117 protein-coding genes, 2 tRNA genes and 1 pseudogene (2 of these 120 only partly in view) are annotated in these 112,591 nt (G+C 60.9%); 35 read left to right on the top strand and 85 right to left on the bottom strand.

The window, feature by feature from the left end:
• Together H8696_RS01065 and H8696_RS01060 are read left to right on the top strand one after the other, a co-directional pair.
• On the top strand, positions 1–380 hold the 3' end of the coding sequence (locus H8696_RS01065) for a radical SAM protein (RefSeq protein ID WP_249314367.1). Its footprint begins 508 nt before the window's first position; 380 of the gene's 888 nt are visible here — the last part of the coding sequence; the start codon falls outside the window, past its left edge; it ends in the stop codon at positions 378–380.
• A gap of 102 nt (positions 381–482) precedes the next feature.
• Positions 483–3,212 (top strand): transglycosylase domain-containing protein, encoded by a 2,730-nt coding sequence (locus tag H8696_RS01060; RefSeq protein WP_249314366.1) that lies wholly within the window; start codon positions 483–485, stop codon positions 3,210–3,212.
• 61 nt (positions 3,213–3,273) lie between these two features.
• Here H8696_RS01060 and H8696_RS01055 read toward each other — a convergent pair whose 3' ends face one another.
• Positions 3,274–3,828 (bottom strand): GNAT family N-acetyltransferase, encoded by a 555-nt coding sequence (locus H8696_RS01055; protein WP_249314365.1) that lies wholly within the window; start codon positions 3,826–3,828, stop codon positions 3,274–3,276.
• A gap of 166 nt (positions 3,829–3,994) precedes the next feature.
• Between H8696_RS01055 and pdxR the strand changes: the two genes are divergently transcribed.
• Positions 3,995–5,302, top strand: coding sequence for a MocR-like pyridoxine biosynthesis transcription factor PdxR (gene pdxR, locus H8696_RS01050; protein WP_249314363.1), 1,308 nt, complete (start codon positions 3,995–3,997; stop codon positions 5,300–5,302).
• A complete protein-coding gene (locus tag H8696_RS01045) occupies positions 5,292–5,756 on the top strand; it encodes a YbaK/EbsC family protein (RefSeq protein WP_249314361.1) in 465 nt (154 codons plus the stop codon). The genes pdxR and H8696_RS01045 overlap by 11 nt, the downstream gene beginning before the upstream one ends.
• 68 nt (positions 5,757–5,824) lie before the next feature.
• Here the strand turns inward: H8696_RS01045 and H8696_RS01040 are convergent, their stop codons facing one another.
• From H8696_RS01040 to H8696_RS01015, 6 genes are all read right to left on the bottom strand, one after another.
• A complete protein-coding gene (locus H8696_RS01040) occupies positions 5,825–7,498 on the bottom strand; it encodes a putative ABC transporter permease subunit (protein ID WP_249314360.1) in 1,674 nt (557 codons plus the stop codon).
• Positions 7,499–7,500: 2 nt separating this feature from the next.
• Entirely contained in the window at positions 7,501–8,223 is a 723-nt protein-coding gene (locus H8696_RS01035; RefSeq protein ID WP_249314358.1) for an ABC transporter ATP-binding protein, read from the bottom strand.
• A 15-nt stretch (positions 8,224–8,238) separates the two neighbouring features.
• Positions 8,239–8,493 (bottom strand): TfoX/Sxy family protein, encoded by a 255-nt coding sequence (locus tag H8696_RS01030; RefSeq protein WP_249314356.1) that lies wholly within the window; start codon positions 8,491–8,493, stop codon positions 8,239–8,241.
• Positions 8,494–8,557: 64 nt separating this feature from the next.
• Positions 8,558–9,109 carry a DUF2812 domain-containing protein gene (locus H8696_RS01025; RefSeq protein WP_249314354.1) on the bottom strand — a complete coding sequence of 184 codons (552 nt, stop codon included), beginning with the start codon at positions 9,107–9,109 and terminating at the stop codon, positions 8,558–8,560.
• On the bottom strand, positions 9,106–9,387 hold the full coding sequence (locus H8696_RS01020) for a PadR family transcriptional regulator (protein WP_249315953.1): 282 nt from the start codon (positions 9,385–9,387) through the stop codon (positions 9,106–9,108). The genes H8696_RS01025 and H8696_RS01020 overlap by 4 nt, the downstream gene beginning before the upstream one ends.
• A 76-nt stretch (positions 9,388–9,463) precedes the next feature.
• The gene (locus H8696_RS01015) at positions 9,464–10,282 is read right to left on the bottom strand and encodes a carbon-nitrogen hydrolase family protein (RefSeq protein ID WP_249314351.1); all 819 of its coding nucleotides are present in this window, start codon (positions 10,280–10,282) and stop codon (positions 9,464–9,466) included.
• A gap of 175 nt (positions 10,283–10,457) precedes the next feature.
• On the opposite strand from H8696_RS01015, the gene H8696_RS01010 reads away from it, so the two are divergent.
• A complete protein-coding gene (locus H8696_RS01010; protein WP_249314350.1) occupies positions 10,458–11,408 on the top strand; it encodes a DUF3658 domain-containing protein in 951 nt (316 codons plus the stop codon).
• 79 nt (positions 11,409–11,487) lie between these two features.
• Positions 11,488–11,586: pseudogene (locus H8696_RS11265) on the top strand (helix-turn-helix transcriptional regulator); the annotation flags it as partial.
• Positions 11,587–11,747: 161 nt separating this feature from the next.
• On the opposite strand, the gene H8696_RS01000 reads toward H8696_RS11265, so the two are convergent.
• The 8 genes from H8696_RS01000 to H8696_RS00965 all read right to left on the bottom strand — a co-directional run bounded on the left by H8696_RS01000 (position 11,748) and on the right by H8696_RS00965 (position 19,751).
• Positions 11,748–12,185 (bottom strand): Hsp20/alpha crystallin family protein, encoded by a 438-nt coding sequence (locus H8696_RS01000; protein ID WP_249314348.1) that lies wholly within the window; start codon positions 12,183–12,185, stop codon positions 11,748–11,750.
• Positions 12,186–12,337: 152 nt separating this feature from the next.
• The gene (locus H8696_RS00995; RefSeq protein WP_249314346.1) at positions 12,338–13,126 is read right to left on the bottom strand and encodes a sugar phosphate isomerase/epimerase family protein; all 789 of its coding nucleotides are present in this window, start codon (positions 13,124–13,126) and stop codon (positions 12,338–12,340) included.
• Positions 13,127–13,290: 164 nt separating this feature from the next.
• Complete coding sequence (locus H8696_RS00990; protein WP_249314345.1) at positions 13,291–13,617, bottom strand: hypothetical protein; 327 nt, start codon at positions 13,615–13,617, stop codon at positions 13,291–13,293.
• Positions 13,618–13,621: 4 nt separating this feature from the next.
• Positions 13,622–14,758, bottom strand: coding sequence for a DUF362 domain-containing protein (locus tag H8696_RS00985; RefSeq protein WP_249314342.1), 1,137 nt, complete (start codon positions 14,756–14,758; stop codon positions 13,622–13,624).
• Between the two features lie 12 nt (positions 14,759–14,770).
• Positions 14,771–15,586: a Cof-type HAD-IIB family hydrolase gene (locus H8696_RS00980; protein ID WP_249314340.1), complete on the bottom strand. Its 816-nt coding sequence runs from the start codon at positions 15,584–15,586 to the stop codon at positions 14,771–14,773.
• A 106-nt stretch (positions 15,587–15,692) separates the two neighbouring features.
• The gene (locus tag H8696_RS00975) at positions 15,693–17,027 is read right to left on the bottom strand and encodes an MFS transporter (RefSeq protein WP_249314339.1); all 1,335 of its coding nucleotides are present in this window, start codon (positions 17,025–17,027) and stop codon (positions 15,693–15,695) included.
• Positions 17,028–17,107: 80 nt separating this feature from the next.
• Positions 17,108–18,421, bottom strand: coding sequence for an MFS transporter (locus H8696_RS00970; RefSeq protein ID WP_249314338.1), 1,314 nt, complete (start codon positions 18,419–18,421; stop codon positions 17,108–17,110).
• A gap of 1 nt (position 18,422) precedes the next feature.
• Positions 18,423–19,751: an MFS transporter gene (locus tag H8696_RS00965; RefSeq protein WP_249314336.1), complete on the bottom strand. Its 1,329-nt coding sequence runs from the start codon at positions 19,749–19,751 to the stop codon at positions 18,423–18,425.
• A 157-nt stretch (positions 19,752–19,908) separates the two neighbouring features.
• Here H8696_RS00965 and H8696_RS00960 point away from each other — a divergent pair, with 157 nt between their 5' ends.
• Both H8696_RS00960 and H8696_RS00955 read left to right on the top strand, forming a co-directional pair.
• Positions 19,909–20,946 (top strand): lipid II:glycine glycyltransferase FemX, encoded by a 1,038-nt coding sequence (locus H8696_RS00960; RefSeq protein ID WP_249314334.1) that lies wholly within the window; start codon positions 19,909–19,911, stop codon positions 20,944–20,946.
• A gap of 64 nt (positions 20,947–21,010) precedes the next feature.
• Positions 21,011–22,354: a C1 family peptidase gene (locus H8696_RS00955; RefSeq protein ID WP_249314332.1), complete on the top strand. Its 1,344-nt coding sequence runs from the start codon at positions 21,011–21,013 to the stop codon at positions 22,352–22,354.
• Between the two features lie 45 nt (positions 22,355–22,399).
• On the opposite strand, the gene H8696_RS00950 is transcribed toward H8696_RS00955, so the two are convergent.
• The 11 genes from H8696_RS00950 to H8696_RS00900 form a co-directional block, all read right to left on the bottom strand.
• Entirely contained in the window at positions 22,400–23,533 is a 1,134-nt protein-coding gene (locus H8696_RS00950; RefSeq protein WP_249314330.1) for a rhomboid family intramembrane serine protease, read from the bottom strand.
• A 2-nt stretch (positions 23,534–23,535) separates the two neighbouring features.
• On the bottom strand, positions 23,536–24,717 hold the full coding sequence (locus H8696_RS00945; protein WP_249314329.1) for an aminotransferase class I/II-fold pyridoxal phosphate-dependent enzyme: 1,182 nt from the start codon (positions 24,715–24,717) through the stop codon (positions 23,536–23,538).
• Complete coding sequence (locus H8696_RS00940; RefSeq protein WP_249315951.1) at positions 24,714–25,205, bottom strand: Lrp/AsnC family transcriptional regulator; 492 nt, start codon at positions 25,203–25,205, stop codon at positions 24,714–24,716. Before H8696_RS00940 ends, H8696_RS00945 begins: the two co-directional genes overlap by 4 nt.
• Positions 25,206–25,264: 59 nt before the next feature.
• Positions 25,265–26,578 (bottom strand): RsmB/NOP family class I SAM-dependent RNA methyltransferase, encoded by a 1,314-nt coding sequence (locus tag H8696_RS00935; RefSeq protein WP_249314327.1) that lies wholly within the window; start codon positions 26,576–26,578, stop codon positions 25,265–25,267.
• Positions 26,575–27,597, bottom strand: a complete 1,023-nt coding sequence (locus H8696_RS00930) for a type I phosphomannose isomerase catalytic subunit (RefSeq protein ID WP_249314325.1) — start codon at positions 27,595–27,597, stop codon at positions 26,575–26,577. The genes H8696_RS00935 and H8696_RS00930 overlap by 4 nt, the downstream gene beginning before the upstream one ends.
• A 110-nt stretch (positions 27,598–27,707) precedes the next feature.
• Positions 27,708–29,351, bottom strand: coding sequence for a VanW family protein (locus tag H8696_RS00925; protein ID WP_249314324.1), 1,644 nt, complete (start codon positions 29,349–29,351; stop codon positions 27,708–27,710).
• 99 nt (positions 29,352–29,450) lie between these two features.
• Positions 29,451–29,813: a sulfite exporter TauE/SafE family protein gene (locus H8696_RS00920; protein WP_249314321.1), complete on the bottom strand. Its 363-nt coding sequence runs from the start codon at positions 29,811–29,813 to the stop codon at positions 29,451–29,453.
• On the bottom strand, positions 29,810–30,172 hold the full coding sequence (locus H8696_RS00915; protein ID WP_249314319.1) for a sulfite exporter TauE/SafE family protein: 363 nt from the start codon (positions 30,170–30,172) through the stop codon (positions 29,810–29,812). Before H8696_RS00915 ends, H8696_RS00920 begins: the two co-directional genes overlap by 4 nt.
• A 90-nt stretch (positions 30,173–30,262) precedes the next feature.
• Positions 30,263–30,646: a hypothetical protein gene (locus H8696_RS00910; RefSeq protein WP_249314316.1), complete on the bottom strand. Its 384-nt coding sequence runs from the start codon at positions 30,644–30,646 to the stop codon at positions 30,263–30,265.
• An 86-nt stretch (positions 30,647–30,732) separates the two neighbouring features.
• On the bottom strand, positions 30,733–31,851 hold the full coding sequence (locus H8696_RS00905; RefSeq protein ID WP_249314314.1) for a GNAT family N-acetyltransferase: 1,119 nt from the start codon (positions 31,849–31,851) through the stop codon (positions 30,733–30,735).
• 38 nt (positions 31,852–31,889) lie between these two features.
• Complete coding sequence (locus H8696_RS00900) at positions 31,890–33,191, bottom strand: thymidine phosphorylase (protein ID WP_249314312.1); 1,302 nt, start codon at positions 33,189–33,191, stop codon at positions 31,890–31,892.
• A gap of 183 nt (positions 33,192–33,374) precedes the next feature.
• Here H8696_RS00900 and H8696_RS00895 point away from each other — a divergent pair, with 183 nt between their 5' ends.
• Positions 33,375–34,619, top strand: coding sequence for an N-6 DNA methylase (locus H8696_RS00895; RefSeq protein ID WP_249314310.1), 1,245 nt, complete (start codon positions 33,375–33,377; stop codon positions 34,617–34,619).
• Between the two features lie 2 nt (positions 34,620–34,621).
• On the opposite strand, the gene H8696_RS00890 is transcribed toward H8696_RS00895, so the two are convergent.
• The 4 genes from H8696_RS00890 to secG all read right to left on the bottom strand — a co-directional run bounded on the left by H8696_RS00890 (position 34,622) and on the right by secG (position 37,100).
• Entirely contained in the window at positions 34,622–35,155 is a 534-nt protein-coding gene (locus H8696_RS00890) for a manganese efflux pump MntP (protein ID WP_249314309.1), read from the bottom strand.
• A gap of 52 nt (positions 35,156–35,207) precedes the next feature.
• Entirely contained in the window at positions 35,208–36,131 is a 924-nt protein-coding gene (locus H8696_RS00885) for a calcium/sodium antiporter (protein WP_249314307.1), read from the bottom strand.
• Positions 36,132–36,252: 121 nt separating this feature from the next.
• Positions 36,253–36,807 carry an HDIG domain-containing metalloprotein gene (locus H8696_RS00880; RefSeq protein ID WP_249314305.1) on the bottom strand — a complete coding sequence of 185 codons (555 nt, stop codon included), beginning with the start codon at positions 36,805–36,807 and terminating at the stop codon, positions 36,253–36,255.
• A 53-nt stretch (positions 36,808–36,860) separates the two neighbouring features.
• Positions 36,861–37,100 (bottom strand): preprotein translocase subunit SecG, encoded by a 240-nt coding sequence (gene secG / locus H8696_RS00875; protein ID WP_249314303.1) that lies wholly within the window; start codon positions 37,098–37,100, stop codon positions 36,861–36,863.
• 112 nt (positions 37,101–37,212) lie between these two features.
• Here secG and H8696_RS00870 point away from each other — a divergent pair, with 112 nt between their 5' ends.
• From H8696_RS00870 to H8696_RS00835, 8 genes are all read left to right on the top strand, one after another.
• On the top strand, positions 37,213–37,992 hold the full coding sequence (locus tag H8696_RS00870) for a nucleoside phosphorylase-I family protein (RefSeq protein WP_249314301.1): 780 nt from the start codon (positions 37,213–37,215) through the stop codon (positions 37,990–37,992).
• Positions 37,989–38,957: a radical SAM family protein gene (locus H8696_RS00865; RefSeq protein WP_249314300.1), complete on the top strand. Its 969-nt coding sequence runs from the start codon at positions 37,989–37,991 to the stop codon at positions 38,955–38,957. The genes H8696_RS00870 and H8696_RS00865 overlap by 4 nt, the downstream gene beginning before the upstream one ends.
• A 4-nt stretch (positions 38,958–38,961) precedes the next feature.
• Positions 38,962–39,582 carry a flavodoxin family protein gene (locus tag H8696_RS00860; protein WP_249314298.1) on the top strand — a complete coding sequence of 207 codons (621 nt, stop codon included), beginning with the start codon at positions 38,962–38,964 and terminating at the stop codon, positions 39,580–39,582.
• A gap of 12 nt (positions 39,583–39,594) precedes the next feature.
• Positions 39,595–41,010: an MATE family efflux transporter gene (locus H8696_RS00855; RefSeq protein ID WP_249314296.1), complete on the top strand. Its 1,416-nt coding sequence runs from the start codon at positions 39,595–39,597 to the stop codon at positions 41,008–41,010.
• Between the two features lie 129 nt (positions 41,011–41,139).
• The gene (locus tag H8696_RS00850) at positions 41,140–41,454 is read left to right on the top strand and encodes a DUF2089 family protein (RefSeq protein WP_249314294.1); all 315 of its coding nucleotides are present in this window, start codon (positions 41,140–41,142) and stop codon (positions 41,452–41,454) included.
• A 5-nt stretch (positions 41,455–41,459) separates the two neighbouring features.
• On the top strand, positions 41,460–41,711 hold the full coding sequence (locus H8696_RS00845; protein WP_249314292.1) for a hypothetical protein: 252 nt from the start codon (positions 41,460–41,462) through the stop codon (positions 41,709–41,711).
• 54 nt (positions 41,712–41,765) lie between these two features.
• Positions 41,766–42,383 (top strand): MBL fold metallo-hydrolase, encoded by a 618-nt coding sequence (locus H8696_RS00840; protein WP_249314290.1) that lies wholly within the window; start codon positions 41,766–41,768, stop codon positions 42,381–42,383.
• A gap of 11 nt (positions 42,384–42,394) precedes the next feature.
• Positions 42,395–43,423 (top strand): C45 family autoproteolytic acyltransferase/hydolase, encoded by a 1,029-nt coding sequence (locus H8696_RS00835; protein ID WP_249314288.1) that lies wholly within the window; start codon positions 42,395–42,397, stop codon positions 43,421–43,423.
• Positions 43,424–43,595: 172 nt separating this feature from the next.
• On the opposite strand, the gene H8696_RS00830 is transcribed toward H8696_RS00835, so the two are convergent.
• From H8696_RS00830 to H8696_RS00780, 11 genes are all read right to left on the bottom strand, one after another.
• Positions 43,596–44,387, bottom strand: coding sequence for an acetyl-CoA carboxylase carboxyltransferase subunit alpha (locus tag H8696_RS00830; protein ID WP_249314286.1), 792 nt, complete (start codon positions 44,385–44,387; stop codon positions 43,596–43,598).
• Positions 44,384–45,193 (bottom strand): acetyl-CoA carboxylase, carboxyltransferase subunit beta, encoded by an 810-nt coding sequence (accD, locus tag H8696_RS00825; RefSeq protein ID WP_407926359.1) that lies wholly within the window; start codon positions 45,191–45,193, stop codon positions 44,384–44,386. Before accD ends, H8696_RS00830 begins: the two co-directional genes overlap by 4 nt.
• A 165-nt stretch (positions 45,194–45,358) precedes the next feature.
• Positions 45,359–46,699: an acetyl-CoA carboxylase biotin carboxylase subunit gene (gene accC, locus H8696_RS00820; RefSeq protein WP_249314284.1), complete on the bottom strand. Its 1,341-nt coding sequence runs from the start codon at positions 46,697–46,699 to the stop codon at positions 45,359–45,361.
• Entirely contained in the window at positions 46,692–47,132 is a 441-nt protein-coding gene (gene fabZ, locus H8696_RS00815; RefSeq protein WP_249314282.1) for a 3-hydroxyacyl-ACP dehydratase FabZ, read from the bottom strand. Before fabZ ends, accC begins: the two co-directional genes overlap by 8 nt.
• A gap of 12 nt (positions 47,133–47,144) precedes the next feature.
• On the bottom strand, positions 47,145–47,558 hold the full coding sequence (locus H8696_RS00810) for an acetyl-CoA carboxylase biotin carboxyl carrier protein (RefSeq protein WP_249314281.1): 414 nt from the start codon (positions 47,556–47,558) through the stop codon (positions 47,145–47,147).
• A gap of 17 nt (positions 47,559–47,575) precedes the next feature.
• The gene (fabF, locus tag H8696_RS00805) at positions 47,576–48,814 is read right to left on the bottom strand and encodes a beta-ketoacyl-ACP synthase II (RefSeq protein WP_249314280.1); all 1,239 of its coding nucleotides are present in this window, start codon (positions 48,812–48,814) and stop codon (positions 47,576–47,578) included.
• 11 nt (positions 48,815–48,825) lie between these two features.
• Positions 48,826–49,566, bottom strand: a complete 741-nt coding sequence (fabG, locus tag H8696_RS00800; RefSeq protein WP_249314279.1) for a 3-oxoacyl-[acyl-carrier-protein] reductase — start codon at positions 49,564–49,566, stop codon at positions 48,826–48,828.
• Positions 49,563–50,495, bottom strand: coding sequence for an ACP S-malonyltransferase (gene fabD / locus H8696_RS00795; RefSeq protein WP_249314278.1), 933 nt, complete (start codon positions 50,493–50,495; stop codon positions 49,563–49,565). Before fabD ends, fabG begins: the two co-directional genes overlap by 4 nt.
• Entirely contained in the window at positions 50,488–51,423 is a 936-nt protein-coding gene (gene fabK, locus H8696_RS00790; RefSeq protein ID WP_249314277.1) for an enoyl-[acyl-carrier-protein] reductase FabK, read from the bottom strand. Before fabK ends, fabD begins: the two co-directional genes overlap by 8 nt.
• A gap of 57 nt (positions 51,424–51,480) precedes the next feature.
• The gene (locus H8696_RS00785; protein WP_249314276.1) at positions 51,481–52,425 is read right to left on the bottom strand and encodes a beta-ketoacyl-ACP synthase III; all 945 of its coding nucleotides are present in this window, start codon (positions 52,423–52,425) and stop codon (positions 51,481–51,483) included.
• Complete coding sequence (locus H8696_RS00780; RefSeq protein WP_249314275.1) at positions 52,422–52,901, bottom strand: MarR family winged helix-turn-helix transcriptional regulator; 480 nt, start codon at positions 52,899–52,901, stop codon at positions 52,422–52,424. The genes H8696_RS00785 and H8696_RS00780 overlap by 4 nt, the downstream gene beginning before the upstream one ends.
• A gap of 132 nt (positions 52,902–53,033) precedes the next feature.
• Here H8696_RS00780 and H8696_RS00775 point away from each other — a divergent pair.
• Positions 53,034–53,110, top strand: a tRNA-Arg gene (locus tag H8696_RS00775).
• 148 nt (positions 53,111–53,258) lie between these two features.
• Here H8696_RS00775 and H8696_RS00770 read toward each other — a convergent pair.
• The 6 genes from H8696_RS00770 to epsC all read right to left on the bottom strand — a co-directional run bounded on the left by H8696_RS00770 (position 53,259) and on the right by epsC (position 58,479).
• Entirely contained in the window at positions 53,259–54,065 is an 807-nt protein-coding gene (locus H8696_RS00770; protein ID WP_249314274.1) for a prepilin-type N-terminal cleavage/methylation domain-containing protein, read from the bottom strand.
• A gap of 63 nt (positions 54,066–54,128) precedes the next feature.
• Complete coding sequence (locus H8696_RS00765; protein ID WP_249314273.1) at positions 54,129–54,446, bottom strand: hypothetical protein; 318 nt, start codon at positions 54,444–54,446, stop codon at positions 54,129–54,131.
• A gap of 68 nt (positions 54,447–54,514) precedes the next feature.
• Positions 54,515–55,681, bottom strand: coding sequence for an aminotransferase class I/II-fold pyridoxal phosphate-dependent enzyme (locus tag H8696_RS00760; RefSeq protein WP_249314272.1), 1,167 nt, complete (start codon positions 55,679–55,681; stop codon positions 54,515–54,517).
• A 143-nt stretch (positions 55,682–55,824) separates the two neighbouring features.
• Positions 55,825–56,331, bottom strand: coding sequence for a GNAT family N-acetyltransferase (locus tag H8696_RS00755; RefSeq protein ID WP_249314271.1), 507 nt, complete (start codon positions 56,329–56,331; stop codon positions 55,825–55,827).
• Positions 56,332–56,410: 79 nt separating this feature from the next.
• Positions 56,411–57,808 (bottom strand): cysteine--tRNA ligase, encoded by a 1,398-nt coding sequence (gene cysS, locus H8696_RS00750; protein WP_249314270.1) that lies wholly within the window; start codon positions 57,806–57,808, stop codon positions 56,411–56,413.
• Complete coding sequence (epsC, locus tag H8696_RS00745; protein WP_249314269.1) at positions 57,808–58,479, bottom strand: serine O-acetyltransferase EpsC; 672 nt, start codon at positions 58,477–58,479, stop codon at positions 57,808–57,810. The genes cysS and epsC overlap by 1 nt, the downstream gene beginning before the upstream one ends.
• 332 nt (positions 58,480–58,811) lie before the next feature.
• Here epsC and H8696_RS00740 point away from each other — a divergent pair, with 332 nt between their 5' ends.
• Positions 58,812–59,753 carry a GNAT family N-acetyltransferase gene (locus H8696_RS00740; RefSeq protein WP_249314268.1) on the top strand — a complete coding sequence of 314 codons (942 nt, stop codon included), beginning with the start codon at positions 58,812–58,814 and terminating at the stop codon, positions 59,751–59,753.
• A gap of 65 nt (positions 59,754–59,818) precedes the next feature.
• Positions 59,819–60,448: a helix-turn-helix domain-containing protein gene (locus H8696_RS00735; RefSeq protein WP_249314267.1), complete on the top strand. Its 630-nt coding sequence runs from the start codon at positions 59,819–59,821 to the stop codon at positions 60,446–60,448.
• Positions 60,449–60,494: 46 nt separating this feature from the next.
• Here the strand turns inward: H8696_RS00735 and H8696_RS00730 are convergent, their stop codons facing one another.
• Together H8696_RS00730 and H8696_RS00725 are read right to left on the bottom strand one after the other, a co-directional pair.
• On the bottom strand, positions 60,495–61,058 hold the full coding sequence (locus H8696_RS00730; RefSeq protein WP_249314266.1) for a chromate transporter: 564 nt from the start codon (positions 61,056–61,058) through the stop codon (positions 60,495–60,497).
• Positions 61,055–61,642 (bottom strand): chromate transporter, encoded by a 588-nt coding sequence (locus H8696_RS00725; RefSeq protein WP_249314265.1) that lies wholly within the window; start codon positions 61,640–61,642, stop codon positions 61,055–61,057. Before H8696_RS00725 ends, H8696_RS00730 begins: the two co-directional genes overlap by 4 nt.
• A gap of 109 nt (positions 61,643–61,751) precedes the next feature.
• Here H8696_RS00725 and H8696_RS00720 point away from each other — a divergent pair, with 109 nt between their 5' ends.
• The 8 genes from H8696_RS00720 (at position 61,752) to H8696_RS00685 (ending at position 74,255) form a co-directional block, all read left to right on the top strand.
• On the top strand, positions 61,752–62,648 hold the full coding sequence (locus H8696_RS00720; protein WP_249314264.1) for a LysR family transcriptional regulator: 897 nt from the start codon (positions 61,752–61,754) through the stop codon (positions 62,646–62,648).
• 177 nt (positions 62,649–62,825) lie between these two features.
• On the top strand, positions 62,826–64,778 hold the full coding sequence (glgB, locus tag H8696_RS00715; RefSeq protein ID WP_249314263.1) for a 1,4-alpha-glucan branching protein GlgB: 1,953 nt from the start codon (positions 62,826–62,828) through the stop codon (positions 64,776–64,778).
• Between the two features lie 3 nt (positions 64,779–64,781).
• Positions 64,782–65,981, top strand: coding sequence for a glucose-1-phosphate adenylyltransferase (locus tag H8696_RS00710; protein ID WP_249314262.1), 1,200 nt, complete (start codon positions 64,782–64,784; stop codon positions 65,979–65,981).
• Between the two features lie 15 nt (positions 65,982–65,996).
• Entirely contained in the window at positions 65,997–67,121 is a 1,125-nt protein-coding gene (gene glgD / locus H8696_RS00705; RefSeq protein ID WP_249314261.1) for a glucose-1-phosphate adenylyltransferase subunit GlgD, read from the top strand.
• Between the two features lie 19 nt (positions 67,122–67,140).
• Complete coding sequence (glgA, locus tag H8696_RS00700) at positions 67,141–68,586, top strand: glycogen synthase GlgA (protein ID WP_249314260.1); 1,446 nt, start codon at positions 67,141–67,143, stop codon at positions 68,584–68,586.
• A 75-nt stretch (positions 68,587–68,661) separates the two neighbouring features.
• On the top strand, positions 68,662–71,130 hold the full coding sequence (locus tag H8696_RS00695; protein ID WP_249314259.1) for a glycogen/starch/alpha-glucan phosphorylase: 2,469 nt from the start codon (positions 68,662–68,664) through the stop codon (positions 71,128–71,130).
• A 5-nt stretch (positions 71,131–71,135) separates the two neighbouring features.
• Positions 71,136–73,079 carry a glycoside hydrolase family 13 protein gene (locus tag H8696_RS00690; protein WP_249314258.1) on the top strand — a complete coding sequence of 648 codons (1,944 nt, stop codon included), beginning with the start codon at positions 71,136–71,138 and terminating at the stop codon, positions 73,077–73,079.
• 135 nt (positions 73,080–73,214) lie between these two features.
• Positions 73,215–74,255, top strand: coding sequence for a Gfo/Idh/MocA family protein (locus H8696_RS00685; protein WP_249314257.1), 1,041 nt, complete (start codon positions 73,215–73,217; stop codon positions 74,253–74,255).
• Positions 74,256–74,300: 45 nt separating this feature from the next.
• Here H8696_RS00685 and H8696_RS00680 read toward each other — a convergent pair whose 3' ends face one another.
• The 12 genes from H8696_RS00680 to proS form a co-directional block, all read right to left on the bottom strand.
• Positions 74,301–77,771, bottom strand: a complete 3,471-nt coding sequence (locus H8696_RS00680; RefSeq protein WP_249314256.1) for an FtsX-like permease family protein — start codon at positions 77,769–77,771, stop codon at positions 74,301–74,303.
• 1 nt (position 77,772) lies between these two features.
• Positions 77,773–78,477, bottom strand: a complete 705-nt coding sequence (locus tag H8696_RS00675) for an ABC transporter ATP-binding protein (RefSeq protein WP_249314255.1) — start codon at positions 78,475–78,477, stop codon at positions 77,773–77,775.
• Positions 78,478–78,556: 79 nt separating this feature from the next.
• Positions 78,557–79,462, bottom strand: a complete 906-nt coding sequence (locus H8696_RS00670; protein WP_249314254.1) for a sensor histidine kinase — start codon at positions 79,460–79,462, stop codon at positions 78,557–78,559.
• Positions 79,463–79,484: 22 nt separating this feature from the next.
• Positions 79,485–80,270 carry an ABC transporter permease gene (locus H8696_RS00665; protein WP_249314253.1) on the bottom strand — a complete coding sequence of 262 codons (786 nt, stop codon included), beginning with the start codon at positions 80,268–80,270 and terminating at the stop codon, positions 79,485–79,487.
• Positions 80,263–81,186 (bottom strand): ABC transporter ATP-binding protein, encoded by a 924-nt coding sequence (locus tag H8696_RS00660; protein ID WP_249314252.1) that lies wholly within the window; start codon positions 81,184–81,186, stop codon positions 80,263–80,265. The genes H8696_RS00665 and H8696_RS00660 overlap by 8 nt, the downstream gene beginning before the upstream one ends.
• Positions 81,187–81,269: 83 nt before the next feature.
• Positions 81,270–81,965, bottom strand: a complete 696-nt coding sequence (locus tag H8696_RS00655; protein ID WP_249314251.1) for a response regulator transcription factor — start codon at positions 81,963–81,965, stop codon at positions 81,270–81,272.
• 49 nt (positions 81,966–82,014) lie between these two features.
• Positions 82,015–83,094 carry a tetratricopeptide repeat-containing glycosyltransferase gene (locus H8696_RS00650; RefSeq protein WP_249314250.1) on the bottom strand — a complete coding sequence of 360 codons (1,080 nt, stop codon included), beginning with the start codon at positions 83,092–83,094 and terminating at the stop codon, positions 82,015–82,017.
• Between the two features lie 108 nt (positions 83,095–83,202).
• Positions 83,203–83,766, bottom strand: a complete 564-nt coding sequence (locus tag H8696_RS00645) for a flavodoxin family protein (RefSeq protein WP_249314249.1) — start codon at positions 83,764–83,766, stop codon at positions 83,203–83,205.
• A gap of 4 nt (positions 83,767–83,770) precedes the next feature.
• Entirely contained in the window at positions 83,771–84,100 is a 330-nt protein-coding gene (locus H8696_RS00640) for a TIGR04076 family protein (protein ID WP_407926358.1), read from the bottom strand.
• 83 nt (positions 84,101–84,183) lie between these two features.
• Positions 84,184–84,960 carry a carbon-nitrogen hydrolase family protein gene (locus H8696_RS00635; RefSeq protein ID WP_249314247.1) on the bottom strand — a complete coding sequence of 259 codons (777 nt, stop codon included), beginning with the start codon at positions 84,958–84,960 and terminating at the stop codon, positions 84,184–84,186.
• A 69-nt stretch (positions 84,961–85,029) separates the two neighbouring features.
• Positions 85,030–85,106: transfer RNA gene (locus tag H8696_RS00630), tRNA-Ala, on the bottom strand.
• A 124-nt stretch (positions 85,107–85,230) separates the two neighbouring features.
• Positions 85,231–86,670, bottom strand: a complete 1,440-nt coding sequence (proS, locus tag H8696_RS00625) for a proline--tRNA ligase (RefSeq protein WP_249314246.1) — start codon at positions 86,668–86,670, stop codon at positions 85,231–85,233.
• Between the two features lie 564 nt (positions 86,671–87,234).
• Here proS and H8696_RS00620 point away from each other — a divergent pair.
• On the top strand, positions 87,235–88,299 hold the full coding sequence (locus tag H8696_RS00620) for a branched-chain amino acid aminotransferase (RefSeq protein WP_249314245.1): 1,065 nt from the start codon (positions 87,235–87,237) through the stop codon (positions 88,297–88,299).
• A gap of 316 nt (positions 88,300–88,615) precedes the next feature.
• Here H8696_RS00620 and H8696_RS00615 read toward each other — a convergent pair whose 3' ends face one another.
• Together H8696_RS00615 and H8696_RS00610 are read right to left on the bottom strand one after the other, a co-directional pair.
• A complete protein-coding gene (locus H8696_RS00615; RefSeq protein WP_249314244.1) occupies positions 88,616–88,972 on the bottom strand; it encodes a response regulator in 357 nt (118 codons plus the stop codon).
• Positions 88,973–89,012: 40 nt separating this feature from the next.
• Positions 89,013–90,218, bottom strand: a complete 1,206-nt coding sequence (locus tag H8696_RS00610; RefSeq protein WP_249315950.1) for an FprA family A-type flavoprotein — start codon at positions 90,216–90,218, stop codon at positions 89,013–89,015.
• A gap of 219 nt (positions 90,219–90,437) precedes the next feature.
• Here H8696_RS00610 and H8696_RS00605 point away from each other — a divergent pair, with 219 nt between their 5' ends.
• Together H8696_RS00605 and H8696_RS00600 are read left to right on the top strand one after the other, a co-directional pair.
• Entirely contained in the window at positions 90,438–91,220 is a 783-nt protein-coding gene (locus H8696_RS00605; protein WP_249314243.1) for a VanW family protein, read from the top strand.
• On the top strand, positions 91,205–91,915 hold the full coding sequence (locus H8696_RS00600; RefSeq protein WP_249314242.1) for a D-alanyl-D-alanine carboxypeptidase family protein: 711 nt from the start codon (positions 91,205–91,207) through the stop codon (positions 91,913–91,915). The genes H8696_RS00605 and H8696_RS00600 overlap by 16 nt, the downstream gene beginning before the upstream one ends.
• A 42-nt stretch (positions 91,916–91,957) precedes the next feature.
• On the opposite strand, the gene H8696_RS00595 is transcribed toward H8696_RS00600, so the two are convergent.
• The 8 genes from H8696_RS00595 to dnaX form a co-directional block, all read right to left on the bottom strand.
• Entirely contained in the window at positions 91,958–92,551 is a 594-nt protein-coding gene (locus H8696_RS00595) for a uracil-DNA glycosylase (protein WP_249314241.1), read from the bottom strand.
• 10 nt (positions 92,552–92,561) lie between these two features.
• A complete protein-coding gene (locus tag H8696_RS00590) occupies positions 92,562–93,767 on the bottom strand; it encodes a hypothetical protein (protein WP_249314240.1) in 1,206 nt (401 codons plus the stop codon).
• Between the two features lie 3 nt (positions 93,768–93,770).
• Complete coding sequence (locus tag H8696_RS00585) at positions 93,771–94,343, bottom strand: uracil-DNA glycosylase (protein WP_407926357.1); 573 nt, start codon at positions 94,341–94,343, stop codon at positions 93,771–93,773.
• Positions 94,344–94,430: 87 nt separating this feature from the next.
• Entirely contained in the window at positions 94,431–94,709 is a 279-nt protein-coding gene (locus tag H8696_RS00580) for a pro-sigmaK processing inhibitor BofA family protein (protein WP_249314238.1), read from the bottom strand.
• 41 nt (positions 94,710–94,750) lie between these two features.
• Entirely contained in the window at positions 94,751–95,026 is a 276-nt protein-coding gene (locus H8696_RS00575; RefSeq protein WP_249314237.1) for a DUF2508 family protein, read from the bottom strand.
• A gap of 72 nt (positions 95,027–95,098) precedes the next feature.
• Positions 95,099–95,698, bottom strand: coding sequence for a recombination mediator RecR (recR, locus tag H8696_RS00570; RefSeq protein ID WP_249314236.1), 600 nt, complete (start codon positions 95,696–95,698; stop codon positions 95,099–95,101).
• Positions 95,699–96,040, bottom strand: a complete 342-nt coding sequence (locus H8696_RS00565) for a YbaB/EbfC family nucleoid-associated protein (protein WP_249314235.1) — start codon at positions 96,038–96,040, stop codon at positions 95,699–95,701.
• 40 nt (positions 96,041–96,080) lie between these two features.
• On the bottom strand, positions 96,081–97,748 hold the full coding sequence (dnaX, locus tag H8696_RS00560) for a DNA polymerase III subunit gamma/tau (protein ID WP_249314234.1): 1,668 nt from the start codon (positions 97,746–97,748) through the stop codon (positions 96,081–96,083).
• A gap of 123 nt (positions 97,749–97,871) precedes the next feature.
• On the opposite strand from dnaX, the gene H8696_RS00555 reads away from it, so the two are divergent.
• The 3 genes from H8696_RS00555 to H8696_RS00545 are packed head-to-tail and all read left to right on the top strand — an operon-like array spanning position 97,872 to position 99,923.
• Entirely contained in the window at positions 97,872–98,396 is a 525-nt protein-coding gene (locus tag H8696_RS00555) for a cob(I)yrinic acid a,c-diamide adenosyltransferase (protein ID WP_249314233.1), read from the top strand.
• A 22-nt stretch (positions 98,397–98,418) separates the two neighbouring features.
• The gene (gene rpiB, locus H8696_RS00550; protein WP_249314232.1) at positions 98,419–98,853 is read left to right on the top strand and encodes a ribose 5-phosphate isomerase B; all 435 of its coding nucleotides are present in this window, start codon (positions 98,419–98,421) and stop codon (positions 98,851–98,853) included.
• Positions 98,854–98,855: 2 nt separating this feature from the next.
• Entirely contained in the window at positions 98,856–99,923 is a 1,068-nt protein-coding gene (locus H8696_RS00545) for an undecaprenyldiphospho-muramoylpentapeptide beta-N-acetylglucosaminyltransferase (RefSeq protein WP_249314231.1), read from the top strand.
• Positions 99,924–99,964: 41 nt separating this feature from the next.
• Here H8696_RS00545 and H8696_RS00540 read toward each other — a convergent pair whose 3' ends face one another.
• On the bottom strand, positions 99,965–100,609 hold the full coding sequence (locus H8696_RS00540) for a Crp/Fnr family transcriptional regulator (RefSeq protein ID WP_249314230.1): 645 nt from the start codon (positions 100,607–100,609) through the stop codon (positions 99,965–99,967).
• A gap of 92 nt (positions 100,610–100,701) precedes the next feature.
• Here H8696_RS00540 and H8696_RS00535 point away from each other — a divergent pair, with 92 nt between their 5' ends.
• Positions 100,702–101,238, top strand: coding sequence for an ECF transporter S component (locus H8696_RS00535; RefSeq protein WP_249314229.1), 537 nt, complete (start codon positions 100,702–100,704; stop codon positions 101,236–101,238).
• Here the strand turns inward: H8696_RS00535 and H8696_RS00530 are convergent.
• The 13 genes from H8696_RS00530 to H8696_RS00470 form a co-directional block, all read right to left on the bottom strand.
• Entirely contained in the window at positions 101,235–101,768 is a 534-nt protein-coding gene (locus H8696_RS00530) for a hypothetical protein (RefSeq protein WP_249314228.1), read from the bottom strand. The genes H8696_RS00535 and H8696_RS00530 overlap by 4 nt on opposite strands.
• Positions 101,765–102,457 carry an NUDIX domain-containing protein gene (locus tag H8696_RS00525; protein WP_249314227.1) on the bottom strand — a complete coding sequence of 231 codons (693 nt, stop codon included), beginning with the start codon at positions 102,455–102,457 and terminating at the stop codon, positions 101,765–101,767. The genes H8696_RS00530 and H8696_RS00525 overlap by 4 nt, the downstream gene beginning before the upstream one ends.
• An 11-nt stretch (positions 102,458–102,468) precedes the next feature.
• Positions 102,469–103,440 (bottom strand): ComEC/Rec2 family competence protein, encoded by a 972-nt coding sequence (locus H8696_RS00520; RefSeq protein ID WP_249314226.1) that lies wholly within the window; start codon positions 103,438–103,440, stop codon positions 102,469–102,471.
• Between the two features lie 58 nt (positions 103,441–103,498).
• Positions 103,499–104,200, bottom strand: coding sequence for a hypothetical protein (locus H8696_RS00515; RefSeq protein ID WP_249314225.1), 702 nt, complete (start codon positions 104,198–104,200; stop codon positions 103,499–103,501).
• Between the two features lie 23 nt (positions 104,201–104,223).
• Positions 104,224–105,225, bottom strand: a complete 1,002-nt coding sequence (floA, locus tag H8696_RS00510) for a flotillin-like protein FloA (protein ID WP_249314224.1) — start codon at positions 105,223–105,225, stop codon at positions 104,224–104,226.
• A 23-nt stretch (positions 105,226–105,248) separates the two neighbouring features.
• Positions 105,249–105,815, bottom strand: a complete 567-nt coding sequence (locus H8696_RS00505; protein WP_249314223.1) for an NfeD family protein — start codon at positions 105,813–105,815, stop codon at positions 105,249–105,251.
• A 41-nt stretch (positions 105,816–105,856) separates the two neighbouring features.
• Positions 105,857–106,393: a 2-oxoacid:acceptor oxidoreductase family protein gene (locus H8696_RS00500; RefSeq protein WP_249314222.1), complete on the bottom strand. Its 537-nt coding sequence runs from the start codon at positions 106,391–106,393 to the stop codon at positions 105,857–105,859.
• Entirely contained in the window at positions 106,386–107,144 is a 759-nt protein-coding gene (locus tag H8696_RS00495; protein ID WP_249314221.1) for a thiamine pyrophosphate-dependent enzyme, read from the bottom strand. Before H8696_RS00495 ends, H8696_RS00500 begins: the two co-directional genes overlap by 8 nt.
• Positions 107,144–108,205 carry a 3-methyl-2-oxobutanoate dehydrogenase subunit VorB gene (locus H8696_RS00490; RefSeq protein WP_249314220.1) on the bottom strand — a complete coding sequence of 354 codons (1,062 nt, stop codon included), beginning with the start codon at positions 108,203–108,205 and terminating at the stop codon, positions 107,144–107,146. Before H8696_RS00490 ends, H8696_RS00495 begins: the two co-directional genes overlap by 1 nt.
• A 16-nt stretch (positions 108,206–108,221) precedes the next feature.
• Positions 108,222–108,425 carry an indolepyruvate ferredoxin oxidoreductase subunit alpha gene (locus H8696_RS00485; protein ID WP_249314219.1) on the bottom strand — a complete coding sequence of 68 codons (204 nt, stop codon included), beginning with the start codon at positions 108,423–108,425 and terminating at the stop codon, positions 108,222–108,224.
• A 26-nt stretch (positions 108,426–108,451) separates the two neighbouring features.
• Positions 108,452–109,396, bottom strand: coding sequence for an NUDIX hydrolase (locus H8696_RS00480; protein ID WP_249314218.1), 945 nt, complete (start codon positions 109,394–109,396; stop codon positions 108,452–108,454).
• An 841-nt stretch (positions 109,397–110,237) separates the two neighbouring features.
• Complete coding sequence (locus H8696_RS00475; RefSeq protein ID WP_249314217.1) at positions 110,238–110,582, bottom strand: Hpt domain-containing protein; 345 nt, start codon at positions 110,580–110,582, stop codon at positions 110,238–110,240.
• Positions 110,569–112,591: the 3' portion of an ATP-binding protein gene (locus H8696_RS00470; RefSeq protein WP_249314216.1), read on the bottom strand. It continues 788 nt past the right edge of the window; only the last 2,023 of its 2,811 coding nucleotides appear in the window; its start codon lies off the right edge, out of view; the stop codon is at positions 110,569–110,571. Before H8696_RS00470 ends, H8696_RS00475 begins: the two co-directional genes overlap by 14 nt.

The following is a 112,591-nucleotide window of genomic DNA, read 5'->3' as shown; positions in this document are numbered from 1 at the left end:
CGGCGGACTACTTCAAATATGCTTCCGCCGCCCTTTCGGAGATGGTGCGGCAGGCGGGAAAGCCCGTCTTCCGCGGGGACATTCTGCAGCGGGGCGTGATCGTGCGCCATCTGTGCCTGCCCGGATGCCTCTGGGACAGCAGGGCGGTGCTCCGCCACCTGTGGGAGACGCACGGCAGCCGCATCTACATCTCCATCATGTCCCAGTTCACGCCCATGAATCTTTCCGCCTATCCCGAGCTGAACCGCCGGGTGGCCCCAGAGGAGTACGAGGCGCTGGTGGACTACGCCGTGGACCTTGGCATCGAGCAGGGCTTCATCCAGGAGGGGGAGGCCGCTTCGGAGAGCTTCGTGCCCCCCTTCGATCTCACCGGCGTGTAACATTCTTTTCATCAACTTGTAAAGGGGATGGCACCCATTGACAGGTGCGAAATCCTTTTTCCTATGTTATAATGGGTTCACCTGTACGAAGGAGGTTCCCTCATGGATTTTTTGGAGAAGCTTAAGGCGGCGCTGGCGAAGGCCGGCGCAGCCGTTAAGAATTTCTTTTTCGCCATAGGCCGGACGGTGAAAGGCTGGGCCCTGGCCCTGGCCGGGTTCGTCGCGGGCCTGTTCCGCAAGGACGGCCGGGACAATAAGGACCGGCGGCCAAAGGACGACTACGTGATTCTCGCCGAGGAGGATCTGCCCGGCGGACCCGCGGCGCCGGCCGCCGCCGCCGCTCCCAGCCGCAAACCCATGGTCATCAAAAAGGCGGTGGAAAAATCCGACCTGCCCAAGGCCAAGCGGGAGAAGGGGGATAAGAAAACCTTTGGGCAGTTTGTCCGAAGCTGCTTCAAGCCCCGGACCAAGAGCCCCAACTTCATCCTGAGCGTCATCGTCACCACGGCCAAGCTCATGATCGTCTTTGTGCTCGCCTTCGGGATGGCGGGCTTCGGCGCCGTGATGGGCGTGGCCCAGGCCTACGTGGACACCACGCCCACCCTGGACGTAAACAAGATCGAGGATCAGGATCTGACCTCCTTCATCTATGACGCGGACGGCAATCTCATCACCGAATACAAAAACATTGAAAACCGCGTGTGGGCGGGTCTGGACGAGATCCCGAAGGATCTGCAGAACGCCTTCATCGCCATTGAGGACAGCCGTTTTTGGACCCACAACGGCATCGATATCAAGCGCATCGCCGGCGCCTTTGTGAACAACCTGCAAAATAACGACACCCAGGGCGGCAGCACCATCACCCAGCAGCTCATCAAACTGAAGCTTCTCTCCTCGGAGCAGAGCTACAAGCGCAAGCTGCAGGAGGCGTATCTCGCCATCCAGCTGGAGCAGACCTACTCCAAGGAGCAGATTCTGGAGACCTACCTCAACACCATCCACCTCGGCGGCTCCAACTACGGGGTCAAAACCGCCGCTGAGGATTATTTCGGCAAGGACCTCTCCCAGCTCACCCTTCGGGAGTGCGCCACCCTGGCCGGCATGAACCAGAACCCCTACTACTACAACGTGAGGCTCAATTACTACCCCAGCGAGGGCTCCTCCCGGACGCCGGCACGCACGGACAAGCGTACCGACACGGTGCTTCTGGTCATGTACCAGCAGGGCTACATCACCAAGGAGCAGTATGAGGCGGCAAAGAGCGACACGCTGACGGTGCGGGAGCAGAGCGACGATACCAAGCTCTACGATCATCCCTATTTTGTGGAATACGCCATCTATGACGTGTGCGTTCATCTGCTGGCCGACCGCAAGATGCCCAACACCTCGGAAAACCGGGCCCTCATGGAGCAGGAGATCCGCACCAAGGGCTACCATATCTACACCACCATGGACCCGAACGTCCAGACCGTCCTCGAGGACACCCTCTACAACTGGGAGAATTATCCCAAGCTGGCCAACTCCAACCATTCCAAGATGCTGGTGAAAAACGGCGACGGATCGGTGAGCGAGATCATCCAGCCCCAGGCCGCGGCGGCGGTGCTGGATTACCATACGGGCGAGCTCAAGGGAATCGTGGGCGGCCGGGTGGCCCCCACCCAGCAGAAGGAGCTGAACCGCGCCTACCGTTCCACCATGCCCGTGGGCTCCACCATCAAGCCCCTGTCCGTGTACGGCCCGGCCCTTGATAAGGGCAGCAATCCGGCCACCATCTTCCTCAATGTGGCGGCCAAGATCGACGGCTGGGACAGCCCCAAGGGCTACCCCAGCAACTACGGCGGCGGCAGCTTCACCGGCCCCACCACCATGCGCAACGGCCTCAAGCAGTCCTACAACGTCGTGGCGGCCCGGGCCCTCTTGGAGAAGGTGGGCATCGAGGAATCGGCCAACTATCTCATGAATATGGGCGTGGACCCGAGCCATATCAGTCATGACGGCTCCGGCCTCGCGCTCGGCACGTCGGGCATCACCCCCATCGAGATGACCGTGGGCTTTGGCACCATCGCCAACAGCGGCGTCTATATGGAGCCGCTTTCCTTCACCAAGGTGCTGGACAGCGAGGGCAACGTGGTGCTGGACGCCAAGGCGAACCAGGTCACCCGGCAGGTGTTCAAGCCCAGCTCCTCCTTCATGCTGGTGGATATGATGGAGGACGTGATCACCAGCGGAACCGGCACCACCGCCCGCTTCAGCGGCATGACGCTGGCGGGCAAGACCGGTACCCACAGCGATTATAAGGGCGTGGCCTTCGGCGGCTTCAGCCCCTACTACGCCTCCTTCGTGTGGATGGGCCACGACAGCAACGAGTCCCTGGTCTCCAACGCCACCGGCGGCCGGTACGGCGCGCCCCTTTGGAAGGCCTATATGTCTAAGATCCACGAGGGCCTGGAGGATAAGCCCATCCTGGACGGCGAGCCCGCCGATTACGGCGTCAAGCGGGGCAGCTTCTGCTCCATCACCGGTCTTGCGCCCACCTCCAGCTGTCCCACCACCAGCGATTACTACGCCGACGGCGCCTATCCCAGCCGGTGCCCCGGTCACCAGACGGTATCCATCTGTACGGAGAGCAACTGCCTGGCCACCGAATACTGTCCGGCGGACAAGGTGGAACAGCGGGTTGAGGTCTACGACGACGACGGCAATCCCATCAAGGATTATACCGACAGCCCCTGCCCCATCCACACGGCGCCGGTCACCACCCCCGATCCCAATGCCGGCGGCGGTGAGGGCGGCGACCCCCCCGCCGAGCCCACCCCGCCCCCGGCGGAATAAAAGCATAACAAAAAAGCCAATAGGGTTCGCCCTATTGGCTTTTATTTCATCCCGGCCCGGGTCAGCCCTTCCACTCGTCCGCCAGCACGGCATAGACCCGAAGGTCGCCAAAGGTGCCGTCCCGGCGCTTCGCGGCCTCCCTTTGGATGCCCTCCAGCTTCATGCCCGCCTTCTCCATCACCCTGCCGGAACCCACGTTCTGAACGTCGTGCTTGGCGTACACCCGGTGCACGCCCACCTTCCCGATCATGAAATCGATCACGGCGGCGAGCGCCTCGCTCATCAGCCCTCTGTTCCAGCAACGGCTGGCCAGACAGTAGCCGATCTCGCAGTTCTCATTGATCTCATCGAGGGTCATATTGGGGCAGCCGATGGTGCCCACGCCCTCCCCCTCGTAGACGATGATCCAATGGTAGTGGTCCGGGCGGTCCGTCTCCCAGCCCTCGATGATCCTGCGGCTTTCCGCTTCGTCCCTGTGAAGCTCCCACCAGAGGAAGTGATTGACCTTGGGATCGGCGGCCCAGTTGCGGAACATGTCGCTGCTGTCCTCCGGCCGAATCCGACGCAGCGTCAGTCTGTTGGTGTGCAGCGTTTCCGCGCCCCTGTGGGTAATCATAGGATCGCCTCCCCAAGTTTTTGCCCATTATAACCTCTCCCAGCGGCAAATGCAAGGACTTGTCAGGAACCGGCGCTTCGTATAGACTAAAAGCATTGAATTTGGAAGGGACAGATGGACCATGTTGCCCTATTACCGCGCTTCCCCAAGGAAGGGGCCTCTCTATATGCAGCTGGCGGACAACCTTCGAGGCGCCATCGTGCGGGGAGAACTGGCGCCGGGCGAACGGCTGCCCTCCATCCGGGCCGCCGCCGGGGCCATGGCGGTGAGCCGCACCACGGTGGAGAACGCTTACGGCGAACTGCTGGCCGGAGGCTATATCCTCAGCCGTCCCCGCAGCGGCTACGTGGTGGCGGACTTTGAGGGGCTGGCCCCGCCCGCCGCCGCCCGGGAGGAGATGGCGCCCCCGGCGCCTGCCTACCGCTATGATTTTGGACAAAACGGCGTTCAGGAGGCCTTTGACCTCAAGCTTTGGAAGCGCTATGTGGGACGGGCGCTCCGCATCGACGCCATCGGCGGCTACGGCGATCCCCAGGGCGAACCGGAGCTGCGGGCGGCCCTTGCCCAGTACAGCGCCGCCTCCCGGGGCGTGGCTCTCCGCGCCGATCAGATCGTGGTGGGCGCCGGCGTGCAGAGCCTTCTCAACCTTCTTCTCGGGCTCACGGGCCCGGTGACGGCGGCCCTCGAATATCCGGGCTTTCCCCAGGCGGAGCAGGTGCTGCGGGACCATGGGATCAGGCCGGACCTCTTTTCCCTGGAGGAGCTGGACCGGCTGCCCCCCTACGGGCTCATGTACCTGGTGCCCTCAAACCCCCATCACGGCTCCAGCCTGCCCGCCGAGAAGCGCCTCGCCCTCATCCGCTGGGCGGAGCGCACCGGCGCCTTTATCCTGGAGGACGACTACGACGGGGAGTTCCGCTATTCCTCCCGGCCGGTGCCCGCCCTGCAGGGGCTCACCGGCTCCAATCGGGTGATCTACATGGGCACCTTCTCCCGGCTGCTGCTGCCCTCCATCCGGATCAGCTACATGGTCCTTCCCGAGCCCCTTCTCGCCCGCTACCGGGAGCTGGCGCCCCGCTACAACCAGACCAGCTCCACCACCGAACAGCTGGCCCTCGCCGGATTCATCCGGGACGGACACCTGGGCCGGCAGATCCGGAAGCTGCGCCGGGCCTATGGGGAGAAGAGCCGGGTGCTGGCGGAGGCCCTCCGCCGGGAGATGGGGGAGCGGGTGCGGATCTGCAGCTACGAATCGGGCCTGCAGCTGCTCATCGAGGTGAAATCCCCCCATGGGCCCGAGACGCTGAAGGCGCTGGCCGCCGCCAGCGGCGTGCATGTGAAGCTTCCGCCCTCCGGGGAGGGCGTGTTCCTGCGGGTGGGCGGCATTCCCATGGCGGAGATTCCGGAGGCGGTGCATTGTCTCCGGGAGGCCTGGTTCAATCAGAATGAAGGGGAGAATGAACATGATCGATGATGTGAAAAGATACCTCGGGGCCTTCGGCTGGGCGGACCGGGTCCAGGAATTCGACGTTTCCTCAGCCACGGTGGAGCTTGCGGCAAAGGCCCTTCACTGCGAACCCCAGCGCATCGCCAAAACCCTGTCCTTCAAGGGGGAGCCCGCCCTCTTGGTGGTGGCCGCCGGCGACGCCCGCATCGACAACAGGAAATTCAAGGCCGCCTTCGGCATGAAGGCCAGGATGCTGAGCCCCGAGGAGGTGGAGCGCTACACCGGCCACCGGATCGGCGGCGTGTGCCCCTTCGCCCTGCCGGAGGGCGCGGCGGTGTATCTGGACGCGTCCCTCCGCCGCTTTGAAACCGTCTATCCCGCCTGCGGCAGCGCCAACAGCGCCATTCGGCTCACCCTGGCGGAGCTGGAAAGGGCATCCCGCGCCCTCGGCTGGGTGGACGTGTGCAAGGATTGGGCCTGACCGCGCCGCGCCCCAAAGACGGCAAAAAAAGAGCGGACCCTTTTGGGGTCCGCTCTTTTTGCGTTGTCCTACGCTTCGATCTGCACGTACCTGCGGTCCGCCATGCGCAGCATACCGGCGTAGCACAGTACCGCCGCGATGGCGCTCACCGCGGTCACGATCACAAAGACGATTGCCGGGTCCATGGCCGCTCTGAAGATCAGCATATAGGCCACAAAGCCCAGGGCCACCATCACCAGCGCCGCAACCAACATGCCGAACATGCTGTTCATGTTCTGTTTGACCGCCTCGGCGGGGCTGTTCCACATGAGCTTGGGCCGGGCGAGGTCGATCATCACCTGTAGCGCCAGCTGCACGATGAGCACCGGCAGGCACACCACCGCGCCCAGCAGCGGCACCAGGGGCGAGACGGGCACAAAGGCCCAGACCAGAACCATCAGCACCGCCACGCCGATGAGGGCGATGATGAGGGCGCACAGGAACTTGCCCGCCACCTGCTTGGAGCCGGGAACCGGCAGGCTCTTGGCCTGCCAGAAGGTCTTGCCCTCCCGGGAGATGCAGGTGGACGCCGCCACGGCGATCATGCCGGAGAAGAACAGGGCCACCGCGCCGAAGACCAGCGCGGAGAGCGGCAGGGGCACCTGAGCCAGCAAAAGGCTGAGCTGGTCCATCACCTCGGCGCTGTCCCGGCCCATGGAGAAGGCCATCACCCCGATCATGAGGGGCAGAACCACGATCTGAGCCAGGCAGTTCATGGCGTAGATGGGCGTTCTCAGGATATCCCGGAAATCCCGCACCATGAAGGCCCACACCGGGCTTTTCCGCTTGTAGGAGATTTTGCCGGCGCCCCTGCTCCTGCCCTTCGAGGATTCGCTCTGAACGAGAACGGAGCGGTAGTAAAGCCGGCCGGCGATAAGCGCCGTGGGGATGAGCACCGCCACGCTGAGGAGCACGAAATACAGCAGGTTCATCAGCCCGTTTGCCGAGCTGTCCAAGAGCGCCGTGGCCGCCCAGCCCGCCGGCGGATAGCTGCCCGCCACCATGTGGATAAGATCGGACTGGCCGAGGAGGAAGGCGGTCATGCCGCCGCTTTCCAGGTTCATCATCAGCGTCTGGGCGAAGTAGCCGTAGGCCATGGCCGGGATGAGGATGATGAGCATCTGGAAGAGGGCTAAGAGGAACTGGCGGCTCCTGAAGAAGTTGACGATGGGCATGACCAGAAGGGAAAGCACGCCGCCCACGGCCAGCGGTACGCAGGGCGCAAACAAAATGAGCACCAATCCCTTGAGGTAGTAGAGCACATCCCCGCCGGTGTGGATGCCGTTGATGACGAGCACGGGCATCAGCATCAGGAACTGGGTGCCGATCTCCGCCAGCAGCACCTGCAGGAACCGGGCCATGAACACCCGCCGCTGGGAAATGGGCAGGGCCGCATAGAAGGCGATGTCCTTTGCGAGGAACACGAAGCTCAAAAGGTACATCACGCCAAAGAGCAGCACCACCACGAAGGAGCCGATGAAAAGGGTGGACATCATGGCGGGCAGAAGGGGCGTATCCACGATTCCCGTCCAGATGCTCCACACCATGAAGCTGAAGATCCCCACGAAATACACCGCCAGGAAGGCGAAGAGGATAAACATGCCGATGGAGCGCAGCTTTGTCTTTGAGTCCATGCTCTTCATGCCCTTGAGGCCAAAGCGGGCCCGCAGGCTGAAGGCCAGAAGTTTCCTCATGCTGATCATGATTATTCTCCTTCCGTGAGCTGGAGGAACAGCTCTTCCAGCGATTCCTGGTTGCCGGAACGGAGCTCCGCCAGGGTGCCCACAAAGATGAGCTCGCCATGGTCGATGATGCCGATGCGGTCGCACAGCTTCTCCGCCACCTCCAGCACATGGGTGGAGAAGAACACCGAATTGCCGCTGTCCGCATGGCGGCGCATCTCCTGCTTCAAAAGATGGGAGGATTTGGGGTCAAGCCCCACCATGGGCTCGTCCAGCACCCATACCGGTGGGTTGTGCAAAAGGGCGCCGATCACCATCAGCTTTTGGCGCATGCCGTGGGAATAGGACTTGATGTTGTCCCCCGCCGCCTTTGTGAGCTCGAACATCTCGAGATAGCGCCCGATCCGCTCCCGCCGGTCGGCGGGCTCCACGCCGTAGACATCCGCCATGAAGCCGAGGTACTCCATGCCCGTCAGCTTATCGAACACATCCTGGGAATCGGGCACGAATCCGATCTCCATCTTGGCGCTGATCGGGTCCCGCACGATGTCGTGGCCGTTGATGAGGATTCTGCCCTCGTCCGGCGTCAGGATGCCGGTCATCATCTTGATGGTGGTGGTCTTGCCGGCGCCGTTCGGGCCGATGAAGCCGAAGATCTCGCCGTTTTCCACCTGGAGGTTCATGGCGCTGACCGCCTTCACCTTGCTTTTCGCATAGGACTTGGAGACGTTCTCGATTTGAATCATGATCGGTACCTCCTCTTATTTGAGCCCTTTGAAAAAGGCCTTCACGTCGTCTTGGATCTCCGGGGGAAGATCGTACTTGCGCACCCCGCGCACCGCGCCCTCGAGGGCCATGAGCTCGTGCAGGCAGGCCCCGGGGTCCCTCTCCCGAAGGCGCAGGAAGGCCTCCTTCGCGCCCGCCTTTTTCAGTTCCTCCGCCGTGGCGATGCCCACCGCCTCCAGCCTCTCCTCAAGCACCCTGCCCACGTTGGGCAGTTCGGTCAGTTTACCCATAACGCGCCCTCCTTTCGAGCCGTTAAAGATTTCACAATCATCATATCAGGCCCCCCATCCCCCGTCAATCAAAATCGGCGCCGCGCCGCGCCCGGTAGATCTTGACCGTCACAAACCCGAGATAAACGTCCAGAACGCCGCACAGCACCAGACAGCCGATCAGCCCCGCACGGTCCTTGCCGGACAGCGCACCGATCACAAGGCCCAGCGCCAACGCGAGAATGGCCAGGGTGCAAAGACCCGCCGAAAAGACCAGCGCCCAAAACACCCGCATGTTCCGCCGCCGGAGGTTCTCCCGGTCGCTGAAGGATTCGGGCCGGGGCTCCCCCCCGCCGTAGGGCTTGCGCCAGATGTACACGCTGGCCATCCTGCCCATCAGCTCCCAGCCGAAGTCCTGGTAGGCGGGCACGTAATCCCTGCCGGGGAAGGGCTCAAGATCGTACACATAGCGCACGCACCGGGGTTCGGCCTTTCGAAAGGTGAGCCGGAAGGCGCCCATCCCACCGAAAGGCTCCAGGCGCCAGCCCTTCTTCTCCATCTGCTCCAGCCATCCCTCGAACTCATCGGGCAGCACCTTCACATACGTCCTCATCCAGCAGTGCTTCACGTCCTTCATTTCAATCCCTCCAGATTGCGATATAGTTCCCGGATCCGCTGCCCTTCCGCATCCAGCACCCCTTCGCCCAGCTCGGTGATCCGATAGATCTTGCGCCGGCCTTCCTGCCGCACCGGACGGATGAGGCCGTCCCCCTCCAGCCTGCCGATGCTCTGATACAGCGTTCCGGCGCCCAGCACCAGCCGCCCCTCCGTGATCTCCTTCACGTGCAGCATCACCCCGTAGCCATGGTTCGCCGCCCGAAGGGACAAAAGGATGTAGAACATGGTCTCGCTCATGGGCACATAGCGCTTCACCGCCCGCTGTCAACAGGCAAAAAAAGGGCCGCTCCAAGGAGCGGCCCCATGCAAAAGGTCAGGCTTCGCGGACCAGGTTTTGGATGAGCGGCAGGTACCCCTGGCATTTCCGGTTATCCAAAAAGGGCAGCCGGGTCCGGACCTGGTGGGAACGTTCGGGATGGATCCTGCCGTACAGGCTTTGCGGCGCGCCCGCTGCCTGGGCGGTCACGTAGCCTTCGGGATCGATGAGGGCGCTGCCTCCGCCAAAGACGAAGTCCGCCTCCTCGCCGGCCCGGTTCACGTAGGCCACGTACACGCCGTTTTGACAGGCGTAGGCCTTCATCTGGGCCAGCATGGCGTCATAGGAGAGGGCCCAGGGAACGCCCAGGGCCACGATGAGCTGGGCACCGTGCAGAGCCAGGATCCTGGGACTCTCGCAGTACATGAGATCGTCCCCCACCAGAACGCCCAGGGGACCCGCCCCGGTGGAAAAGACCTTGAACTCGCCGGCTCCGGCTTCGATTTCCCGTCCGTCATAGGGCCCGCCGGGCAGCCGGTGGGCCATGGGCACGCAGCCCTCAAGCCGACCGTTCTCATCGATCACCAGCGCGCCGTTGTAGTGGTGGCCGAACAGTTTCCAGGCCACCCCCATCACCACCACCATGCTCCAGTCCTGGGCCGCCTTCTGCAGCGGGTCCAGAATGAGGGTGTCCTCCCCCATCCAGAATCGCTCGTCCTCCATTCTTCTGCGGGTCAGGTACGGGTGCAGGCACAGCTCGGGGAGCACGGCGATCTTCGCCCCCTCCCGCCCCGCATCCCGAATTTTCTCCAGCACGTCCATCAGGTTCTCCGATTCGCTGCCCCGGTCCGCCGTTTGTAACAAAGCTATGGTCATAGCGCCGCCTCCTTTATCGTCCTTGTTCATTGTAATGTCGGGCGGCACCGGGATATGACGCGAAAAATAGCGTCCTTTGGACAAAGCGGGGCGGCAGGGCCTTGTGGCGGGGCCCTTTTCATTGTAAAATACAGGCAGTATTTAGATTGCCCGGCGCACAGAAGGGGGAACGGTAATGATCGAAATCGTATTCAGCGAAAGCGCAGGCGGAAGCCTGAAAATTGCACAGCATAATGGCGAAGGAACCTATCCGGGGGGATGCGTCGGCGTCATTCTCAGCCATGCCGATGGCAGCGCGCCCACCCGGGCGGAACTGAAAGCCGCCCAGCGCGAAGCGGAAGCATCGGCCCGGGCTGCATGGGAGAAGGCCGTGCCCCTCGGCGGAAACGCGGCGGATGTTTTCGCCTTCCATCTGGCCCTCAGCGTGGGCGATATCGGGGACGGCGGCATGGGTGCGGGCCGGGAGGCGGCCCTCGGCGCGCTCTTTGCCTGCTATCCGGCGGAAGGCGAAGCCGCCGCCCGCGAGCTTTTGGAGCGCTCCCGCAGGGACTGGAGCACCGTCCGGGCCCGCATGGCCCGGGGGGAACAGGCGCGGGTGTGGTACAGCCAGCAGCCCGACGAGATGTGCGGGCTTTGCTGGTTCATGGCCCAGCTGAGGGACTGCCCCGGCGCCCCGGAGCCGGCGCTGATGGAGCTGCCCCGTTGGGAGAGCGACGGTGAAACCCTGGTGCAGAAAAACGGCTGGGCCGATGTGGCGCCGGAGGAATGGCACCGCTACCTCACCCTGCAGCGGGAAACGCCGCCGCCCTTCGTCCGGGCCTGTGCAAACCGCTGGCGGGAGCTCACCCAGGAAAACGCGCCCCTCCGCGCCGTGGTGAACGGACGGCTCATCGGCGTGCCGGAGAATTTTTATGATCCCCTGATCCTTCGGGAAATTGCCGCCGAGGAGGAGGTCTTTCAGGAGGCCCGCCTCATCGGCCGCATCCTGGGGAAGCATCCCCTGGGGATCGGCGATGGATGGATCGCCCTCCGTCTGGAGGCCCTGATCGAAAGCGGCGCGCTGGAGGCAGTATCGCCCGCGCCGAAGAAGGGCCCCCGCTACCGCCGCACTCTGAAAAAAGCCTAGTGCTTCCCGCTCCTTTTTTCCCGCACAGGGGCTCCCGGGAACCACGAGCCGCGATCGCCATGTAAAATAACGTGCGGATTTGTTTCAGGCAAGAAAGAAGTGCGGACTTTCGCAGGAGAATGTGGCAAAGAAGCTGGGGGTGAGCAGGCAGACCGTCTCAAAATGGGAGACCGAGAAATGCTGAGGCGGGAATATTTCCATGAACAGGACGCCATGCTGATCCTCAAAGATATCCTGTACAGGGTCTGGAAGGATCGCCAGGCCCGGCGCTGAGCCCCGCCGCGCCCATAAAAATATCCTGCCCGCATCACCAGGCAGGATATTCTTTTTCGCCGCCGCTTATTCGATGGGCAGCGTATGCTTTTCCGGTTCCTGAGGAATCCGCTTGGGCAGATGGATGGTGAGAACGCCGTTCTCATAGGCGGCCTTGGCGCCGGATTCGTCCACATCGTCCACCCGGAAGCGCCGCTCCATGGTACCGCAGCGGCGTTCGCGGCGGATGTAGCGTCCCTCCCTCTCATCGGTGGTCTCCTCGTCGTGATGAGCGCTGATGGTGAGAACGCCGTCCTCCAGATTCACCTGGATGTCCTCCTTTTTCACGCCGGGAATCTCCGCCCGCACCTCGTAGGCATCTTTCTGATCCAAAATATCGGCCCGAATACCCTGCATGCCCGTTCCATCGAAGAACCCTTCCATGAAGCGCGGTCCAAAAAAGTCGCGGAACAGATCGCCGGACTCCATACCACGGTTGTTGTTTCTCGGAATAAGATTGCTCATAACTCTGGCCTCCTTCAGCCTTATTTTTTCTTCTTTTGATGGTTTTATTCTAATCTATAGATCAAAGAAAGTCAAAGTTAATAATCGAATGAAAAAAGAGCTCATCGGTCATGAGCTCTCTCTTTCTCGCAAATGCTCCGTTTTTCCGGCGTTTACACCGCCCGAAGGTTTTCCGTCACGCGGCGCAGGATTTCCAGGCTTCTGCGGGCGCCGGATTCAAAATCGCCGGTCATGGCCTCCACGCTGACCGCGCCGTCGTAGCCGCAGCTCATGGCGGCGGCGATAAAGCGGCGGTAGTTGTCCATGTGGGCCTCATTAAGATAGCAGCGGTTCCCGTCCACGGGCTGGGCCACATGGAAGTGGTGCATATAGGGCGCCGCCGCCAGGATGGCGTCCGTGTCCTCGCCCATCATCTCCGCGTGGAAGGTGTCGTAGACCAGATTGAGATTGGGCAGCGCCAACGTCTCCACCACCGCCACGGCCTCCCGGGTGGTGTTGACAAGGTCGCACTGCTGGGCGCAGATGGCCTCCAGCAGGATCTCGATCCCCTCCCGCTCGGCGATCTCACAGGTGAGGGTGATGGCTTCCTTGAACTCGGCCATGGCCTTTGCCCGGTCGTAGCCCTCGGGAAGAACGCGGGATTTCGGCGCGCCAAAGCCCACCATGGTGGCGCCCAAACGGTGTGCCCGTTTCAGCACCGCCCGGGCATAGCGGGCCACCGTTTCCCGGTCATAGCGGGGGCCGGTAAGGGCCACGGACTCCGGGCAGTAGGTGTTGATGTTGACGCACTCCACCTGGCCCCGGGCCAGCGTTCTTGCGGCGTCCTCCACCTCCTCGCCGGTCATTTCGTACAGCTCCACGCCTGCCAGCTCAATGTAATCGTAGCCCATTTCGGCCAAAAGCGCGTAGTGGTCCATGGAGGTACAGCATCCAAAATTCATATCGATTCCTCCTCACTGTAAGACGGTCATGCCGCCGTCGCCGTCAGAGCCTGACTGGAGATGAGCTGGCCGTATCACTTTCCGGAAAACGGCCTGGGCCGCTGTTCCTTATTCTCCAATATAGCACGAATTCAGCAAATTGCAAAGGGCGAAGTGCAGGCCGCTCAGCGCCCCAGAAAGATCGCGGCCATGACCGCGATGAGTGCGGCGGCGCCGAGGACGATCCATGCGGCATAGCAGTACTGCCGGGCCTCCTTCGCCCGGGCCCGGGCCTCGTGAACACCGCCCCGCATGAGCGCCTTCTCCGCCTGGCAGCCGGCCCGCACCGAAAGATAGGCGAGAAAAAAGCCCGCCAGATTGAAGCACAGCGGCACGGACAGCACCATGCAGAGGATGGCGGCCGTGCGGCAGGGCGGCTCCGGCACGGACTTCGGCCATTCGGGATACTCCTCCACCAGCCTCGGGGGCCTCGGCGCGGTCACGGTCTGCACCCCGTCATTTCAAAATGCGGGAAAAGAGGGGCCGCTTCACCTTCACCGCCACCTTGGGGCAGAGCTCCTGGCAGCAGAAGCAGCGGATGCACTTTTCCATATCGGCGTAGGGTCTGCCCTCCCGGATGACGATGGCCTTGGCCGGGCAGGAATTCCTGCAGATGCCGCAGCCCACGCACTTGTCGTGAAGGAAGATGGGCTTCGGGCGGAAGAAGGGCCCCAGGAAGACCTCCACGAACTTTGGCATGTTTCGGTTCAGCATGCGGTTGTCCCGGATGGGCAGGGTCTTGAAATCCTTCACCACCAGACCGCCGATGGGCCGGTTGAGCCCGATGTCCTCCAGTCTGCCGGTGATAAGCCCCTTCTCCACCGCCCGCTTGATGGTGCACATCTCGGCGGGCTGAAGGCCGATGAGAGCCGAGCCCGCCACATCCGCAGCGTGGGGATTGTCCGAGACGATGATCTGGCCGATCTTCCTCGGATCGCCGCCGGTGGGTCCCTCCCCCTCCATGCCCCACACGCCGTCGATGATGGACAGCACCGGATGCACGTATTCGCAAAGCTCCACCAGCATCTTGGAGAACTCCTGAAGGCCCTCCATGCGGTAGTGGTACTCGATCTTGAGGGTGCCGGGAATGGACCCGAACAGATTCTTCACCGCGCCGCAGTAGCCGGTAAGCCCATGGCTCTTGAGCTTGCCCACGGTGATCACCGCATCGGCCTCGGCCAGCGTCTTCCAAAGGGTCACCTTCTTCAAAAGCTCCGCCGATTCATTGAAGCGGTCCACCGTGCTGTAGTCCCGGTTGAGGGGCACGCCGGTCTCCTTCTCCACCTCCAGCATGCCGGAGCTGGCGTACACATGCTTCATCCAGGCCTCGTTGAAGGGGCCGCCGGCGCTGTCCCCGATGATGGGCTCAGCCCCCGCCGCCTTCACCCTCCGCGCCACCGCCGCCACCACCGACGGATGGGTGGTGGCGCAGGTTTCCGGCTTTTTGGCGATGACCAGGTTGGGCTTGATTAAAACCCGCATGCCGGGCCGGATGTACTGCTCGATGCCGCCCACATAGGCAAGGCCTTCCTCGAGGGCGGCCTCCACCGTATTTCTTTCATAATTATCGCAGGATACCACCGCGGTTTTCATCGTTCTCTCCCCTTACAGCGCCCAGCGGCGGATGGCGTAGGCCACGCCGTCCTCCAGGCAGGTTAGTGTGGTGTGCCGGGCTGCCGCCTTCACCGAATCGATGGCGTTGCCCATGGCCACGGATACTCCCGCGGCCTCGATCATGGTCAGATCGTTCTCATGGTCGCCCGCGGCCATGACCCGGTCCATGGGAATGGAAAGCTTGCGGGCCAGCTCCCGCACCGCCCAGCCCTTGCACATGCCCCTGCCCATGAACTCCAGCATGTTGTGCCAGGACCGCTCGCCCTGCGCGTCATCGCCGGCCAGCTCCCGCTGGAGCCGGGCCAGTTTTTCCGGATCGTCCTCCATCAGCGTCACCTTGAGCGCGTCGTCCCCGTAGTTTTCCAGAATGGTCCGGTGGTCGGCGACCACCACCTCCATCCGCTCCTGCGGCGGCAGGCCCCGGTTCACATTTCGGTACTGCAGGATGGCGCCGTCCTCGGCACTTGCGGCAAAGCCCTTGGAGGTGAACACATGGATCAGGATATCGTGCTCTCCGGCGTAGCGGATGAGCCGCCGGGCGGCATCCGGCGCCATGCGCCGAAGGATCAGCCGCTCCCCCGTTTCCATGTCCACGCTGTGGGCGCCGTTGGCCGCCATCACCGTCACCGTCAGTCCCTTGGAGCGCATCAGCTCCCGGGCAAAGACGTAAGGCCGGCCGGTGACGATCGCCACGCGGATTCCCGCCCGCTGGGCCTCCTCCAGCGCTTCATGGTTCGCTCTTGACACCGTAAGGCCGTTCATCAGCGTGCCGTCCAAATCCAGGCAGATCAGATCCACTTTTGGCATGTTCGTCCCTCCAAAAAAGAAAATCCCCCAATTCCTTGGGGGATGCGTTTCTCCAAAAAAGACCCCTGTCCATTGTAACCGAAAAATCCCGATTTTCCAACTCTTTTTAAGCGGGCTTCGGAACACGCCTCGACCACACGCGGAACACGATGAGGGCCGAGAGCATCACCAGGCCGGACACGAAGAACATGAGATGGATGCCTGAAAAGGGGCCGATATAGACGTTCGCAAAAAGATCCGTCAGGGATCCGCCCGCCACCGATCCCAAAAAACCCGCAAGGCCCGCCACGCCCGTATGCAGGGCATAGCAGAAGCTCTGGTCCTCTGGATGGGCCAGGTAGGCGATCATGTTGAGCGTGCCCACGTTGATGCCGCCCATACCCGCGCCCGCCACAATGGAGATGGGGATGAGCAGCCAGGTCATGGATGGCGCCACCACGCCGCGGACGGCAAAACCCACAATGATGATCATGCAGGTGAAGGTGAGGCTTTTGACCCAGCCCTGATGGTCGCCGAAGCGGCCCCAGTAGCGCACCGCCACCACCAGGCTTCCCATCTGCACCACGTTGATGATGTTCATGAAGCTGTAGGACAGGCCGAGGGTGCTCACCATAAACACGCTGAAATAGGCGAAGGCCATCCAATAGCCGCCGTTCCAGAGGATCCAGATGGCGGCAAACTGCAGCACCCTGGGGTTGCGCTTCACCCGCTGGAGGGTGCCGATCTTCTCCCGCCGCTTTTCCGCCTCCCCGGGCTCAGCCGCCGGCGCCGTAGGTTCGGGGTAGCGGATGGGCCGGATGAACAGATAGTTGACCAGACAAAACACCAGGCAAAGGCAGTAGGGCACGAAGAAGGCGCCGTAGCCCTGCCCAAGGGCGTCCACCACCACGCCCACCACCATGCCGAAGATCATGCCCACCGCCTGGTAGGCCGCCTCCCGATGGGCATAGAAGGTGCCCCGGGTGCGGGGCGAGGTGAGCGCCACAATCCAGGCATTGTAGCCCGGCTGAAAGAGGGCGGAGCACAGAAAGCCCAGCAGGTACATGCCCACAAACACCGGCACCCACCAGCTCCTGGGGAAAAGCAGGGGAATGAAGATGGTGCAGCCCAGGGGCACCCGGTAGGCGAGCAGAAGTCCCTGAAGCAGACCCTTCTTATGCTTTGATTTCTCACACAGGGCAGCGCCCAGCAGCTGAAACCCGTTCATCAGCATGGGCACCGAGGCGATCAGCCCGGCCAGGTAGTCGGACGCGCCGAGATACAGCGCGTATCCCGTCATGAAAACGCCGGTGGTCATGGTATAGCCCACCGTTCCGGCGCTGGATTCCAGAATAAAGAAGTCCAGCCACCGCTTGTGTTCCCTGTCCATCCCCGGCTCCAGCGGCCCGAAAACCACTTCGTACAGCCAGTGAAACAGGGCCGGAAAAAAAGGCTTTCTCAAAAGCGTCCCGCCCTTCCGCAAAAAATGCAACGAGACCAGCATATCCGATTGGCCGGAACTTTTCAAGCCCTTTTGCAAAATTATTCGATTTCCCGGGGCGCGATGCGGCGGGACCACAGAGCGAAGACCGCCATGGAACCGGCCATGACGATGCCGGCGATGAAGAAGGTGAGATGGATGCCGGAGAAGGGCCCGATACTGACGGCGGCAAGGCCCTCGTTCAGGGCGCCGCCGGCCAGGGAGCCCAGGAAGCCCGCGAGGCCGCCCAGGGCCGCATGCATTCCAAAGCACAGGCTCCGGTCCTCGGGATCGCAGAGCAGGGCCACCATGTTGGTGGCGGCGATGTTCATGCCCGCAAAGCCCACACCGGTGATCACGCCGATGGGCAGCAGCAGCAAATACAGCTCCCGGGTCACAAATCCCCGGGTGAAGAAGCCCAAAATGACCATCACGCAGGTGAACAGCAGGCACTTCGGCCAGCCCCTGCGGCTGGCATAACGGCCCCAAAGGCCGATGGTGAGCACGAGGGAGAGGACCTGCACGGTGTTCTGCACCGTCATGAAGCTGTAGGACAGCCCCAGGGTGCTCACCATGAACACGCTGAAATAGGCGAAGGCCATCCAATACCCGAAGTACCACAGCACCCAGATGCCCGCAAACTCAAAGAGCTGCACGTTCCGCATCAGCCGCTCCTTCATGCTGCGCTTCGGGCTGTCCGGCCTTTTCGTCTCCGCCGGCTCCTCGATGCCGCTGATGAAAACATAGTCCAGGATGCCGCACGCGAAAGCCACGAGGTAAGGGATGAGAAAGGCGGCATAGGTCTTATGGAAGACGTCCACCACCACGCCCATGATGAGGGACGCCGCCATGCCCGCCGCCTGAAACGAGGCCTCCCGGCGGGCAAAGAACCGGCCCCGCACCCGGGGCAGGGTGAGCCCCATCATCCAATCGTTGAAGGAGGGCGAAAGCACGGAGCAGAACAGAAATCCCAGCACGTTCATGGCCACAAAGGCCGGCACCCACCACCGCTCGGGCAGCAGCAGAGGGATGAAGATGGCCAAAGACATGATGGAACGGTAGGCCAGATTGAGGAGATTGATGACCCGCTTCTTGTGCTTCACCCGCTCCATGAGAAGGGCGGCCGCCACCTGCAGCACATTCATCAGCATGGGGATGGAAGCGATGATGCCGGTGAGGTTGTCACTGGCCCCGAGGTACAGGGCAAAGCCCGTCATGAATACGCCGGTGGTGAGCGTGTAGGTGATCTGCCCCACGCTGGCCTCCAGGATAAAATGGCTGTGGCTCTTCACCCGCCGCGGATCCATCCCCGGCTCCATGGGCCCCAGCACCGCCTCGTGCATCCGATGAAAAAGCGCCGGAACCAAACCCTTCATACTATCCCTCCATCACCCGGCCGGGCGCGCCGAGCGCCCGAACGCCCTTCGATCTCGCCCAAAAGCTGAACACGATCCAGGCCGCCGCCATCACCGCGCCCGAAGCGAGAAAGGTGATGTGCAGCCCGGTGAAGGGACCCACCTGCACGCCGCGGAAGGCCTCGTTGAGCCCTCCGCCCACCAGGGAGCCCAGGAAACCGGACAGGCCGGAAACCCCCGCCTGCAGGCCGATGAGAAAGCTGCGCTCCTCCGAGCGGCCGAGGTAGGAAACCATATTGAGCGGCCCGATGTTGGTGCCGCCCATGCCGATCCCCGTGAGGATGGCGATGGGAATGAGCAGAAAGGATACGGAGGGCACCACGAAGGCCCGGGCCACGAAGGCCGCGATGATGACCAGACAAGCCATGCGAAGGCACTTCGGCCATCCGGCACGGTCCGCGTACCGTCCCCAGAAACGGATCGCAATCACCAGCGAGAGCATCTGCACGGTGTTTTGCACCGTCATGAAGCTGTAGGACAGCCCGAGGCTGCTGATCATGAACACGCTGAAATAGGAGAAGGCCATCATGTAGCCGAAATTCCACAGAATCCAGATGGCCGAGAACTGCAAAACCGGACGGTTGCCCATCAGCCGCTTTCGGAAGGGCACCTTGGGCGGCTGGAAGTTCTCAGCTTCTTTGGGCGGCGTCTCGATTTGGCGGATACACCAAAAATTGACGAGCCCCACACAAATAGCGATGCTGTAGGGCACGGCAAAAGCGCCGTAGCCCTGGCCCAGCGCGTCCACCACCACGCCCATGGTGAGGCTGAAGATCACGCTGAGAAGCTGGCAGCGCGCCTCCCTTCGGGCGGCGAAAACGCCCCGGATGGACAGCGGCACCAGATCGAACATCCAGTCATTGAAGCCCGGCTGGCCCAGGGAGTTCGAGAGAAATCCCAGCACGTTCAGCGTCACGAAGGCCGGGACCCACAAACTCTTTGGCAGGATGAGGGGAATGAGAATCGAGGAGGAAAGCATGACCCGGAACATAAAATAGGTGATGGAGAGGTAACGCTTCTTGTGCTTCACCCGCTCCACCACGAAGGCGGCGGGGATCTGCACGCTGTTCATCAGCATCTGCACCGAGGCCAGGATGCCCGCCAGGTAGTCGGACGCCCCGAGATACAAAGCGAGCCCGGTCATGAAAACGCCAGTGGTCATGGTGTAGGAAATGGTGCCCGTGCATGCCTCCAGGATGAAAAAGTTGAAACTTCTCTTTCTCTCGTCCGTGATGCCCGGTTCCTTTGGGCCAAAGAAGATATCCTTGGCCCGCTGCCGCCACTCACTCATGCTCACTGCCCCTTTCAAACACTCATGGCAACATTGTATACGATTCCAAAAGGGAATAAAAGAGGGTCTTCCGCAAATATTTTACTTTTTTCACTTCTTTTTTAGGGGATTTGTTTACAACTCTCTGTTATGCTGATGGGGACTGGAGGGATGAATCGTGCCCATTTTGGACCAAAATCCGCAGAATATTGCCCGCTATGCCGCCTTCGTCCGCGGCTGTCCGAACGCCCACGCCATGCAGGACCCGGACTGGTGCCGGCTCAAGGCGGGCTGGAAACGGGAATGCGTCTACATCGAGGAGGAGGGCGGGATCATCGCCGCCCTCACCCTCCTCATTCGGCCCATGGGCCCCTTTTCCCTCGCATACGGGCCCCGGGGCCCGGTGTGCGATCCCCGGGACGTCCGTCTGCTGAAGCGTCTTGCGGCGGAGGCCCAGCCCGTGCTGCGCCGCCACCGGGCCTTCGCCCTTCGTATCGACCCCCTCGCCGGCTGGGACCCCGAATATGAAGCGGCCCTCCGTCAGGCCGGTTTCCGGGTGCGGGGCCGGGGCCGGGACCTCCACAGCCTCATTCAGGCCCGCTATCATATGAAGCTGCCCCTTCAGCCCACCCTGGAGGCGACCACCGCCGGCTATTCTTCCAAGACCCGATACAACATCCGGCTGGCGGCGCGCAAGGGCGTTGCCGTCAGCTTCGGCCGCACCGAACTCATGCTCAAGGAGTTCTACGCCCTCTACGAGGTCACCTGCGTGCGGGACCGGATGAGCCGCCGCCCCTACGCCTATTTCAGCACCATGGCGGAGATCTTCGGCGACCGCCTCCGCGTCTTCGTAGCCCGCTGTCAGGGCGAACCCCTGTCCGCTTCGGTGGCCATCCTCTACGGCAAAAGCGTGTGGTACCTTTACGGCGGCAGCGCGAACGAGAAACGCAACCTCATGGCCGGCTATGCCCTGCAGCAGGCGATGATCGGCTGGGCGGTGGAAGCGGGCTGCGCATACTACGACTTTGGCGGCATCCTGGCCCCGGACCGGAGCGACGGCCTCTACCGGTTCAAGGAGGGCTTCACCGGCAGGGCGGGGCTTTGGGAGCTCATCGGGGAGGCGGACCTGGTCCGCTCCCCCCTCCTCTACCTTGTTTTCACCAAGGCCGCGCCCGCCCTCCGGCGGCTCTCCGCAAAAATTCACCGGGGCCGTTGATTCCTTGGCCGTCCTGCGGTAGAATGGAGCCATGAATGCGAATGGGCGGAAAGGATGAGTTCATATGAAAAACGCCAAACCCGTGACCCCTGAAATGCTGCAGGGCTTTGAAAAACGCTACCGGGAGAACCCGGTTCTTCAGGCCATGACCCGTGCCCTCGACCGCAACGCCATCGAGAGCATTGCCTGCGTCGGGGAGGCCCGCCGGAGGACCCAGTACAAGTTCTCCATCGACATTCCCACCATGAAGGTGACCAGCCAGAACAAGAGCGGACGCTGCTGGATCTTTGCCGGACTCAACGTGCTCCGGGAAAGGGTGGGCAAAAAGTGCAACATCGAGATGTTCGAGCTCTCCCAGAACTACATCGCCTTTTGGGATAAATTCGAGAAGATCAACTATTTCCTCGAGTCGGTGATCGATCTTGCGGACCGTCCGCTGGATGACCGGCTGGTGATGTGGGTGCTGCAAACGGGCATCCAGGACGGCGGCCAGTGGGATATGCTGGTCAGCCTCATTAAGAAGTACGGCCTCATGCCGAAGGACGCCATGGCCGAGACCTTCCAAAGCGGCTGCACCATGCGGATGAACGATCTTATCAACACCAAGCTGGCCCAGGACGCGAAGCGCCTTCGGGAGCTTTATGCGGACGGTGCGGACAGCGAGCGGCTCACGGCGGAAAAGACGGTCATGCTGGCCGAATTCTACGGCATGCTTTCGGCGGCCTTCGGCGAGCCTCCGAAAACCTTCGACTTTGAATACGTGGACCGGGACAAGAACTATCACATCGACCGGAACCTCACGGCTCAGGCGTTCTACGAAAAGTACGTGGGCGACGACCTGGACGAATACGTGAGCGTCATCAACGCGCCCACCCAGGATAAGCCCTACCACGCCGCCTACACGGTGGATTATCTCGGCAATGTCCTCGGCGGCAAGGAAATCCGCTACCTCAACGTGGAGATGAACCTTTTGAAGGAGCTCATCGTAAGGCAGCTCTCGGACGGCGAGGTGGTCTGGTTCGGCAGCGACGTGGGCAAGTACGGCGACCGGGACAGCGGCGTCTGGGACGACAAGGCCTACGACTACAGCGCCGCCTTCCAGATGTCCTTCGACCTCGACAAGGAAACCTCCCTCGATTACCGCAGGAGCGCCATGACCCACGCCATGGTCATCACCGGCGTGAATCTGGACGAGGCGGGAAAGCCCACCAAGTGGAAGATCGAGAACAGCTGGGCCGACGAGCACGGCGACAAGGGCTACTATCTGATGAGCGACAGCTGGTTCGATCTGTACGTCTATCAGGCGGTCATCCATAAAAAGTACCTGTCCGAAACCCTGCTCACCGAATGGGAAAGCGAGCCCGTTCACCTCAATCCCTGGGATCCCATGGGTTCCCTGGCCCGATAAAATCCATCAAAAAAGCCCGGCAGAAGCCGGGCTTTTGTTCTGTCCTCAGGTGCGCGTGCCACCATCATTTTTGAGCATCCTCTGTACCTTCTCGTAGAGTTCAAGCATATCCCCGTCCCGGGGCGAGAGGGTGAGTCCCTTTTCGAGGGCCACCGCCGCGTCCTTGAAGCTGCCGGAGTTGTAGTAGCACACCGCCATCACGTAGTAGGCGTCGCCCTCCTCCTTCAAAGCGATCCAGCTTTTTGCCGCCGACACCGCCGTGTCGTAGTCATGCAGGTTGGTGGCGCCGTAGGCGATGGCCTTGTAAGCGTCCACGTTGTCCCCGTTCCGGGTCAGAGCGTCCCGGCCCAGGTCCACCATCTGCTGATAATCCTTCTGCTTCTGCGCCTCCGCCACCCGGTAGGTCAGGTAGCGGTCGTCGTCCCGGTTGGCGTTCATGCCAAGGGCGAAGGAACCGAAAAAAAGCACAACCGCCGCGATCACGGCCAGCACCCGCTTCACGCTGAACCAGCGCTCCTTGTACAGGCCAAGGGCCGCAGCCGCAGCGAACCCGCCGATGAGCCCGCCCAGATGGCCGAAGTTATCCACGCCGCCGCTGGTGAACCCATAGAAAAGGTTGATGCCGATGATGATGAAAAGCTGGGGGCCCAAAAGCCGGCGGAACATCTGCCGGTCGCTGATCCCGATGTAGCAAAGGGCGCCGAGAACGCCGAACAGCGCGCCGGAGGCGCCGATGGATACGGCCGGGCTCAGCCAGAAGCTGAGCAGGCTGCCCATGAGCCCGCTGAAGACATAGATGATGGCATAGCGGACCTTGCCATAAAGCACCTCCGCATACCGGCCCCAGATCCACAGACCCCACATGTTGAAAAGAATGTGGGTGAACCCGGCGTGAAGGAAGGTGCAGGTGAAAAGCCGCCACAGCTCGCCGTCCGCGATCAGCCAGTTGGCCTTCGCGCCAAGCTCGATCAAGACGCTTGTGCTCACCCCGGAAAAGAGTGTGAACCCGCTCAGCAGCATTTCGAGGAGAAACATGACGAGATTCGCCCCGATGATGACCTGGGTCACCACGGGCTTGCCGGTGTTCCAGTGCCGTTTTTTCCGCACGTGCTGAGTGCCGTCCGCCTCCTGAACCACCACCACCGAATCGTCGGGATGAAAGTTGTCGTAGCCGCTCACGCTTACCTCCTATGGGATTTCACAAATTCGCCGATGCGCCGGATGGCCTCCTGAATGTCCTCGGTGGCCGTGGCATAGGAGCAGCGCACAAAGCCCTCGCCGCTCTCGCCAAAGGCCGTGCCCGGCACCACCGCCACCTTCTGCTGCCTCAGGAGCTCCTCGCAGAAGGTCTCCGAATCCATGCCGGTGCTGGTGATGTTCGGGAACATATAGAAGGCGCCCTTCGGCTCGAAGCAGGGCAGCCCCATCTCCCGGAAGGCCTTAAGAAGCATGCGCCGGCGGTAGTCGTAGGTCCGCAGCATCTTCTTCACATCCCGGTAATCGGTCATTTTCGCACTTTTGAGGGCCTCCGCGGCCGCCGCCTGGCCCGCCACCGGCGCGCACAGGATGGTGTACTGATGGATCTTCACGATGGCCGCCGCCAGCTCCCGGGGCGCGCAGAGGTACCCGAGGCGCCAGCCGGTCATGGCGAAGGCCTTGGAGAAGCCGTTCAGCAGGATGGTCCGCTCCTTCATACCCTCGATGGACGCGAAGCTCACATGCTTCTGGCCATAGGTGAGTTCGCTGTAGATCTCATCGGACAGCACCAGAATATCCGTGCCCTTCAGCACCTCGGCGATGGCCTCAAGATCCTCCCGCGCCATGATGGCGCCGGTGGGATTGTTGGGGTAGGGCAGGATGAGCGCCTTGGTCTTTGGCGTGATGCGTCCCTTGAGGTCCTCCGGGGTGAGCCGGAAGTCCACCTCCGGCCGGGTGGGCACCGATACGGGCACGCCGTGGGCAAAAAGGACGCCCGGCACGTAGGAAACGTACCCGGGGTCGGGCACCAGCACCTCATCGCCCGGGGAGAGAATGGCCCGAAGGGCCAGATCAATGCCCTCGCTGGCGCCCACGGTGACCATGATCTCGTCCCTGGGATCGTAATGAACGTCGCAGCGGTCCGTCAAATATTCCGCGATGGCCTGCCGGAGCTCCAGCGTGCCCCAGTTGGACGAATAATGGGTGACGCCCTTCTCGATGGCATAGATCGCCGCCTCGCAGATATTCCAGGGGGTGGTGAAGTCCGGCTCGCCCACACCGAGGGAGATGGCGTCCTTCATGGTGCTCACAATATCAAAGAATTTCCGGATACCCGAGGGCGGCACCGCCGCCACATGGGGCGCAATCAGCTTATCGTAGTTCACGGGCTCACCACCAATCGTTCAGGCCTTTCCTGCTTTTCCAGGATCACGCCGTCAAACTTGTATTTTTTGAGTACGAAGTGGGTGGCGGTGCTGAGCACATTGTCCAGGCACGCCAGCTTCTGGGACACGAACAGGGATACCTCCCGAAGGGTCCTGCCCCGCACCATGACCATGAGGTCGTAGGCGCCGCTCATCAGGTACACCGACTCCACTTCCTCGTGGCGGTAGATGCGCTGGGCGATCTTGTCAAAGCCCTCCTCCCGCTGGGGGGTGACCCGCACCTCGATCAGGGCCTCCACCCGCTCATCGCCGGTCTTATCCCAGTTGATGGCGGCGGTATATTTGATGATGGTTCCGTCCTCCGTCATACGGGCGATGGCTGCTGCGACGGCTGCCTCCTCAACACCCAAAATTTCCGCGATTTCCTGATGGCTGCGGCGGGAATCCTCGTTCAGCAGCTCAAGAATATTGAGATCCAATTCCTTCAACAAACCAAAGCCCTCCTTTATCGATTTTCTCATTATTGTACCATTGCCGAAAAGGTCCGTCAATAAAGGCGGAGCCCCTTCGGGAGGCCATTCTTGTAAATGCCCTCGCTCTCCCGCATGAGGCCCACGGGATAGCCGTCCACGAGCACCACGCCCCAGCCCCTGTCCGGTGCGCCCGGCACCGTCTCCCCGCGAAGATAGGCGAGGAGCCTTGGATCATCGGCAGCAAGGGCCAGCTCCCGGCGGGCGTCGCCTTTTAAAAGCGCCATGGCCATGGCGTGATGGGGCACAAAATGCTTCCCGCGGACCTCGCCCAGCGCCAAGCCGCACCGAAGCACCCGAAGGCCCGAAAGCCGCGGGCAGCCCTCCGGTGGTACAAAACAGCTCTCCTTCAGGGGCAGCACCGGCCCTTCCTCCGATGCGGTGAAAAATCCTTCCGCGAACTCCCGAAGTGGTTTGGGCGCCGCATCCAAAGCCAGTTCGGGAAGCCGGGAAGCCTCCTCCCCCTTCTTTCGGAACCGGGCCATGAAGTGACCCTCCCCCGGCGCCTTGTGGGGCCAGATGCGCACCGTCCCCGGCAGAAGCCCCTCGGAAAAACCGGGCAGCGGCGCGATGGGCTCCAGCACAAAGTCCGAATGCCGGGCCAGAAATCCCGCCGCCGCTTCCTCGTTCTCCAGGGGCGAAAAGGTGCAGGTGGAATAGAGCAGCCGTCCGCCGCCCCGCACCAGTCCCGCCGCCGTATCCAGGATTCTGCTCTGGCGCTGGGCGCAGGCCTCGTTCGTTTTCCCGTTCCAAAGGGCGATGCCCTCCGGCTCCCTGCGGAACATGCCCTCGCCGCTGCAGGGCGCGTCCACCAGCACCCGGTCAAAATAGGGGCCGAAATGGTCCAGAAGCCTTCTGGGGTCCTCGCTCACCACCACGGCGTTTCGGATGCCCATGCGCTCCACATTGGACAGCAGGGTTCGGGCCCTCGCCGGCACGATCTCGTTTGCCACGAAAAACCCGGTGTTTTCCATCCGGGCGGCCAGCGCAGTGGCCTTTCCGCCCGGCGCCGCCGAGAGGTCCAGCACCCGCTCATGGGGCTTCGGGTCCAGCGTGCCCGCCGCCGCCATGGCGCTGGGCTCCTGGATGTAGAACAGCCCGGCCAGATGGTGGGGGTGCCGCCCCTCCGCCGCGCCCACATAACCCGCCGCCTCCCAGGGCACCGGCGTGAGCGGCCAGGGGGACAGCTCCCTGTAATCCTCCGGCGCGATCTTGAGCGTGTTCACCCGAAGGCCCCGCTCCGGCTTTTCGGCATAGCTGGCAAGAAAAGCGCCGTATTCATCCCCCAAAAGCTCCTTCATGTTCGCCAAAAAGGCGTCCGGCAGCTTCACGCTCCGCCCTCCAGACCGCACACCTTCCCAAGCTCTTCCGAAGACGCCCCCTTTGCCATCAGCTCGGCCCGCAGGCCCGCCCGGTCCGGCAGGTAGACGAGGGCGCCCCAAAGATGCCCTTCAAGGCCCCAGACCCCGGCGCCGGCCGGAATGAAGACCGAATCCCCCGCCTCAAGGAGCAGCCGCTCCTCACCCGAGACCAGGTGCCCCTCCCCGCCGAGGCAGGTGAAGGCAAAAAAGGAATCCCCCTCCCTGCGGTAGCGGCCGGAGATCTCGAGAACTTCCAGGGCAAAGGCTTCCCCGGCGATAGCGACCCGCCGCTGGCAGCCCGCCTCGTCCAGCACCACGCCCGCGGCTTCCGGCGGCCTTGCATCGAAATCGATCACATCCAGCGCCTTATCCACATGAAGCTCGCGGGGCTTTCCGTTCTCCAGCCTGCCCCAGTCGTACACCCGGTACACCACGTCGGAGGCCTGCTGAATCTCGTAGAGCAGGATTCCCCTGCCAATGGCATGCACCGTGCCCGGCGGGATCATGAGCACATCCCCCGGCGCCACCTTCCGGCGAAGAAGATACGCCTCCAGCCGGTTCTCCTCGATGGCCCGGCGGAAGGTCTCGCGGTCCGTGCCCGGCTTCACCCCCAGAATCAGTTCTGCGCCCGGCGGCGCATCAATGATAAGCCAGGCCTCCCGCTTGCCCAGGGTGTGCTCCACCCGGGCCGCATATTCGTCATCCGGATGCACCTGCACGCTCAAAACGTCGCTGGCGTCAAGAATCTTGGCCAGGATGGGGAATTCCCCGCCGCCCCCCAGCACCTCCGGATGTTCCCGAAACAGTTCGTCCAGCTTCTTTCCCGCCATGGGACCGCTTGCCACCTCGCCCACGCCGGCTGGATGGGCGGACACCGCCCAGCATTCCCCCGTCTTTTCAAAGGGAACGGTCATGCCCAGCGCTTCCCTCATGCGCTGACCGCCCCAGATCGCCGCATGATAGGCCGGTTTGATCAAAAATGGCTGCATTTTCTCGCCTCCCCCGTCATTCAATGATCTTTGTTTCCCCGCTTTGGCCAGGAAATCCTGCCTCGCGGCAGCAAAAAGGCTGGCACCAGGTGCCAGCCTCCTCATTTTCTTCAGGCTCCCCCTTCACCGGCGCCCTCCGCGGGCGGATTGGTGGCAGGCGGATCGCTCGCCGGCGGATTGGTTACCGGCGGCTGCGTCACCGGCGGATCGGTCACCGGCGGCGGCGTATTCGGCGACGGCGTCACCGAAGGCGACGGCGTGGCGTCCGGTCCCTTTCGAATAACGGCCTGGGCGGCGGGATAGCGGCTGTTGCACAGCTTCTCCGACTTGAGCTCCTTGCCGTCCTTGTAGAACACCTTGTAGGTGTCGGCCACATGACCGGTGCGGCCCTTCTTATCCACGACTTCCTCGCCGGGGTTCAGGCTGTTGTCGATGGTGACCTTGGCTTCGGGCTGAGCAATGGAGCCAAGATACACGCTCTTCAGCTTGATGGAAATCCCCGGATCCCCCTCGATGGGCGCTCCGTAGATGTTGTAGGTGAGGGTGAGGCCGTCGAGATAGCCCTCGATATAGATGGGGTACTCGGTGTTGTTTTTGAACTTGAAATCCAGGCTGGGCCAGGCCACGGTGGCGTCAAAGCCGTATTCCACATAGGTGGCGGGGATGCCGTGGGGCTGACGCTCCACGATCTCCAGGTCCGCCTTGGCCACGGCGCAGAACAGGGTGGTGGACGCCTGGCAGATACCGCCGCCGATTTCATCCACATATTCGCCCTGAACCAGTGCATGAGCGGGCTTGTAGCCGTTGGCCGCGCTTCTCGGGCCGCTGGTCTCGTTCACGGAGAAGGTTTCGCCGGGCATCACCACGTTGCCGCTGATCTTTTCGGTGATGAGGCGGATGTTGGTGTTCCGGTTGGAGTTGTTGGTCACCGTGGTCGAAGCGGTGGCAATCTTGCGCACGTTGGCCGTGAGGTCCTCCTTCGTGTGCAGGGGGGACACGGGATTCAGCGTGATGACAAGATCGGTGAAATCCTTGGCCGCGACCTTTGATTCCACCTCCGCGAGCAGCGCCTCCTGGTCCACCTTGGCGCCGTCCTTGCCCTCGGTGAAGACGAACTTCTCCTCCAGGCTGGGGTTGAATTCCCCGATGGTCGGCTCCACCGGCTCCACGTCCAGCGCGGCGGCGATCTCGGCGATTCTTGCGCCGGCGCCGCTGGCGTCCACGGTGTAGGAAATGTCAAAGTTCTGGGGTGTGACCTTCAGCGCCTCGATGGCGGCAAGCCGCTCCTCATCGGTGCCGGTGCGGCCCGCCTGATAGGCGGTTTCCAGCACCTGGTCCGTATCAAAGGTGAAAGCGAAGTCGGCCCCGGTCAATTCGTAGCGGCTGCTCTCATAGACCAAAGCGAGTTTCGTCTCATTTTGAATCTTCTGTTCCTGCTCGGCGACGAGGGTCCTCGCCTCCTCCCGAGTCTTGCCGGACAGATCCACGCCGGCAACCGATACCCCGTCGTAATAGGTATCCCGGCTGAGCGTGCCCGCCGTGCTGTTGTTCTGCCAGATCATATAGCCGCCGGCACAGCCGGCCACCACCAGCAGCACCACCAGCGCGATGATGAGGCCCTTCTTGGAGCCGCCCTTCCTGTCCGCCGTTTTCTTTTGGCCGTTTGGCTGCCCATTCTTCGGCTGCCCCTTCTTGGCCTGCCCTTTCTTTGGCTGGCCGCCGCCAGCATTTTGTTTCTTGTTTTCGTTGCTCAACTTGAACCCCATACCTTTCCATAAAACTGGTTATTTACATTGTAAAGGGTAAAGGCCGATCTGTAAATTAAACAATCCTTACGAAACCATGACAAAATACTATTCGGCCTTCTTTTTCTGCGGTTTCGCCTTCCAGAATTCATGGATTCCGAGGATGAGCAGAAAACCGCCGAAAAGCCGCCGCAGAAGATCCTCGGAAAAGACCGTGCCAAGAAGCGCGCCGCCCACCGCGCCAAGGACGCCCCCCGCCACCAGCCAGGGATAGAAAACCACCCGCTTGTTTTTGATATGGATGAAAAGAGCCACGGCCGCCGTGGGCAGAAAGGCGAGAAGATTGGCGGACTGGGCCTGGCGCTGGGAAACATCCAGGAGCACCACCAGCGCTGGGATGAGCACCGTGCCCCCGCCGATCCCCATGGCGCTGATAAAGCCGGACAAAAGTCCGATGATGCCCGCGATCAAAAGATCACCATCCTCACCGCAGCCACGATCATCAGGGCTGCAAACACCCGGGACAGCCACACGTTCGGGATCTTGCCCAGCATGAGTCCGCCCACCACCGCGCCCACGATGGAGCCGCCGCCCGCCCAAAGCAGGATGCCAAGTTCCGGCAGATTGGAAAAGGCGTACACCGCCGCCGACACCGCCGACAGGGGCAGCATCACCGACAGTGCGCTGGCGTGGGCCTTGTGGTCCTCCAGCTTGTACATTCTTTTCAGGACCGGCACCGCCAGCATGCCGCCGCCCGCGCCGAAAAAGCCGTTGGTGATGCCGATTGCGATGCCCACCAAGGCCTGCTTTACTTTGCCTACCTTCTGCAAAGCCATCCCCTCCTCATCTTCCAGCATTCCCCAAGTCCGCCCGCGCCATACGAACAAAAAAGGACCGGGCGCCAACTGCGCCGCGGTCCATCAGGATTGCCGGGAGTCCTGCCGTTCTTTTTGCCTCTTCCACAGGTCCAGGGCGATGCCGCCAAGGATGAACAGCCCATAGGCGCCTGCCCAGATGATCCAAAGATTGTTCGTTTTGCCGCCGCCGGGATCCGTGCCGCCGCAGCTAAGGAGCGCCCCCAGCAAAAAGCCCGCGGCATAGCCCAGCGCCGAGGCCCAGGCCGTCCTCCTGCCGCCGGCCAGCGCCGCTGCGATCAGAACGGCAAGGCCCGCCCCCGCCATTAGATCCGGCCAGTCCTTCATGCCGTGCATCCCAAAAAGAACGAATCGGATGAGCCCATAGCCCGCCCCAAGCACCACGAAGGGCAGCGCGGCGCCCAGCCTTCTTCTTCCCCTGGATTCCATGACCAGACCCCCTTTGCGCCATTATAGCATAAAAAAGGAACGGACCAGAAGGCCGTTCCCTCATTATAAATAAGAATAATTCCTGATTACAGTTCCTTCACAAAGCACCGGCGGCGGCGGACCTGCTTCGTCTCAAAGTACTTCCACATGGCCTGCACCTGGGCGTTGGTCTCCAGCTCCGGATTGGCTTCCGCGTAGGCGATACCGTCCTCCAGAGCCTGCTTGTTGAACTCGGTCAAAAGCACGGCGTTGATGCCCTTGCCCTGATACTTCTTGCGGATGGCCACAAGATAGAGGTCGAGGACCTTGGGCCGCTTGACCGCCCACAGCATGAACAAAAGCCCCAAGGGAAACAGCCGGCCCTTGCCCCGCTGAAACGCCCTGGTCATGGAAGGCACCCCCAGGCCGTAGGCGATAACCTCGCCCTCCTTGTCCACGATGAGCTTGACGTACTTCGGATTGATGAACTTCAAAAACTGATCCACATAGCTGTCCACCATCTCCGGCGTGAAGGGCACCGTGCCGTACAGATCGGCGTAGGCCTCGTTGGTCACGTCGAAGACATCCTGCACGTAGGGCATCACGTCCTTCATGGAATCGAAGTTCAGCACCTTGAGGCCGTACCGTTCCAGGGACCGGTCACAGAATTTGACCACCTTCTCCGGCATCTCCTTGGGCACCTTGATCTGATATTCCACCCAGTCCGCTTCCTTGACATAGCCCCGGCGCTCCAGCTGGCCCTTGTAGTAGGGCGCGTTGTACAGCGTCACGATGGTGGTGGGCAGGTCAAAGCCTTCAATCAGCATACCCTCCTTGTCGAAATCGGAAAACCCGATGGGGCCGTGGATTTCCTCGAGGCCTTCCTCCCGCGCCCAGTTTTCCACCGTGTCGAACAAGGCGTCCACAACCTCATCGTCGTCGATGAAGTCCGTGCGGCAAAAGCGCATCCGCTTCACGCCCCACTTCTCATTGTACGCCCGGTTGATGAGTCCCGCAATCCTGCCCACGATCTTGTCGTCCCGATAGGCCAGAAATAGACGCATGGTGCAGAACCGAAAAGCCGGGTTCTTTTCCGGATCCAGATTGTCCAGCTCATCCCCAATCATGTCCGGCACCCAGTTGTCGTTCCGCTTGTACAGCTTGAAGGGGTACCGGACAAAAGCTTTCTTTTGTCTTTGGGTCGTTACCTCCCTGATCTCAACCATATTTTTTTCCTCCTGTTCTTGATCTATGGAAAACGGCATCAGCCGGTTTCGTCGATTCTGGCGAGGAGCACCGGCCGCTTTTCGGCCTTCTCCCCGATGACTACCGCCTCCTTGAAGCGCTCCCGCACCGCGGCCTCGTCCATGCGCCGGCCCAGATGGACCTCGCAGAGGGGTTCGCCCGCCGCCACCGGATCGCCCACCCGCTTTTTCAGCACCAGACCCACCTTGGGGTCGATGGCATCCCCCAGCTTCTCCCGGCCCGCGCCCATCCGCTGGGCCAGAAGGCCAAGAGCCCTCGGGTGCTGGGCTTCGATCACGCCGTCCCGCCAGGCGGTGATGACAAAGGCCGGCGGGTCGTAGAGCCGGGCGGGATGGTCCGCCGTCTCCGGATCCCCGCCCTGCCGGGCGACCATCGCCCGGAATTTTTCAAGGGCTTCCCCCGTGGAGAGCGCGGCGTCCAGTCTTTTTTCGGCCTCCCTTTGCTCCAGGCCCAGGGACAGGGCCGTCATCTCCGCCGCCAGGGCGCGGCACACGCGGTAAAGATCCGAATCCTTCCGCCCGCCCTGCAGAATTTCAATGGCCTCCGCCACCTCAAGGGCGTTGCCGATGTTCTCCCCCAAAGGCTGGTCCATGGCCGTCACCAGGGCCACCGCCCGAAGGCCCGCGCTTCCCGCGATTCTCACCATTGCCCGGGCCAGCTCCTCCCCCGCTTCCTTTGTCGCCATGAAGGCGCCCTCGCCGCATTTCACGTCCAGCACCAGGCCGTCCGCGCCGGAGGAGAGCTTCTTGCTCATGATGGAGCTGGCGATAAGGGGCAGGCTCTCCACCGTGCCCGTCACGTCCCTCAGCGCATAGATCTTCTTGTCCGCCGGAGCCAGCTCCCCGCTTTGACCGGTGACCGCAACGCCCACCTCCCGCACCGCGGCGGTGAATTCCGCCATGGAAAGGTCGGTGCGAAAGCCGGGAATGGCCTCCAGTTTGTCGATGGTGCCGCCGGTAAAGGACAGTCCCCGTCCGCTCATCTTGGCCACCGGCACGCCCACCGCCGCGGCCCAGGGCCCGATCACCAGCGTGGTGGTGTCCGCAACGCCGCCGGTGCTGTGCTTATCCACCTTGACGCCGGGGATGGCGGTGAGGTCCACCCGCTCCCCGGAGCGGGCCATGGCGCGGGTGAGCTCAAAGGTCTCCTCCTCGTCCATGCCGTTCAGGCAGATGGCCATCAGAAGGGCGCTCATCTGGTAGTCCGGGATCTCGCCCCGGGTGTACCCCAGCACAGCGTCCTCGATCATGGCCCGGGACAGCTTGCCGCCCCAGCGTTTTCGTTCGATGATCTCCAGCATTTCAGGCCTCCTTGGACTATTTCTTTATTATACTCCCTTCGCCGCCCCCTCACAAGTCCCCGCCTGTCCCCTAAAATTCGATCTTTCCGCCCTTTTTCCCCTTTGGATAAAAATACCGTATTGTTTCTTGTCCTCAAAAAAGGTACAATTTAGATAAATATGTAGAAAGCGGAGGATCAGGGTTTGGATATACAAAAGCTTGTCCGGGCCGTGCGCACCATGGCCGGCCAGCTGCAAAAACAGATGGGCCGTGCCGACTACTTTGAATACGGCACGCCGGGGCTTGTCCTGCTGAACCCGCCCTTTGGCGACGTGGAAGAGGGGGAGCTCTATCCCGAATGCCGGCGGAAGGAAAATCTATATCTGCACACCCTCCTTCGGCGCATGGAAATGGGGCAGCGTGCGTCGGTGGTCATGCCCAGCGGGTTTCTCACCCGGAGCGGACAGGACGACCTCGCCCTGCGCCGGGAGCTGGTGGAAGAGTGCCGGCTTTCAGCGGTGGTGCTGCTGCCCCCCGCCGTGTTCTCCCCAAGGTCCAACGTCCGCACCGCCATCCTCGTCTTTGAGAAGGGCGGCGCAAGCGAGTCGGTGCGTCTTTTGGACCTGGCGGCGGCGGAAAGCCTTGCCGCCTTTCAGGAGGCCATCAAGCGGCCCGCCTTTGAGAGCGCGTCCATGGCCGTGTCCCGGCAGATGCTGGCCGGCCGCGGCTACGCCCTCCTGCCCGCCTACTATGCGGCGCCAAAACCCACGGCGGAGCTGCCGAAGCTCATCCAAAAGCTGGACCGGCTGGAGGCAAAGCTCCATGACATGGAGCGGCAAACGCCCATACAGATCGGCATTCTCGGGGAAGTGCCCTTCGAAAACGCCCTGTTCAGCAAAAAACGCCTCGCCCTCATCCGGGAGGTGCGGGAGGCGCTGAAGGACGTGATCCGTGCGGAGTTCGCGGCCGAGCTGGGCGCGCCGGAGAGCTCAGGCTGGCCCATGGAGCGCGGCTCCGCCCTGTTCCGGTTCCGCTCCGGCTCGCCCTGGAAGGGCAGGGCGGGAAGGGTGCCCATCTATGGCGGCGGCGGAATCCGGGGCTATGGCGAACGGGCCATACCCGTGCCCGATCCCACGCTGGTGGTGGCCCGGGTGGGCACCCACTCGGGGGAAGTCTACAAGACCCACGGCCGGGTCTGGGTGACGGACAACGCCCTGTACCTGGACGAGACGGACCTTGAGATCGACTATCTCTACAGCCTGTTCCTCGCCATGGATTTCGGCCGGCTGAAGTCCGGCTCCTGCGCGCCTCAGGTGAGCATCAAGCTGCTCATGTCCCTGTCCTACCCCCTGCCCCCGGCGGAGAAGCGGCAGGCCTTTGCCGGCCGCATCGCGCCCCGGATCCTGCGGATGCAGGAGCTGGAGGAGCTCCTCGCCCGTCCGGGCTGATCCTACCGCAGCGCTTCCAGAATACCCAGGCCCACCAACAGAACGCCGGATACGATGTTCACCCACCGGCCGTTCAGGCAGTGGGCCATTTTGTTGCCGAGAAACATGCCAAGGCCCACGCTGGCAAAGCTGCACGCGGCGATGGAAAGGCTCACCCAAAGCGCGGCAAGGCCGGTGGCGCCGGCGCCGAAGGCCACCGGCAGGCAGTTGATGGCAAGGGCCGCGCCCAGAAGCGCCGCGGCCTTGAAATCCATCCGCTGCACCAGTCCCGGGGCGTCCCCGCACCGGTTCGCGGTGACAAGGGTCCAAAGGCCCACCGCCGCGAGCATCAGCCCGCCCAGCAGGTTGGCGATGCCCGAAAAGGCCAGAAAGGATGCGGCGCCGGCGGCGGCAAAGGCCGCCGCGCCGGAGATCAGCGCGATTAGAAGATTCGCCCACACGGGCAGCGTCTTTTTCTGGACGCCGAGAGCCATGGCGGCGCACAGATTATCAAGGTTTGTGGCGATACCCACCAGCAATATGGAAAAAAGGCTCAAAAAAATCACCCCCAACCCATGCTATGTGACAGGGGGCCGGGGGGTGCGGTTTCTAGTGATAAAGAGCGAAGGCATACAGCCCGTAGGCGGCAAGGAGCACGAGACCCTGGATGCGGCTCCCTCTGCCCCGGACCAGGATGGGCAGGGTGAGCACCAGCATCACAAAGAACATGACCACAAGATCGCTCATCACCGACGGGAGGTCCACCGGCGTTGGCACCATGAGGGAGGCGAGGCCGGAGACCAGCACCAGATTGAACAGGTTCGCTCCAAGGATGTTGCCAAGGGACAGGGCGCCGTGCTTCTTTTTTAGGGCGATGACGGCCGTGGCCAGCTCGGGCAGCGACGTGCCCAGCGCCACCATGGTGAGGGCCACAACCTCCTCGGGCACCTTCATCCAGATGGCGAACTGCTCGGCATTCTCCACCACCAGCCGGGAGCCGAGGTAGACCGCCGCGGCGCCAAGGATCATCAGCACGACCTCCTTTGCCATGCTGCCCTCCACCCGCTGCACCCGGGACTCGCCGCCGTGCTCCAGCGTCCACACGCAGTAGAACACGAAGAAGGTCAGAAGCAGCGCCCCCACCATCCGGGGAATGCCGCCGAAGATCACCGCCGACAGGGTGTAGAGCACCGCCGCCGCGAAAAAAAAGATCACATTATTCGCGATGCTTCTGCGGCTGACCGCCACCGGTCGGATCAGAAGGCTGAGCCCGGCGATGAGCGCCGTGTTGCAGATCACCGAACCGATGGCGTTGCCGTAGGCGATGCCCGCGTGTCCCGTCACCGCCGCCGTGGCGGACACGGTCAGCTCCGGCAGCGTGGTACCGATGGAAACCACCGTCGCTCCGATCACCAGCTCCGAAATGCCGAACTTCCGGGCGATCCAAAGGGATCCGTCCACAAAGATGTCCCCGCCCTTGACCAGCATGGCAAGCCCCAGCAGAAAAAATGCGATACAGGTTGCTACTTCCAAATCCATCCCTCCCGGAAAATCCTATGCCGGGCGGGTCCGGGGCAGTCCAAAAAAATGCGAAAGGCCTTCGCATTCCGCGAAGGCCTCCCGCCCCTTTCATATCTCTTGCCGGCTGGCTCATCTATAAACCGAGATCATTGGAAATGGCCTGCATGGCCTTGATGGACAAATCAATAAAATCGTTGAGCTCCATGCCAAAGTCCCGGCAGGTCTCCATCTGCGTGCGGGACGCACCCTTCGCAAAGGATTTGGAGTGCCATTTCTTCCCGATGGATTCCACCGTCACATCGGCGAGCTTCTTCGAAGGCCGCACCAGCGCCGCCGCAACGATGAGCCCGGTCATGGGATCGGCGGCGTACAGGCACCGGTCCATCACGCTTTCCCGGGGCACGCCCAGCATATCGCCGTTGTGGGCCTCGACCGCATGGATCACCGCCTCGTCCACGCCCCGCGCCCGCATCCATTCGGCGCCCACTCTGCCGTGCTCCTCCGGCTTCTCACCGGTAAGCTCGTAGTCCACATCGTGGATAAGCCCCGCAAGGCCGAAAGCTTCCTCATCCTCGCCCAATCTTTGGGCCAGCGCCCGCATGATGGCCTCCGTGGCCAGTACATGCTTGACCAGGCCGGGACCCTTCAGTTCCTCCGTCACCCAGGCGTAACCTTCCTCCCGCGTCATGAAAGCTCCCTCCTTTTAAAAGAGAAAAGAACCCCGCTTTGGGGTTCTTTCAACTATTTCGTAATGATCACCAGCACGATGGACAGCACCACCAAAAGACCCGCAGCGATCTTCGTCGCCAGGGCCAGCCGTCCTTCAAAGCTCTTGGCCTTGTGCTTGCCAAAGAAGGTCTCCGCACCGCCGCTGATGCTGCCAAGACCCATAGTCCGGCCGGGCTGCAGGAGCACGATCACGATCAAAACGATGCTGGCGAGAATCAAAACGCCGCTCAATACGTACTGGAATACTTCCATGTTCAGCCTCCCTCTAGAATTAGCCTTCTTAGTTTAGCATAGTTGACCGTGAAAAGCAAGTCCTTGTTTTTGTAGCCGGGCCGGTGTATGCTGTTGAAATGAGGAGGTTTTTATGCTGCTGATCACCTGTGCCCTGCCGCTGGAAGCGGCGCCCCTCAAAAGGCGCCTCAAGCTCTCAAGACTGCCGGGGCCTTATTTTATGGCCGCCGGGGAGAAGGCCGCGCTCATTGTCTCCGGACCGGGCCGCTACGAGGCCGCCGCGGCCGCCGCCTACCTCGCCTGCGCCGTGCGGCCGGGGGAGGACGCCCTGTTCGCCAACCTTGGCCTCGCCGGCGGCGAGGGCTACGCGGTGGGCGACGTGGTGCTGGCTTCGCCGGTGGGCGCGCCGGGCGAGGCGGACCTCTACCCCGAAATGCTCTACGCCCATCCCTTCAAGACCGGACGCATGCTCACCCATGGCAGGCCGGTGCAAAAGGCGCTGGGCGAGACCGTCCTCGTGGATATGGAGGGCTACGGCTTTGCCAAAACCGCCCTGCGTCTTGCGGGGCCCCAGAACACGGTGCTCATCAAGATCGTCTCCGACGTGCTGGGCCGGGGGCTGCCCAATCGATCCCAGGCGGAGGACCTGGCGGAACGGCTTGCCGAGTCGGCCCTGCCCTTTCTTACGGAGCTAGACGAAGCCGTCTCGGCCCGGGCCCTCACCGCCTCCGAGCGGGACGGCCTTTTTGCCCTCGCGGAGGCGGCCCGTTTCACCGAAAGCCAGCGGCAGCAGCTCATCCGGGCGGCGCGCATCCACAAGGGCCGGCGGGGAGTGCTTCCGTCCCTGCCCACCCCGGGAAAGGAGGAGCGGCGGGACTACCTTTTGCGCCTTCTCGCCGCGCTTCGGTCATGAGCCCCTTAAAGACCCTCCCGCCCTTCCACACGGTGTATGTGGAGCGGGCGCTGCTGGATCACCGGCCCACCCGGACGGTGATCGCCCGGCTTCCCCGGGCCCGGGTGGTGGAGGTGGACGCCTATCAGGACGTCTTTCTCCGGCCCCGCCAGGACGTGGTTTTGCAGAAGGCGGCTCCCGCCCTCATTCTGGCCCGCCGGGAAGCCTTGCTCTACCCCCTGTCCCCCCTTTGCGAGGCCTACGGCGCGGAGCGGCCCCATTATGCCTCCACCCTGTGGGGCTGTCCCTACGACTGCGGGTTCTGCTTTTTAAAGGGTATGTTCGGCTCGGGACATGTGGTGGCCTTCATGAACCTCGAGGACTGCTTTGCGGAAGCCGAGGCCAAGGGCGCGGACGCCGTCTTTGCCAGCTTCGAGGGCGACGCGCTGGCCCTGTCCGCCCTTCTGCCCCACGCGGCGGCCTTTGTCCGCTTTGCAGCGGAGCATGGGAACGTCAAAGTGGAGCTTCGGACAAGGAGCGCCCGCATCGCGCCCCTCCTTGAGGGGCCGCCCCTGCCCAATCTCATACCCGCCTTTTCCCTCCTGCCGGAATCCCTGTCCTCCTGGGAGCGGGGGGCGCCCAGCCTCGCCGCACGGCTTCGGGCCGCCCGGGCCCTGCAGTGCCACGGCTATCCAGTGCGGCTTTGTCTCGAACCTCTGCTGGGCTCCCCCGCGGAGGAGCTCGCCCTGGTGGACGCCATCCGGCGGGCATTGGACCCAAAGCTCATTCTGGACGTCAACCTGGCGCCCTTCCGCATGGCCCGGGAACAGTTCCGCAGGCTGGAACCGCTGCTGCCCGAATCCCTGCCCGTCCGTGAATCGGGAGGGGTCGTGCGGCTGCCCTTCGGACATCTCGCCGCCCTGCGGGCGGCCCTCGGCCGGTTTCTCCCCGAGGCAAAGATTTATATTGAAGAAGAAAGGATCTGATTCCATGAAAGTGATCGCCATCAACGGCAGCCCCCACAAATCGGGCAACACTGCCGCCGCCCTTACGCGGGTAACCCAGCGCATCGAGAAGGAGGGCATTGAGACGAAGCTGGTGCAGGTGGGGCACTGGCCCCTTCGGGGCTGCATGGCCTGCGGCGCCTGCAAGAAAATCGGCAGGTGTGCCCTCGGCGACGACGCCTTCCATGGGCTGATGGATGAAATGGCAGCGGCGGACGGCCTGCTGTTTGGCGCGCCGGTTTACTACGCCTCCATCGCCAGCGGCATGAAGGCCTTCATGGACCGGGCCTTCTACAGCACCGGCGCGAGGTTCCGCCACAAGGTGGGCGGATCGGTGGCCGTGCTGCGAAGAAGCGGCGGCATCGCCACCTTCAACCAGCTGAACAACTACCTCAGCATCTCCGAGATGTTCATCGCCCCCTCCCAGTACTGGACCATCGCCCACGGCGCCGCTCCGGGCGAGGTGTTGGAGGACGGGGAGGGTCTGGAGATCATGGACGCTCTCGGGGCCAACATGGCTTACTTGATAAAGCTGATCGAGCTGGGCCGGGGAAAGATTGAAGAACCCCCGGTGCTCAAGAAGACCCGCACCAATTTCATTCGGTAAGGAGGCATTCCCTTGGCCAAAACCCTGGATCTTTTGGACAAGTCCATCCCGCCCCGGAAGATCATTCTCTTCCTCGCCTGGCCCACCATTGTGGAGCAGATTTTGCAGACCCTGGTGCAGTACGTGGACACCGCCATGGTGGGCTCTCTCGGCGCCACGGCCACCGCGGCGGTAGCTGTCGGCACCTCCAGTATCTGGCTCATCAACGGCGTCATGAACGCCGTCGCCATCGGCTTTGCGGTGCAGATCGCAAGGTATATCGGTGCGGGCGAGCTGGACCGGGTGAAGCGGATCATGACCCAGGCGGTGCTCGCGATCGCCGTGGGCGGTCTTTTCTTCACCGGCCTCATGGAGCTCATTGCGCCCCATCTGCCTCATTGGCTGGGCGCCGAAGCGGCGGTGGTTCCCCTGGCCACCAGCTACCTGCGCTGGTTTGGCTCGGCGTACCTTTTCAACATGGCCATGGTGGTCTGCTCCAATGTGCTGCGCTGCTCCGGGGACACGAAGACCCCTCTGTTTTTCAACGCCATCACCAACGTACTGAACGTGGTGGGCAACTTTTTGCTCATCTTTCCCACCCGGGAGATCACGGTCTTTGGCAGCAGCTTCACGATGTGGGGCGCGGGCCTTGGCGTGACCGGCGCCGCCATCTCCACGGCCGCTTCCTTTGCCTTCTCCGGACTGGCCCTGCTTGGCGCCGTCTACTTTCGGGAATCCCCCATCCGCATCCCCATTCGCAGCAGCTATCGGCCGGACAAGCATGTTCTTCGGGAGGTGGCCCGCCTTGGCACGCCCAACGCCCTTGAGCGCATGACCCTCTCCTTTGGACAGATCGCCATGACCGCTCTCGTAACCGGCATAGGCACCACCGCCCTTGCCGCCCATCATCTGGCCATCACCGCCGAATCCATCTCCTACCTGCCCTGCTTTGGCTTTTCGGCGGCGGCCACCACGCTGGTGGCCCAAGCCCTCGGCGCCGGGGAGACGGAGCTGGCCACTCGCTACGGCCGCCTTTGCACCATCTACGGCACGGTGCTGATGACCGTGGCCGGCGCTCTCATGTTCATCTTTGCCCGAGGGCTCATGTCCATCTTCACCGGCGAGGCGGCGGTTCTGGATCTCGGGGCCGGTGTTCTGCGCATTGAGGCCCTGGCCGAGCCCTTCTTTGCGCTGTCCATGGTCATCCCCGGCGTGCTTCGGGGCGCAGGGGACACCAAGTGGCCCTTCTACATCTCGGTGATCGGCATGTGGGGCGTGCGGCTCATCTCCGCCTATATCCTGGCCTACCCCCTCGGTCTTGGCCTCACCGGCGCCTGGATCGGTATGGTGCTGGACCTGGTGGTCCGGGGCGTGCTGAGCGTGATCCGCTTCGCCACCGGCAAATGGAAAAACGCCTGGACGAGTTCAAAAAACGCCAAAAGCGCATAATCCTTGAAAATGAAAATACCTTCGGGTATTTTTCATTTTGCCCTTGACTTTAATATAATTAAAGTATAATATAATTTTATTAAAAATAAACTTAAACTAAAACTTGTATTTTTAGAAAGGAGCCCCATCATGATCTCGGAAAATCTGCCGGCATGGCTGGCGGCGCTGGACGATGAGGATCTCGCCTTCATCAAAAAATTTCTTCTCTCCTCCGGCTCCCTCAAGCAGATGGCGGAGCTGTACAAGGTGACCTACCCCACGGTGCGCCTGCGGCTGGACCGGCTCATCCAGCGGATTGAGCTGAACGACCAAGCGGCGCCCGATCCCCACATCGCCCTCATCAAGAGGCTGGCCCTCGAGGAGAAGCTGGACTACGACACGGCCAAGTTGCTGGCGAACAGCTACAGAAAAATGAAAAAGGAAGGTGATCCCCGATGGAAATAAGCTCCATGATTCTGGCGTTGCTGCTCGTACTGCCCCTTGGCCTGGTGGCGGTGGAATACTTCATGGCCCGGATGGAGGACTACCGCATCGGCCTTATTGTCCCCATCACGGCGCTCCTGCTGTCCTTTTGGATGAGCTATCTTGGCCTTGTCACCTCGCTTCTTTGTTTTCTGGTTTACTTTTTGGTGCGTCATTTTAAAAGGCTGCGGGAGCGGAAGCTCTCCGAACTGGAGCGCATGAACATCGAGGATCTTTAATTCCCCCGTTCCATTGTGCTATACTGAAGAAAACAGTGGAAAGGGGAGATTCCCATGATCACCTTAACCTGGCACGGCCATTCCTGTTGGAGCGCGGCTTTCGATGGATATACCCTCGTCATCGACCCCTACGGACCGGACACGGTGCCCGGTCTTGCCCCTCTTGCCCTCACGGCGAACGAGGTTTTGTGCAGCCATGAACACAGCGACCACGGCTACCGGGAAGCGGTGAAGCTCTTGCCCGGCGGGCCCTCCCCCTTCAAGGTCACGGTGCTGGACTCCTGGCACGACGGCGAGGAGGGCGCCCTGCGCGGCCCCAACAAAATCTTTGTCTTGGAGGCGGGCGGCCTTCGCATCGCCCATCTCGGGGATCTGGGCTGCCGGCCCGCCGCCGCCCAGCTTGCAGCGCTCAAGGATCTGGACGCTCTCATGGTGCCGGTGGGCGGTCACTACACCATCGGCCCGGAGGAGGCGCGGGACCTTTGCAAAATCCTCCATCCCCGAGTGATCCTGCCCATGCACTACACCACGGACGAGTACGGCTATCCCGTGCTGGCCCGGCTTACCGCCTTCACCGAGCTCATGGACAACGTCACCTATTCGAAAACGAACACCATTGAAATCGCCAGGGAAACCCCCGCCCAGACGGCGGTTCTCACCTATCTAGGATAGGGGGCGGCAATATGGTACCTGTCATTGAACTTTCCGGTTCGATCCGGGAACGGGGGCTCGCCTACGGTCGGGCGGCCAGGGACCGGATCGCATTTTGCATCTCGGCCTACACCAAAATCTTTGAGGCCCACGGTCACAGCTTCGGGGAGGCCCGGGCCATCGGGCGGCTGTCCGAGGCCGCGATCCGCGCCTACGCGCCGGACTATCTCGAGGAGATGGCCGCCATCGCCGAGGGTGCGGACGTGGAGTACGGGGATATTCTCGCCCTCAACAACCGCAGCGAGGTCCTGTTCATGAGCGAATGCACGGCCTTTGCGGTGATGCCGGAAAATACGGCGAACGGCCACACGCTGATCGGTCAAACCTGGGATTTTCTTCATATCCTCCGGGGCGCCATGGTGATTCTCCGGATTGAAATGGAGACCGGTTCCCTGATCCTCTTCACCGAGGCGGGCCTCATCGGCGGCAAGGGCATGAATTCCCACGGCCTCGGTCTGACGCTGAACGCCCTCAAGGCCCCGTTTCGGAGGAAGGGCACCCTGCCCCTCCATGTGCGGATGCGGGGCGCTCTCGAGCAGCCCGCCCTGTGCGCGGCCTACAACCGGCTGGTGGAGGGCGAAATCGGCTGTCCCGCCTGCGTCACCCTGGCCCACCGGGACGGCCTTGCCATCGCGGCGGAGATGACCGAGGGGGATGTGGGAGCGCTGCTGCCGGAGGACGGCTGCATTCTCCACACCAACTTCTTCCTAACCCCCCGCTTCACCGAGCGGGACGGCAACAAGAAATACGGCGGCACCCTGAGCCGTCAGGCCCGGGTGAACCAGATGCTCCGGGGCAGGAAGGACGTGACGGTGGACTTCCTCAAGGCGGTGCTGGGCGACCACAAGGGGGCCCCCGAGGGGATCTGCCGCCATGCCCAAACCGGACAGGGTCTGCCCGCCGCCACCAATTTCGGACTTATCATGGACCTCACCGCGGGTGTGGCCCACTTTTCGGAAAACAACCCCTGCGAGAATCCCTTCGTGACCCTCACACTCTAGCGCGAAAAAAAAGCGGCAGGATGCCGCTTTTTTTTGTGCCACGGCGCCGCATCCGCCGCAGTTTCCCATGCCTTCCCGGCTCTTTCCTTCATTGCCGGGGCCGAAAGGAGAGGAGCCCAATAAAAAGGGCACGGCCCGCAAGGCCATGCCCAAATATAATCTTGAATAATACCTAGCACGCGCCCATCGCCCGGAAACGGCGGTAACGCTGCTCCCGGATCTCCTCCGGGGTCCAGCCGTCCATCTCCTGCAAAGCGCCGGTGAAATAGTCCTTGATAGCGGCGGCCACCGCCTCGGGATGGGCGGAAGCGCCCCCCTCCGGCTCCGCGATCACCGCGTCCACGATGCCCATGTCCCTTACTTCCGCGGCGGTCATCTTCATGGAAGCGGCCGCTTCCTCCACCCGGCTTGCATCCTTCCAGAGGATGCTGGCAAAGCCCTCCGGGGAGAGAATGGAATATACGGCGTTTTCCAGCATGGCCACCCTGTTGCCGCAGGCCAGCGCCAGGGCGCCGCCGCTCCCCCCTTCGCCCACCAAAACGCACACGGCGGGCACGGAGAGCGCCATCATATCCATGAGGCACTGGGCGATGGCCTGGCCCTGACCCCGTTCCTCGGCGCCGATGCCGCAGAACGCGCCCTGGGTGTCCACAATGGCGAGCACGGGCCGGCGGAACTTCTCCGCCTGATGCATGAGCCGAAGGGCCTTGCGGTAACCCTCGGGATGGGCGCAGCCGAAGTTCCGGGCCACCTTATCCTTGGTGTCCACGCCCTTCTCCTGGCCGATCACGGTCACGGGCCGGCCTTCCAGCCGTGCCACGCCGCCGATCACCGCCGGATCATCGCCAAAGACCCGGTCGCCGTGCAGTTCCATAAAATCCTCAAAGATGGCGCTGATATAGGTCTGCGCCGTGGGACGGGACGGATCCCGTGCCGCCTGAACCCTCCTCCACGCGTCGGTCATGCCGTCACCTCCCTTTGATGCAGGGACAAAAGCCCGGCCAGCGCCCCGGGCAGCTCATGCCGCGGAACGATGGCGTCCACGAAGCCCTTCTCCAGCAGAAACTCGGCCCGTTGAAAACCCTCGGGCAGCGTCTGCTTGACGGTGCTTTCAATGACCCGCTTGCCGGCAAAGCCGATAAGGGCGTCCGGCTCGGCCAAAATGATATCCCCCAGCATGGCGAAGCTCGCCGTCACGCCGCCGGTGGTGGGATCGGTGAGTACGGTGATGTAGAGCAGCCCCGCCTCGTTCAGCCGGGCCAGCGCGCCGCTCACCTTCGCCATCTGCATGAGGGAAACGAGGCCCTCCTGCATCCTGGCGCCGCCGGAAACGGTGAAGATGACGATGGGCAGTTTCAGCTCGATGGCCTTTTCCACGGCGCGGGTGATCTTCTCGCCCACCGCGGCGCCCATGCTGCCCATCATGAAGAATCCGTCCATGGCGCACACCACCGCCGGGTTCCCGCCGATTTTGCCCGTGCCCGTAATCACCGCGTCGGACAGTCCGGTGAAATCCCGGGCGCTTTTCAGTTTCTCCTCATACCCGGGAAAATCCAGCGGATTGCCGCCCATGACCCTGCCATTGAATTCCTCAAAGGTGCCTTCATCCACCGTATAGTTGATGCGCTGGCGGCCGGTGATGCGGAAATGATAACCGCAGCCGGGGCAGACCTTGTGGTTCTCCATCAGGTCCTCCATGTAGATAACCTTGCCGCAGTTAGGGCACTTCTCCCACATGGCGCCGGCGGTCTCCTCCTCGGCGCCCCGCACCGGCTTTGCCGCCGGAGGCGCCGGAACCTTGGCGGGAGCCTTCGGCGGAAGCTTACCGCTGTTTATCCGGGCTCCGTCCGCTCCCGCCGGTCCGGCGGGGCCCGCAGGCTTCGGTCCGCCGATGTTTCGGACCACCACCTGCTTTTTTTTAAACAAATCAAACAATTACTTCATCTCCCTGGCGATAAACGATGTGTCGTAGCTGCCCGCTTCAAAGCCCGGATGACTGACAAGATCGAGTTCAAAGTCAATATTGGTGGGGAACCCCGACACCACAATTTCCATCAGTGCGGCCTTCATGCGGGCGATGGCATCCTCCCGGTCCCTGCCGTGGACGATGAGCTTGCCCAGCATGGAATCGTAATGGGGCGGCACCTGCCAGCCCACGTAAAGACCGCTGTCAAATCGTACGCCCGGGCCCTGGGGAATATGCAGCATCTCCACGGTGCCGCAGGCCGGCCGGAAGTCGTGTACCGGGTCCTCCGCGTTGATGCGGCACTCGATGGCGTGTCCCCGAAGAACGATATCCTTCTGCGTGAAGGAGAGGGGTTCCCCCGCCGCCACGCGAAGCTGTTCCTGGACCAGATCCACGCCGGTGACCATCTCGGTGACGGGGTGCTCGACCTGAATGCGGGTGTTCATTTCCATAAAATAAAACTCATGATTGCGATTCACTAAAAATTCCACCGTACCCGCATTCTGATAGCCCACAGCCCTGGCTGCGGCCACCGCCGCCCTGCCCATGCGCTCCCGAAGCTCGCCGTCCAGCGCGCTCGAGGGCGCTTCCTCCAGCAGCTTTTGATTTCTGCGCTGCATGGAGCAGTCCCGCTCGCCCAGATGCACCACGTTGCCGTGGGCGTCGGCGATGATCTGAAACTCGATATGCCGGGCGTCCAGCACGCACTTCTCCAAAAACAGCCGTCCGTCGCCGAAAGCCATCTGGGCCTCCGCCGTGGCCTGGGAAAAGGCGCTTTCCATCTGCTCCGGTCCGTCCACCTTGCGGATGCCCCGGCCGCCGCCGCCGGCAGCCGCCTTCACCATCACGGGATAACCCACCTCGTTTGCCAAAGCCAGCGCCTCATCCACGCTGGTTAACGCTTCAAGGGAGCCGGGCGTGATGGGCACGCCGGCCTCCCGCATGGTGCGCCGGGCGTAGAGCTTATCGCCCATCCGCTCCATGGGGTCCGGGGGCGGGCCGATAAAGGCGATGTCCGACTTTTCGCACATTCGGGCAAATTTGGCGTTTTCCGCCAGAAACCCGTAACCGGGGTGAATGGCCTCGGCGCCGGTGAGCACCGCGGCGGAAAGCACCGCATACTGGTTGAGATAGCTGTCCAGCGGGGAAGCGGGGCCCACGCACAGGGCCTCATCGGCCAGCTGGGCATGCAGGGCGGAGGCGTCGGCGGTGGAATGGATGGCCACCGTGGCGATGCCCATGGCCCGGCAGGCGCGGATAATCCTAACCGCGATCTCCCCCCGGTTGGCGACGAGAACCTTGTTAAACATTTTGGGCCTCCGGTTCCGGCAGGCCGAACATGACCCTGGCGCTTACCGCCAGTTCCCCGTCCACATAGCCTTCCCCCTCGGCCACGCCGATGATGCCCTTCTGGCGGATCACCCGGGCGGTCATGCGGATCGTGTCTCCGGGGCGGACCTGCTTTCTGAAGCGGGCTTTCTCCACGCCCGCCAGCACCGCGATGCGGCCCCTGTATTCATCCTTGCACAGGATGGCCACCGCGCCGGTCTGGCATACCGCCTCCAGCAGCAGCACGCCGGGCACCACGGGATAATCGGGGAAATGCCCCTTGAAGAAATATTCCTCACCGGTGAGCTTCCAAACCCCCGTGCAGCTCTCGCCGGACACGCACGCCTCCACTTCCGACAAAAACAGGAAGGGATCCCGATGGGGAATGATTGCCTTGATTTCCTCTTGCGTCATATTCCTGCCTCCTTAGGGACGGTATTGGAAGAGCTGCTGGCCGAATTCCACCAGATCGCCCTCTCCCGCGGAGACCCACACGATCTCCCCGTCCTCCTCCATGACGATCTCATTCATGAGCTTCATCGCCTCGATGGAGCAAAGGGCGTCGCCCTTCTTCAAGCGGTCGCCCACCTTCACTTCGTCCTTCAGCGTATGGAACGTGCCCACCATGGGGGAGAGCACTTCCTTCACGTCCGGGCCCAGCTCCTCGCCGGCGCTTTCCGGATCGGCGGTGACCGCCACCGGCATCACCGTGGGAGTGGTCACGATCTGCTGCGCCGCCTTTTCAAGCTTCAGGGAGAATTCCCCGTCCTTCAGTTCCAGCACCGATACCGACGACTTGTCGAGGGCGCCGATCAGGCGGGTGATTTCATCCATATTCATCCGCGCTTCACCTTCCTTCAATCCTTCACCTTACCAAAAAGCAAGGTCGCGTTGTGTCCTCCGAACCCTAAGGAGTTCGACAGAGCATAGTTCACTTCCTGCCTGCGCCCTTCCACCGGCACATAGTCGAGATCGCACTCGGGATCGGGCACCTGGTAGTTTGCCGTGGGCGGAATGAAGCCCTCCGCCATGGCGAGAATGCACACCATGGCTTCAAATGCGCCCGCCGCGCCCAGCATGTGTCCGGTCATGGACTTGGTGGAGCTGATGGCCGCCTTCGCGGCATGCTCCCCCAGGGCCTTCTTGATGGCGGCCGTCTCGATGCGGTCGTTGAGGGGCGTGCTGGTGCCATGGGCGTTGATATAGTCGATTTCCTCCGGGGATACGCCGCCGTCCGCCATGGCCTCGCTCATGGCCCGGGCGCCGCCGCTGCCCTCCGGTTCGGGGGCGGTGATGTGGAAGGCGTCGCAGGTGGACCCATAGCCCAGCAGCTCCCCATAGATTTTGGCGCCCCGGGCCGCCGCCGATTCGTAGGTCTCCAGCACCATGAGGGACGCGCCCTCGCCGATGACGAAGCCGGAGCGTTCCTTATCAAAGGGAATGGACGCCCGGAGGGGGTCCTCCGCCCGGGTCAGGGCCTGCATGTTGTTGAAGGCCGCCACCGCCAGAGGCGTGATGGGCGCCTCGGCGCCGCCGCACAGCATGTAATCGGCATAGCCGTGGCGGATCATCCGGAAGGCTTCGCCGATGGCGTCGTTGCCGGAGGAGCAGGCGGTCACCGTGCTGGCGCACCGGCCCCGAAGGCCGTAGCGGATGGCCAGCTGGCCCGCGCCCATGTTGGCGATGGCCATGGGAATCATGAGGGGGGAGACGCGGCGGTTGCCCCGCTCCAGAAATTTCTGCTGTTCCTGCTCGATGGTGGAAATGCCGCCGATGCCCGAACCCACCAGAACGCCGAAGCGGTTCCGGTCCACCTTCTCAAGATCGATCCCCGCATCGTCCATGGCCTCGCTTCCCGCCGCCATGGCATACTGACAGAAAAGATCCATCCTGCGGGCTTCCCGCTTATCCATATAGTCCTCGGGCTTAAAATCCTTGACCTCCGCCGCCAGCTTCACCGTGTATTCGGCGGGATCGAAATGGGAGATGGTCCCAATGCCGGCTTTCCCGGCCTTGAGGGCCTCCCAGGAAGGGATGACGCCGTTGCCCACCGGGGTGATGGCGCCCAGTCCCGTTACAACTACCCGTCTTTTCATAGTTATCCTCCTTACATGGCCAGCCCGCCGTCCACGGACAGCACCTGGCCTGTGATGTAGGCGGCGTCATCGCTCACAAGAAAGGCCACGGCTTTCGCCACGTCCTCCACCCGTCCGCCCCGCTGCATGGGGACGGTGGCGAGCACCGCTGTCCTGGCCGCTTCCGGCATGGCCGCTGTCATGTCGGTATCGATGAAGCCGGGGGCCACCGCATTGACGGTGATGCCCCGGCGGGCGAGCTCCCGGGCCGCGGCCTTGGTGAGGCCGATGACGCCCGCCTTGGAGGCGGAATAGTTGGCCTGTCCGGCATTGCCCACGACGCCCGCCACCGAGGACAGGCTGACGATCCGTCCGTACCGCCTTTGGCCCATGCCCCGGACCGCATGGCGCATACAGTTGAAGGCGCTTTTGAGGTTGACCTCGATCACCCGGTCAAAATCCTCCTCCTTCATGCGCATGAGAAGGCCGTCCCGGGTGATGCCCGCGTTGTTGACGAGTACGTCCACCCGCCCGAAGGTCTCCTCCGCCTTTTGGATGAGCCGGCCGGCGGCCTCAAAATCGCTCACGTCCGCCTGCACCGCCAGGGCCCTCACGCCCATTTCCTCGATCTCCCGAATCAAGGCGTCCGCCGCCTCGGCACTGCTGTTATAATTGATGACCACATTCATGCCCCGCCGGGCCAGCTCAAGAGCAATGCCCCGGCCGATGCCCCGGGAAGCGCCGGTGACCACCGCGCATTTAATTTCCATCACGCGCCTCCTTTCAGGGCTGCCGCCGCCGCGGCAACGCCCCCCATGTCCTCCGTGCCCCAAACGGGAAGATGCCGGTCGATCCGCTTCAGGAAGCCGGCCAGGGTTTTGCCCGGGCCCACCTCCACGAAGGCATCCGCGCCCAGCTCCATCAGCGTTCGAACGCTTTCCTCCCAGCGCACGGGACTCTTCACCTGGGCTGCCTCGAGGGCGGCGAAGTCCGCCCGGCCCATGGGCTGGGCCGTCACATTGGATACGATGGGAATCTTCGGCGCCTCAAAGGCCGCCGCCGCGAGATCCGCCTTAAAGGCTTTCGCGGCCTCCACCATGAGGGGGGAATGGAAGGCACCCGAAACCGCCAGGCGCACGGCCCGAAGCCGCCTCTCCTTCGCCAGGTCCTCCGCCCGCTCGATGGCGGGATTCTCCCCCGCCACCACCGTCTGCCCCGGGCAGTTGTAGTTCACCGGCAGGATCACGCCCGCTTCCTCCGCATCCCGGCACAGTTCCAGCGCGTCTTCCGCCGTGCCGCCGATGAGCGCCAGCATGCTGCCGGGATGGACCGAAGCCGCCCGCTGCATGTGTTCGGCCCGGGCCATGATGAGCCTAAGGCACGGCTCAAAATCAAGGGCTCCGGCGGCATGGAGCGCGCCGTACTCTCCGGCGGAGAACCCGGCGGTGAGTTCCGGCCTTACACCCGCTTCCGCCAGCGCCGCGAAGGCCGCGGCTTCCGCCGTAAACAGGGCGGGCTGGGTGTTCACCGTCTCGTTCAGTTCCTCTGCAGGGCCCTCAAAACAAAGCTTTTTCATGCCGGGCCGGATGTTCTCCGCCCGTTCAAAGATCTCCCGAGCCGCGGCGCTGCCTTCATACAGGCTGTGCCCCATGCCCGGCTTCTGCGCGCCCTGTCCGGCAAAGATAAAGGCCAGCTTACCCACGGCCGCCACCTCCCAGAAGGGCTTCCGCCTCCCGGACCATGCTTTCGATGATCTCCCGGCAGGTCTCCTCCCGGCTCACCAGGCCCGCGATCTGCCCCGCCATGAGGGAACCTTCGTCCACGTCGCCCTCCACCACCGCACGCCGCAGTCCGCCGGCGGCCTTGTTCTCAAATTCCTCAAAGGGCACTCTGGCGTCCTCCAGCTCCTTGAGCTCCCGGGCCAACTTGTTCTTGAGCGTCCTGACCGGCGCGCCGTTGGGCCTGCCCGTCACGATCGTATCGGTATCCCTGGCTTTGAGGATGCGCTCCTTGTAGGCGGGATGCACGTTCGATTCCTTGGCCACCACAAACCGGGTGCCCACCTGCACGCCGCCGGCGCCCAGCATGAAGGCCGCGGCCATGCCCCGGCCGTCGCCGATGCCGCCCGCCGCAATCACGGGAATCTTCACGGCGTCCACCACCTGGGGCATCAGCGCCATGGTGGTCATCTCCCCCACATGGCCGCCGGATTCACAGCCCTCCGCCACCACGGCGTCGGCGCCGCAGCGCTCCATGCGCCGGGCCAGGGCCACCGCCGGGATCACCGGAATCACCTTGATGCCCGCTCTCTTCCAGTCCTCCATGTACTTTGCCGGGCTGCCCGCGCCGGTGGTCACCACCGGCACCTTCTCCTCGATGACCAGCTTTGCCACTTCCTCGGCGTTCGGGCTCATCAGCATGATGTTCACCGCGAAGGGGTTCGCGGTCCGGCTTCTCACCTTGGCAATCTCGCCCCGCACCCATTCCACCGGCGCATTGGCCGCGGCAATGATGCCAAGGCCGCCCGCCGCCGATACGGCGCTGGCCAGATCGCCGTCGGCGACCCAGGCCATGCCCCCCTGGAAAATGGGCACCTCAATGCCCAACAGTTCCGTCACTCGGGTGTTCATTGTTCCACCTCATTTCAAAAGAATAATAGAAATATGATAAAATATAAAACCGCAGATTTACCAGCGCAGCAGCGCGGAGGCCGCCGTGAACCCGCCGCCGAAGGCCGCGAGGATGACGAGGTCCCCGGACTCGATGAGGCCCTTTTTATTGAGGGCATCGAGGGCGATGGGCACGCTGGCGCTCGAAGTGTTGCCCACATGCTGGATATTCACAAAGAACCGGTCCATGGGCAGCTTCAGCCGCCGGGCCGAGGTCTCAATAATCCGGATGTTGGCCTGGTGGGGCACGATCCAGCGCACGTCGTCAAGATCCACGCCGCCCTCCTTTGCCACAGCCTGAACCATTTTCGGCATGACCGTAGTGGCGAAGCGGTACACCGCCTGACCGTTCATCTGAAGATAGGAGGAGAGCAGCTGGCCGTCCATCTGGTGATTCACGCCGGGGATCACCAGAGAGCCGTCCTTATCCTCCTCACAGATCAGCTTGCAGCCCAGCATGCCCTCCTCGGGCACCGCCACCACCGCGCCGGCGCCGTCGCCGAAGAGCACGCAGGTGGAGCGGTCGGTGAAATCCACCAGCCGGGTCAGATGCTCCGCGCCGATCACCAGGACCGGCTTCGGGCAAAGGCTCATATGGGCTGCCGCCGTCCACAGCCCGTAGACGAACCCTGAACAGGCGGCGTTGATATCCATGGCCATGCACTCCGCCCCGATGGCGCCGGCCACATAGGCGGCCAAGAAGGGGCAGATCTCGTCGGGAGTCACCGTGGTGCAAAACACCGCGCCCAGCTCCTTTGGATCCAGCTTCGCGTCGGCAAGAGCGCGTCTGGCGGCCTCGATGGCCATGTGGGAGGTGCGCTCCTCATGGGCGATATGCCGCTCCTTGATGCCGGTCCGGGTGGTGATCCACTCGTCGGAGGTCTCCACCATGCCCTCCAGGTCCTCATTGGTCAGAAGTTCGTCAGGAAGGTAGCTTCCCGTACCCACGATTTTAAGTTTCATAACTTCGCCTCCGTTGAAAGTTGAATGCCAAGATTCCTGCATTCATCCTTAAAGAAATGATTGAGCCTGCCCATGGAGCCGATCAAAACCCCCTGCTCGAAAGGATCGAGGTCCTTTATGGCGGCCCGCACCATCTGCCGGTGAAAGAGGCGGTGCAGCCGCACCACCCGGTCCCCCCGGTTCGTCAGAACCAGCTGTACCTTCCGCCGGTCCGGTTCCTGCTGGATGCGCCTTGCATAGCCCTTGCGGCAGATCCGGTCCACCGTGGCGGTCACCGTGGACATGGCCACCCCGAGGGAGGCCGCCATGCGGGACATGGACCTGCCGTTTCCCTCGGCGATAGCCGAAAGGGCGTGGATTTCCCGGATGGACAGATCTTTAAAATCCTTCTGCTGGATGGTTTTTTCCTCCAGCTGCAAAATCACGCTGAAGGTCTCCACCAAAAGCTCGTTGAGCTGGCACTCTTTTTTCTTCAACCGCTCCACCGTCCATTTTCTATCTCTCTGATTATGGGTCTAATATTACGATATCCGAAATATTCTGTCAAGAAAACTAAGCGGTTCTTGACATCCCAAACGGGCTATGGGATAATAAAAAACGTTCAGCGGGCACCTATAGCTCAGCAGGATAGAGCGACCGCCTCCTAAGCGGTAGGCCACAGGTTCGAATCCTGTTAGGTGCGCCAGCAGGCCGGGCCTGCACGCGCCGGCGCTCCCACGTTGTGGGAGCGCTTTTGTTTTATCCCCTGCCGGCGCCGCGGCCAGGATGCGCCGCCCTCAGGCTTTGGCCCTTGGATGAAAAAAGCCGGGCAGTGCCCGGCCTTGAAGATCGATTCAGTCCATGGTGTCCGACCATTCGCTCCAGCTGGTGCCGCTCGCCTTCACCTTGCCCGCGACGATCTCGGTTCCCTTTGTGGCATATTGGTACTTCCCGCTGTCGGGATCATATTTATAGACCTTGATGTCGCTGGCGTTCCCCGAGCCATAGTTCGTTTCCGTGAAATACAGCCGCCAGCCGGCGCCGCTTTTCACGATGGACCAGGATATGCCGTCAAGATAGGCCTGCTGCTCGGCGGAAAGGGAATCGTACATGACCTTGGCGGACATGCCCTCCGTTTTTGCGTTCACGCCGTCAAAGGAGTCGCTGTTGTTCAGTTTGTTGTCCATCTGCAGCTGCTTGAACTTGGCGGTCAGATCGCTGAAGGTCCGGCCGGCCGTCTGCTGGGGCGTGTGTCCGCCGCCCCCGGGCACGGAACCGTCCACGGTGTACGCATCGCTGTTGCCGCACTCGGCGCATCCGCCAAGGCCGCAGTAGACCACCTTGACGCCGTCCTGCGCCGTATAGACGAGATGGCGCACCGTCACATCCGCGGCGATCTCCACGCTGTCCACAGCGCCTTCCACCTGGGCAAGAGCCAGCACCTCCGCCGGGTCCACCGCACCCGCGGCGCCGGCAGCCCCATATCCCTCGCTGGCCAAAGTCTGGGCCGCAACCACGCACACCCGGCATTCGGCGATATGCTTCTTTTGATTGGCCTTGTCGATCCAGCCCACCATGGAGGGGACCAGAATCGCCGCCAGAATGGCCAGGATGACCAGGACTACAATAACTTCAACCAGGGTGAACCCTTTTTTATTCATAACCATCACTTCTCACAGATTTTTTCTCTTCAAATATATCGAAAATTCGTGCGTTTTGCAAGATCAAAGATGATCCGTGGGTATGGAGAAGTGCACATACACGTCCTTACAGCCATCCACGGGGATCCAAAAGCGGATGCGCGTGCCCGCGGGGTTCAGGCCGTACCTGCCCTCGCCCGCCTTCAGGGCATCGGCCGCCTTACACCCCCGGTGCGCCTCCGGGGGCGGATCGTCGATGCACCGCGCACCCACCTTCATGCCCATTTCGGCGGCCTTCCGGTTGACGGCCAGGACGGTTCTGTCCCTGTGGATCAGCCGCGCCCGCTCAGGAAAAGTGTCCCACATCCGGTGGAAGCTTTCAACGATCTTTTCATCGACCATGGCTCGTCCCTCCTTTTCTTTCATTATACAACAAAAGCGTGGGATGACTCCCACGCTTTTTACCCGCATCAGCCAAGAACCCTGCCGAAGGCTTCAAGAGCGAAGTCCAGCTGGTCCCGGGTATGGGTCGCCATGTAACTGGTGCGAAGAAGGCTGCCGCCCTCCTCCACCGCCGGTGAGACCACCGGATTGACGTACACGCCGGCCTCCAAAAGATCCCGGGTGACCTTGAAGGTCGCCTCGTTGGTGCCGATGACGATGGGGATGATGGGGGCCATGGATTCCCCCGCCCGGATGCCGAGGCTCTCAAAGCCCCTGCGCATATAGGCGGCGTTGTCGTTCACCCGCTTCACCCGTTCCGGCTCGGCCTTGAGAATGTGCAGCGCTTCCAGGGCGGCCGCCACGTTGCCCGGCGGCATGGACGCGCTGAAGATAAAGGGCCGGGACACGTGCCGGACGTACTCCGCCACCTGATGGGTGGTGGCCATGAATCCGCCCAGGCTGGCGAAGGATTTGCTGAAGGTGCCCATAAGCACATCCACTTCCTTTTCCAGACCGAAATATTCGGCCACGCCCCGTCCGTGCTCGCCCATGGTGCCCACGCCGTGGGAATCGTCCACCATCACCCGGGCGCCGTACTGCTTTGCCAGCTTCACAATGGCGGGCAAATCGGCCAAGTCCCCCTCCATGGAGAACACGCCGTCCACCACGATGAGCTTGCCCTTCCTGGGGTCCGCCGCGGCCAGTTTGCTCTTGAGATCGTCCATATCGTTGTGGTCGTACTTTACCTGCCGTGCGAAGGACAGCCGCGCCGCATCGAAAATGCTGGCGTGGTCCCGGCGGTCCATAAAGATGAGATCGTGCATGCCGCAAAGGGCGCTGATGATGCCAAGGTTGGCCTGGAATCCGGTGGAAAAGGTGACCACGTCCTCCTTGCCGAAGAAATCGGCCAGTTCCTCCTCCAGCTGCACATGCAGGGTCAGCGTACCGTTCAGGAACCGGGATCCGGAGCAGCCCGCGCCGAACTTTCTCAGACCTTCCCGGGCGGCTTCGATCACCCGCTCGTCGGAGGTAAGGCCCAGATAGTTGTTGGAACCCAGCATGATGGTGCGATGCCCATCCATGATGACTTCCGAATGCTGCTTGGTAGCAATTTGATGAAAGTATGGATAAAGTCCAGCCTGACGCGCTTCCTCCGCCGCGGTGAATCCCGCACATTTTTCAAAGATGTCCATTTTTTCTCACCTCCTTTCCACGCTCCATTATACCGCAGGCTGGACCGGCTTTCAAATCTAATTTTGTCCCGCCCTCCAAGCTGGGACGTTTTATGATCCGTCTTTCCCTTCAATAAATGGAAAAAGGAACCCTTCCGGGTTCCTTAAAGCTCGATCCAGTATCGTTCCCGCACGATCCCCTGGGGATCGGGCACGCTGTTCTCATAGACGCCGCCATTTTTGACGATCACCCGGCGGGAGGCCTCGTTGAAGTCGGCGCAGGTGAGCAGCACCCGCTCAAATCCCATCTTCCTGGCGTTGATGAGGCCAAGCCGCAGAATCTCGGTGCCGCAGCCCCTGCCCCTCCGGCCCGGCCGGATGGCGTAGCCGATGTGCCCAAGATAGCTCATCACGTCCCGGGTGTTCTTGGTGCGAAGGGACAGCCTGCCCACATATTCGTCCCCGTCCACCAGCCAGTACAGATGGTAGGGCGACTGGCCCGGCGGCAGAAAGAAGGGCTTGCCGCTTTTGATCAGCCGCTTCACGTAGCCGGGAAAATCCTGCTTCACCCGTTCATAGGAGAGATAGTCGTCCATGCCGTCGGCCTGGAATTCCAAAAGGCCTTCCAGGAAGCTGTCCCGGTATGCGGCGTCCGGCTTCACAAGCTCCATCGTTCCCCTCCCCTCTCCGTCTCAACCGGTGATAGGGTATTCGAGGAAAATGTTCCCTTTCCTTCTTCGGCCCCGTAAATTAAATGGGTTTCACTTTGGGGCCCTCGGGGGTGTCCTCCACGGCATAGCCCAGGGCGGCAAGCTCATCCCGGATCGCGTCGGCCCGGGCGAAATCCCTGGCCTTTCTTGCGGCCTGGCGCTCCTCCACCAGCTTCATCACCGAATCGTCAACCCCTTCGGCCTTCCTTTGCAGAAGGCCCATCACGGAAGCGAGCTCCATGAGCCCGGCGAGCCCCGCCTCCACCGCCGCCTTCGAGGCGCCGGCGGCCACCAGGATGTTCAGCTCCCGCACGTATTCATACAGGCTTCCCAGGGCGTCCGCCGTGTTGAGATCATCGTCCATGGCCCGCTCAAATTCGCCCTTGAGCGCCTCCGCCCGGTCGGTGAAATGGGCTTCGGCGTCCGGCGCGGAAGCATCGTCCCCGGCGTTTTCAAGGTAGAATTCGCCGTCCGTCTTGGCGTTGTACAGCCGGGCCAGCCCGCTTTTCGCCTGTTCCAGCAGTTCCTCGGAAAAGTTGATAGGGCTTCGGTAGTGCGCCCCAAGGAGGAACAGCCGCACCACTTCAAGGTCAAACTTTTCCGCCACATCCCGCACGGTGAAGAAATTGCCCACCGATTTGGACATCTTGCGGTTGTCCACGTTGATGTAACCGTTGTGCATGAAGTAGCGCACGAAGGGTTTACCGGTGGCCGCCTCGGACTGAGCCACCTCGTTCTCATGATGGGGGAAGGCGAGATCCTGGCCGCCGCAGTGGATGTCCAGCGTCTCTCCCAGGTATTTCATGGACATGGCGGAGCACTCGATATGCCAGCCGGGCCGGCCCATGCCCCAAGGTGACTCCCAGGCGGGCTCGCCCTCCTTCTGGGCCTTCCACAGCGCAAAATCCAGGGGATGGCGCTTCACCTCGCCCACCTCGATCCGGGCGCCCGCCTCCAGGTCCTCCAGCGGCTGGCCGGAAACCCTGCCGTACGGCGCATAGCTGGGCACACTGAAGTACACGTCGCCGTTCACCTCATAGGCATGGCCCTTCTCGATGAGCTTTTCAATCAGTCCGATGATCTCCCCCATGTGCTGGGTGGCCCGGGGATTCACGTCCGCCCGGAGAATGCCAAGGCCATCGGCGTCCTTGTAGTATTCGGCGATGTAGCGCTCCGCCAGCTCGGCCACGGTGGTGTTCTCTTCCCGGGCCCGGCGGATCATCTTGTCGTCGATGTCGGTGAAGTTCTGCACGTAGGTCACGTCGTAACCCCTGTACTTGAGGTAACGGCGCAGCACATCAAAAACCACGAAGGGCCGGGCGTTGCCAATGTGAAAATAATTGTACACCGTGGGCCCGCAGCAGTAGATGCCCACCTTGTTCCCGTGAAGGGGTCTGAATTCCTCCTTCTGTTTGGTCGCCGTATTATAAATAACCATCAATTTTCCTCCTTTGATTGGTTGCGGTATCCACAGTTCCGGCCCTCGCACCGGATCAGCTCCTCCGTGAGAGCGACCACGCGGCTCCTCAGGGCTTCGATCTCCTCCTCCACCGGATCGGGCAGGCGGACCTGATCGAGGTCGGCCACCTTCTGGCCGGCGGTCTTGACCACCTTGCCGGGTACGCCCACCACCGTGCTGAGCGGGGGCACCTCCTTCAAGACCACGGCCCCGGCGCCGATCTTGGAGCCGTAGCCCACGGTGAAGGGCCCGAGGACCTTGGCCCCGGCGGAGATGACCACGTTGTCCTCGATGGTGGGGTGACGCTTGCCCGTCTCCTTGCCCGTTCCTCCAAGGGTTGCGCCCTGATAGATGGTCACGTTGTCCCCCACCTCGGCGGTCTCACCGATGACCACGCCCATACCGTGGTCGATGAACACCCCTTCGCCCAGCCTGGCGCCGGGGTGAATTTCAATCCCCGTCCAAAAACGGCTCCAGTTCGAGATCATCCTCGCCACGAGCTTCAGGTTATGTCGGTAGAAGAAGTGGGCCCTGCGGTGGCTCCGGACGGCATGGTAGCCCGGGTAACACAGCAGCACCTCAGCAGTGCTTCTGGCCGCCGGATCCCGGTCCTTCACCGCCGCAATATCCCGCCTCATCCGATCGAACATGGTGTTTCCCCCTCCCCTATACAAAAAGGACATCCTTCGTTTTAGAGGCGAAGGATGTCCGCGGTTCCACTCTAGTTGGCAAAACTGCCCACTCTGACCCTTAACGGGGGCAGGCGGCCTTTCGGCAGCTCCCGGGCGCACATCCTTTGTCCGGCCAGCGGCGCTTTCAGCCCGTGACGCCGCCTCTCTTGGGCCTTCCCTTTAAGGATACTTCCCGTTCATCGCTTTTATCCAACCCCATTATAAGGGGATTTCTTTTTTTGGTCAACGGCTTCCAGTCTTTACAAACCCGAACACCCGTTTTAAAATAAAAATATAAGGGGGCGATTCCTTTGCATATTCTTAAAGCGGACAGCATCCGGGACGCGGAGACGCTGAGCATTTTGGCCCAGGAGATCTGGGAGGAGCATTACACTCCCATCATCGGCGCCGCTCAGGTGGCCTACATGCTGCAAAACTTCCAGAGCCGGGACAAAATCTATGAAGATATGACCCAAAACCATTACCATTACTACATCGCCTGGGACGGGGAGATCCCGGTGGGCTACCTTGGGATTCAGCCCCAGGACGGGGAACTCTATTTCAGCAAGCTTTACGTCAAAAAGGACCATCGGGGCCAGGGGCTGTCCCGGCGTTTTCTCAAGATCGCCGTGGGCTTTGCTCAAAGCCAGCGGCTGCCCAGCATCTATCTGACGGTCAACAAACACAATGAGGACTCCATCGCCGTCTACAGGCGGCTGGGCTTCGCCACCGAGCAGGCGGTGGTCTCGGATATCGGCGCCGGCTATGTGATGGACGACTACATCATGCGCATGGCGGTGCCCCTTGGCAGCATGAGCCCGGAAGGCGTGCAGGTGGATTTCGGCGGGGGCGGCGAGCCCCGCTACGTGGTGGTGGCTGCAAGATCGGGCCGGGAATGGCTGTTCGTACGCCACGAAAGCCGGGATACCTACGAGCTCCCCGGCGGCCATATCGAGCCCGGAGAAATCCCGGAGGACGCCGCACGGCGGGAACTTTGGGAGGAGACCGGCGCCACGGATTTCGAGCTTCAGCCCATCTGTCCCTACCGGGTGACCGCCGGGGACAGAACCTCTGCCGGCCTGCTCTTTTTCGCCGAGGTGAAAACCATGGAAGAGCTGCCCGGTCTGGAGATCCGGGAAGTGATCCGCACCCGGGAGTTGCCCGCCTTTCTCACCTATCCCGCCATCCAGCCCATCCTTTTTCGCCGGGTCCGGGATTCAGTGGAGACCGCTGACTGGCGGAAAAAACTTTGATAAAAAATTGACATTCCGGAGGTTTGGTCCTATAATGGTTGGCATTACCTGAAGGAGGGGCAGCCATGGAATCATTGCCCTTGGGAGAGAGAATCAAGCTATTGCGTCAGGAGCGGAATATGCCCCAGAAGGAGCTGGCGCACATCACTCACATCAGTGCCGCCACCCTGTCCCAGTACGAGAACGGCAAGCGCACCCCGCCGGACGCTTGGAAGGTGGAGATCAGCCGGATCTTCAACGTGTCCCTGGACTGGCTGATCGGCGTGAGCCCCGTGCGGGCGCGGCTGACCGCGAGGAGTCCCCGCTGCATTCCGGTGCCGGTGCTCCAGGAGCTGGATCCCCGCGCACCCCTGTCGATGATGTTGAGCACGGCGGAGACCCATCTCTTTGTTCCGCTGGACCAGGTGCAGGAGGGGGAGTTCTTCTTCCTGCCCGTCCCCATGGAATTTCTCAAGACCTCCATGATCTCCGGCGCCATCGCTCTCATCCGCGTTCAACAGGCCGCCCGGCCGCTGGATCTTGTCCTGGCCCGGCCGTCGGACAGTCCCGCGGTCTTTGGGCAGATGCTCCGCCAGGAGGGCGGCAGCCTGACCTTCGTCCCCTGGGGCGACGCCCATTCGGTTTATGCTTCGGATACGGTATCCATCCTGGGCCGGGTGGTCAAAATTCTGCTGGACCCGCCAAAGGCGGACTAAAGGAAAACAAAAAAAGACTTGCGCTTGCAAGTCTTTTTTGTTGCCGTCAAATGAGGAAGAACAGGAAGAATCCCACCACGCCGGCGCCCAGCATCACCAAAATGGGGTTGGGCTTGAACTTTCGAAGCACGAACAGGCAGACTGCGAACAGCGCTGCGGATATCCAGTCAATGGTGCTGGGATCGAAGGATACGGGGTTGTTGCCCCAGAAGGTGAGCAGCACGATGGACATGCCCGCCGAGGCGATGAGTGCCACCACCGCCGGCCTCAGGCCTGCCAGCACCCCCTTGACCAGATTGAGCTCCCGGTACTTCTTGTAGAAGTAGGCCAGCAGCAGCACGATGATGCAGGAGGGCACGATGCAGCCCAGGGTAGCAATGAGTGCGCCGGGAATGTCCGCGATGCGGATGCCCACAAAGGTCGCAGAATTGAGGGCGATGGGGCCGGGGGTCATCTGAGAGATGGTGATGATGTCCACAAATTCCTTCATGGTCATCCAGCCGTGGATGTTCACCACCTGGGTCTGGATGAGGGGCAGAGCCGCATAGCCCCCGCCAAAGCTCAGGATGCCGATCTGGAAGAAGCTCCAGAAAAGTTGCAGCAAAATCATTTCTCCGCCTCCTTCGCTTTGCGCATACCGATATAGGTAGCGATGGCGCTGCCCAGGATGAAGGCCAGAATGATGAGGGCGGCGTTCACATCGAGGAAGAAGGTGGCCACGAAGGCCGCAATCATGAGGGCCAGGGTGAGAAGCCCCTTCTTCACGCTCTTGCCCTTCAAAACCTTCTGGCCCATGGAAATCACCACGTCGATGATCACCGCCGCAACGCCGGCCTGCATGCCTTTCAGCACCGCGGCCACGGCGGCGCTGTCCCGAAAGGCAGTGTAAAAGAGGGACACCACCGACAGGATAATGAGGGGCGGCAGTACCGTTCCCAAAATGGTGAGGCAGGCGCCGGGGATGCCCGCCATATGGTAGCCCACCAGGATGGAGGTGTTGACCGCCATGGGACCCGGCGCCGACTGGGCCATGGCGATAAAGTCCATCATCTCCTCCTCCTCGATCCAGTGGTAGTTTTCCACGAACTTTTTGCGCATCAGCGGCACGATCACGTAGCCCCCGCCAAAGGTGAACGCGCTCAGGGTGAACGTGGACATGAACAGCTTGAAGTAGAACTTTGCGTCCTTTTTCATCTTGCACCTCCCGATCAAACTCTCTTCTTTATACCCCGGGTCTTTTCATAAGTAAAATAATATATTATTATATGAACCATAAGGATTTTAATATAAGGATGGATGAACCATGACGTTGCGGCACATGAAGATCTTTGTGGCGGTGTGCGAGGCGGGCAGCATCACCGGCGCGGCGAAGAAGCTGTATCTGGCTCAGCCGGCGGTGAGCCTGGCGGTGCGGGAGCTGGAGGATTATTATGGGGTACGGCTCTTTGACCGTATCGCCAAAAAACTCTACATCACCGAGGCGGGCACCCGGTTTTTAAGCTATGCCCGACACATCACCTCTCTGTTTGATGAGCTGGAGCAGGGCGTGCGGAGCTGGGAATCCTCGGGCAGCCTCCGGGTGGGCGCCAGCGTAACCATCGGCACCTATCTGCTGCCCGGCTATGTGTCCGGCTTCGCCCGGTCCTACCCGGAGATCACCGTCAAGGTGACGGTGGACAATTCGGAGGTGATCGAGGGCATGGTCCTTTCAAACGACCTCGACCTCGCCCTCATCGAGGGAACCGCCCACGAGGCGGACCTGATCTCGGAGAGCTATCTTGGCGGTGAGCTGGTGTTGGTGGCGGCGCCGGGCCATCCCCTGGCCCAGGCGGGGCCGGTCCCCCTCTCCGCCCTCGAGGGGGAGCCCCTGCTCCTTCGGGAGAAGGGCAGCGGCACCCGGGAACTGGTGGACAGTACCTTTCTCACCCATGAGGTCAGCCTGACCCCCCTTTGGGAATCCACCAGCACCCAGTCCCTTCTCAACGCCGTGAAGGCGGGCCTTGGCCTGTCCATTCTGCCTCTGCCCCTTGTGGAGCAGGAGCTTGGGGCGGAGCGGCTGGTCCGCGTGGCGGTGGAAGGCGCGGACTTCAAGCGCCGCTACAGCCTGATCCATCACAAGAACAAATATCTCACCCCCTCGGCCCGGGCCTTCATGGCGCTGTGCCGTGCCGCGGGACAGCAATCGACAGCGATGGTGTAAATTTTATAGAATACCACAAAAAATTGGAATTGTCGATTAATTTAAGCTTTTGTTAATTTCCAAAAATATGGCAGGGAAATGCGGCCAAGCCGTAGTATAAACAAAGGGACGGGGGATACCCGTCATAATGAAAAGGGGATGGACATACGCTGATAAGCATCCCAAAAGGAGCCCGTCATGAATAACGCCTTGCTGCCCGAGTTCGACCGGTATCTGTTTGGACAGGGCATATCCCGGGAAGCCTACCGCATGCTGGGCGCCCATCCCGAAAAGGATGGGAGCTGGCGCTTTGCCGTATGGGCCCCCAACGCCCTTGGCGTGTCGGTGGTGGGCGAATTCAACAACTGGGACCCGCTCAGCCACCCGCTGGATGCGGTGGAGGGCGGCCTTTGGGCCGGCCGGATCGAGGATATGAGGGCCGGCCAGCTCTACAAGTACGCCATCACCAGCCCCGAAGGGCGCATCCTCTACAAGGCCGATCCCTACGGCGTGACCTCCGAGGTCCGGCCGGGCACCGCCTCCAGACTTTGGAGCATCGAGGGCTACGACTGGACGGACGGGGCCTGGCAAAAAGCGAAGGCCGGGGAAGGGGTCCCCTACTGCCGGCCCATGGCCGTCTATGAGGTCCATGCCGGTTCCTTCAAGCGCCGGGAGAACGGCGACGAACTGACCTACCGGGAGCTGGCGGCGGAGCTGGTGCCCTATGTGAAGGAGATGGGCTTCACCCACGTGGAGTTCATGCCCATCGCCGAGCATCCCCTGGACGCTTCCTGGGGATATCAGATCACCGGATTTTATGCACCCACCAGCCGTTTCGGCACCCCCCAGGACTTCATGTACCTGGTGGATCAGCTGCACGGCGCCGGCATCGGCGTCATCCTGGACTGGGTGCCCGCTCACTTCTGCAAGGACGCCCAGGGCCTTCGCCGCTTCGACGGCCTGGCCGTCTATGAGCACGCCGATCCCCGCCAGGGCGAGAACCCCCAGTGGGGCACCTGCATCTTCAACTACGGGCGCAACGAGGTGCGGAGCTTCCTCATCTCCAACGCCGTCTATTGGCTGAAGGAGTATCATATCGACGGTCTCCGGGTGGACGCCGTCTCATCCATGCTCTATCTCAACTACGGCAAGGAGGACGGCGAATGGGTGGCCAACGAGTTCGGCGGCGCGGAGAACCTCGAGGCCGTCCGGTTCCTGAAGGATCTCTCCATCGCCGTTGAGGAGACCGCGCCCGGCACCATCCTATGCGCCGAGGAGGCCTCCGCCTATCCCGGCATCACTGAATCCGCCAAAAACGGCGGTCTCGGCTTCTCCTTCAAATGGAACATGGGCTGGATGAACGATATGCTGGCCTACATGAAGCTGGATCCGGTCCACCGCAAGTACCACCACGACAAGGTGACCTTCTCCCTCATGTACGCCTTTTCGGAAAATTTTATTCTCCCCTTCTCCCACGACGAGGTGGTGCACGGCAAGCACACCCTTCTTGACAAGATGCCGGGCAACTACTTCGAGAAATTCGCCTCCATGCGCGCTCTCATCGGCTATCAATACGCCCATCCCGGCAAGAAGCTGCTGTTCATGGGCACCGAGCTTGCGCCCTTCATGGAGTGGCGCTTCTACGAGCAGCTGGAATGGCACCTCCTGCAGTACGACATGCACCGCCATATGCAGCACTACATTAAGGAGCTAAACCATTTCTACACCGCCCATCCCGCCCTGTGGAAGCTGGAACGGGGCTGGGACGGCTTCAAATGGCTGAGCGCCGACGACCGAAACCGCTCCACCATAGCCTTCCTTCGGATGGCGCCGGGGGAGACGGCCATCGCCGTGGTCGTCAACTTTACGCCCATGGTGTGGGAGAACTACCGGATCGGCCTGCCGGAGCCCGGCACCCTCACCCAGGTGTTCACCAGCGACGGCGGCTTCTACGGCGGCACCGACATCCACCACAACCTCGGTCAGATGAAAACGGAGGAGGTGCCCTGGAACGGCTTTGATCACTCCCTCACCCTCACCGTTCCGCCGCTGTCCGCCGTCTATTATGAATACAAACCCCAAAAGCCCGGAACGGCCGGGGCCAAGACTGGGGCGCCCAAGCCCAAGGGCAAAAGGTCAAAGGAGGCTTAAAAGATGGAACACAAATCCTGCATCGCCATGCTGCTCGCCGGAGGCCAGGGCAGCCGCCTGGGTATCCTCACCCGGGACATCGCCAAGCCCGCGGTATACTTTGGCGGCAAATACCGGATCATCGACTTCCCGCTGTCCAACTGCACCAATTCCGGACTGGACACGGTGGGAGTCCTCACCCAGTACAAGCCCCTGGCGCTCAACAGCTATATCGCCAGCGGCCAGCCCTGGGATCTGGACCGGACCAACGGCGGCGTGTTCGTGCTGCCTCCGTACATGAGCGGCAACACCGGGCAGTGGTACAAGGGCACGGCCAACGCCATCTATCAGAACATCAGCTTCATCGAACAGTTTGAGCCGGACAACGTGCTCATCCTCTCGGGCGATCACATCTATAAGATGGATTACAGCGAGATGCTGGCCTTCCACGTCAGGCGCAAGGCTGACGCCACCATCGCCGTGTTCGAGGTGCCCTGGGAGGAAGCGCCCCGCTTTGGCATCATGAACACCGACGAGAAGGGCGCCATCGTGGAGTTCGAGGAAAAGCCCAAGGTTCCGAAGTCCAACAAGGCGTCCATGGGCGTTTACATCTTCCGCTGGCCCACCCTGAAGCGCCTTCTCATGGAGGATGAAAAAAACGAGGCCTCCAGCAACGACTTTGGCAAGAACATCATCCCCGCCATGCTGGCCGCGGGCTCCAGCGTCTGCGCCTACCCCTTCAAGGGCTACTGGAAGGACGTGGGCACCGTGGACAGTCTGTGGGAGGCCAACATGGACCTTTTGAACGATCCGCCCCTCCTTGATCTCTACGATCCGGACTGGCGCATCTATTCGAGAAACCCCGGCCAGCCCCCCCACTACATCGCGCCGGAGGGCCGGGCCGTGCGCTCCATGGTCACCGAGGGCTGCATGATCTACGGACTGATCGAGCACAGCGTCCTTTTCAACGGGGTCACCGTGGAGGCCGGTGCGGAGATTCATGACTCGGTCATCCTGCCCGGCGCCGTCGTCCGCAAGGGCGCCCGGGTGTACCGGGCCATCGTGGGCGAGGACACGGTGATTGGCGAGGATGCGGTGATCGGCGAACCCGGCGCCGCTAAGACCGCCGTCATCGGCGACGGCTGCTGTCTGCCCGCCGGCATGAAGGTGGCCAGCGACGCCGTGATTTCCCACACCGACACCATGGACACCGCCACGGCTTAAGGGAGGAAGAGAGATATGATTCGCGAAGCATTGGGCCTTATTTATACGGGGGAACAGGATTCCAGCCTCAAGGATTTGACCCTTTCCCGGTCGGTCGCCGCCATGCCCATGTGGGGCCGGTACCGGGCCATCGATTTCCTTTTGTCCAATCTGGTCAATTCCGGCGTGGGCAATGTGGCCGTCATCACCCAGCGCCGCTACCACAGCCTCATGGACCACCTGGGCAGCGGCCGTGACTGGGACCTCAACCGCAAGCGGGAGGGTCTTTTCATCCTGCCGCCCTTCATGACCAAGGACGACAGCGGCATCTACCGGGGCAGCGTGGACGCGCTGCGCTCGGCCAAGGGCTTTTTGAAGCACGCCCGCCAGCAGTACGTCATCCTTTCCGGCTCCCATGTGCTCTTTAAGACCACCTACAACGAGGCTTTAGAGCATCACATGAAAACCGGCGCCGACATCACCGTATTTTACAACCATGTGAACCCGGACGAGATGAGACAGCTGGGCGAACGCACCCACTTCCAGATGGACCGCACCGGCCAGATCTATGAGATCGAATGCAACCCCGCCCACCCCAAGAGCGATCAGGTGAGCATGGGCGTCTATATTGTGGACAAAGCCCTGCTCGAATATCTGGTGGAGGAGTGCGCCTCCCGGGACGAGTTCCGCTTCACCGAGGGCATCCTCATCCCCAAGCTCAAGAACCTCAAGATCATGGGCTACGAATATCCCGGCTATGTGGCCCGGCTGGAGTCGGTGTACAGCTACTTCCACCACAACCTCATGGCCCTGAACGACAAGGTGCGCCAGGAGCTGTTCTATGAGTCCGGGCCGGTGTTCACCAAGGTCAAGGATGAGGTCCCCGCCCTTTACGGCGACGAGGGCGAGGCGGACAACTGCATGGTGGCCGACGGCTGTATCGTGGAAGGCCATGTGGAAAACTCCATTCTCTTCCGCGGCGTGAAGGTGGGCAAGGGCGCCGTCATCAGGAACAGTGTGGTCATGCAGGCCTCGGAGATCCAGGACGGGGCCCTGCTGGAGAACGTGATTTTGGATAAGCAGGCCATCGTCCGCCACGCGAGAAAGCTGGTGGGACAGCCGGGCTTCCCCATTGTCGTAGGCAAACAGACGGTGATTTAGCGGAAAGGATGGGAAAGCTATGAAAGTGTTGTTTTGCGCTTCGGAATGCGTGCCCTTCATGAAGACCGGCGGCCTGGCCGATGTGGCCGGCGCCCTGCCGAAGGAACTGGCCCGCCAGGGCGTGGACGTTCGGGTGATCGTGCCCCTCTACGCCACCGTGGCCGACCGCAAGCCCTTTTGGACGGAGAACATGGAGCACGTGTGCGATTTTGACGTATACCTCGGCTGGCGGCAGCAGTACTGCGGCATCGAGAAGGTGGAGCTGGACGGGGTGATCTACTACCTGGTGGACAACCGCTTCTACTTCGCCCGGGACTACATCTACGGCTACGGCTACGAGGAACTGGAACGCTTCGCCTTCTTCTGCCGGGCCGTGCTGGAGGCCATGCCCATGATCGGGTTTTTCCCGGACATCATCCACATCAACGACTGGCAGACGGGCATGATTCCCGCCCTTTTGAAGATCCAGTACGCCCACCGCCCGGGCTACAGCGGCATGAAGGCGCTGTTCACCATCCACAACCTGCAGTATCAGGGGGTGTTCGACCGGGGCGCCATGGTGGATATGTTTTCCCTGCCCCCGGAGGTCATGACCTTCGATAAGCTCGAATTCAACGGCGGCGGCAGCTTCATGAAGGGCGGCCTGGTCTACTCCGACTGGATCAGCACCGTGTCCCCCACCTATGCCCAGGAGATCCAGTATCCCTTCTACGGCTGCGGTCTTGACGGGATGCTGCGGGCGCGGAATCACGAGCTGTCCGGCATCCTGAACGGCATTGATCTTTTGGACTATGATCCCCTGACGGATACCGTCATCAAGGCCAACTATTCGGCGGCGGATCCCGCGGATAAGGCCAAGTGCAAGCGCGCCCTGCAAAAGGAAATGGACCTGGTGATGAGCAAGGGAAAGCCCCTCATCGGCATGGTGGGACGGCTCACCGGCCAGAAGGGCCTCGATCTTGTGGAATATGTGCTGGACGAGATCATGGCCACCGGTGCGGAGCTCGTCATCCTGGGCCAGGGCGAGGAGGGCTACCGGCAGATGTTTGAATGGGCGAAGGAGCGCTATCCCCGCCGCATCGCTACCTGCTACGAGATGAACGAGGATCTGGCCCGGAAGATCTACGCCGGCGCCGACATGTTCCTCATGCCTTCAAAGTTTGAGCCCTGCGGCCTCGCCCAGATGCTGGCCATGCGCTACGGCGCCGTGCCCATCGTGCGGGAGACCGGCGGCCTCAAGGATTCGGTGCCGCCCTTTATCGAAAGCACCAAAACAGGTGACGGATTCACCTTTAACAGTTATAATGCCCATGACATGCTGGGCGCAATCCAGCGGGCCATCGACGTCTTCCGCCGGCCCGAGGTGTGGACGGAAGTGGTGAAAAACGCCATGGCCGCTGATTATGGCTGGGAGCGCTCCGCCAAAACCTACATCAGCCTTTACGAGGACTTGTTGCAGGACTGACGCATAGACTGAATAGGGAGTTTTGAGGCGCGTGCCTTCGGGTGCGCGCCTCAAATGGGAAAGGAGTACTTTTATATGAACGAATTGAACCGGGCCGAGGCCAAAGCGCGGATTCTTAAGGAGGTGGAGGAAAAGCTCCACCGCTCCTTTGGCATCACCTTCGACGACGCCACGCCCATGCAGCTTTACAAGGCTGTGGCGCTGACGGTCAGGGACGAGGTGATGGAGCGCTGGACCCACGGCCGGGAGGAGCGTGCGGAACAGAAGCTGAAACGCCTCTACTACCTTTCGGTGGAATTTCTGCCCGGCAAGATGCTGGTCAACCACCTGCTCAATCTGGTGGAGTTCGATCTGTACCAGGAGGCCCTCTCGGAGGTCGGCGTGAACCTGATGGAGCTTGAGGCCGAGGAGCCGGAACCGGGCCTTGGCAACGGCGGCCTGGGACGGCTGGCCTCCTGTTTCATGGAATCGCTGGCCACCCTGCAGCTGCCCGCCATGGGGTGCAGCATCCGCTATGAATACGGCCTTTTCCGCCAGCAGATCGTGGACGGACAGCAGGTGGAGGCGCCGGACAACTGGCTGGAGGACGGCTTTATTTGGGAGGTCCCCGACTACGACGACGAGATGGAGATCCATTTCGGCGGCCACATCATCGAGGACTGGTCGGAGGGCTATCTCAAGGTGCGCCATGAGGACTACAACACGGTGCTGGCCCTGCCCTACGACGTGCCCGTGTCCGGCTACGACAGCGATATCGCGCTGTCCATGCGCCTATGGAGCGCCCGTTCCCCCCGGAGAATCAATATGGAGCAGTTCTCCCGGGGCGACTACATCAAAGCGTCGGAGGAGAAGGAGCTGGCCGAGGCCATCAGCAAGGTCCTCTACCCCGACGACAACCATCTTGAAGGCAAGGAGCTGCGCCTCAAGCAGCATTACTTCTTCACCTCCGCCACCATTCAGTACGCGGTGAAGGATTTTAAGCGCCGCTTCCCCGAACTGCCCATCACCCGGCTGGCCGACAAGATCGCCATCCATATCAACGACACCCATCCGGCTCTCGCCATTTTGGAGCTCATGCGGGTGCTTCTTGATCAGGAGGGGCTGCCCTGGGAGACGGCCATTGCCGTTTGCAGCAAGGTGTTCGCCTACACCAACCACACGATCATGAACGAAGCCCTCGAGACCTGGTCGGAGGATTTGTTCAAGGTGCTGCTGCCCCGGCTGTACAGCATCGTGCAGGCCATCAACCAGGATTTCTGCGAATCCCTTTGGAAGCACTACCCCGGCCAGTTCGACCGCATCGCCAAGATGGCCATTGTGAGCTATGGACAGATCCATATGGCGAACCTGGCGGTGGCCATGTCCCATGCGGTGAACGGCGTTTCCAAGCTGCACACCCGCATCCTGAAGCAGGATCTGTTCGCCGATTTCTACCGCATCTACCCCGGCCGCTTCCATGCCATCACCAACGGCATCTCCTACCGCCGCTGGAGCCTCAAGGCCAATCCCGGCCTCGCCCATCTCATCACCGAGGCCATCGGACCCGGCTGGCTTCGGGATGCGGCGGAGCTGGAGAAGCTTCGGCCCATGGCGGAGGACGGGGCGTTCCTGGAGAAGGCCGCGGCCATCAAGAAGGAAAACAAGGTCCGGCTCGCCCATTATGTGGAGAAAACCCAGGGCATCGTGCTCAATCCGGACAGCATCTATGACGTGCAGGCGAAGAGGCTTCACGAATACAAACGCCAGCTCTTGAACGCTTTGCACATCCTTTACCTCTATCAGCAGATCAAAGCCAATCCCGAAGCCGACTTTACGCCCCGCACCTTCCTTTTTGCGGCGAAGGCGGCGCCGGGATATTACCGGGCCAAGCTCATCATCAGTTTCATCTGCCAGGTGGCGGAGCTTGTGCACAATGATCCCGATGTGAAGGGCCGGCTCAAGGTGGTCTTTCTGCCCAACTACAACGTATCCCTGGCGGAGGTGCTGATCCCCGCCGCCGAGGTGAGCGAGCAGATCTCCACCGCCGGCAAGGAAGCCTCCGGCACCAGCAACATGAAGTTCATGCTGAACGGCGCCATCACCCTGGGCACTCTGGACGGCGCCAATGTGGAGATGCTGGACGCCGTGGGCGAGGAAAACATCATCATCTTCGGCATGACGCCCGAGGAGGTGCAGCAGGCCTACCGCTTCAACAGCTACCGCCAAGGCGAGCTCTACGAGGAAAATCTGGCCCTCCGGCGGGTGCTGGACATGATGGTGGACGGCTCCCTCACGCCCGCAAATCCCCACCGCTTCTCCGAGCTCTATCAGGCCCTGCTGTTCTCCGACAACGGCGGCATGGCCGATCCCTACTTTGTGCTCAAGGACTTCGATGCCTACGCCGCCGCCCAAAAGAAGGTGGAGGCCCTCTATGGCAGGCCCAAGGTGTGGCAGAAAAAATCGGTGCTGAACATCGCCGCTTCCGGCGTGTTCTCCAGCGACAAGACCATCCGGGAATACAACCGCAAGGTCTGGCATCTAAGTCCCGTTGAATCCGAGGAGTGATTCTTGTGACCGAAACCGGCATTCGCATCAGCGTCCCCGCGGCGCTGCACAATTCCAGAAAAATGCTTTTCCGGGCCCCTTTCGGGGCCCGGCCCACGTCGAGCGAGGTGGTGCTCCGCATCGCCCTGCGCGACCCGTCCCTCTCCGTGCGCCTGCGGCTGTGGCGGGACGGTGAGGAGCGCTTCATTCCCATGCAGCCCTGTTCCCTCACCTATAGGGGCATGGCCATGAAGGAGGCCTGGGTGGATCTCCCCGCGGAACCGGGCCTTGTGTGGTACTCCTTTTGGATTGACGGCCTCGGTGTGTATCAAAACGCCGGCGACTGCCTGGGCGGCGAGGGCGTTTTGGGCACCGGTCTTCAGCATTCCTACCAGATCACCGTCTACGACAAGAACTTCAAAGTGCCCGCCTGGGCTCAGAACGGGGTAATGTATCAGATCTTCCCCGACCGGTTCAGCCGAAGCTCCGAAGTGCGGCCGCCGGAGGGCCGGCGGCTCCATGCCCGCTGGGAGGACACGCCCGATTGGCAGCCCACGGAGGGACGCGGCGAGTACGTGCCTGATGATTTTTTCGGCGGAAACCTCCCCGGCATCACCGAGAAGCTGGAGTATCTGAGGTCCCTGGGAGTGACCGTGCTCTACCTCAATCCCATCTTTGAGGCGGCCTCCAATCACCGCTATGACACGGGCAATTACTTCCGCATCGACGGCATGCTGGGCACGCTCACGGACTTTCGCAGGCTCTGCCAAAAGGCCGGGGAGCTTCATATCCGGGTAATCCTGGACGGTGTGTTCTCCCATACCGGCAGCGACAGCATCTACTTCAACCGGGAGGGCCGCTATGAGAGTCTCGGAGCCTATCAGTCCCCCGGCTCCCCCTATGCCGGCTGGTACACCTTTGAACGTTTTCCGGACAAGTACCGGGCCTGGTGGGGCGTGCCCACCCTGCCCGAGACCAACGAGGAGGACCCGGGATTCATGAACATGATCCTGGGCGAGCACGGCGTGGTGCCCTACTGGCTCGGCCAGGGCGCCAGCGGCTGGCGGCTGGACGTGGCGGATGAGCTGCCCGACGCCTTCCTGGCGAAGCTTCGCCAGAGCGTCAAAAAAAAGGATAAGGACGCCCTCGTTCTCGGCGAGGTCTGGGAGGATGCCACCCATAAGTACAGCTACGGCCACGTGCGCCCCTTCGCCTGGGGCGGCCAGCTGGACACCGTGATGAACTATCCCATGCGCGGCCTCCTGCTCGACTTCCTCCGGGGCAGGACGGACGCCCGGGCCGCCCGCCGCGCCATCGAAAGCCTCCGGGAAAACTATCCCCCCTGCATGTTCTATGCCCTCATGAATATGACCGGCACCCATGACGTGCCCCGGGCCATGACCCTGCTTGGGGGCGGCCCGGACCCCGCCGGACTCAGCCGTGCGGATCAGGCACGGGTGGTTCTCACCGAGGAGCAGCGCCGTCAGGGCGTTCATCTCATGCGGGCGCTGGCCCTGCTCCTGTTTGCCCTGCCCGGCCTCCCCTCCGTCTACTACGGGGATGAAGCCGGCATGGAGGGTATGGCCGACCCCTTCAACCGGGCGGGCTTCCCCTGGCAGAATGCGAACCTCGAGCTCATCACCTGGTTCGCCTCCCTGGGCAGGCTTCGAAACGAGACGGCGGCCCTTCGCGGCGGAGACCTCGAGATCCTGACGCCCACCCCCAGGTCCATGGTGGTGATCCGGCGCATCCGGGGCGGATTGGATGAGCTCGGGGAAAGGGCGGAGGACGGCTTTGCTTTTGCGGCGCTCAATCTGGAAAAGGAGCCGGTGAGCATGCGGCTCAGTCTGCCCGGGTTCAAGGACGCCTCCATCCAGTGCCAGCTCATGCACGGCCACGGCACTCTTCGGCGAAATCCCTGGCGGCTCACGCTGCGGGAAGGCGCCATGGGCCTGTTCACCGGGTCCTGAAACGTTTACAATATTTAAAACCGTTTTTCTCTAAAAAAACGTAAAAATTCCCGGTGGGCCGGGCTTGACTTTCCATCCGCGATGTTCAACAATGGTGCTAGAAGCGAACCAAACTTTTTGAGGAGGGTTTTTACCATGAGTAAGTTTCGCGCTGTAATTGTGGGACTTGGAACCATTCATCCCATGCATGCGGTGTCCATCGGCATGTGCGACAAGGTGGAACTCGTCGCTGTGTGCGATAACAAGGAAGACCGCGCCAAGGCCGGCGGCGAGCGCTATGGCGTTCCCTATTATCTCGACTATAAAGAGATGATCGACACCGTGAAGCCCGATGTGGTGCACATCTGCCTGCCTCACTACATGCATTATCCCGTTGCCGCTTATGCCCTCAAGGCCGGCTGCAACGTTTTGTCCGAGAAGCCGATGACCATCAAGTATGAGGACGCGGTGGACGAGGTGAAGATCGCCAGGGAGACCGGCAAGACTCTCGGCATCATCTCCCAGAACCGTTACAACCCCGGCTCCGTGCTCATCAAGAATGCCATCACCAGCGGCAAGCTGGGCAAGATCTACTCCGCCCGTGCGTTCCTCGCCTGGGACCGCAGCGACGAGTACTACTCGAAGAGCGATTGGAAGGGCACCTGGGACAAGGAGGGCGGCGGCGTGATCATCGATCAGGCCATCCATACCCTGGATCTCATGCGCTGGTTCGTGGACGACGAAATCGACTGGGTGGACGCCACCATCGACAACAAGGCCCACGAGATCATCGAAGTGGAGGATGTGGCCGAGGGCGTGATCGCCTACAAGAACGGCATCAAGACCAGCTTCTACTGCATGAATTACTACACCTTCAACGCTGAGGTGGAGATTGAAATGCACTGTGAGAAGGGCATGGTCCACATGTACAAGGACCGCGCCGTCATCAAGTACAACAACGGCATCGAGGAGAGCGCCGAGATGCCGGAGAGCGAAATGATCGACTTTGGCAAGGGCATTCCCCAGTACTGGGGCGTGAGCCATTTCAAGCAGATCTGCCAGTATTACGACGCGCTGGAGAAGGGCGTGCAGCCGGAGATTAACGGCGAGGAGGCCATCAAGTCCATGCGCATGATCTGCGCCATCTACGATTCCGGCAAGGCCAAAAAGCGGATCGTGTTTGGTCGCGACATCTAAGTATTCCACGAAAAAGAAGCGCCGGCGGCGCTTCTTTTTTTGTTTTTATTCGATGGATTTCAGGGATTCAACCATGCTGATGCGCTTCAGCCTGAAGTGCATCACAAAGTTCACCAGACCCGCAAAGGCCAGCGTCAGCAGGGCTGCCCAGAGATAGCTTGGCGGCAGGATCTCCCGGCCGAACATGACGATGTTGACCTCGGCCACCTGCACCACAAATTGATGGAGCAGCACCCCAAGGCCCACGCCCATAAGAATGCCGATGAGGGTGAGCACCACATTCTCCCGGTAGATGTAGGCGGACACCTCCTTGTCGTAGAAGCCCAGCACCTTGATGGTGGCGATCTCCCGCACCCGTTCGGTGATGTTGATGTTGGTCAGGTTGTAGAGCACCACGAAGGCCAGCAGGCTCGCCGAGATGATGAGCACGCCCACCACCAGATCCAGCCGCTCGAAGATATCGGTGAAGTTCTCGGTGATGAAGCTGATGAAGGATACGCCCACGATCTCCTCATTTTGAAGAAGCTCGGAGGAAAGGGCGTTCTCCGCTTCCTCCCCCTCGCCCGACATCTGGGCCATCATGCCCTGATAGGTGCAGGGCCTGCCAAAGCCCGCCTCGTACTCGGCAGGCGGCATGTACACATAGTGATAGACATAGTTTTCGGTGACAGCGGCCACGGTGAAGTCGGCGGTGCTGTTGTCCGCGCTGAGATGGAGGGTATCGCCCGGGGAGAGGGACAGCTTATGGGCCAGCTTCTCACTCAGCACCACGCCGTTTTCCGGAAAAGCGATGCGCTCCTTGCTCCTTCGGTCCTGCAGGGTGACGAAATCGGCGAACCCCTCCCCGTCCTCCGGTACGAATACGGTGGCGGAAAGCATCTCGGCGCTGTTGTCCGAGGTGGCGCTTACCGGCTCCTGATGGACAAGCAGGGTGTTTTCCAGCCGCGGCTCCGCCCGCAGCATCTCCAGCGCTCCCTGCTGGGCCGGGGTGAGGTCATCCCCCAGGGCGTCCTTGAAGGAGAGGGACAGATCGTAGTGATACAGTTCGCCAAACTGGTTCTTCACGATGCCGTTGATGGAGTCCTTGAGTCCAAAGCCTGTGAGCATGAGCGCCATGCAGCCGGCGATGCCGATCACCGTCATGAAAAATCGCTTCTTGTAGCGCAGGATGTTCCGGGCGGTGAGCTTTTGGGTGAAGGACATGCGCCGCCAGATGAAGGCGACGTTCTCAAGAAACACCCGCTTGCCCGACTGGGGCGGCTTGGGCCGAATCAGGCTCGCGGGCACGCCCATAAGCTCGCTGTAGCAGGCGGCCAGCGTGGCGCCCAGCGTACAGGCCATGAACACCAGCGCCGCAATGAGCGCGTAGGGCACATTGAAGGGGGTTTGAATGGGCGGCAGGGCGTAGAGAATGCCGTATGCCGCCCAGATCACTTTGGGAAAGACCTGGAAGCCGACCAAAAGCCCGATGATGGAGCCCATCAAACTGGTGGCCAGAGCGTAGAAGATGTACTTCTCGGCGATAGCGCCTTTGGTGTAGCCAAGAGCCTTTAAAACACCAATCTGGGTGCGCTGGTCCTCCACCATGCGGGTCATGGTGGTCAGACACACCAGCGCCGCCACCAAAAAGAAGAACACCGGAAACACCGAGGCGATGGCGTCGATCCGATCGGCGTCCTGGGCAAAGCTAGTGTAGCCGTTGCCATAGCTTCGGTCCAGCACGTACCAATCGGGATAGGGAATGTCCGCGATGGCCGCCCTCGCATCCGCCAGTTCCTCTTCCGCCTTGGCCAGCTCCTCGTCCGCCTCCCGCTTGCCATCCTCGTATTCAGCCTTGGCATCCAAAAGGGCGGCGCGGCCCTCCTCCAACGCTATTCGGGCTTCATCCAGCTCCTGCTCTCCCTTGGCCAGCTCAGCCTCGCCCTTCGCAAGTTTGCCCTCCGCCTCGGTTTTGGCATTTTTCAGGGCCTTTTCTCCCTCGGCAAGCTCCGCCTTCTTCTGGGTCAGCAGGGTTTCCTGCTGTTCAAGATCCCGGCGCTTCTCTGCAAGGACGGTCAGTCCGTTCTGGAGGCTCTCCCGCATGCCCGTAAGCTCCGTCTCCTGCGCCGCCGTATCCTGGAGCCCCCTCTCCAATTGGTCAAGCCCCGCCTTGGCGTCGGCCACACCCTTTTCAAGCTCCGGCCGCCGGGCCAAAAGCCCGTCTCGCTGAACCTCCAGCTGGGCCTTCAGCGTCTGATCCGCGGGGGCGGCGGAGCCGACCAGGGCAGCGATCCGGTCGTTCAGGCCGGACACACTTGCATCCAGCCCGGCTAGCTGCTCCGTGAGGCCGCCCAGGACGGCTTCGGCGGCAACCTTCTTCTCCTCCAGCGCCTCCCGGGCGTTCCTTGCCGAGGCCAAGCCCGTCTCCAACTCTCTCATCTGTCCGCCGAGCTCCGCTTCCTTTGCATCCAGCTCGGTCCTACCGGCGGAAAGGACCCGCTCCCCCTCGGAAATGGCCTGCCGGCCCTCCGTCAGTTCGGACTCGCTGCTGGCAACGGTACTTTCATACTGCTTCCGCTGCCAAGCCAATTCCTCCCGACCCTCCTGGAGGGCAGCCTCACCCTCAGCGATTTTGGACTCGCCGTCCGCCACCTCCTTCTCGCCGTCATTGATCTTGGCCTCGGCCTCCCTGAGCCGCGCCTCCGCCTCCCCTTTGCCATCCTGATACTTGGCTTCAGCCTCGGCCAGCTTTTGATCCGCCTCGTCCTTCACCTTCGCATAGCGGACCTCACAGCGCTCCGTTCCCGCTTCCTCCAGCCGGGCCTCCATGGCCGCCTTCAGTTCATCGTATTCTCCGCTAAAGGCAAAGTCAGCGCTGTCCATGGTCACATACAGTTCGGTGTAGGCCTCCATGGTGAAGGCTCCGTCCAGCACGAAGCCATACCGGCTGACGGAGCCGGAACCTTTGGAGGAGCTGGCCTTCTCGATGGAAAGATACAAAGGGCTGTCCGCCACGCCCACCACGGTGAATTCGTCTACGGCCAGCGTATCCGCCATATCCGGGTCCTGCTCGAGATCGATGCGGATCCTCTCGCCCAGCGCATAGCCGTTGCCCACATCGCCCCCGGAGAGGAGCACGATTTCGTCGATGCTCTCAGGCAGCCTGCCCTCCTTCACCATGAGCGCATTGACGCTGCCATCCCCCAGGCTGTGAAGCCTCAGCACGCTGTCGTTGGCGTCGCCCTCCTTGGTGGTAAGCGCGTCGGCACGGTAGCTGGGCATAACCGAACGCACGCCCTCCACCCCCGCGATGGCCGCCGCATCCCCGTCGGTGATCCCCAGCGTGGACACCAGCCGGAAATCCATCAGTTTCCCTTGCCGATAGTACTCGTCGGCGGTGAGTTTCATGTCCACACTGGTGGCCTTGATCCCGCCAAAAAAACCGCTTCCCAGCGCCACAATGGCCACGATGGCAATAAAACGCCCCAGGGAACCCCGAAGATCCCGCAGGGTTTCCCTCACATACATCTTTTTCATCTCACCACTCCAAGCTCTCCACCGAAGCGGGCCGGGCATTCCGCTTCATGGCGGCCACCCGTCCATCCCGCACCTCGATCACCCGGTCGCCCATGGCTGTAAGGGCATGATTGTGGGTGATGACGACGACCGTCATACCGCTCTTTCGGCAGGTATCCTGCAGGAGCTTCAGGATTGTTTTCCCCGTCCTGTCATCCAGGGCGCCGGTGGGCTCGTCGCACAAAAGGAGTTTGGGATTTTTGGCCAGGGCCCGGGCGATGGCGACCCGCTGCTGCTCGCCGCCGGAGAGCTGAGCGGGGAAGTTGTTCATCCGCTTTGTAAGGCCCACGCCCCGAAGCACCGCCGCCGCCTCCAGGGGATGGGGACAGATCTCCGAGGCCAGTTCCACGTTTTCAAGGGCTGTCAAATTCTGCACCAGATTGTAGAATTGAAATACGAACCCGATATCGTTGCGCCGGTAGGTGGTCAGCTGCCGCTGGGTAAAGGCGCTCACCTCCACGCCGTCCACCACAACCCGCCCTTCATCGCAGCTGTCCATGCCGCCAAGGATGTTGAGAATGGTGGATTTGCCGGCGCCGCTGGGGCCCACCACAATGGCAAACTCCCCCTGCTCCACCTGAAAGCTTACTCCGTCCAGGGCGGTGATCTCCACCTCACCCATACGGTAGCGCTTCACCACGTCCTTAAAATCCACAAATGCGCTCATCACAAAACCTCCTTGACCTGTTACCGGTAGCATATCAGAAGTATGACCATCGGTCAATTATGGGCCAAAAAAAGCAGGCCTAAGCCTGCTTAAGGGTACGCCAATGGATTTCCACCCAGAAAACTCCTTCTGCCAGCCAGGCCTCCGTCCGATGGCCCATGGCGCCGGCGAATTCCTTCACGATGGTCAGTCCAAGACCGGAACGCTGGCCCGTGCGGGGGCCGTCGCCGGTATAGAAGCGCTCGAAAACCCGGGTGAGCTCCACCTTGGTCATCTCCGGCGCTTCGTTGCCAAAGGCGGTCACGATCTCGCCCTTTTGCAGCCGCTGACGGATCCAGAGATGGTTCACGCCGTGGCGTAGCGCATTTTGCACCAGGTTGGCGAACATGCGGGAGGCGATGGTGCGGTCCGCCCATACGCAAGGCAGGCCCTCCTCCAGGTCCACCGCCACCTCGAAGCGTCCGCTGAGATCCCCGTAATAGGCGGCCAGCACCTGGCTCAAAATCTCATGGAGGTCCACAAGCTCCATATGAAGGGGATATTCGCCGCCCTCCAGCCTCGACATGTCGTAGAAGCTTTCCACCAGGGTCTGGAGCGCCCGCGCCCGGCGTTCCACCACCCCGAGGTATTCCCGGCGCTCCTCCTCGGAAAGCTCCGGGTCCCCGAGAAGATCCGTGTATCCAAGAATGGAGGTGAGCGGCGTTCTGAGATCGTGGGAGATGTTGGTGATCTGCCGCCGGAAGGTGCGCTGGCGGCCTTCATAGTCGATGCGCTCCCGCCGCCGGAGGTCCAGCGTATGGTTCACCTCTTCAAAGAGGCCGTCCAGCGCCCGGTTCTTGTAGGTCAGGTGCACCCTTTGGTTGGTGTCGCCCTCATTGATCCTTTTCATCTCCCCGGCGGCCCGGCGGATGCTGATCCGGTCCAATGCCAGCAGCGCAGCCAAAACTACGCCCGTCAGTGCAAGAATCACGATCGCAGCCGCCATAGAACCGCGCTCCTTTCTTCGATTACTTGATTTCCTTCCTTCGGAACAGGAACATGCCGACAGCGAGGCAAACCGCCACCCGGATAAGGCCCGCCGCCCAGTATTCAAGACACAGGGCCCCGAAGTTTGGCAGCAGCGCGGTTTCCAGATAAGGTGCCAAGGCCATCATGCGGGTGTAGGCCAGGTGGGGAATGATCTCCTGACAGATGACCCAGGCGCGGGAGAAGAATTCATTGTTGAGGAAGGGCAGCACATAGAACACACCCACCGATGCGAAGGAAAACAGCGTGTTGTTCTTGATGACGAAGGAAAACAGGTGGGAGATGGCCAGCGTCCAGAAGAACAGGGGCAGCGCCAAAAACAATCTTTGTCCAAACAGCCCGAAAACCACAGCCGCGTCCTGCTGAGGCATACCCAGGATGAGGATGGCGCTCAAAAGGAAGCATCCAAAGATGGCCGCGAGGGCGATCAAGGCCACGATGAGTTCCGTGATGAACTTGCCAAAGAAGATGGTGGGCCGGGAAACGCCCCAGGAGATGAGGTTCTTCAAGGTCTGATGTTTGTATTCCTCACTGAAAACACAGTCCACAACAATAATCATGCACGGATACACGAAGGTAAGCGCTATGCCGGTGACATTGTTCAGCGGAAAGGAGGCGTCGATGGGTCCGTTCAGGGACCCCGAGGCCTGCATAAGCCCCAGCACCACGTTCACCGCAATGCCGATGCCTGCCGCGATGACGAGGGCCAGGTAGAAATATTTCCGGTGGAAGGTGCGGTACAGCTCGCTTTGGATGTAGTTAAACACGGTCCCCACCCCCGATCAGCTTGAGGAAATAATCCTCCAGGTTGGAGCCCTTCACTTCCATGGAGTACAGCTGGATCCCTTCCGGAACCACGGCGCTGGCCACCTTGGCCGGCTCATCCAGGTATTGGTAGAGGTGGATCACGCCGCCGGGCAGCACCTCGTACTCCTCGCAGTGGAGCTGGCGTTCCAGAATGGCGGCCGTGCGCTCGCCGTCGCTGACCACCAGTTCCACGTACTGGCGGCAGCGTTTTTGCAGTTCCTCCGCAGCGATCTGCTGCAGCAGTGCGCCATGGTCCAAAAAGCCGAAGCTGGTGGCCATATTGGCCAGTTCGGATAGGATGTGGGAGGAGATGAGAATGGTGATGCCCCGCTCGTGGCTCAGACGGAGCAAGAGGTTTCTGAATTCCACGATGCCGGTGGGATCGAGGCCGTTCACCGGCTCATCCAGGATCAGAAGATCGGGGTTATCCATCATCGCCAGGGCGAGACCCAGGCGCTGCTTCATGCCCAGGGAAAAATCCTTGAACTTCTTGCGGCCCGCCTTGTCCAGTTCCACCTGGGCGAGGATATCCTCCACCACCTTCCGGCCGGCCACGCCCCGCTGAATCCGGTAATATTCAAGGTTCTGCGCCGCCGTCAGGTAGGGATAAAAGCTGGGCGTCTCGATCATGGCGCCCGTCCTGTGCCGGGCCCGCTCAAGGCCCCGCGCCGTGGTCTCGCCGAAAAGCTCGACCTCGCCGTCTGTGGGCATGGCCTGCCCGGAAATCATGCGTAGAAGGGTGGTCTTGCCGGCTCCGTTCTTGCCCACAAGCCCGTAGATCTCGCCCTTGTTCACGGCGATATCCACATCATGAAGCGCGTAGAACTGGCCGTATTTCTTGGTCAGTCCCCGCGTTTTCAAAAGAGTTGTGCTCACGCTGGATCAGTCCTTTCATCTTTGTTCATCCCCTATTGTGAAGGACAAATCTTAAAGCGCCCTCAAGAAAGTCTAAAGAATTCTTAAAGCTTCTCCGTGTTCATCTTAAAGCCGATGCCCCATACGGTCTTGATGTAGTCGGCGCCGGGGTCCAGCCTGGTAAGCTTCTGGCGAATGTTCGAGATGTGGACGTTCACCGTGTTGTCCTCGCCCAGATAGGCGCCGTTCCAGACCTGCTCGTAAAGGTTCTCCCTCGTGTAGACCCGTTCGGGAGAACGCATGAGGAGGGCTAAAATTTCAAACTCCCGGGCGGTGAGCGAGAGGGGCTTGTCCGAAACGCTGGCGGTGTGGTTCACAAGGTCCAGCTTCAAATTTTTGAATACCAAAGCTTCCTGGGGCGCGGGGCTGAACATGCGGTAGCGGCGAAGCTGGGCTTCCACCCGGGCCAGAACCTCCCCCGCCTCAAAGGGCTTGGTGATGTAATCGTCGGCGCCGAGGCGGAGCAGCTCCATCTTGTCCTCCAGTCCGGACCTTGCGGAGACCACGATCACCGGCATCACAAACTTTTTCCTGAGTTCCCGGATCAGCGCCTCCCCGGTCAGTCCGGGCAGCATAAGATCCAAAAGAACCAGGTCGAAGCTCTGTCCGTCCAGGAGGAGCTTTGCCTCGCTGCCCGAATAGGCGGCGCTGACGAGGTAACCCTCTCTGGTCAGAATGCGCTGCAGCAGCACATTGATATCCCCGTCATCCTCCACCACCAGGATTTTGGCAGGCGCCATGTCCATCCCCCCTTAGCTTCTCCTATTTTACCCGATCGGGGAGAAAAGCTCAAAGCTTTTTCAAAATCCAGTCCCGGTTGGCCTTGAGCCGTTCATCCTCCGGGGCCATGGCAAGGGCCCGGTCCTCCGCCTCCAGTGCCTTTTCGGGAAGGCCCGCCCAATAGTAGGCGATGGCCGCAAGATCGTAGGGCGCGCTGCCCCAGCTCATGGGCTCGTTGATGTAGGACATGGACCGCTCCCGGATTTTTAGAGCGCTCTCCGTCATGTGGATCACCCCGAACCAGTTCTTCTTCCGATAATAAAAGCAGGCCAGGTCCATATAAGGCTCCCGAAGATAGGGCGCCTCCCCAATGGCCCGGTACATCCAGCGCTCCGCCTCAGCGTCCTCCCCCTTGTTCTCATAGGCCCGGGCGATGTAGCGCATGGACGCCGCCCGTTCGTCGGGCCAGGTGGCGCTTTTCAGCGTCAGGTGCCGCTTCAGCGTTTCGATGCAGGGATCCCACATGCGGCGGTACATGTATTCCCGGCCCAGGTAGTGCATGTTCCGGTCGTCCTCCGGGCACTCCTTTACGGACAGCTCCAAAAGGGGCAGGTACTGGGCCCGGGGCTTGGTGGGATCGGCGTGGTGATTGAGCTGCACGCCCAGAAGCTCGGCCTTTTTCGGCTCCCCCTCGCCGGTGTAGGTCAGCACCTCATGGACGGGATGCCTCCATTTGAAGCCGCAGCGCCGGTGGATCTTCTCGATCCAAAACACCACACCCTCCGAGCCGTCCTCCTGAAAGTTCCAGGTGTAGCGGTAGCGGGCCTGATCGGTATCCCCGGCCCACTGTTCCTCCAGAGCCGACCGCCAGCCCTTCTCAAAGGCCTCGTCCAGATCCGTGCACACGAGGATATCCCCATCCTCCGGCACCAGCGCCAGGGACCGATTCCGCGCCACGTCAAAGCGCCAGGGCCGAATAAGCTCCACCGTCACGTGGGCGCCCCGCGCACGCAGCTTTTCCACGGTCCCATCGGTGGATCCGGTATCCAGCACGTACACGCCGTCAGCCTCGGACATGGAATCCATCCAGGCATCCACAAAGGCCTCCTCATTTTTACAGATCGCATACCCGTACACCTTATACTTCATCGTTCACCTCTCCTTATCCTTTACAGTCTATTCCCCCCTTTCCCCTCCGTTGCCTGTCCAAACAAAACAAGAGCCCTGCCTTGCGGCAGGGCTCATTCACATGACGCTTTATACGTTCTGGGTCCGTTCCCGAATACGGGATGCGAAGGCCTTGCCCGCGCTCTCCAATGCCGGGAGCATGTATCCGCGGTTGAACTGGATAACGGGCAGCCGGTCCACGGCCGTCATGTCCATGTGTCCCAACGTTTCCTCCAGCCGGCTTAAGCAGGATACGGCGCCCCGGCCCGAGCCTCCGGCGCAGGCCACAAGAAGACATTCCTTTCCCCGTAGTCCGTGATTGTGAGCCGTCTCGCACCGCCGCAGCCGGTCCAGAAGGCTCTTCAGACTCTCCGCCAGATCGTGCCAATACACCGGCGTCACCCATACAATGCCATCCGCGGCCCTCAGCTCATCGTAGATCTGTCCAAAATCATCGGGAAGCACACAGCGGCCCTCCGCTTTGCACCTGCCCCATCCGTTGCCGCAGGCCAGGCAGCGGTCTACCCGCATCCCGTTGAGATGCAGCACCTTCGCCTCGCCTCCGGCCCCGGCAATGCCGGCAACAATCCGATCCTTGGCGGCCGCCGTCAGCCCATCCTTGTTGGGGCTCGCCCACAGCACCAGTATGGCCATTTTGCTATACCTCCTCGTCGATTCGTTCCAGCTTGAAGATCACCGGCCGGGTGCCGTCGTTGCAGCATGCAATCATCACCTTTTCATCCGCCGTCCAGCCCTCCATGATGGAGCCGCCCTGCAAGGCCGCATAGATGTAGCGGCTGACGCAGTCCCAGGCCTCGGCACAGAATCTGCCTTCCAGCATACGGTTGTAGTTCTCCCGGGTCACCATGAATTCCTGACCCTCCTCAAAGAAGGGGCACTTTCCCGATTGGGGATTGGCCAGGTAGGTTTCCTGTAAATCCTTGAAGAGTTCCCTGCGCAGCACCGTAATTTTGACCTTGTGCTGAATTGCCATACACGATCCACTCCTTTCCTTACCATATTTATTGTAATGTATTTTGCGCAAAAAGAGAAGGTGGCTTCCCGCCCCCCTCATTTGATATCTAAAAAATAATCGCTGTTAACCCGCCGTCCCTCCGTTCCCCAGGAGGGTTCGGGAACCGTATAGTCGTAGATCATCAGACCGCTGCGGCCCGCCGGCGCTTCCTTCGCAATGCTCCCGTCCTCCGTGACCACCATCGTGGGCGCCGTGGGACATCCCGAGGCGGTGTTGGTGGACACCACCGTCATGATATTCTCAGCCGCTCTGGTGACCAGATGGGACTTCAGCATGTCGTACCTTGCGGGATTCGGGGCGTCCGCGCTGTCGGAGAAACTGACAAAGCACAGCTTCACCCCTTGCTGATAAAGCTGTCTAAAGCTCTCCGGGAAACGGACGTCAAAACAGATCCGAAAGCCCACGGGGATTCCGTCGATCTCGAATACGCCAGTATTTTGCCCGCGGGCAAAATTCTCCACATCCCAGCCCCATAGAGCAGTTTTATCATAACAGCCCGCCTCATCGCCGCAGTCATCAAAAAGAAGCAGAGTGTTGAACCTTTTATCCCCTTCATACCGTACGCTGCCCACCGCAATATAAAGTCCGTATTCTCCGGCCAATCCCGCCACCTGAGACAGCGCGCCGGCGATGACGGATCTGTCAAGCGCCTCCACGCTGGTCTCCCGGGGCGGATAGCCGCAAAGGGCGCACTCATGAAAGACCAGCAGCCTTACCTTTTGGGCCGCCGCCCTTTGAACCGCCCGGCGAATGGCATTAAGATTTTTTTCCATATCGCTGCCGCTGGCAAAGGGATGGACCGCAATTCTCATGATCCCATCCTCCTTCCGGTAAAAAAACAAAACCCCTGCTGCAATTACTGCTAACAAGGGCTTCGCAAATGGTGGAGAATAGGGGACTTGAACCCCTGACCTCTTGACTGCCAGTCAAGCGCTCTAGCCAACTGAGCTAATCCCCCACATTTCGGGGACGAGAGTTATAATACCATGTTCTTTTGGTTTTGTAAAGTATCTTTTGTGGGGAAAAAGCACAAAAATTATCTTGAAAAAAGGGCCGGAAATGTTGATTTCCGGCCCTTTTCATCAATACTGTTTCCCAAAGTACATCAGGCGGGTGGCGGGCTTGCCGCAGTGGCAGCATACATCCCCCAGATGCTCCTGCTCGAAGGGCATGTTTCGGGTGGTGATGCCCGTTTTGGCCTTGAGCTCCGCCTCGCAGGCGGCGTCTCCGCACCACATGCCCTTGGCAAAGCCCTGCTTCACATCCACGGCCTCCACCATTTCCTCCAGGTTTGTGACCGTGAAAATCCGTTCATCCCGGCGCGTCCTCGCCCGGTCGTACAGGCCCTGCTGCACCTTATCCAAGGTCTCCAGCACAGCCTTTTCCAGTCCCTCCAGCGGCAGCGTGAACTTCTCCAGCGTATCCCTCCGCACCGCGGTGGCCTGGCCGTTCTCCAGATCCCGGGGACCGATCTCGAGGCGCAGGGGCACGCCCTTCATCTCCCACTCGTTGAACTTCCAGCCGGCGCTCTGCTCCCGGTCATCCAGCTTCACCCGGATACCGGCCTTCCGCAGCCGGTCCTCCAGCTTCCGCGCCTCCTCCAGCACGCCTTCCTTGTGCATGGCGATGGGCAGAATCACCACCTGAATGGGCGCCACCTTGGGCGGCAGGGCGAGCCCCCGCTCGTCGCCGTGGGTCATCACGATACCGCCGATGAGCCGGGTGGAAACGCCCCAGCTGGTCTGATGGACATACTCCAGCTGGCCGTCCTTGCTCAGGTACTGGATATTGAACACCTTGGCGAAATGCTGGCCCAGATTGTGGGTGGTCCCCGCCTGCAGGGCCTTGCCGTCCTGCATCATGGCCTCCATGGAATAGGTGGACTGGGCGCCGGCAAACTTTTCGCTCTCGCTCTTTTGTCCCACGAACACCGGCATGGCGCACACATCCTCCGCCAGCTCGCGGTAGATTTCCAGCATTTTGAGGGCATCCTCCTCGGCGCCCTCCGCCGTTTCATGGATGGTGTGGCCCTCCTGCCAGAGGAACTCGCTGGTCCGGAGGAAGGGCCGGGTGCTTTTCTCCCAGCGCACCACGTTGCACCACTGGTTCACCTTCATGGGCAGATCCCGCCAGGACTGCACCCACCGGGAGAACATCTCACAAATCATGGTCTCGGAGGTGGGGCGCACCACCAGGCGCTCCGCAAGGTTCTCCCCGCCGGCATAGGTCACCAGCGCAACCTCCGGCGCAAAGCCCTCCACATGCTCCGCTTCCCGCTGCAGAAAGCTCTCCGGGATGAGCATGGGAAAATAGGCGTTTTCCACGCCCACGCTCTTGAAGCGGGCGTCCAGCTCCTTTTGGATGAGCTCCCATACCCCATAGCCATAGGGGCGTATCACCATGGTGCCCTTCACCGGGCCGTAGTCCACCATCTGGGTCTGCAAAATCACGTCCGTGTACCAGCGGGAGAAATCCTCGCTGCGGGGCGTGATGTGACTGACAAACTGCTCCTTCTTGGCCATATCCATCATCCTTTCCAAAATAAAAAACACATCCCCCATAAGGGCGATGTGTGTCGCGGTACCACCTTATTTGGCCTTTCGGCCCACTCTTTTGGCTTTATCGCAGCGCTGCGCCGGCTCTCGCCGGTGCGTCCAGGGCGGGCAGACCGCTTTGACCGCCAAACGGTCTTTCAGCCAGTGAACCGTTCTCTCTTTTGGCGCCTCGACAGCCGTTCCCCTTCATTCGCAACTGATTTGTGGCGTCATTATATCAATCCGCCCGCCCTTTGTCAACTCTGAGTCCATGGATCGACAGCTGTCGAATCCTCAGTTTTTTCATAAAATCTTAACTTTATTTAATAAAGGTATTGACAATGTAATATTTCCGTAATATTATAGGGTTGGATGTTGGATCGGATAACGTGTTCGGTTCCCCATCCCATCAATTGATCCGTTTTGGATCTATCCTCCCTCTCCTCCCCCTCCCGCGTACCGCGGCTGAGGGGATTTTTTTGTTTGACAGTGCCTGGGCGGGGGGATAGAATTAAGGAAAAATGTAAGTGAATCAGGCAAGGAGGAAGTATCATGGCCATTCAAAAGACGCTCACCACTGCGCCCAAGCCCAAGCCCACCGATGAATCCAAGCTGGGATTTGGCAAGATCTACTCGGACCACATGTTCAAATGGAACTACAGCGAGGGAGCCTGGCACGATCCGCGCATTGAGCCCTTTGGCCCCATGCTGGTCAGCCCGGCCATGTCCGTGCTCCATTATGGTCAGGAGATTTTCGAGGGCATGAAAGCGTACCGCCGCAAGGATGGCGGCGTCAACCTGTTCCGCCCCTTCAACAACTTTGAGCGGCTCAACCGTTCGGCCGAGCGCATGTGCATCCCCAACTTCCCGGTGGAAACGGCGGTGGAAGGCATCGCCGAGCTGGTGAAGGCGGACAAAGACTGGGTCCCCGGCACGAAGGGCGCCAGCCTGTACCTTCGCCCCAATATCATCGCCACCGATGAGAAGCTGGGCGTAACCACCAGCCAGACCTACCTGTTCTACATCATCGGTTCTCCCTCCGGCCCCTACTACGCCAACGGCCTGGCGCCCACCTCCATCTACGTGGAGGACGAATACGTGCGGGCTGTGCGCGGCGGCACCGGAGCGGCCAAGACCGCCGGCAACTATGCGGGCAGCATCCTGGCCGGCGAGAAGGCCCACAAGGCGGGCTACGACCAGGTGCTGTGGCTGGACGGCGTGGAGATGCGCTATATTGAGGAGGTCGGCTCCTCCAACATCTTCTTCATGATCGATGACGTTCTGGTCACCCCGAAGCTCAACGGCAGCATCCTCAGCGGTATCACCCGGGATTCCACCATTCAGCTGGCCAAGGATATGGGCATCAAGGTGGAGGAGAAGCACATCCTTCTTGAGGAGCTCATCGAGGCCCAGGAAAAGGGCCGGCTCCAGGAGAGCTTTGCCACCGGTACGGCGGCGGTCATCTCTCCCGTGGGCAAGCTGGGCTACAGGGACAAGGAATACCTGATCAACGGCGGCAAAATGGGCGAGGTGGCCAGCCGCATGTATGACACCTTGACGGGCATTCAGTACGGTGAGATCGAGGACCCCCACGGCTGGGTCTATCAGGTCGTCTGATCAAAGCATTTTCACAAATCATCTGCCGGCAGAAGAAAAGGAACCCGGGCAGCCTCAGCTGTCCGGGTTCTTCCTATTCTGAACGCTTTGTCGGTCTATCCGTGCCGCTTTTTACCGCCCTTTCGATAAATTCCAAGACCGATGCAGCCAAGCAGCGAGGCCGCTGTCAGCAGCAGGAAGGGCAGCGGGTCGGCCGTGTTTCCGGTCCGCGGATATTTACTTTTGGCCGCCGTCAACCGTCAGGCCGTCATATTCCCAAACTTTCGCCGTAGAGACGCGGGAACTGCAGCGCTCGATGCTCGCGGGGCCTGCTTTTTCATACTCCGAGACATACATCGGGTACGCCTCTCCGCCGCCCCGATAGACAAAGTTGGAATACAGCCCGGCATCCGTCCCTTGATCTTATCATCGAGTGGTCAAGGCGGGACAAAAAGATCACCGGCGTGCCGGCCTTCTTCCGCACCGTCCGGCACACCGCGTAGCCGTCCATGCCGGGCATCATCACGTCCAGCACCATGCAGACAAAGGACTTTTGTGCCAGCAGCGCCAGCGCCGCTCCACCGCTTTCACAGGCCGCCGTCCCAAATCCCCGCTCGGCAAAGTAGGAGCGCCTCCAATAGCGCCCCGCGCCCAGGCGCGGCTTGCTGAACCTTTGATTGCTGATCCCTGCCACCCTGACACTCCGTTCACTTGGCTCCGGCCGGCATGCCTTTCTACACCGTCAAAGACTGCGTCAGCGCATCCGCCAGTGCCTTCAGCCGGCCCAGTGAGTCCTCCTTCACCGAGGATTTGAGGGTGACCACCGGTTCCAGCACGGACATATCCTTCATTTCCTCCAGCACCGCCCGCATCCTGGCGCCGCTCACCGGCATCCAGGAACCGTTCTCAATGATGCCCACGGTGCGGTTCTGCAGGTTCAGGGCCTTCATATCATGGAGGAGATTCAGCATAGCCGGATAGATCCCGTTGTTGTAGGTGGGCGCCGCAAGCACCAGATGGCTGCAGCGAAACACCTCGCCGATCAGATAGGAAACGTGGGTGCCGGACACATCGTAAACGGCGGTATTTTTAACGCCGCGCTGCGCCAGCTCAGCGGCCAGAATCTGTGCGGCGTTCTCCGTATTGCCGTACATGGAGCCGTACATAACAGCCACGGCCCGCTCCTCAGGCTGATAGAGGCTCCAGCGGTTGTACTTTTCCAAAAGATACGAAATGCTGCTGCGCCAGACGGGGCCGTGAAGGGGGCAGATCATGCGGATCTCCAGGCCGCCCACCTTTTTCAGCGCCGCCTGCACCTGCGGCCCGTACTTGCCCACGATGTTGCCGTAGTAGCGCCGGGCGTCCGCCAGCCAGTCCCGGTCGAAATCCACTTCATCATTGAAGAGATTGCCGCCGAGCGCGCCGAAGCTGCCAAAGGCATCGGCGGAGAAAAGGATTTTCTCCCGGGTATCATAGGTCATCATCACCTCCGGCCAATGCACCATGGGCGCAAAGTAAAAGCGCAGTGTGCGGCTCCCAAGGCTCAGTTCCTCCCCCTCGCTGACGGTGAGGGTGCGCCCTTTGAGCTCCATATCGTAGAACTGGCCGATGAGGGCAAGCGTTTTCACGTTGCCCACCACCTTGAGATTCGGGAAGCGGAGCATCAGCGCCTCGATATTGGCACAGTGGTCCGGCTCCATATGGTTGACCACCAGATAGTCCAGCGGCCGTCCCTCCAGCGTGTGCGTCACGTTGTCCATAAACTGTCCGGTGATGGACGCATCCACTGTGTCCACCAGGGCCGTTTTTTCATCCATGATCAGATAGGCGTTGTAAGCGACGCCCCGGGGCACGGGAAACAGGTTTTCAAACAGGGCCAGCCGCCGGTCGCTGCCGCCCACCCACACCACGGTGTCGGTTATCCTCGTTGTGCAGTGCATTTTCTTCTCCTCTCCGCCGGTTTCCCGGCTGTCCATATTCAAATCACCAGAAGTTAGTCCAGGCTAATATGATCATACAATTAGCTTGCGTAAAAACCAGATGAGAAATACCCGCGCTCTGGCTTTAAGAAATTCGTAAGGTTTTCGTGCCGTTCCCTTAAAAACATGCGCCGTCATCCCTGCTAGAATGAAGCCAGCGATTGAAAAGGAGCGTATTCCATGAGAAAAAGACTGACCCAGCGCTTTCCCTTCCTGCTGCCTCTCCGCCGCTGGCAAAGAAAGTGCTGTTTTTACATAAAGATGTTCTTCGATGGCAACGCCTACGCCAAAACCCGGGCGGCTCCCCTGCCCCATTGCGTCTACAGCGCCCGCCAGGTGATGCTGAACACCGAGAGCGGATTTGACATGACCTACCAAAGAAACAAGGTGGACAACCTCAAGATCGCCGCCGCCACGCTGGATGGGCTGGTGATCGGGCCGGGCGAGGTGTTCTCCTTCTGGCAGGCGGTGCGAAAGGCGAGGGAGAGCGCCTACAAGGACGCGCTGTGCCTCATGGACGGGGAAATCGTGCCCGTGCGGGGCGGCGGCCTGTGCCAGCTGTCCACCCTCATCTGCTGGGTGATGCTCCACGGGCCCTTCGCCATCGTGGAACGCCACGGCCACACGGTGGAGCACTTTCCGCCGCCGGATAAGACGATTCCGGTGGGCGTGGACGCCACCATTCAGGAGGGCTGGCTGGACCTCAAGCTGAAAAACCTGTGGAACACCGCCTATCAGCTTGCCATCACCTTCGATGAAACCCATATCACCGTCGCTCTGCTGAGCGAACTTCCCGAACCGCCCCAGCGGGTGGAGGAGCGGAACGTGTGCCTCTACCGGGACCAGGACAAGCTCTATCGAAGAAGCGATATCTTCCGGGGCGAGGGCGGGGAGCTGCTGTTCACCAGCTGCTGCGAACTGGGCTATGAGCCGGATAAGGAGGAATTATGCGCGTACGTCTAACCGCTGAAATGACCCATCAGGGGACGCTGATCCTGGTGAACCGGGACCATCCCCTGCCCGAAGCCTATGTGGACCTGGTGCCCGCCCTGCCCCGAACCCGGGTCTTCCTGGAACGGCGGGCGGCGGCGGCCTTTCGGCGTCTGCTTGCGGCGGCCGCAGGCAAGGGCGAAATCGTGCCGGTGAGCGGCTATCGCTCCCAAAAGGAGCAGGACAAGATTTACCGGGACTCGCTTCTCACCAACGGTCCCGGCTTCACCGCCCAGTTCGTAGCCCGGCCGGGCGAAAGTGAGCACGCCTCCGGCCTGGCCCTGGATGTGGGACAGAACCTCCCGGTGATCGATCCTCTGTGCCCTCACTTTCCCGGGGAGGGGCCCTGCCTGCGCTTTTCCGAACTGGCGCCCCGCTATGGCTTCACCCTCCGCTATCCCGCCGGCAAGGAGCCCATCACCGCCATCGCCCATGAGCCCTGGCACTTCCGGTATGTGGGTCGGCCCCATGCCGCGATCTTGGCCGAATATGGCTGGACTTTGGAGGAATATGTGGAACATCTCTCCCATGCCGGCGGACTGGTTCACCGCCAGGACGGCCGGGTCTATGAGATCACCCGTCTCGCCCCCGGCGTGTACGACCTTCCCGCCAAAACGGCGCTGTCCGGTGATAACGCCGGCGGCTTCATCCTCACCCGCGCTCTGTGACGCACAAAGGACCCGGCCTAAAGCCGGGTCCTTTTTTGTTATCTAGTCCAATACTTGGTCCAGCGCCCTTCGCAGCGCCCGCAGGTCCTCCATGTACGTTTCAGCCAGGGAGCGGTTGTAGATCACGCTGGCCGGATGATACAGGGCGAAAAGCTCCACCGGCGCACCGGGCATCATGGCGCCGTGAAGCGTTCCGATGGTGGCCTTGGGGTTCCCCGATACGGCCCTTAAGGCCACGTTGCCCAACGTCACCACCACCTTCGGCGCCACGATCCGCATCTCCTCCCGGAGGAAGGGCAGGCAAAGGGCGATCTCCTCCCGGCTTGGCGGACGGTTGGACACTCGGGCCGTCTTTTCGTTCACCCGGGTGGGCCGGAACTTCACCGTATTGGTGATATACAGTCTGTCCCGGCTGAGGCCGGTCTCGTGAAGGAAGCTGTCCAGATTCTTTCCTGCCTTGCCCACAAAGGGCCGTTTCTGCATGGTCTCCTGTTCCCCCGGCGCCTCGCCCACCAGCATCACCGGGCTGTCCAGGCCGCCTTCTCCCATGACCAGAATTTTGCCGTTCTCATACACCGTGTTCACGGTGGTTTCAAACTTCTTTACGGCGGACTTCATCTCCCGCTCCTTGTTCATCGGCTACCTCCTAAAATATCAGCGTACGATAACAGTATAACCCGTTCACGAACAAAAGTAACACCGCCGATGCCGCAAGAAGCACCGTTCTCGTGCGGCCCTCCAGCCTCCCGAGAGCCATGGGCATGGCGAAGGCCGGCAGCATGTACCGAAGGCCGGAAAGCAGGAAGGACGGTGAATAGGCCACCCAAAGGATAGCTGCGGAGAAGATCACATAGGTGGGCCGCACCTTTTTCACCGCCGCCAGGACCACCAGCCCCGCGAACAGGAAGAATCCCACCGTCTCCGGTATCCAGATCATGAAATCCTCGGCCGTGGCCAGATCTTTGCCGTATTCAAAGCATTCCCCCACCACATGCCAGAAGGGCTGGAAGGTGTGGCTCCACTTGTCCTGCTGCACATCCAAAAAGTGAAGGGGGTCGCCAAAGAGCACGGTGTTAAAGCCAAGGTAGAGCACAAAACCGCCCACCACCCACAGTGCGGACAAAGCGATCCGAAGGGCGCGCTTTTTATCCCCCTGACAGAACATATACAGCGCTTCCGCCGCGAAAAGCGCCGCCACCACCACGCCCTGGTTTTTTGTCAGCGCGGCCAGCATGCCCAGCACCCCCGCCCAGCCGTATCTGCCCCGGCGCAGCAGATAGCAGATTCCAAGAATCATCGCCACAAACAGCCCCTCGGAAAAAGGCAGTGCAAAAAAGAAGGAGAAGGGCACGCACACAAAAAAGAGGGTCTGCCAAAGGCTCCTTTCCCCCTCCATGCGGATGAGCCGGTCAAAGAGCACGCAGCTGGCCATGTAGGCCAGGTTGGAGACCAGCATGGCCGACCAGAAGGTGTCCCCCAGCGTAAAGACGGAGAAGGCCCGGACCACCATGGGATAGAAGGGGTAAAAAGCGATGCGCACGGCTCCGTCCCCCACGATGGGATAGCCGTCCCGGGCCAGCTCAATGTAGTGGGTGGCGTCCCAGATGCTGAAGATGTTCCGAAGACTGTCCGGCTCCACCAAAAGGCAGTAGGTCAGCGCGCCCAGAACGAGCAGAAGAAGCCGGGTCCCCAGCGCCAGCAGGGCCACCCGGCCATCCCGCTTTGAAAAGGCCATGGCGGGTTCCTCCAGCGGCAGCTCGGCGGGCTTTTTCAGCCACATCACGCCGTAGGCCGCGGTCACGCCCACCACAAGGCCCCCCGCCAAGAGGGCCAAAATCTCAATGATCTGCATCAATCAACCTCGAAACAAAGGCTCGTCCATATCCCGGAGCATGTCCCGAATGGATTTGAAGTCCTTCCAGGAATCCTTCTTCCATTCCGGGTTCCGGAGCAGGGCGGCGGGATGATAGGTGGGCATGAAGAAATAGTTCTTCCGCACCACCCACTCGCCCCGGTCCCGGGAGATCCGAAGATCGGGGGAGATGAGATGGCGGGCCGCCACCGACCCAAGACACACGATGACCCGGGGCTGGATCAGCGCCACCTGCTGCCGCAAAAAGGGGAGACAGGCCGCCGCCTCCTCATCGGTGGGATTGCGGTTGCCCGGCGGGCGGCACTTGACCACATTGGCAACGTAGACGTCCTGACGCCTGACGCCGATGGCCTCGATCATCTTGTCGAGCAGTTTGCCGGCCGGACCCACGAAGGGCAGCCCCTGCCTGTCCTCCTCGGCGCCGGGGCCCTCGCCCACGAACATGAGCGGGCTGTGGACGTCGCCGCCGCCGGGCACCACATGGGTGCGGGTTCTGCACAGCCCGCAGGCTTCGCACCTCTCCACGTCCTCCATCAGCTGTTTCCAGGATACCAGCATGTCCATCCCTCCGGGTCATTTTTACCCATTATACCATAACTTGACCGGGTATAAAAAAACGCGGAAATAAATCCGCGTTATTTTTCAGATGTTCAGAATAGGTCCCAGCAGCAAAAGCAGTATCACGCCGGGGATGCCCAGAAACCCCGCAATGAGGGCCGTGATGGGATTGATCACGATGCTGAAGCCGTACTGGTTGCCGATCAGGTTGATCAGCCATAGAAGCACGCCGCCGGCCACCCCGTTCAGGATAAATTTCAAGATGAACCGAGCCGGCTTTACAAAGATCTTGCCCAGGATGTAGAGCAAAACAAGGCCGCCCGCAAAGGCGAGCACCACACCCCAGTCCACGTTCAGGCCCATGCTTATCCCCCCTCAATCCAATTTATGATGAAGGGACAAAATTATGCCTGCTGACTTCCCGCGCTGACCGCCTCTGCGGCCGGCGCCTCGGGTACGGCAAGAGGTACGGCCTTGCCCGCCTCATCCTTTCGCACCTGGCCCAGCATATACATATACTTTCTGCGCGCCGCTTCCAGGTCGTAAATCGCAAAATCCACCAGCTCGGGGTCCTTCACCGTTTCAAAATAGTTCATGGCCGCCTGCCAGTCGGCCCAGGCCTCATAAACCAGTTCGCGGTAGGAGGTTTCCTCCCGCGCTTCCCGTTCCCACCATTTCATCCGATTCAAACCTCCTTTGGAATGATGTTCTTAGTCTATCCAAAGAAGGCCTATTTAAACCTACACGGCGATTTACAGTTCCCGCCTTCCGCGGAAGGCCTGGTTCAGCGTCAGCTCATCCGTGTACTCCAGTTCGCCGCCCACCGGCACGCCGTGGGCAATGCGGGTCACCTTCACCCCGAGAGGCCTCAAAAGCTGGCCGATATAGGCGGCGGTGGCCTCCCCCTCCACATCGGGATCGGTGGCCAGCACCACTTCCTTGATCTCGCCGTCCTTCAGGCGGTCCATCAGCTCACCGAAACGAAGGCTGTCCGGGCCAATCCCTTCCATGGGCGAGAGGACGCCGCCCAGCACGTGATAGAGCCCGTTGTAGTCCCGGGCCCGTTCCATGGCCACCACGTCCCGCATATTCTCCACCACCAGCAGGATATCCCGGCGGCGGCGGGGGTCCTCGCACAGCGCACAGGGCATGCCCACCTCGGACAGGGCCCCGCATACGGGACAGGGTGCCGTCTTCTTTTTAGCGTTATAGATGCTCTCCGCAAGCTCCCGGACCCAGGCCTCGTCCTGGGCCACCACATGGTAGGCCAGGCGCTGGGCGGTTTTGCTGCCGATGCCGGGAAGCCTGGAAAGGGCGTTGACCAGCCGTTCCAGCGGCGCAATGGCCGCCATTTAAAACATGCCGGGCAGGTTCATGCCGCCGGTGACCTTGCCCATCTCCTGCTGGCTCTTCTCGTCCACCTGGCGCATGGCTTCGTTCACAGCCGCGATCACCAGGTCCTGGAGCATTTCCACATCGTCGGGATCCACGGCCTCAGGATTGATTTCGAGGGCTTTGAGCTCCTTCTTGCCGCTCACCGTGGCGGTGACCATCCCGCCGCCGGCGGAAGCGCTGACCTCCAGGTTCTCCAGTTCCTCCGTCACCCGGGCCATCTCCTGCTGCATCTTCTGAGCCTGGCGGATCATCTGCTGCATGTTTGCGCCGCCGCCAAAGCCCTGGAATTTCTTTGCCATCGTCTGCCTCCTTCAATTTCCTGCCTATCCTATTCGATCTTTAAGAGGGATTTTCCTCTCTTTCCGTCATCTCCCCAAAAAAGGCCTGGGCGGCGGGAAAGAGAGGTTCGTCCGCCGGTTTCAGCCTGCGGCTTCGAATCTTCCAGCCTTCCCCCAGCGCCCGGGCGGCCACCTCATCCAGGTAATCCCGATTGTTGGCCTTCTCCATTTGGCCCTGGTAGAGCTGGTTGGCCGGCGAAGCCTCAAAGCCCACAAAGAGCACCTGGTCCTGGACCTCCTGGGCGACGCCGCTCTTGATGAGCGTATAAAGGGCGATCCGCTCCCGCTTGACCACCTTCAGCACCTTCTGCCAGGCCGCCGCCGCATCCCCGCTGAAATGCCCCGCCGGTGCGCCGGCCGGTTCCGGCCCGGGCTCGGGCGGAGAGCTCTCAGGCGCCTCGGAGGGCTGGGCGGGCGGCGCTGCGGGCAATGTTTCAGGCGCCGCTTCAGACATCTCCCAAGGCGGGCTGTCAGCCGCCGGGGCCGCCGCAGGCGGAAGGTCCGCCCTCGGCCCCGGCACTCCTTCCGCCACCCGGCGCTCCAGCTTCTCCAGCCTTGCCATAAGGGCCGCCCGCTCATCCGTCTCCGGACGGGCCGCCTCCATCAGGGCCAGCTCCAGAATGTAGCGGCCCTGGTCGCTCCACTTCATCTCGCTCTCCACTTTGGCCAGACGGCTGGCGGCATAGAACAGCTCGTCCCTGCCGTACTTTGCGGCAAGCCCGCCCATCCTTTCCAGCTCCTCCGGGGAAGCGTCCACCACATCCGCCGGATTTTTTACCGACCGGATTGCGAGAAGATCCCGAAAGTACCCGGCCAGCGCCGCGGCAAAGACCGCGAGGTCCTGACCCCGGGTGTAAACCTCCCGCACGCCCTCCAAAATGGCGGAGGAGTCCCCCTCCAGCACGGCTTCGGCCATCTCGGCCATCCGCTCCTCCTCGGGCATGCCCAAAATATCCCGCACCGTGGCTTCGGTGATGCGCTCCCCATAGGAAAGCGCCATATCGGCGATGGACAGGGCGTCCCGCGCCCCGCCCTTGGCCATGCGGGCGATGAGCATGAGCGCCTTCTCATCGGCATTGCCGCCGGCTCTGCCCACCACATCCCGGAGAAGCCCCGTGAGGGTGGCCGTATCCAGGCGGCGGAAGTCAAAGCGCTGGCATCTTGAGAGCACCGTGGCCGGAAGACGGGAGGGCTCGGTGGTGGCCAGAATGAACACCACATGGGCGGGCGGCTCCTCCAGCGTCTTTAAAAGGGCGTTGAAGGCGCCGGTCGAGAGCATGTGCACCTCGTCGATGATATAAACCTTGTAGCGGCCGTAGGCCGGCGGATACTTGACCTTCTCCCGGAGATCCCGGATCTCCTCCACGCCGTTGTTGGAGGCGGCGTCGATCTCCAGAATATCGATGAATCCCTCGTCCCCGCTTCTCTCGCACACACCGCAGTGTCCGCAGGGCGCCTCTTCAGGATGCTCGCAATTCACCGCACGGGCCAGGATCTTGGCGGCCGACGTTTTGCCCGTGCCCCGGCTGCCACAAAAAAGATAGGCGTGGGCGATCCTTCCGGAGGCCACCTGATTTTTCAGCGTGGCCACCACGGCCTCCTGCCCCACCATATCCTCAAACCGTGCCGGACGATAGGCCCGGTACAACGCGGTATACGCCACGATCATTCCCCCTTTCCTTTGATTATAAAAAAGCCTGACCGGGAAGGCAAGCTTTTATCCCTTGCCGTTCAGGGAAAACTATACTACAATGTTGTTGCGAACTTGGCGGAAATGGAGGCAGAAGCGGCTATGGAGGGCAAAATACACCTGTATTTCGGTGAGGGAAAAGGTAAAACCACCGCCGCTTTCGGTCTGGCCGTCCGGGCCCTCGGGCGGGACATGACGGTTTCCATCTGCCAATTTTTGAAGGGTACGCCCTCGGGAGAGGCGCTTTTTATGAAGAATGCGCCCCGCTGCACCCTGCTTCGGGACGAGAGCACCCAAAAGTTCGTCTTTCAAATGAATGAGGATGAGCGGACCGCCTACACGGCCTCTCAGCGGGTCCTTTGGGAACGGGCCGTTTCCGTCATGAAGGCGGACGGCGCGGATCTTTTGATCCTGGATGAAGCGCTGGGCGCTTTGGAGCTGGGCATTCTTTCGGAGAACGAGGTGGTTTCGGCTCTTGCGGACAGGCTCCCGGGCCTCGAAGTGGTGCTCACCGGCCGAAAGCCCACGCCGCAGCTCCTAAAAATCGCTGACTACGCCTCCAGGGTGGAATGCGTGAAACATCCTTTTGACAAGGGCACCCCCGCCCGAAAGGGCATCGAGTTTTAAAAATTTTGGAGGAGATTGATCCATGAAACTGATTTTCGCGTCCGATTCCGCGGGCACCGATCTAAAGAAAGCCATCTATGAATATCTTATGGGAAAGGGCTATGCGCTCACCGATGCCGGTGAATTCAAGGATTATCCCGACGCGGCCCGAAAGGCCGCCCATGCCGTTGCGGACGGCGAGGCCAGGTTTGGATTCCTGTTTTGTGGCACGGGCATCGGCATGTCCATGGCGGCCAACAAGGTGCGGGGCGTCCGGGCGGCGGTGTGCACCGAGCCCTACAGTGCCAAAATGACCCGGATGCACAACGACGCCAACGTTCTTTGCCTGGGCGGCCGGGTGCTGGGCACGGAGCTGGCCAAGCTCATCGTGGACGCATTCCTGGACGCCGGCTACGAGGGCGGACGGCATCAGCGGCGGGTGGATCTCATCTGCGACATCGAGAAACAGGGTAGGTAAGCATGAAGCGAATTGTATTGACGGGCGGCGGTTCGGCGGGCCACGTGACCCCCAATCTGGCCCTTGTGCCGGGACTTCTTGAAAGGGGCTACGAGGTCCACTACATCGGTTCCGTGGACGGCGTGGAGCGCTCCCTCCTGGCCGACGAACCGGATATCCTCTACCATCCCATTGCCTCGGGCAAACTGCGCCGCTACAAATCTCTCAAAAATCTGTCCGATCCCTTCCGGGTGATTCAGGGCCTCGGGCAGGCCCGCAGGCTCCTAAAGGAGCTTCGGCCCCACGTGGTCTTTTCCAAGGGCGGCTACGTGGCGGTCCCGGTGGTGCTGGCGGCCGCCAGCCGCAAGGTGCCCATCGTGGCCCATGAATCGGACTACACGCCCGGGCTTGCCAACAAGATCGCCCAGCCCTACGCCAAGGTGCTGTGCACCACCTTCCCGGAAACGGCGGAAGGCCGGGAAAACGCGGTCTACACCGGGGCGCTGCTTCGGGAGAAGGTCTTCTCCGGGAACCGGCGCCGCGGTCTTGAGCTTCTTGGTTTTAACGGTCAAAAGCCGGTCATGCTGGTGATGGGCGGATCCCTCGGGGCCCAGGCCATCAACGAGGCGGTGTGGGAGAGCTTCAAGCGGCTCAAAATCCGTTTTGATGTGGTTCACCTGTGCGGCAGGGGCCACCTCAATCCTCAGATGGAGGGGGAGGCGGGCTATCGGCAGCTGGAGTACGCCGATGAAAGCCTGCCCGATCTTTTCGCGGCGGCGGACCTTTTCGTGTCCCGGGCGGGCTCCAACAGCATCTTTGAGCTGCTCGCCCTGCAAAAGCCGAACCTGCTCATTCCGCTGCCCCTTTCGGCCAGCCGCGGCGATCAGCTCCTGAACGCCCGCTCCTTTGAAAAGCGAGGCTTCTCCAAGGTACTGCCCCAGGAGGAGCTCGATGAGGACACCCTTTACACGGCCACGGCGGACCTCTTCGAGAACCGCGGAAAGTACATTGAGGCCATGCGCCGGGAAGGCTACCGCAACGCTCTTTCCAGCGTTCTGGACATCATCGATAAAAACGCTCTGCCCGAATAAATCCGAAAAGGACGGTGCGGCTCCTCGCTGCACCGTCTTTTTTACAGCAATTCAAAGTCATTTCTATGATATTTAATCATACCATCCTTGGCCATGCGGGACAGTTCCCGGGACAGGGCGCTTCGGTCCACGTTCAGATATTCGGCCATGGCGTTGCGGTTCAGCGGCAGGGTGAATTTTCTCCCCCGCTCCCCGGCCATGCGCGTCAGATAGGCCATGATTTTCTCCCGCAGGGTGGGCCGAAGCAGGCAGTCAATCCTCTCGTGAAGCACCAGCCCCTTTTCCGCCACAGCCCTGATATAGTTTCTCAACAGCTGTTCGTGGCTCCGGCAGGCCTTTTCGCAGCGGCTGAGCAGCCGCTCGCAGGCGATCCACACCGCCGATGCATCCTCCTCGGCCACCACGGTCACCGGACTGCGCCGGCCGCCGCTGGCGGCCAGCATGACGCCCAGCTCGCTTCCCCGTTCCAGCAAGGTTAAAATGATGAGCCGGCCCGACGGATCCCATTTCACCGCCCGTGCACGGCCGGAAAGAAGAACCCCGAATTCCGCGGGTTCATCGCCTTCGGTGATGATGAATTCGCCCTTGCCGTAATGGGCGGTTCGGGCTCCCAGGCACTGAAGAAGTTCCCGGCATGCCCCCTCCTCCAGTCCCGCAAATAGCCCGGCCCTTTGCAGTTTCCCCATGGAACGCTCCTTTCCGTTGCCGCGGCAACAAGAATATCCCGCCCCTTCGATTATAATGGTACACACAATCGAAATTAAAGGAGTGTATCCCCATGAAAAATCAAAGCCGAATCCGCTGGATCACCCGCACCGCCGTATTTCTCGCCCTGCTGGTGGTGCTTCAGGCCCTGACCGCATCCTTTGGAAACACCCTTGTCACCGGATCGGTGGTCAATCTGCTGCTCATCGTTTCGGTGATGGTCTGCGGACCCGCCTCCGGTCTGTCCGTCGCCGTGCTCTCGCCCATCCTGGCCAAGCTTTTGGGAATCGGGCCCTTTTGGAGCCTCATACCCTTCATCATCGCAGGCAACGTTGTGCTGGTCCTCCTTTGGCATTTCCTCGGCCGGCTGAGCGGCGCCAGAGGGCCCATTCTGGCCACCGCTGCCGCCGCCTGCGCCAAATTCCTCGTGCTGTACGGGGGCATCGTGAAGGTGGCCATTCCCTTCCTGCTTCAGCTGAACGGACAGCAGGCCGCAGCGGTCTCCCACATGTTTTCCCTTCCCCAGCTGGCCACGGCCCTCATCGGCGGCGCGGCGGCCAGTTTGATCCTTCCCCTGCTGCAAAGGGCGCTGGCCGGGAAACAGGGCTAGGGCAGGGTGCGGAGCGGCTGGGCGTCCCGCCCTTCCTCGAAGGGATCATACCCGCCATTGCCATAGTCCTCATAGATCAGAACATCCTTGCCCATGGTCAGGAAATTCTGATAGGCATGGTAGTTCACCGTCACCTCAAGAAAGCTGTTCACCACCGCCACCATCCGGGCGCCGTCACGGTCCATGACATGCTCGGGCTTTATGGAAAACACGAGGCCCAAAAGCCCCGCTCTCCCTGCAAAAATCATCATCCAGAGCAGGCCTGCCGCCGCCAGCGGTCCAACGATGCGCTGCACGGTCCGCCAGCCGCCCCTGCCCAGGGGCTCAAGGACGAGTTTCACCGTGAGAACGATGAGCATGACCAAAAAAACGCATCCCAAAAGCACCCCAAGGCCGATCACCGCCGTGCTCACCCAGGGGCGGAACGCGGAACCTCCAAGGCCCAGCAGCGCCTGGCCGCCAAAATAAAGGACGGCAAGGCAGGCCAAAGCAGTGCCGGTCCAAAAGGCCCGCTTCCCCCACTTCCTCAAGGACGGCCCCTCAGGATCTCCCGCATGCGCTTTACGTCCTCGCTGGTGTAGTCATCGGGCAGCGCCTCCATCACGCCCACGCCGTAGGAGGCTTCCCGAAGAGCCAGCATGGCCTGGATCAGGATAAGCCCGTGATCGGCGCCGAAGCCGCTCTTACCCCCCTGCACCAGCCGCCTGTGGATACCGTTATGGACCGGTCTTTCCTGCCATACGGCGCTGGCCTTCACCGGGCCTTCCTTCGTATGGGCAACCACCCGGTAGCCCGCGGTCAGCTCCACCAGTCCCACCGGCACGAACATGGCCGCCGCGGCGTCATCGCCGGGCGCAACCCGGCATCCCTCCGGGACCACCGCCCAGAAAGCGCCGGTCACAATCCGGCCCCGGGGGTCCCGATGCACGCTGTCGAACCAGCCCAGAGGATGAAGCGCCGCGTCCGTGACGCCCGTCTCCTCCACCAGCTCCCGTGCCGCCGCTTCCTCCAGCGTCTCATCCATATTCATGAAGCCTCCGGGCAGCGCCCATTCCCCCAGAAAGGGGTGGTTGCCCCGCTTGATGATAAGAACCGTCAGCCGCTCATTCCTGGGCATGAACACCACCATATCCACGGTGATGCTGGGCTGATCATATTTCTTAGGATCATAGGCCGCCAGAAATTCTTCCAGCGTCCGTCCTTCGCGGTCTCTAATCATGTCCATTCCTCCTAAGCTGCCGGTTCCAGCTCGTTTTCATTTGCCTGTTCCTCCACATAGACCCTGTAGGTTTCACCATCGGTCTCCACCATCATGCTGCCCATGAGATCGGTGCGGTACACCGCCACCTTCCGGCCCATCAAGGCGTCCAGAACCTCCTCATGGGGATGCCCATAGCTGTTCCCCGCTCCCAGGGAGATGAGCGCCACCTCCGGTCCCACGGCGTCAAGAAGCTCGGGAAAGGTGGAGGTGCTGCTCCCGTGGTGCCCCACCTTGAGCACCTGGCATAGGAGGCTCTTTCGATTCGCGCTGTCCAGAATATCCTTCAGGGCCTTCCTTTCCGCATCCCCAGTGAGGAGCATGCCGAAGCCGCCATACCTCGCCGTCATCACCAGACTCACATCGTTGGTGGACTCGTAATCCTGGTGCACGGGCCCCAGCACGGTGATCTCCGCTCCGCCCAGGGGCCTTACTTCGCCCACCTGCGGCATGCGCCGGGGGATTCCCCTGGCGTTTGCCGCCTCCAGCACCTCTTTGTAGGTCTTGCTGTCGCTCACCCGGTCCGGCATCCACATCTCGTCCACCGGGAAGTTTTCCAGCACCGTGTCCAGCCCGCCGATGTGGTCCTCATGGGGATGGGTGCCCACCGCCAGATTCAGCCGCGTCACGCCGTTCCTCCCGAGATAATCGCAAACCGTGCCGCCCGATTCGTTGGTGCCGGCGTCCACCAGCATCACCTCGCCCTTCGAGGCCACCATAAGGCTGTCGCCCTGGCCCACGTCCAGCATGTGCACGCTCATCCCCTTCTCCCCCAGCCGGTCCGCGTCGTCGGGGAAGGCGGAGGCGCTCACCGCTTTTTCGCTCCACCAGCCCAGACCCGCGCCCACCAAAAACACCGCCGCCGCCAGCAGAATCACCGCAAAAGCCGCGGTAGCGGACATGGACAGATTCTTTTTTTGTTTTCTCCCTCGCCGATTGCTCAAACGAATCCCTCCAATAAAAAAACCGAAGCGGGGCGACGCCTCCCTCCGGTTTTTTTCTCTAAGCTCTTCTGCCCATCCGCCGAGATCTGGGCTCACCCAAAATTTCCGACCAGACCACGGCCCGTCTCAGATCCTCGGTATCCCAGTCCGTGAGGGACCGCCGCTGACGCAGCGCACTTTCCACCTTCTGTTCCACCTTGGAGGAAACCGCCGCCGTCTGAGTCTTCAAGGCTTCCTCCCGGCGGTGCTTGGCGGCCAACCGCCGCTTCAGCTCCACCTGGGCGTCCTTGGAGGTCCCTTCCGTCTCCCCGGCGTTCTTCATCGTCTCCAGGATCTCCGCCCGCTTGTACTCCCGCCGCTGTTCCTCCGCGGAGGCCATGCGGTGCCGCATGGGCTGCTGAGGAATGGTGGCGGCAGCCTGGGGAATGGTTCCCGGGCCCTGAGGTACCGACGCTGGCATGGAGCCGCCCATCGTGCCCGTCGGCACCCGGCCCAGATGCTCGTCATCGGGCATCATGACCGGATCATCCGGCGAGAGGCTCCCTCCCATGTCCACGGGACGGGGTCCCATGGGCGGATAGGGGTTCGGCTTTGCATTTGCCGCCTTCGGCGGATAGGGATTGGCCGGCCTCCGCACGGGCCGCTTTTGGGCTTCCTTTTGGGCCTCCTGCGCCTTCTTCGCCGCTTTCTTGTTGGCAGAGGAAACCAGGCCCACGATGGCAATGATCGCAAATACGACTAGCGAGCCGATATCATCCATGGTTATCCTCCTTCACAGCTTCATCAGCGGGTGGGCCGGGCAGAATCGTCCTTGGGCGGCGTCTTGCCGCTGTTGGCAATGGTATCCCGCATGTTGGTGTCCGCCACCACATTTTGCATGTTGTAGTAATCCATCACGCCCAGCCGTCCATTGCGGAAAGCTTCCGCCATAGCCCGGGGCACTTCCGCCTCGGCTTCCACAACCTTGGCGCGCATCTCCTGAACCGCCGCCTGCATTTCCTGCTCCCGGGCAACGGCCATGGCGCGGCGCTCTTCGGCTTTCGCCTGGGCGATGCGCTTATCGGCCTCCGCCTGGTCCATCTGCAGCTGGGCGCCAATGTTGCGGCCCACGTCCACGTCGGCGATATCGATGGAGAGGATTTCAAAGGCGGTGCCCGCATCCAGACCCTTGGCCAGCACGGTGCGGGAGATGAGGTCAGGATTCTCCAGCACGGCCTTGTGGCTGGCTGCCGAACCCACGGTGGTGACGATGCCCTCGCCCACACGGGCGATGACCGTTTCCTCGCCGGCGCCGCCCACCAGGCGGTCGATGTTGGCCCGCACGGTGACCCGCGCCTTCGCTCTCAGCTCGATGCCGTCCTTGGCGATGGCAGCAACCACGGGGGTCTCAATGACTCGGGGATTAACGCTCATCTGCACGGCCTGCAGCACGTCGCGGCCCGCAAGGTCGATGGCGGCCGCCCGCTCGAACACTAGGGGAATGTCGGCGCGCTGGGCCGCGATCAGGGCATTGATCACCCGGTCCACATTGCCGCCGGCCAGGTAATGGGCCTCCAGTTTGTTGATGGCCACGTCAAGACCGGCCTTTACCGCCTTGATCATGGGATTGACGATGCGGGAAGGCACCACACGGCGGATACGCATACCCACCAGCGTGAACAGGCCCACCCGGACACCGGCCGCAATGGCGGAAATCCACAGCCCGATCGGAATGAACGTAAAGAACAGGATCAGGAACAGGATGACCAGTACGACAATGATACCCGTCAGAATCAATGGATCCATGTCTACACCCCTTTAAACAATATTCAAACGGAATCCCCGTTTGGTTCGGTTGACTTTGATGCCTCGGCCTCCCGGCCGGCATCCTTCACGGGCTTGACCAAAACGCGGCGGCCTTCCACCGACGCGACCCGGACCTTCTGCCCCTTGAGAATATATTCTCCGTCGCTGACCACATCCATGCGCATGCCGTCAAAATCGGCGGCGCCGGCGGGCCGGAGATCGGTCAGGGCCTCGCCCTCCTGGCCCAGCAGATCCTTCAGATCCTCCACCGCAATATAGCCTTCCTCCTTGCTGGTGGAGCTGTTAAGAATGATGGGCAGTTTCTTAAAATTGCCCTTGGACATGAACTGGAGAATGATCACCAGCGCGATGCCGAGAACGAGCGCAATGATGAGGGTCAGAATGAGGCCCTCGGTAACGTTGCGGGCGGCCAGGAAAATACCAAGCAGGAGCAGCGCGCCTCCGGTGATCCCGAAAAAGCCGAAGCCCGGCACGAACATCTCGATGATCACAAAGACCAGTCCAAGGCCCAGGCAAACGATGGCCCCCCAGCTCAAAGACATGAAAAAACTAGCTACCGCAGCATCCATTAGGTCCACTCCTTTCCCTTGTTAGCATTGCCAAAGGAAGTCTATTTTACCGCCTCCATGCCAAGCTCCAGCGCCTTTTTGTTGACGTCCACCAGCTTGGCCTTGCGGCCGGTGAATTTTTCCTGCATGCAGGTGACCACCGCGTCCGGCTCCACGGTCTTTCGCAGCTTCAAATAGGCGCCCAGCATGACCATGTTAGCGGCCTTGGCATTGCCCGCTTCCACGGCCAGCTCATGGGTGTCCACCTTCACGATTTCAACATCGGTGCGGGTCACCGGAGCATCGATGAGGGAGGAATTGATGAGAATGAGTCCGCCGGGCATCAGCTGATCCACGAACTTATCCAGGGACGGGCGGTTCATCACGATGAGGGTGCTCGGCCGGCTGATGATAGGGGACGCGATGGGTTTGTCGGATACGATCACCTGACAGTTCGCCGTGCCGCCCCGCATTTCCGGGCCGTAGGAGGGCAGCCAGCTCACGTTCTTTTCTTCCACCAGGGCGGCGCTGGCGAGGAACTGTCCCATGGACAGCACGCCCTGACCGCCGAATCCGGCGAGTAAAACCTGCTCAAGCACGGCTTTCCACCTCCTTGGTCTCATCCTTGAATACGCCGAGGGGATAATAGGGAATCATGTTCTCCTCCAGCCACTTCAGCGCTTCCACCGGCGTTCTGCCCCAGTTGGTGGGACAGGTGGACAAAACTTCCACCATACTAAATCCTTTATTCTCCAACTGGTTCTGAAATGCCTTCTTGATGGCTTTTTTGGCTTTGATCACATTTTGGGCGTTGTGCACGCTCACCCGCTCCAAATAGGATGGGCCCTCAAGACCGGAAAGCATCTCGCAGATGTTGAGCGGATAGCCGTTGATCTCGGGGGTGCGTCCATAGGGGGAGGTCGTGGTCACCTGGCCCATCAGCGTGGTGGGCGCCATCTGGCCTCCCGTCATGCCGTAGATGGCGTTGTTGACGAAAATCACGGTGATGTTCTCGTTTCTTGCCGCGGCATGGACGATCTCCGCCGTGCCGATGGACGCTAGATCGCCGTCGCCCTGGTAGGCGAACACGAGAAGATCGGGATTGGCCCGCTTGCAGCCGGTGGCCACCGACGGAGCCCTGCCGTGTGCCGCCTCATACATATCGCAATTAAAATAGTTGTAAGCCAAAACGCTGCATCCCACCGGGGCCACGCCCACGGCCTTGTCACAGGCGCCCAGCTCCTCAATGGATTCAGCCACCAGGCGGTGGATGATGCCATGGGTGCAGCCGGGGCAGTAATGGGTGGGGCAATCGGTGAGCATTTTGGTCTTTTCAAAGATCACTGCCATTATGCTTTCCCCCTCAATGCCAAGATTTCATCCAGGAGATCCTGGGGTCCAGGAACCACGCCGCCCACGCGGCCCACAAAGTCCACGGGCTTTCTGCCCTCCACGGCCAGGCGGACATCCTCCACCATTTGACCCATGGACAGCTCGAAGGCCACGAATTTTTTCACGTTCTCCCGCTTCGCCGCTTCCCGGATAGCGTCCGAGGGGAAGGGCCAAAGGGTGATGGGACGGATAAGGCCAAGCTTCACGCCCTGCTCCGCCGCAAGGGCGATCACGCTCTGGGCAATCCGGGCAGGAATGCCGTAAGCCACCAGTACCAGCTCCGCATCCTCCAGGCCTTCGGCCTCATAGCGCACCTCTTCCTTTTCGCAGCGTTCATACTTTCTCCAAAGCTCATGGTTGAGCTCCTCCAGGGCGTCCGGCTCGAGGTACAGGGAATTGATGATGCGCCGCTCCCCTTCGCCGTTGTAGCCGCGAACCCGCCAGGGCTTGTCGGGGGCCGCCGATTCCTGATCATGAAATTCCACCGGCTCCATCATTTGACCCAGCATACCGTCGCCAAGAATCATCACGGGGTTGCGGTATTTGTCCGCAAGCTCGAAGGCGAGCCGCGTGAGATCCACCGCCTCCTGCACGGAAGCGGGCGCCAGGGTGATGAGCTTGTAATCGCCGTGACCGCCGCCCTTCACCGCCTGGAAGTAGTCGCTCTGGGCGGGCTGAATGCCGCCAAGGCCCGGGCCGCCGCGCACCATGTTCACCACGACGCAGGGCAGCTGGGCTCCCGCAATATAGCTTAAACCCTCCTGCTTCAGGCTGATGCCCGGGCTGGAGGAGGAGGTCATCACCCGGACGCCGGCGCCGGCCGCGCCGTACACCATGTTGATGGCCGAGACTTCGCTTTCCGCCTGGAGAAACACGCCGCCGCGCTTCGGCATATGTTTGGCCATGTACTCCGGCAATTCGCTCTGCGGCGTGATGGGGTAGCCGAAATAGCACTTGCACCCGGCCTGGATCGCCGCTTCCGCGATGGCTTCGTTGCCTTTCATCAAAAGTTTGGGCATTTTCCTTCCACCTTCCTTACTTTTCCACTACGATCGCACAGTCGGGGCACATTCTCGCGCAAAGCGCGCAGGAGATGCAAGCATCATTATCCACGCACACGCAAGGATTGTAACCCTTGCTGTTGAGCTTGTCTTCGTCAAGCTTCAAAATCTTCTTGGGGCAGGTCACGATACAAAGGCCGCAGCCTTTGCAGACCTCCCGATTCACACGAATCGCCATAGTCACCCTCCTTGTCTCGTCTTACCTCACAGTTGTTTTCTATATTCCAAAAAGGCGGTACCCTCCCGCTCAAATTTCCCGCCGGTGGGCCGAAAGCCCATCCTGGGGAAAAAGGTGCGCTCGGCAGACCTCTTTGGGATGTCACACACGATTTCCCTTGCCTCGGGAAAGAGCAGCCACAGCCGCTCCATGGCCTGTTCCCCGAGGCGCATGTCCTGGTACTTGGGGGACAGGAAGAAGGTATGCAATCGGAAACGCCGCCCCTCTTCCCGGGTCACGTACGCGCCGCCGGCCAGCTCCGCGCCGTAAAGAATCTTGATGTAGCCGCCGCCCATCACCTGCTTTAAAATAACCGGCAGCGTCTGGTAGGCTGGATTGGTGGGCTCGTTTTTCTCGGTGATCACGTCCACCAGGAAGGCCTCCCGAAGGACGCCGAGCAGAATGCCCGCCTCCTTCTTTCCGGCTTCGGCCAGCTGCAGGGGGGAATCCCCAAACTTCAAGGTTTCCTCCAGGCGGCGGTAAGGGTAGAACGTTCCCGCCTCCGCCATCGCCCGGATCTCCTCCGGCGCGGCCCAGCGGACCTCCTCCACTTCCTCCTCTTGCAGCACCAAATCCTTCAGGTCCAGGTCCCGGCGCAGAATGTACATCCTGCCGAAGCGGTTTTCATACGCTTCGGTGAGCAGCCACTTGAGATCCCTGGGCTGCACCAAAAGGCCCAATTCCTCCTCGAACTCCCGGCACATGGCCTCCTCCAGCGTCTCGCCCGTAACGGCCCTGCCGCTGGTGGCCGCCCAGATGCCCGGCGCGCTCTTTCTTGACGCCGCCCGTTTCTGGATGAGATACTTTCCCGCGCTGTTCACCACGAAGCCTTCGACGAAATAATAAAACCCGCCTTCGGGCATTTCCCCGCCGCGGACGTAGGTCTCCCCCGTCCTTTGCCCCAGGGCATCGTAAACATCGCCAATCTCCATGGTTCCTCACCTCCTGGTCCTTTCTACTATGATATACGGGAAGAAACGGTTATGGCAAGCGGATTGTGTATCCAATTTTGCCGTGTTTTCTTAATTTTTGCATGGGGAACAAAAAAGCCCGGCCAAAAGCTCCTGCGTGATAAGGATGTTAAGGAGCAGAAGGGAAACCGGGCATAAGGTGAAAGAGAGACAGACGGGGCTTTTGCGACTCTTCAATAAGGATGTTTACAGAAATCAGAATTGCTTCGCATTAAAGGCAAACGATAACCGATGAAATTGTAACGGCAGAATTGATATATACCTAAAAGCAGCCACCCCACGACCATAAAAAGTACGTGGGGTGGCTTGCCTATGGAAATTATTCATTTATCTTTGAAGGGAATGTTTTATGGCGATCAATTAGATTCTCTTTATGCCTGCATCTCAACATAGGACTGATTATTAGCGTTTCGTCCTCATAAGAAAATACTTATCATTTACTTTTTAAAAATTACCGTATAGTTTAATCAAAAATGATTCTTTTTCAACGGATCATATTTGATTTTTAATCCAATTGCTTCAAAGAACGGTAATTTAGTTTCATTTTTGGTTTCAAATAATTGATCAGGCTGCATTTCTACTTGCATCCTCCATCTGTTCTGCAATTAGTATTGAAGTTTTATCTAATCGGTCAGCTAAATCATGCCCCAGACGGTAATTGTGAAAGAAAAAGAAAAGCGACATACCATAAATACGGCAAACAGAAAAATTCGCAAAGCCAGTGTGAGCATAACGGCTCGCCCTCGCCTTGACAAAATCATCTTTTTGCACTTTTACTAAATATCACGCTCTCATAATCCCCTTAACCGGCCAAAATTTGCTGCAGCTTTTCTCTTTCTGTACGAACTGCGTCGTATTGTTGCTCCAAATTGCTGTAATCATGCTTTCTTAACGGCTCTACAATATCGGCAACCGCTGTAAGCAGAGGGCTAAGCCCCAGATTGCTGGCAACACCTTTCAGCGTATGCGCGTGATGAAAGGCGGTCTCATATTCTTTTGCCAGAATTGCGTCGTGTAATCCGTAAAAGGAGGGGTCGTCTATAAAGGCATTCAGACAATCGTAATAAAGCGCTTCATCGTTTATAAAGCGCTCCATTACCTCGTTTAAGTTGACACCATAGGCGCGAAGGGCATCATTTCGATTCATCTTTTTCAGCTTCCTTTCTTCCGTAGATAAAGTCAAACAGCGTCTGGTACATGAGCTTGGGTTGAATGGGCTTGGCCAGATGGGCATTCATACCGGCATCTTTGGATTTTTGAACATCCTCATCAAAGGCATTAGCGGTCATTGCAATGATGGGAATGGCTTTCGCATCGCTGCGTTTTAATGCCCGGATTACTTTTGTGGCTGTCAGACCATCCATAACAGGCATTCTGATATCCATAAGAATGGCGTCAAAATGCATGGGTTCGGATTGGCTGAATGCATCTACGGCTGCTTGTCCGTTTTCCGCGTATTCCACAAGCACGCCTTCCCTTTCTAACAGTCTGGTTGCAATTTGCCTGTTCAAGGGATGGTCCTCACACAGAAGTATCCTCTTTCCCTCTAGATTCTTCGGTGTATTTATCGCCTCTGTTTGTACGATCTTCTCATCGGCAACCGGAAAAGCAAGATTGATTGTAAAGCAGGTTCCTTTGTCTACTTCACTTTCAACGGTAATTCTGCCATCCATCAGCTCAACAAGATTTTTTACAATGGCCAGTCCAAGCCCCGTGCCGTCATAGTTTGCCACTTTGGTATTATTCTCTTGCTCAAAAGGCTCAAATATCTTGGGCAAGAATTCCTTTGATATGCCAATGCCCGTATCCTTGACGGTGACGGTCACTTGAACCCGAGTGTCCTTCACAACGGCACCATTACAGTGGATTTCCACAGTGCCGCCGCTGGGTGTGAATTTTATGGCGTTGGAAATGACATTCATAAATATCTGCTGCACCCGCAGACAATCCAGTAGAACAGAAGGAAGCACAGTATGATTGCAGGAGGTGTGGAGCTTAATGTTTTTTTGCTGCGCACTGACGGTAACCATACTGATTGTCTGGCTGAAAAAGCTTTGTAAATCAGTTGGTTCCGAGTTGAGAGCAACTTTTTTGCTCTCAATTTTATTCATGTCCAGTGTGTCATTAATCAGGCTTAGCAAATACTCGGCGGATTCGTCAATTTTTGCAAGATCCGCCGCTGCGTCGGGAGGCAGGTTTTTCCTGTCAAGCAAAAGCCCGGTTAACCCGATAATACCGTTCATGGGTGTTCGCATATCATGACTCATGCGGGAGAGAAAGTCGCTCTTTGCAGCATAAGCCTGCTGCAGCTTTTCGTTTCTTTTTTTATTCGTTCGATTGTAAGCAAGCAGAACGATAACAAGCACGCTTAAAAGAAGAAAAACCACAAGAATAGCGGCTACCAGAAACGGATTATCCCGCAAAATTTTTTCAATTCCGTTATTGGCGCCCTCCGATAGCGCCACGGAGAGATAGTTCTGTACATCCTTTGTGGGCATGCTGCGGATATATTTGTTGACAATAGATATTAAATTATCATCCACATTCTGCAGAAAATAAAATCCCATTTCACAGCCATATCCCGTTAAATTAAGATAATTTAACGAGGGATAAACATTTTGAGAGTTGTAAAAATCGACTGTATACCGATTGGCATACCCGAAATCAGCCAGTCCCTTATTTACAGCGTTCATGCATTCTTCGATATCTTTAAAGTATACAACCTCCCCGTATTCTCCTGTAGCAGTATCGGGGAACTCTTCGTTAACCGCCAGAACACACTCGCTCTTGGGCTTGTCTGCCGCTGATTTATTGATGAACATGGTCAGGTCGTTTTCTAAAAACTCCTGCGAGGTAATCAGATGATTGCTTTTTGCAAACTCGTTGCTTTTTGGCGGACCGATAATCACGGTGTATTGGCCTGACGCAATCTGTTCCGATAAAGGTTGTGATTCATCCTGCAGTTGATAGCGAAACTGAACACCGGCCGCTTTTCCGATTTCGTCCAAAACAGAAATTGCGATACCGCACAGCTGTCCATCCTTATTTACGAAAGAGAAGGGCGCATGTTGCGGGCACACCAGCACCGAAATTTCCTTCTGATTTGTTACATATGTACTTTCGTCCTTTGATAACGCAAAATCCGACAAGGTGTTT

This window comes from Gehongia tenuis (assembly GCF_014384795.1).
Taxonomy (GTDB): domain Bacteria; phylum Bacillota; class Clostridia; order Christensenellales; family NSJ-53; genus Gehongia; species Gehongia tenuis.
Note: the sequence above shows the minus strand (reverse complement) of the source record. Positions and strands in the feature narration are given on the sequence as shown.

Excerpts from the sequence above, each read along its gene's own strand:
- H8696_RS01020 (WP_249315953.1), bottom strand. The coding sequence starts at position 9,387 with ATGAGCGAGACCATGTTCTACATCCTTTTGTCCCTTCGGGCGGCGAAC.
- H8696_RS00680 (WP_249314256.1), bottom strand. The coding sequence starts at position 77,771 with ATGAAAAAGATGTATGTGAGGGAAACCCTGCGGGATCTTCGGGGTTCC.
- accC (WP_249314284.1), bottom strand. The coding sequence starts at position 46,699 with ATGTTTAACAAGGTTCTCGTCGCCAACCGGGGGGAGATCGCGGTTAGG.
- H8696_RS00770 (WP_249314274.1), bottom strand. The coding sequence starts at position 54,065 with ATGAATAAAAAAGGGTTCACCCTGGTTGAAGTTATTGTAGTCCTGGTC.
- H8696_RS00985 (WP_249314342.1), bottom strand. The coding sequence starts at position 14,758 with ATGAAAACCGCGGTGGTATCCTGCGATAATTATGAAAGAAATACGGTG.
- H8696_RS00930 (WP_249314325.1), bottom strand. The coding sequence starts at position 27,597 with ATGCAGCCATTTTTGATCAAACCGGCCTATCATGCGGCGATCTGGGGC.
- H8696_RS00525 (WP_249314227.1), bottom strand. The coding sequence starts at position 102,457 with ATGATTAGAGACCGCGAAGGACGGACGCTGGAAGAATTTCTGGCGGCC.
- H8696_RS00830 (WP_249314286.1), bottom strand. The coding sequence starts at position 44,387 with ATGACCGACGCGTGGAGGAGGGTTCAGGCGGCACGGGATCCGTCCCGT.
- H8696_RS00760 (WP_249314272.1), bottom strand. The coding sequence starts at position 55,681 with ATGGACATCTTTGAAAAATGTGCGGGATTCACCGCGGCGGAGGAAGCG.
- H8696_RS00635 (WP_249314247.1), bottom strand. The coding sequence starts at position 84,960 with ATGAGAATTGCGGTCCATCCCTTTGCCAGCGGCAGCGATATGGAAAAA.
- fabK (WP_249314277.1), bottom strand. The coding sequence starts at position 51,423 with ATGAACACCCGAGTGACGGAACTGTTGGGCATTGAGGTGCCCATTTTC.
- pdxR (WP_249314363.1), top strand. The coding sequence starts at position 3,995 with ATGCAGCTGGCGGACAACCTTCGAGGCGCCATCGTGCGGGGAGAACTG.
- H8696_RS00710 (WP_249314262.1), top strand. The coding sequence starts at position 64,782 with ATGGAACACAAATCCTGCATCGCCATGCTGCTCGCCGGAGGCCAGGGC.
- H8696_RS00545 (WP_249314231.1), top strand. The coding sequence starts at position 98,856 with ATGAAGCGAATTGTATTGACGGGCGGCGGTTCGGCGGGCCACGTGACC.
- H8696_RS00565 (WP_249314235.1), bottom strand. The coding sequence starts at position 96,040 with ATGGCAAAGAAATTCCAGGGCTTTGGCGGCGGCGCAAACATGCAGCAG.
- H8696_RS00965 (WP_249314336.1), bottom strand. The coding sequence starts at position 19,751 with ATGAGTGAGTGGCGGCAGCGGGCCAAGGATATCTTCTTTGGCCCAAAG.
- H8696_RS00685 (WP_249314257.1), top strand. The coding sequence starts at position 73,215 with ATGAGTAAGTTTCGCGCTGTAATTGTGGGACTTGGAACCATTCATCCC.
- epsC (WP_249314269.1), bottom strand. The coding sequence starts at position 58,479 with ATGTTCGATCGGATGAGGCGGGATATTGCGGCGGTGAAGGACCGGGAT.
- H8696_RS00845 (WP_249314292.1), top strand. The coding sequence starts at position 41,460 with ATGATTCTGGCGTTGCTGCTCGTACTGCCCCTTGGCCTGGTGGCGGTG.
- H8696_RS00900 (WP_249314312.1), bottom strand. The coding sequence starts at position 33,191 with ATGCTGGAGATCATCGAACGAAAACGCTGGGGCGGCAAGCTGTCCCGG.
- H8696_RS00735 (WP_249314267.1), top strand. The coding sequence starts at position 59,819 with ATGGAATCATTGCCCTTGGGAGAGAGAATCAAGCTATTGCGTCAGGAG.
- H8696_RS00580 (WP_249314238.1), bottom strand. The coding sequence starts at position 94,709 with ATGGGCCTGAACGTGGACTGGGGTGTGGTGCTCGCCTTTGCGGGCGGC.
- H8696_RS00850 (WP_249314294.1), top strand. The coding sequence starts at position 41,140 with ATGATCTCGGAAAATCTGCCGGCATGGCTGGCGGCGCTGGACGATGAG.
- H8696_RS00835 (WP_249314288.1), top strand. The coding sequence starts at position 42,395 with ATGGTACCTGTCATTGAACTTTCCGGTTCGATCCGGGAACGGGGGCTC.
- H8696_RS01010 (WP_249314350.1), top strand. The coding sequence starts at position 10,458 with ATGATCGAAATCGTATTCAGCGAAAGCGCAGGCGGAAGCCTGAAAATT.
- H8696_RS00955 (WP_249314332.1), top strand. The coding sequence starts at position 21,011 with ATGAAAAACGCCAAACCCGTGACCCCTGAAATGCTGCAGGGCTTTGAA.
- H8696_RS01015 (WP_249314351.1), bottom strand. The coding sequence starts at position 10,282 with ATGACCATAGCTTTGTTACAAACGGCGGACCGGGGCAGCGAATCGGAG.
- H8696_RS01045 (WP_249314361.1), top strand. The coding sequence starts at position 5,292 with ATGATCGATGATGTGAAAAGATACCTCGGGGCCTTCGGCTGGGCGGAC.
- H8696_RS00675 (WP_249314255.1), bottom strand. The coding sequence starts at position 78,477 with ATGAGCGCATTTGTGGATTTTAAGGACGTGGTGAAGCGCTACCGTATG.
- H8696_RS01025 (WP_249314354.1), bottom strand. The coding sequence starts at position 9,109 with ATGAAGGACGTGAAGCACTGCTGGATGAGGACGTATGTGAAGGTGCTG.
- H8696_RS00970 (WP_249314338.1), bottom strand. The coding sequence starts at position 18,421 with ATGAAGGGTTTGGTTCCGGCGCTTTTTCATCGGATGCACGAGGCGGTG.
- H8696_RS00490 (WP_249314220.1), bottom strand. The coding sequence starts at position 108,205 with ATGCCCAAACTTTTGATGAAAGGCAACGAAGCCATCGCGGAAGCGGCG.
- secG (WP_249314303.1), bottom strand. The coding sequence starts at position 37,100 with ATGGAAGTATTCCAGTACGTATTGAGCGGCGTTTTGATTCTCGCCAGC.
- H8696_RS00730 (WP_249314266.1), bottom strand. The coding sequence starts at position 61,058 with ATGATTTTGCTGCAACTTTTCTGGAGCTTCTTCCAGATCGGCATCCTG.
- H8696_RS01035 (WP_249314358.1), bottom strand. The coding sequence starts at position 8,223 with ATGATTCAAATCGAGAACGTCTCCAAGTCCTATGCGAAAAGCAAGGTG.
- H8696_RS00905 (WP_249314314.1), bottom strand. The coding sequence starts at position 31,851 with ATGGTTGAGATCAGGGAGGTAACGACCCAAAGACAAAAGAAAGCTTTT.
- H8696_RS00605 (WP_249314243.1), top strand. The coding sequence starts at position 90,438 with ATGAGAAAAAGACTGACCCAGCGCTTTCCCTTCCTGCTGCCTCTCCGC.
- H8696_RS00695 (WP_249314259.1), top strand. The coding sequence starts at position 68,662 with ATGAACGAATTGAACCGGGCCGAGGCCAAAGCGCGGATTCTTAAGGAG.
- H8696_RS01040 (WP_249314360.1), bottom strand. The coding sequence starts at position 7,498 with ATGATCAGCATGAGGAAACTTCTGGCCTTCAGCCTGCGGGCCCGCTTT.
- H8696_RS00515 (WP_249314225.1), bottom strand. The coding sequence starts at position 104,200 with ATGGATGATATCGGCTCGCTAGTCGTATTTGCGATCATTGCCATCGTG.
- H8696_RS00910 (WP_249314316.1), bottom strand. The coding sequence starts at position 30,646 with ATGGAATCCAGGGGAAGAAGAAGGCTGGGCGCCGCGCTGCCCTTCGTG.
- H8696_RS00810 (WP_249314281.1), bottom strand. The coding sequence starts at position 47,558 with ATGAATATGGATGAAATCACCCGCCTGATCGGCGCCCTCGACAAGTCG.
- glgA (WP_249314260.1), top strand. The coding sequence starts at position 67,141 with ATGAAAGTGTTGTTTTGCGCTTCGGAATGCGTGCCCTTCATGAAGACC.
- H8696_RS00670 (WP_249314254.1), bottom strand. The coding sequence starts at position 79,462 with ATGGCGGCTGCGATCGTGATTCTTGCACTGACGGGCGTAGTTTTGGCT.
- rpiB (WP_249314232.1), top strand. The coding sequence starts at position 98,419 with ATGAAACTGATTTTCGCGTCCGATTCCGCGGGCACCGATCTAAAGAAA.
- dnaX (WP_249314234.1), bottom strand. The coding sequence starts at position 97,748 with ATGATCGTGGCGTATACCGCGTTGTACCGGGCCTATCGTCCGGCACGG.
- H8696_RS00535 (WP_249314229.1), top strand. The coding sequence starts at position 100,702 with ATGAAAAATCAAAGCCGAATCCGCTGGATCACCCGCACCGCCGTATTT.
- H8696_RS00645 (WP_249314249.1), bottom strand. The coding sequence starts at position 83,766 with ATGGCCATACTGGTGCTGTGGGCGAGCCCCAACAAGGATGGGCTGACG.
- H8696_RS00865 (WP_249314300.1), top strand. The coding sequence starts at position 37,989 with ATGAGCCCCTTAAAGACCCTCCCGCCCTTCCACACGGTGTATGTGGAG.
- floA (WP_249314224.1), bottom strand. The coding sequence starts at position 105,225 with ATGGATCCATTGATTCTGACGGGTATCATTGTCGTACTGGTCATCCTG.
- H8696_RS00505 (WP_249314223.1), bottom strand. The coding sequence starts at position 105,815 with ATGGATGCTGCGGTAGCTAGTTTTTTCATGTCTTTGAGCTGGGGGGCC.
- H8696_RS00475 (WP_249314217.1), bottom strand. The coding sequence starts at position 110,582 with ATGAATCGAAATGATGCCCTTCGCGCCTATGGTGTCAACTTAAACGAG.
- recR (WP_249314236.1), bottom strand. The coding sequence starts at position 95,698 with ATGGCGGCCATTGCGCCGCTGGAACGGCTGGTCAACGCCCTTTCCAGG.
- H8696_RS01030 (WP_249314356.1), bottom strand. The coding sequence starts at position 8,493 with ATGGGTAAACTGACCGAACTGCCCAACGTGGGCAGGGTGCTTGAGGAG.
- H8696_RS00755 (WP_249314271.1), bottom strand. The coding sequence starts at position 56,331 with ATGGAGCTTGTGAAGCCGGACGCCGCATACCGGGACAGCTTCCTGGAA.
- fabF (WP_249314280.1), bottom strand. The coding sequence starts at position 48,814 with ATGAAAAGACGGGTAGTTGTAACGGGACTGGGCGCCATCACCCCGGTG.
- glgD (WP_249314261.1), top strand. The coding sequence starts at position 65,997 with ATGATTCGCGAAGCATTGGGCCTTATTTATACGGGGGAACAGGATTCC.
- H8696_RS00765 (WP_249314273.1), bottom strand. The coding sequence starts at position 54,446 with ATGGTCGATGAAAAGATCGTTGAAAGCTTCCACCGGATGTGGGACACT.
- H8696_RS00840 (WP_249314290.1), top strand. The coding sequence starts at position 41,766 with ATGATCACCTTAACCTGGCACGGCCATTCCTGTTGGAGCGCGGCTTTC.
- H8696_RS00655 (WP_249314251.1), bottom strand. The coding sequence starts at position 81,965 with ATGGCGCCTGCCAAAATCCTGGTGGTGGAGGATGACGGGGATATCAAT.
- H8696_RS00995 (WP_249314346.1), bottom strand. The coding sequence starts at position 13,126 with ATGAATTTTGGATGCTGTACCTCCATGGACCACTACGCGCTTTTGGCC.
- H8696_RS00540 (WP_249314230.1), bottom strand. The coding sequence starts at position 100,609 with ATGGGGAAACTGCAAAGGGCCGGGCTATTTGCGGGACTGGAGGAGGGG.
- H8696_RS00880 (WP_249314305.1), bottom strand. The coding sequence starts at position 36,807 with ATGACGCGGGAGGAAGGTTACGCCTGGGTGACGGAGGAACTGAAGGGT.
- H8696_RS00980 (WP_249314340.1), bottom strand. The coding sequence starts at position 15,586 with ATGCCAAAAGTGGATCTGATCTGCCTGGATTTGGACGGCACGCTGATG.
- cysS (WP_249314270.1), bottom strand. The coding sequence starts at position 57,808 with ATGGTTATTTATAATACGGCGACCAAACAGAAGGAGGAATTCAGACCC.
- fabZ (WP_249314282.1), bottom strand. The coding sequence starts at position 47,132 with ATGACGCAAGAGGAAATCAAGGCAATCATTCCCCATCGGGATCCCTTC.
- H8696_RS00480 (WP_249314218.1), bottom strand. The coding sequence starts at position 109,396 with ATGGAGATTGGCGATGTTTACGATGCCCTGGGGCAAAGGACGGGGGAG.
- H8696_RS00485 (WP_249314219.1), bottom strand. The coding sequence starts at position 108,425 with ATGGCGATTCGTGTGAATCGGGAGGTCTGCAAAGGCTGCGGCCTTTGT.
- H8696_RS01000 (WP_249314348.1), bottom strand. The coding sequence starts at position 12,185 with ATGAGCAATCTTATTCCGAGAAACAACAACCGTGGTATGGAGTCCGGC.
- H8696_RS00610 (WP_249315950.1), bottom strand. The coding sequence starts at position 90,218 with ATGCACTGCACAACGAGGATAACCGACACCGTGGTGTGGGTGGGCGGC.
- H8696_RS00575 (WP_249314237.1), bottom strand. The coding sequence starts at position 95,026 with ATGAAATGGTGGGAACGGGAAGCGCGGGAGGAAACCTCCTACCGCGAA.
- H8696_RS00650 (WP_249314250.1), bottom strand. The coding sequence starts at position 83,094 with ATGAAGTATAAGGTGTACGGGTATGCGATCTGTAAAAATGAGGAGGCC.
- glgB (WP_249314263.1), top strand. The coding sequence starts at position 62,826 with ATGAATAACGCCTTGCTGCCCGAGTTCGACCGGTATCTGTTTGGACAG.
- H8696_RS00785 (WP_249314276.1), bottom strand. The coding sequence starts at position 52,425 with ATGAAACTTAAAATCGTGGGTACGGGAAGCTACCTTCCTGACGAACTT.
- proS (WP_249314246.1), bottom strand. The coding sequence starts at position 86,670 with ATGGCCAAGAAGGAGCAGTTTGTCAGTCACATCACGCCCCGCAGCGAG.
- H8696_RS00860 (WP_249314298.1), top strand. The coding sequence starts at position 38,962 with ATGAAAGTGATCGCCATCAACGGCAGCCCCCACAAATCGGGCAACACT.
- H8696_RS00720 (WP_249314264.1), top strand. The coding sequence starts at position 61,752 with ATGACGTTGCGGCACATGAAGATCTTTGTGGCGGTGTGCGAGGCGGGC.
- H8696_RS01055 (WP_249314365.1), bottom strand. The coding sequence starts at position 3,828 with ATGATTACCCACAGGGGCGCGGAAACGCTGCACACCAACAGACTGACG.
- H8696_RS01060 (WP_249314366.1), top strand. The coding sequence starts at position 483 with ATGGATTTTTTGGAGAAGCTTAAGGCGGCGCTGGCGAAGGCCGGCGCA.
- H8696_RS00725 (WP_249314265.1), bottom strand. The coding sequence starts at position 61,642 with ATGAAAAAGGACGCAAAGTTCTACTTCAAGCTGTTCATGTCCACGTTC.
- H8696_RS00600 (WP_249314242.1), top strand. The coding sequence starts at position 91,205 with ATGCGCGTACGTCTAACCGCTGAAATGACCCATCAGGGGACGCTGATC.
- H8696_RS00620 (WP_249314245.1), top strand. The coding sequence starts at position 87,235 with ATGGCCATTCAAAAGACGCTCACCACTGCGCCCAAGCCCAAGCCCACC.
- H8696_RS00870 (WP_249314301.1), top strand. The coding sequence starts at position 37,213 with ATGCTGCTGATCACCTGTGCCCTGCCGCTGGAAGCGGCGCCCCTCAAA.
- H8696_RS00595 (WP_249314241.1), bottom strand. The coding sequence starts at position 92,551 with ATGAACAAGGAGCGGGAGATGAAGTCCGCCGTAAAGAAGTTTGAAACC.
- H8696_RS00555 (WP_249314233.1), top strand. The coding sequence starts at position 97,872 with ATGGAGGGCAAAATACACCTGTATTTCGGTGAGGGAAAAGGTAAAACC.
- H8696_RS00495 (WP_249314221.1), bottom strand. The coding sequence starts at position 107,144 with ATGGCAGTGATCTTTGAAAAGACCAAAATGCTCACCGATTGCCCCACC.
- H8696_RS00590 (WP_249314240.1), bottom strand. The coding sequence starts at position 93,767 with ATGCAGATCATTGAGATTTTGGCCCTCTTGGCGGGGGGCCTTGTGGTG.